General features: G+C 47.8%; 95 protein-coding genes (2 of these 95 cut by a window edge). 50 read left to right on the top strand and 45 right to left on the bottom strand.

Annotation, left to right across the window (positions count from 1 at the left end; genetic code table 11):
- The 4 genes from ORJ00_RS06250 to ORJ00_RS06235 all read left to right on the top strand — a co-directional run.
- Nucleotides 1-2,553 carry the 3' portion of an alpha-1,6-glucosidase domain-containing protein gene (locus ORJ00_RS06250; protein ID WP_306139321.1) on the top strand. 1,632 nt of this gene lie to the left of the window's left edge, so only the last 2,553 of its 4,185 coding nucleotides appear in the window; its start codon lies off the left edge, out of view; its stop codon occupies nucleotides 2,551-2,553.
- Between the two features lie 186 nt (nucleotides 2,554-2,739).
- Nucleotides 2,740-3,153, top strand: coding sequence for a helix-turn-helix domain-containing protein (locus ORJ00_RS06245; RefSeq protein WP_240474842.1), 414 nt, complete (start codon nucleotides 2,740-2,742; stop codon nucleotides 3,151-3,153).
- Complete coding sequence (malQ, locus tag ORJ00_RS06240) at nucleotides 3,140-5,278, top strand: 4-alpha-glucanotransferase (protein WP_306136990.1); 2,139 nt, start codon at nucleotides 3,140-3,142, stop codon at nucleotides 5,276-5,278. The genes ORJ00_RS06245 and malQ overlap by 14 nt, the downstream gene beginning before the upstream one ends.
- Nucleotides 5,279-5,583: 305 nt before the next feature.
- Nucleotides 5,584-6,273 carry an outer membrane beta-barrel protein gene (locus tag ORJ00_RS06235; protein ID WP_306139319.1) on the top strand — a complete coding sequence of 230 codons (690 nt, stop codon included), beginning with the start codon at nucleotides 5,584-5,586 and terminating at the stop codon, nucleotides 6,271-6,273.
- A gap of 73 nt (nucleotides 6,274-6,346) precedes the next feature.
- Here the strand turns inward: ORJ00_RS06235 and ORJ00_RS06230 are convergent, their stop codons facing one another.
- A complete protein-coding gene (locus tag ORJ00_RS06230) occupies nucleotides 6,347-8,410 on the bottom strand; it encodes a M13 family metallopeptidase (protein WP_306139318.1) in 2,064 nt (687 codons plus the stop codon).
- A 228-nt stretch (nucleotides 8,411-8,638) separates the two neighbouring features.
- Here ORJ00_RS06230 and ORJ00_RS06225 point away from each other — a divergent pair, with 228 nt between their 5' ends.
- From ORJ00_RS06225 to ORJ00_RS06200, 6 genes are all read left to right on the top strand, one after another.
- Complete coding sequence (locus ORJ00_RS06225) at nucleotides 8,639-9,052, top strand: DUF350 domain-containing protein (protein ID WP_027670604.1); 414 nt, start codon at nucleotides 8,639-8,641, stop codon at nucleotides 9,050-9,052.
- Nucleotides 9,053-9,062: 10 nt separating this feature from the next.
- The gene (locus ORJ00_RS06220; RefSeq protein ID WP_027670605.1) at nucleotides 9,063-9,710 is read left to right on the top strand and encodes a DUF1190 domain-containing protein; all 648 of its coding nucleotides are present in this window, start codon (nucleotides 9,063-9,065) and stop codon (nucleotides 9,708-9,710) included.
- 6 nt (nucleotides 9,711-9,716) lie between these two features.
- Complete coding sequence (locus tag ORJ00_RS06215; RefSeq protein WP_027670606.1) at nucleotides 9,717-10,865, top strand: glutathionylspermidine synthase family protein; 1,149 nt, start codon at nucleotides 9,717-9,719, stop codon at nucleotides 10,863-10,865.
- A gap of 363 nt (nucleotides 10,866-11,228) precedes the next feature.
- A complete protein-coding gene (locus tag ORJ00_RS06210; protein ID WP_306139317.1) occupies nucleotides 11,229-13,367 on the top strand; it encodes a glycosyl hydrolase family 18 protein in 2,139 nt (712 codons plus the stop codon).
- 175 nt (nucleotides 13,368-13,542) lie between these two features.
- The gene (locus ORJ00_RS06205; protein ID WP_306139316.1) at nucleotides 13,543-16,173 is read left to right on the top strand and encodes a glycosyl hydrolase family 18 protein; all 2,631 of its coding nucleotides are present in this window, start codon (nucleotides 13,543-13,545) and stop codon (nucleotides 16,171-16,173) included.
- A gap of 225 nt (nucleotides 16,174-16,398) precedes the next feature.
- The gene (locus ORJ00_RS06200; protein ID WP_306139315.1) at nucleotides 16,399-17,616 is read left to right on the top strand and encodes a lytic polysaccharide monooxygenase; all 1,218 of its coding nucleotides are present in this window, start codon (nucleotides 16,399-16,401) and stop codon (nucleotides 17,614-17,616) included.
- A 53-nt stretch (nucleotides 17,617-17,669) separates the two neighbouring features.
- Here the strand turns inward: ORJ00_RS06200 and ORJ00_RS06195 are convergent, their stop codons facing one another.
- The gene (locus ORJ00_RS06195) at nucleotides 17,670-19,097 is read right to left on the bottom strand and encodes a hypothetical protein (RefSeq protein WP_306139314.1); all 1,428 of its coding nucleotides are present in this window, start codon (nucleotides 19,095-19,097) and stop codon (nucleotides 17,670-17,672) included.
- A 244-nt stretch (nucleotides 19,098-19,341) separates the two neighbouring features.
- Between ORJ00_RS06195 and argA the strand changes: the two genes are divergently transcribed.
- Nucleotides 19,342-20,661: an amino-acid N-acetyltransferase gene (gene argA / locus ORJ00_RS06190; RefSeq protein WP_027670611.1), complete on the top strand. Its 1,320-nt coding sequence runs from the start codon at nucleotides 19,342-19,344 to the stop codon at nucleotides 20,659-20,661.
- Here the strand turns inward: argA and ORJ00_RS06185 are convergent, their stop codons facing one another.
- The 3 genes from ORJ00_RS06185 to ORJ00_RS06175 all read right to left on the bottom strand — a co-directional run bounded on the left by ORJ00_RS06185 (nucleotide 20,662) and on the right by ORJ00_RS06175 (nucleotide 23,431).
- Nucleotides 20,662-21,732, bottom strand: a complete 1,071-nt coding sequence (locus ORJ00_RS06185; RefSeq protein ID WP_306139313.1) for a glycerol-3-phosphate dehydrogenase/oxidase — start codon at nucleotides 21,730-21,732, stop codon at nucleotides 20,662-20,664.
- A 12-nt stretch (nucleotides 21,733-21,744) separates the two neighbouring features.
- On the bottom strand, nucleotides 21,745-22,851 hold the full coding sequence (gene proB / locus ORJ00_RS06180; protein ID WP_306139312.1) for a glutamate 5-kinase: 1,107 nt from the start codon (nucleotides 22,849-22,851) through the stop codon (nucleotides 21,745-21,747).
- A 61-nt stretch (nucleotides 22,852-22,912) separates the two neighbouring features.
- The gene (locus ORJ00_RS06175; protein WP_027670614.1) at nucleotides 22,913-23,431 is read right to left on the bottom strand and encodes a DUF4124 domain-containing protein; all 519 of its coding nucleotides are present in this window, start codon (nucleotides 23,429-23,431) and stop codon (nucleotides 22,913-22,915) included.
- A gap of 199 nt (nucleotides 23,432-23,630) precedes the next feature.
- Here ORJ00_RS06175 and ORJ00_RS06170 point away from each other — a divergent pair, with 199 nt between their 5' ends.
- The gene (locus tag ORJ00_RS06170; RefSeq protein ID WP_306139311.1) at nucleotides 23,631-24,269 is read left to right on the top strand and encodes a YiaD family glycine zipper/OmpA-like lipoprotein; all 639 of its coding nucleotides are present in this window, start codon (nucleotides 23,631-23,633) and stop codon (nucleotides 24,267-24,269) included.
- A gap of 411 nt (nucleotides 24,270-24,680) precedes the next feature.
- A complete protein-coding gene (locus ORJ00_RS06165) occupies nucleotides 24,681-27,545 on the top strand; it encodes a TonB-dependent receptor plug domain-containing protein (protein ID WP_306022058.1) in 2,865 nt (954 codons plus the stop codon).
- Nucleotides 27,546-27,600: 55 nt separating this feature from the next.
- On the opposite strand, the gene ORJ00_RS06160 is transcribed toward ORJ00_RS06165, so the two are convergent.
- Nucleotides 27,601-28,050 (bottom strand): DUF4124 domain-containing protein, encoded by a 450-nt coding sequence (locus ORJ00_RS06160; RefSeq protein WP_027671417.1) that lies wholly within the window; start codon nucleotides 28,048-28,050, stop codon nucleotides 27,601-27,603.
- A gap of 91 nt (nucleotides 28,051-28,141) precedes the next feature.
- Nucleotides 28,142-28,999, bottom strand: coding sequence for a polyamine aminopropyltransferase (speE, locus tag ORJ00_RS06155; protein ID WP_306139438.1), 858 nt, complete (start codon nucleotides 28,997-28,999; stop codon nucleotides 28,142-28,144).
- A 135-nt stretch (nucleotides 29,000-29,134) separates the two neighbouring features.
- On the opposite strand from speE, the gene speA reads away from it, so the two are divergent.
- The 4 genes from speA to ORJ00_RS06135 all read left to right on the top strand — a co-directional run bounded on the left by speA (nucleotide 29,135) and on the right by ORJ00_RS06135 (nucleotide 34,153).
- Nucleotides 29,135-31,021 (top strand): biosynthetic arginine decarboxylase, encoded by a 1,887-nt coding sequence (speA, locus tag ORJ00_RS06150; RefSeq protein WP_027671419.1) that lies wholly within the window; start codon nucleotides 29,135-29,137, stop codon nucleotides 31,019-31,021.
- Between the two features lie 101 nt (nucleotides 31,022-31,122).
- A complete protein-coding gene (yihG, locus tag ORJ00_RS06145) occupies nucleotides 31,123-32,016 on the top strand; it encodes a 1-acylglycerol-3-phosphate O-acyltransferase, YihG family (protein ID WP_306139310.1) in 894 nt (297 codons plus the stop codon).
- Nucleotides 32,016-32,945, top strand: a complete 930-nt coding sequence (gene yihG, locus ORJ00_RS06140; RefSeq protein ID WP_027671421.1) for a 1-acylglycerol-3-phosphate O-acyltransferase, YihG family — start codon at nucleotides 32,016-32,018, stop codon at nucleotides 32,943-32,945. The genes yihG (ORJ00_RS06145) and yihG (ORJ00_RS06140) overlap by 1 nt, the downstream gene beginning before the upstream one ends.
- On the top strand, nucleotides 32,939-34,153 hold the full coding sequence (locus tag ORJ00_RS06135; RefSeq protein WP_306126444.1) for a mechanosensitive ion channel family protein: 1,215 nt from the start codon (nucleotides 32,939-32,941) through the stop codon (nucleotides 34,151-34,153). The genes yihG (ORJ00_RS06140) and ORJ00_RS06135 overlap by 7 nt, the downstream gene beginning before the upstream one ends.
- Here the strand turns inward: ORJ00_RS06135 and ORJ00_RS06130 are convergent.
- Entirely contained in the window at nucleotides 34,150-35,337 is a 1,188-nt protein-coding gene (locus tag ORJ00_RS06130; RefSeq protein ID WP_306139309.1) for a methyltransferase, read from the bottom strand. The genes ORJ00_RS06135 and ORJ00_RS06130 overlap by 4 nt on opposite strands.
- 74 nt (nucleotides 35,338-35,411) lie before the next feature.
- Between ORJ00_RS06130 and ORJ00_RS06125 the strand changes: the two genes are divergently transcribed.
- Nucleotides 35,412-37,277 (top strand): ATP-binding protein, encoded by a 1,866-nt coding sequence (locus tag ORJ00_RS06125; RefSeq protein WP_306126446.1) that lies wholly within the window; start codon nucleotides 35,412-35,414, stop codon nucleotides 37,275-37,277.
- A complete protein-coding gene (locus ORJ00_RS06120) occupies nucleotides 37,270-37,656 on the top strand; it encodes a response regulator (protein ID WP_306126447.1) in 387 nt (128 codons plus the stop codon). Before ORJ00_RS06125 ends, ORJ00_RS06120 begins: the two co-directional genes overlap by 8 nt.
- Before the next feature lie 4 nt (nucleotides 37,657-37,660).
- Here the strand turns inward: ORJ00_RS06120 and ORJ00_RS06115 are convergent, their stop codons facing one another.
- Nucleotides 37,661-38,506 carry a co-chaperone YbbN gene (locus ORJ00_RS06115; RefSeq protein WP_306139308.1) on the bottom strand — a complete coding sequence of 282 codons (846 nt, stop codon included), beginning with the start codon at nucleotides 38,504-38,506 and terminating at the stop codon, nucleotides 37,661-37,663.
- A gap of 339 nt (nucleotides 38,507-38,845) precedes the next feature.
- Here ORJ00_RS06115 and ORJ00_RS06110 point away from each other — a divergent pair, with 339 nt between their 5' ends.
- From ORJ00_RS06110 to ORJ00_RS06095, 4 genes are all read left to right on the top strand, one after another.
- Nucleotides 38,846-40,603 (top strand): acetolactate synthase 3 large subunit, encoded by a 1,758-nt coding sequence (locus ORJ00_RS06110; RefSeq protein WP_306139307.1) that lies wholly within the window; start codon nucleotides 38,846-38,848, stop codon nucleotides 40,601-40,603.
- 1 nt (nucleotide 40,604) lies between these two features.
- Nucleotides 40,605-41,096 carry an acetolactate synthase small subunit gene (ilvN, locus tag ORJ00_RS06105; RefSeq protein ID WP_305976497.1) on the top strand — a complete coding sequence of 164 codons (492 nt, stop codon included), beginning with the start codon at nucleotides 40,605-40,607 and terminating at the stop codon, nucleotides 41,094-41,096.
- Nucleotides 41,097-41,171: 75 nt separating this feature from the next.
- On the top strand, nucleotides 41,172-41,948 hold the full coding sequence (locus tag ORJ00_RS06100) for a transporter substrate-binding domain-containing protein (protein WP_306139306.1): 777 nt from the start codon (nucleotides 41,172-41,174) through the stop codon (nucleotides 41,946-41,948).
- Nucleotides 41,949-42,068: 120 nt separating this feature from the next.
- The gene (locus ORJ00_RS06095; RefSeq protein WP_306139305.1) at nucleotides 42,069-43,463 is read left to right on the top strand and encodes a hypothetical protein; all 1,395 of its coding nucleotides are present in this window, start codon (nucleotides 42,069-42,071) and stop codon (nucleotides 43,461-43,463) included.
- A gap of 3 nt (nucleotides 43,464-43,466) precedes the next feature.
- Here the strand turns inward: ORJ00_RS06095 and ORJ00_RS06090 are convergent, their stop codons facing one another.
- Complete coding sequence (locus ORJ00_RS06090; protein WP_306139304.1) at nucleotides 43,467-44,708, bottom strand: NRAMP family divalent metal transporter; 1,242 nt, start codon at nucleotides 44,706-44,708, stop codon at nucleotides 43,467-43,469.
- A gap of 149 nt (nucleotides 44,709-44,857) precedes the next feature.
- Here ORJ00_RS06090 and ORJ00_RS06085 point away from each other — a divergent pair, with 149 nt between their 5' ends.
- A complete protein-coding gene (locus ORJ00_RS06085) occupies nucleotides 44,858-45,124 on the top strand; it encodes a hypothetical protein (protein WP_305976501.1) in 267 nt (88 codons plus the stop codon).
- Entirely contained in the window at nucleotides 45,121-45,369 is a 249-nt protein-coding gene (locus ORJ00_RS06080; RefSeq protein WP_027671432.1) for a GNAT family N-acetyltransferase, read from the top strand. Before ORJ00_RS06085 ends, ORJ00_RS06080 begins: the two co-directional genes overlap by 4 nt.
- 17 nt (nucleotides 45,370-45,386) lie before the next feature.
- On the opposite strand, the gene ORJ00_RS06075 is transcribed toward ORJ00_RS06080, so the two are convergent.
- Entirely contained in the window at nucleotides 45,387-45,533 is a 147-nt protein-coding gene (locus ORJ00_RS06075) for a lmo0937 family membrane protein (RefSeq protein ID WP_156885976.1), read from the bottom strand.
- Nucleotides 45,534-45,722: 189 nt separating this feature from the next.
- Between ORJ00_RS06075 and ORJ00_RS06070 the strand changes: the two genes are divergently transcribed.
- From ORJ00_RS06070 to ORJ00_RS06055, 4 genes are all read left to right on the top strand, one after another.
- Nucleotides 45,723-46,034, top strand: a complete 312-nt coding sequence (locus tag ORJ00_RS06070) for a BON domain-containing protein (RefSeq protein WP_027671433.1) — start codon at nucleotides 45,723-45,725, stop codon at nucleotides 46,032-46,034.
- 92 nt (nucleotides 46,035-46,126) lie between these two features.
- Nucleotides 46,127-46,903: a Crp/Fnr family transcriptional regulator gene (locus ORJ00_RS06065; RefSeq protein WP_306126454.1), complete on the top strand. Its 777-nt coding sequence runs from the start codon at nucleotides 46,127-46,129 to the stop codon at nucleotides 46,901-46,903.
- Nucleotides 46,904-47,119: 216 nt separating this feature from the next.
- The gene (locus ORJ00_RS06060) at nucleotides 47,120-55,750 is read left to right on the top strand and encodes a glycoside hydrolase family 94 protein (protein WP_306139303.1); all 8,631 of its coding nucleotides are present in this window, start codon (nucleotides 47,120-47,122) and stop codon (nucleotides 55,748-55,750) included.
- 113 nt (nucleotides 55,751-55,863) lie between these two features.
- Nucleotides 55,864-56,622 carry a Crp/Fnr family transcriptional regulator gene (locus tag ORJ00_RS06055; protein WP_305976504.1) on the top strand — a complete coding sequence of 253 codons (759 nt, stop codon included), beginning with the start codon at nucleotides 55,864-55,866 and terminating at the stop codon, nucleotides 56,620-56,622.
- Here ORJ00_RS06055 and ORJ00_RS06050 read toward each other — a convergent pair.
- The 7 genes from ORJ00_RS06050 to ORJ00_RS06020 all read right to left on the bottom strand — a co-directional run bounded on the left by ORJ00_RS06050 (nucleotide 56,599) and on the right by ORJ00_RS06020 (nucleotide 60,959).
- On the bottom strand, nucleotides 56,599-56,898 hold the full coding sequence (locus ORJ00_RS06050; protein WP_027671435.1) for a hypothetical protein: 300 nt from the start codon (nucleotides 56,896-56,898) through the stop codon (nucleotides 56,599-56,601). The genes ORJ00_RS06055 and ORJ00_RS06050 overlap by 24 nt on opposite strands.
- Nucleotide 56,899: 1 nt before the next feature.
- On the bottom strand, nucleotides 56,900-57,310 hold the full coding sequence (locus ORJ00_RS06045; RefSeq protein ID WP_306139302.1) for a hypothetical protein: 411 nt from the start codon (nucleotides 57,308-57,310) through the stop codon (nucleotides 56,900-56,902).
- Nucleotides 57,300-57,668: a hypothetical protein gene (locus ORJ00_RS06040; RefSeq protein ID WP_306139301.1), complete on the bottom strand. Its 369-nt coding sequence runs from the start codon at nucleotides 57,666-57,668 to the stop codon at nucleotides 57,300-57,302. The genes ORJ00_RS06045 and ORJ00_RS06040 overlap by 11 nt, the downstream gene beginning before the upstream one ends.
- Before the next feature lie 111 nt (nucleotides 57,669-57,779).
- A complete protein-coding gene (locus ORJ00_RS06035) occupies nucleotides 57,780-58,742 on the bottom strand; it encodes an OmpA family protein (RefSeq protein WP_306136222.1) in 963 nt (320 codons plus the stop codon).
- Nucleotides 58,739-59,161, bottom strand: a complete 423-nt coding sequence (locus tag ORJ00_RS06030; RefSeq protein WP_027671439.1) for a DUF4398 domain-containing protein — start codon at nucleotides 59,159-59,161, stop codon at nucleotides 58,739-58,741. The genes ORJ00_RS06035 and ORJ00_RS06030 overlap by 4 nt, the downstream gene beginning before the upstream one ends.
- Nucleotides 59,162-59,278: 117 nt before the next feature.
- Nucleotides 59,279-60,001, bottom strand: coding sequence for a GGDEF domain-containing protein (locus ORJ00_RS06025; RefSeq protein ID WP_051219864.1), 723 nt, complete (start codon nucleotides 59,999-60,001; stop codon nucleotides 59,279-59,281).
- A 118-nt stretch (nucleotides 60,002-60,119) separates the two neighbouring features.
- On the bottom strand, nucleotides 60,120-60,959 hold the full coding sequence (locus ORJ00_RS06020; protein WP_306139300.1) for a BON domain-containing protein: 840 nt from the start codon (nucleotides 60,957-60,959) through the stop codon (nucleotides 60,120-60,122).
- 273 nt (nucleotides 60,960-61,232) lie between these two features.
- On the opposite strand from ORJ00_RS06020, the gene ORJ00_RS06015 reads away from it, so the two are divergent.
- From ORJ00_RS06015 to ORJ00_RS05985, 7 genes are all read left to right on the top strand, one after another.
- Nucleotides 61,233-62,570: an APC family permease gene (locus ORJ00_RS06015; protein ID WP_306139299.1), complete on the top strand. Its 1,338-nt coding sequence runs from the start codon at nucleotides 61,233-61,235 to the stop codon at nucleotides 62,568-62,570.
- A 45-nt stretch (nucleotides 62,571-62,615) separates the two neighbouring features.
- Entirely contained in the window at nucleotides 62,616-63,188 is a 573-nt protein-coding gene (locus ORJ00_RS06010) for a diguanylate cyclase (RefSeq protein WP_305976511.1), read from the top strand.
- Nucleotides 63,185-64,291, top strand: coding sequence for a beta-ketoacyl-ACP synthase III (locus tag ORJ00_RS06005; RefSeq protein WP_306139298.1), 1,107 nt, complete (start codon nucleotides 63,185-63,187; stop codon nucleotides 64,289-64,291). The genes ORJ00_RS06010 and ORJ00_RS06005 overlap by 4 nt, the downstream gene beginning before the upstream one ends.
- Nucleotides 64,292-64,975: an iron-containing redox enzyme family protein gene (locus ORJ00_RS06000; RefSeq protein WP_306139297.1), complete on the top strand. Its 684-nt coding sequence runs from the start codon at nucleotides 64,292-64,294 to the stop codon at nucleotides 64,973-64,975.
- Nucleotides 64,968-65,804 (top strand): DUF6999 family protein, encoded by an 837-nt coding sequence (locus ORJ00_RS05995; RefSeq protein WP_306139296.1) that lies wholly within the window; start codon nucleotides 64,968-64,970, stop codon nucleotides 65,802-65,804. The genes ORJ00_RS06000 and ORJ00_RS05995 overlap by 8 nt, the downstream gene beginning before the upstream one ends.
- A gap of 3 nt (nucleotides 65,805-65,807) precedes the next feature.
- Entirely contained in the window at nucleotides 65,808-66,662 is an 855-nt protein-coding gene (locus ORJ00_RS05990) for a hypothetical protein (RefSeq protein WP_306139295.1), read from the top strand.
- Nucleotides 66,663-66,872: 210 nt separating this feature from the next.
- Nucleotides 66,873-70,838, top strand: coding sequence for a S8 family serine peptidase (locus tag ORJ00_RS05985; protein ID WP_306139294.1), 3,966 nt, complete (start codon nucleotides 66,873-66,875; stop codon nucleotides 70,836-70,838).
- Between the two features lie 195 nt (nucleotides 70,839-71,033).
- Here ORJ00_RS05985 and envZ read toward each other — a convergent pair whose 3' ends face one another.
- From envZ to ORJ00_RS05970, 3 genes are all read right to left on the bottom strand, one after another.
- A complete protein-coding gene (gene envZ, locus ORJ00_RS05980) occupies nucleotides 71,034-72,338 on the bottom strand; it encodes a two-component system sensor histidine kinase EnvZ (protein ID WP_306126465.1) in 1,305 nt (434 codons plus the stop codon).
- A complete protein-coding gene (gene ompR / locus ORJ00_RS05975; protein WP_027672509.1) occupies nucleotides 72,339-73,064 on the bottom strand; it encodes an osmolarity response regulator transcription factor OmpR in 726 nt (241 codons plus the stop codon).
- A gap of 93 nt (nucleotides 73,065-73,157) precedes the next feature.
- Complete coding sequence (locus ORJ00_RS05970) at nucleotides 73,158-73,364, bottom strand: hypothetical protein (protein WP_027672510.1); 207 nt, start codon at nucleotides 73,362-73,364, stop codon at nucleotides 73,158-73,160.
- A gap of 254 nt (nucleotides 73,365-73,618) precedes the next feature.
- On the opposite strand from ORJ00_RS05970, the gene greB reads away from it, so the two are divergent.
- Nucleotides 73,619-74,101, top strand: coding sequence for a transcription elongation factor GreB (gene greB / locus ORJ00_RS05965; protein ID WP_027672511.1), 483 nt, complete (start codon nucleotides 73,619-73,621; stop codon nucleotides 74,099-74,101).
- A 4-nt stretch (nucleotides 74,102-74,105) separates the two neighbouring features.
- On the opposite strand, the gene ORJ00_RS05960 is transcribed toward greB, so the two are convergent.
- The 4 genes from ORJ00_RS05960 to ORJ00_RS05945 all read right to left on the bottom strand — a co-directional run bounded on the left by ORJ00_RS05960 (nucleotide 74,106) and on the right by ORJ00_RS05945 (nucleotide 79,842).
- A complete protein-coding gene (locus tag ORJ00_RS05960; RefSeq protein WP_306139293.1) occupies nucleotides 74,106-76,013 on the bottom strand; it encodes a methyl-accepting chemotaxis protein in 1,908 nt (635 codons plus the stop codon).
- A gap of 210 nt (nucleotides 76,014-76,223) precedes the next feature.
- Nucleotides 76,224-77,873, bottom strand: a complete 1,650-nt coding sequence (locus ORJ00_RS05955) for an ankyrin repeat domain-containing protein (RefSeq protein WP_306139291.1) — start codon at nucleotides 77,871-77,873, stop codon at nucleotides 76,224-76,226.
- Nucleotides 77,874-78,013: 140 nt separating this feature from the next.
- A complete protein-coding gene (locus ORJ00_RS05950) occupies nucleotides 78,014-79,102 on the bottom strand; it encodes a hypothetical protein (protein ID WP_306139290.1) in 1,089 nt (362 codons plus the stop codon).
- 2 nt (nucleotides 79,103-79,104) lie between these two features.
- Entirely contained in the window at nucleotides 79,105-79,842 is a 738-nt protein-coding gene (locus ORJ00_RS05945; protein WP_306139289.1) for a BRCT domain-containing protein, read from the bottom strand.
- A gap of 444 nt (nucleotides 79,843-80,286) precedes the next feature.
- Here ORJ00_RS05945 and ORJ00_RS05940 point away from each other — a divergent pair, with 444 nt between their 5' ends.
- Entirely contained in the window at nucleotides 80,287-82,116 is a 1,830-nt protein-coding gene (locus tag ORJ00_RS05940) for an alpha-amylase C-terminal beta-sheet domain-containing protein (RefSeq protein ID WP_306139288.1), read from the top strand.
- Between the two features lie 35 nt (nucleotides 82,117-82,151).
- Here the strand turns inward: ORJ00_RS05940 and ORJ00_RS05935 are convergent, their stop codons facing one another.
- A complete protein-coding gene (locus ORJ00_RS05935) occupies nucleotides 82,152-82,385 on the bottom strand; it encodes an MAPEG family protein (RefSeq protein ID WP_306139286.1) in 234 nt (77 codons plus the stop codon).
- A 132-nt stretch (nucleotides 82,386-82,517) separates the two neighbouring features.
- On the opposite strand from ORJ00_RS05935, the gene ORJ00_RS05930 reads away from it, so the two are divergent.
- The gene (locus ORJ00_RS05930; RefSeq protein ID WP_306139285.1) at nucleotides 82,518-83,720 is read left to right on the top strand and encodes an IS4 family transposase; all 1,203 of its coding nucleotides are present in this window, start codon (nucleotides 82,518-82,520) and stop codon (nucleotides 83,718-83,720) included.
- Between the two features lie 133 nt (nucleotides 83,721-83,853).
- Here the strand turns inward: ORJ00_RS05930 and ORJ00_RS05925 are convergent, their stop codons facing one another.
- Nucleotides 83,854-85,941, bottom strand: coding sequence for a BRCT domain-containing protein (locus tag ORJ00_RS05925; RefSeq protein ID WP_306139284.1), 2,088 nt, complete (start codon nucleotides 85,939-85,941; stop codon nucleotides 83,854-83,856).
- Between the two features lie 81 nt (nucleotides 85,942-86,022).
- Nucleotides 86,023-87,246 carry a hypothetical protein gene (locus ORJ00_RS05920; protein ID WP_306139282.1) on the bottom strand — a complete coding sequence of 408 codons (1,224 nt, stop codon included), beginning with the start codon at nucleotides 87,244-87,246 and terminating at the stop codon, nucleotides 86,023-86,025.
- A 325-nt stretch (nucleotides 87,247-87,571) separates the two neighbouring features.
- Here ORJ00_RS05920 and ORJ00_RS05915 point away from each other — a divergent pair, with 325 nt between their 5' ends.
- Nucleotides 87,572-89,902, top strand: coding sequence for a Tex family protein (locus tag ORJ00_RS05915; RefSeq protein ID WP_306139281.1), 2,331 nt, complete (start codon nucleotides 87,572-87,574; stop codon nucleotides 89,900-89,902).
- Nucleotides 89,903-89,920: 18 nt separating this feature from the next.
- Here the strand turns inward: ORJ00_RS05915 and ORJ00_RS05910 are convergent, their stop codons facing one another.
- From ORJ00_RS05910 to bioH, 3 genes are all read right to left on the bottom strand, one after another.
- On the bottom strand, nucleotides 89,921-90,853 hold the full coding sequence (locus ORJ00_RS05910) for a putative metalloprotease CJM1_0395 family protein (protein WP_306139280.1): 933 nt from the start codon (nucleotides 90,851-90,853) through the stop codon (nucleotides 89,921-89,923).
- A gap of 11 nt (nucleotides 90,854-90,864) precedes the next feature.
- On the bottom strand, nucleotides 90,865-91,170 hold the full coding sequence (locus ORJ00_RS05905) for a hypothetical protein (protein ID WP_027671175.1): 306 nt from the start codon (nucleotides 91,168-91,170) through the stop codon (nucleotides 90,865-90,867).
- A 113-nt stretch (nucleotides 91,171-91,283) separates the two neighbouring features.
- The gene (bioH, locus tag ORJ00_RS05900) at nucleotides 91,284-92,027 is read right to left on the bottom strand and encodes a pimeloyl-ACP methyl ester esterase BioH (protein ID WP_306139279.1); all 744 of its coding nucleotides are present in this window, start codon (nucleotides 92,025-92,027) and stop codon (nucleotides 91,284-91,286) included.
- 47 nt (nucleotides 92,028-92,074) lie between these two features.
- On the opposite strand from bioH, the gene ORJ00_RS05895 reads away from it, so the two are divergent.
- Nucleotides 92,075-92,788, top strand: coding sequence for a ComF family protein (locus ORJ00_RS05895; protein ID WP_306139277.1), 714 nt, complete (start codon nucleotides 92,075-92,077; stop codon nucleotides 92,786-92,788).
- Here the strand turns inward: ORJ00_RS05895 and ORJ00_RS05890 are convergent.
- Complete coding sequence (locus tag ORJ00_RS05890; RefSeq protein ID WP_306139276.1) at nucleotides 92,785-95,325, bottom strand: M14 family zinc carboxypeptidase; 2,541 nt, start codon at nucleotides 95,323-95,325, stop codon at nucleotides 92,785-92,787. The two genes, ORJ00_RS05895 and ORJ00_RS05890, sit on opposite strands and share 4 nt — an antisense overlap.
- A gap of 126 nt (nucleotides 95,326-95,451) precedes the next feature.
- Here ORJ00_RS05890 and nfuA point away from each other — a divergent pair, with 126 nt between their 5' ends.
- Nucleotides 95,452-96,030, top strand: coding sequence for a Fe-S biogenesis protein NfuA (gene nfuA, locus ORJ00_RS05885; RefSeq protein WP_305976298.1), 579 nt, complete (start codon nucleotides 95,452-95,454; stop codon nucleotides 96,028-96,030).
- 93 nt (nucleotides 96,031-96,123) lie between these two features.
- Nucleotides 96,124-97,143 carry a polysaccharide deacetylase family protein gene (locus ORJ00_RS05880; RefSeq protein WP_027671180.1) on the top strand — a complete coding sequence of 340 codons (1,020 nt, stop codon included), beginning with the start codon at nucleotides 96,124-96,126 and terminating at the stop codon, nucleotides 97,141-97,143.
- On the opposite strand, the gene ORJ00_RS05875 is transcribed toward ORJ00_RS05880, so the two are convergent.
- The 5 genes from ORJ00_RS05875 to ORJ00_RS05855 are packed head-to-tail and all read right to left on the bottom strand — an operon-like array spanning nucleotide 97,130 to nucleotide 100,903.
- On the bottom strand, nucleotides 97,130-97,771 hold the full coding sequence (locus ORJ00_RS05875; RefSeq protein ID WP_305976294.1) for an SCO family protein: 642 nt from the start codon (nucleotides 97,769-97,771) through the stop codon (nucleotides 97,130-97,132). The genes ORJ00_RS05880 and ORJ00_RS05875 overlap by 14 nt on opposite strands.
- Nucleotides 97,761-98,672 carry a heme o synthase gene (cyoE, locus tag ORJ00_RS05870; protein WP_027671182.1) on the bottom strand — a complete coding sequence of 304 codons (912 nt, stop codon included), beginning with the start codon at nucleotides 98,670-98,672 and terminating at the stop codon, nucleotides 97,761-97,763. Before cyoE ends, ORJ00_RS05875 begins: the two co-directional genes overlap by 11 nt.
- Nucleotides 98,669-99,673, bottom strand: a complete 1,005-nt coding sequence (locus ORJ00_RS05865; RefSeq protein ID WP_305976292.1) for a COX15/CtaA family protein — start codon at nucleotides 99,671-99,673, stop codon at nucleotides 98,669-98,671. Before ORJ00_RS05865 ends, cyoE begins: the two co-directional genes overlap by 4 nt.
- Entirely contained in the window at nucleotides 99,670-100,179 is a 510-nt protein-coding gene (locus tag ORJ00_RS05860; protein WP_027671184.1) for a redox-active disulfide-containing membrane protein, read from the bottom strand. Before ORJ00_RS05860 ends, ORJ00_RS05865 begins: the two co-directional genes overlap by 4 nt.
- Nucleotides 100,172-100,903, bottom strand: coding sequence for an SURF1 family protein (locus ORJ00_RS05855; RefSeq protein WP_305976290.1), 732 nt, complete (start codon nucleotides 100,901-100,903; stop codon nucleotides 100,172-100,174). Before ORJ00_RS05855 ends, ORJ00_RS05860 begins: the two co-directional genes overlap by 8 nt.
- Nucleotides 100,904-100,929: 26 nt before the next feature.
- On the opposite strand from ORJ00_RS05855, the gene ORJ00_RS05850 reads away from it, so the two are divergent.
- A complete protein-coding gene (locus ORJ00_RS05850) occupies nucleotides 100,930-101,139 on the top strand; it encodes a DUF2909 domain-containing protein (protein ID WP_027671186.1) in 210 nt (69 codons plus the stop codon).
- A gap of 4 nt (nucleotides 101,140-101,143) precedes the next feature.
- Here the strand turns inward: ORJ00_RS05850 and ORJ00_RS05845 are convergent, their stop codons facing one another.
- The 5 genes from ORJ00_RS05845 to lexA form a co-directional block, all read right to left on the bottom strand.
- Nucleotides 101,144-102,022: a cytochrome c oxidase subunit 3 gene (locus tag ORJ00_RS05845; RefSeq protein WP_027671187.1), complete on the bottom strand. Its 879-nt coding sequence runs from the start codon at nucleotides 102,020-102,022 to the stop codon at nucleotides 101,144-101,146.
- A 1-nt stretch (nucleotide 102,023) separates the two neighbouring features.
- Nucleotides 102,024-102,584 (bottom strand): cytochrome c oxidase assembly protein, encoded by a 561-nt coding sequence (locus ORJ00_RS05840; RefSeq protein WP_027671188.1) that lies wholly within the window; start codon nucleotides 102,582-102,584, stop codon nucleotides 102,024-102,026.
- A gap of 9 nt (nucleotides 102,585-102,593) precedes the next feature.
- The gene (gene ctaD, locus ORJ00_RS05835; protein WP_027671189.1) at nucleotides 102,594-104,183 is read right to left on the bottom strand and encodes a cytochrome c oxidase subunit I; all 1,590 of its coding nucleotides are present in this window, start codon (nucleotides 104,181-104,183) and stop codon (nucleotides 102,594-102,596) included.
- 3 nt (nucleotides 104,184-104,186) lie between these two features.
- The gene (coxB, locus tag ORJ00_RS05830; protein WP_370300558.1) at nucleotides 104,187-105,329 is read right to left on the bottom strand and encodes a cytochrome c oxidase subunit II; all 1,143 of its coding nucleotides are present in this window, start codon (nucleotides 105,327-105,329) and stop codon (nucleotides 104,187-104,189) included.
- Nucleotides 105,330-105,629: 300 nt separating this feature from the next.
- A complete protein-coding gene (gene lexA, locus ORJ00_RS05825; RefSeq protein WP_306139275.1) occupies nucleotides 105,630-106,247 on the bottom strand; it encodes a transcriptional repressor LexA in 618 nt (205 codons plus the stop codon).
- Between the two features lie 141 nt (nucleotides 106,248-106,388).
- On the opposite strand from lexA, the gene plsB reads away from it, so the two are divergent.
- The gene (gene plsB, locus ORJ00_RS05820) at nucleotides 106,389-108,830 is read left to right on the top strand and encodes a glycerol-3-phosphate 1-O-acyltransferase PlsB (RefSeq protein WP_306139274.1); all 2,442 of its coding nucleotides are present in this window, start codon (nucleotides 106,389-106,391) and stop codon (nucleotides 108,828-108,830) included.
- On the opposite strand, the gene tesB is transcribed toward plsB, so the two are convergent.
- The gene (gene tesB, locus ORJ00_RS05815; protein ID WP_027671193.1) at nucleotides 108,827-109,696 is read right to left on the bottom strand and encodes an acyl-CoA thioesterase II; all 870 of its coding nucleotides are present in this window, start codon (nucleotides 109,694-109,696) and stop codon (nucleotides 108,827-108,829) included. The two genes, plsB and tesB, sit on opposite strands and share 4 nt — an antisense overlap.
- 71 nt (nucleotides 109,697-109,767) lie before the next feature.
- Between tesB and ORJ00_RS05810 the strand changes: the two genes are divergently transcribed.
- Both ORJ00_RS05810 and ORJ00_RS05805 read left to right on the top strand, forming a co-directional pair.
- Nucleotides 109,768-110,226 carry an EVE domain-containing protein gene (locus ORJ00_RS05810; protein WP_305976284.1) on the top strand — a complete coding sequence of 153 codons (459 nt, stop codon included), beginning with the start codon at nucleotides 109,768-109,770 and terminating at the stop codon, nucleotides 110,224-110,226.
- 54 nt (nucleotides 110,227-110,280) lie between these two features.
- Nucleotides 110,281-110,511 carry a hypothetical protein gene (locus ORJ00_RS05805; protein ID WP_305976282.1) on the top strand — a complete coding sequence of 77 codons (231 nt, stop codon included), beginning with the start codon at nucleotides 110,281-110,283 and terminating at the stop codon, nucleotides 110,509-110,511.
- Here ORJ00_RS05805 and ORJ00_RS05800 read toward each other — a convergent pair.
- Nucleotides 110,501-111,016 carry a hypothetical protein gene (locus ORJ00_RS05800; RefSeq protein ID WP_305976280.1) on the bottom strand — a complete coding sequence of 172 codons (516 nt, stop codon included), beginning with the start codon at nucleotides 111,014-111,016 and terminating at the stop codon, nucleotides 110,501-110,503. The genes ORJ00_RS05805 and ORJ00_RS05800 overlap by 11 nt on opposite strands.
- A 64-nt stretch (nucleotides 111,017-111,080) precedes the next feature.
- On the bottom strand, nucleotides 111,081-112,826 hold the full coding sequence (locus ORJ00_RS05795; protein ID WP_305976278.1) for a DUF885 domain-containing protein: 1,746 nt from the start codon (nucleotides 112,824-112,826) through the stop codon (nucleotides 111,081-111,083).
- Nucleotides 112,827-113,112: 286 nt separating this feature from the next.
- On the opposite strand from ORJ00_RS05795, the gene ORJ00_RS05790 reads away from it, so the two are divergent.
- The 3 genes from ORJ00_RS05790 to ORJ00_RS05780 form a co-directional block, all read left to right on the top strand.
- Nucleotides 113,113-114,138, top strand: coding sequence for a GGDEF domain-containing protein (locus tag ORJ00_RS05790; protein WP_305976276.1), 1,026 nt, complete (start codon nucleotides 113,113-113,115; stop codon nucleotides 114,136-114,138).
- Nucleotides 114,139-114,224: 86 nt separating this feature from the next.
- Nucleotides 114,225-114,980 (top strand): bifunctional demethylmenaquinone methyltransferase/2-methoxy-6-polyprenyl-1,4-benzoquinol methylase UbiE, encoded by a 756-nt coding sequence (ubiE, locus tag ORJ00_RS05785; RefSeq protein ID WP_306139273.1) that lies wholly within the window; start codon nucleotides 114,225-114,227, stop codon nucleotides 114,978-114,980.
- Nucleotides 114,980-115,343, top strand: partial view of a ubiquinone biosynthesis accessory factor UbiJ gene (locus ORJ00_RS05780; protein ID WP_306139272.1) — the 5' portion only. 245 nt of this gene lie beyond the right edge of the window; the window shows 364 of its 609 coding nt (coding positions 1-364); the start codon lies at nucleotides 114,980-114,982; its stop codon lies beyond the right edge, outside the window. Before ubiE ends, ORJ00_RS05780 begins: the two co-directional genes overlap by 1 nt.

Here is a 115,343-nt window from a genome sequence, read left to right as displayed (position 1 = left end):
AGCGAGGCTAATCGGGGCAAATATTTAGCCATCACCGAACCAGGCACGGCGGCACGTGTTTACTTACAGGAAATGGCCGATGCCGGTGCAACGCACTTTCATATGCTGCCAGCAAATGATATTGCCACTATTGAGGAACGTCCGTCGCAACAGCTAAGCCTGCAAAATACCGTAAGCGAATTATGCCAGCGCGTGGCCGATGCCCCGGTATGCGGTTCAGTCAGTGGCAGCAGCACCTTATTGGAAGCCTTTAACAGCTTTGACCCTGCCAGCACTGATGCCGCTGCGTTAGCGCAGTCTATGCGGGGTGTTGATGGCTTTAACTGGGGATACGACCCACATCATTTTAATGTTATTGAAGGTAGCTACGCCAGCGACCCAGACAGTGTTGCCCGTATCGTTGAATTTCGTCAAATGGTGCAAACCCTGCAAGCCATTGGTTATCGCGTGGTTTTGGATGTGGTGTACAACCATACCTCATCGTCTGGCCTGAATGACAATTCAGTATTCGATAAGTTGGTACCAGGTTACTACCATCGCTATAACGAAGTGAGTGGTGAAATAGAACGCTCAACTTGCTGCGAAAATACCGCGACAGAACACCGTATGATGGCGAAGTTTATTATTGAGTCATTAGTGCACTGGGCCGACGCGTTTGGTTTGGACGGCTTCCGCTTTGACATCATGGGGCATTTACCGGCGCAGCTTATTATTGATGCACGCAGCGCAGTAGCGTCTGTAGATGCCGATACCTATTTTTACGGTGAAGGCTGGAATTTTGGTGAAGTGGCGAATAACCGCTTGTTTGTGCAAGCAACTCAAGCCAACTTAGCCAATACTGAAGTTGGAACCTTTAACGACCGACCGCGAGATACCCTGCGCGATGCCGCGCTGTCACAAAATAGCGTTAATTTGCAAAATGCCGATCATATCCGCTTAGGTTTAGCCGGCACGCTGCGCGACTACGTTTTAGAAGACAAAGACGGCCAACGTCGCGAAGGCTATCGTTTCTCCCAGTCGTCTTATGCGGACGACCCGGCAGATATTATTAACTATGTCGACAAACACGATAACGAAACACTGTGGGACAAACTGCAATATGCCCTGCCAGATGCTATGTCAGCGGATAACCGCCGCCGTGTGCATAATTTAACCGCAGCCATACCGTTACTAAGCCAGGGCATCCCCTTTTTCCAGCTGGGTATTGACCACCTGCGCTCTAAATCTCTAGATCGCAACAGTTACGACTCTGGCGACTGGTTTAACCGTGTGCATTATGATGGCAACAGCAACAACTGGAACGTTGGCTTGCCAATGGCGCAAGATAATCCAGATCAAAACCGTATCGCGGCGCTGAACGCCAATAGCAATACCGCTGTTGATAGCAACATTATAGGTACATCACGCCAGGTGTTTGCCGAATTTTTACAGATCCGCCGTGATAGTCCATTGCTGCGTTTACGAAATGCCGCTGATGTTATCGACAGAGTAGGCTTTTACAATACCGGACCAACACAAACGCCCGGTGTGATTGCCATGAGCCTGGATGATGGTATTGGTTTAAGCGACATAGACCCTGCAGTTGACGCTATGCTGGTGATAATTAACGGCACTAACGCAGCCATTCAACACACTATTGCTGCCGCGGCAGGTTTCGAGCTGCATGCGTTGCAGCAACAATCTGCTGATGCTCAAACGCGTCTGGCAGCCGCTGCCAATGGTGTGTTTAACGTGCCGGCTTTTACCGCTGCGGTGTTTGTTAAACCGCAACAGGGCGCACAAGGCACTGGCTTGCCAGCAGATCCAGATGGTTTCAGCTCACCTTATGGTGATGCTATTTTGTTTAGCCGCGGCTTTGGTGCTGATACCACTCCTCTAGAGTACGACAACTCAGGCCGTTATAGCGTGTTGATAACGCTAACGCCGGGCAGTTATCAGTTTGATATCAGTGACAATGACAGCATTACACTGGGGAATGCCGAACTAGACGTTGCTGCTGGCTCAATTGCATTAGGTTCAGCTGGCAATTTGTTTAGCGTACAACTGGATACGGCAGGCAGCTATAAGTTGCTGTTGGATGTCACCACGCCAACGCCTCAAATCAGCCTGACACTTAACAACGCTTTAGTTGACTGCGCCTTACCAGACTCGTCTGAACCAGCGCCGTTTGCTATAGCAGGCTCGGGACAATTATACGTGCGCGGTAGTCATTCTGGTTGGGATGCCACCCCTGCGTATCGCATGAGTTACAAAGGCGAGAACAAGTACCAGGCCGTTGCAGATTTTGATGGCGAGTTTGAGTTCAAACTGGCATCGGATGATGGTAGCTGGACTACGCAGTTATGGGCTCAGGATGCCAGTGGCAACATTGATACCAGCAGCCTGACACCAGGTGCAGTTTATCCCGTGGCATACAACGACGCTGGCACCAGCAATAACCGCACAAATCTGGCCGCTGGGCGCTATAGCTTTACGTTGCAGCTAGACAGTGCTAATCCGCCTCGCGGTAGTGCGGTGGGTAGTCTGCAAATTGACCAATGCACACAACCTTAAACTGAGCAGCAACCCCGTTTACCGTGCGGGGTTGCTGTAAATTTAAGCACTAGGGCAACTATTTTAGTTGCATACGTATGCAGCAGGTTTAATAAGAATACAACGTTGATTTATGCTTAAACGGCTTCGCTGCACAGGTTAAAAAACCTTTTGGCGGGCGACCGTTTCATCGCCATAGGAGCGACAGTGAACAGCAACAGCGCAGCATCTTCGTCTGCACAATTACTGCGGGAAGTGCGTCAACATATTCGTCAACAACTGCCTAAGCAACCGTCGCTGGATATGGTTGCTACAGCATTACACATTAGTAACCGTACACTGCAACGCTTGTTGCAACAGCAGCAAACCCGGTTTCGTGATTTGCTGGCACATTGCCGCCATCAAGCCGCTTTGCACTATCTGGCGAATAGCGATCTCAGCCTGCAACAAATTGCTTATCAACTCGGGTTTGAAGAGCAAAGCAGTTTTCAAAAAGCATTTAAGTGCTGGCAAGGCTGTTCACCGGGTGTTTTTCGTCAGCACAAACAAGCAGCCGTTAACTGGTCACAACACAATAAGGCGCACCATGCGCAGTTACAGGTGAATTATGGAATTAATTAAGCAACTCGCTGCTTTAGCGGGTCTGCAAGACAGCTATGTGCATGCCCAAGGCCACACTGAAGTGATTGACCTGGACAAACAGCAAGCCATATTGCTGGCAATGGGCTTTGACTTATCCTCTGAACAAACGATTCAACAACAGATAGACCAGTTGACAGAGCAGCCCTGGTTGGAGGTTATTCCGCCAGTAACCGTCTGCGAGTATGGCCAACCTGTGCAGGTGCGGTTACAACAGTTACAACATGCCGCTGTTAGCGACTGGCAATGGCAAATTACCACAGAAGATTTGCAGGTATTTAGCGGTAAGATCAGTGTCAATGCCAGTGATATTGCTGCCAAGCAGCAAACCCGTCAAGGTGTTGTACTGGCAGCAAACCTGAGCATCGATGTCAGCCTGGAGCTGGGTTACCACCAACTTGAGTTTAGTAGTGGTGTACACACTTACCAACAGCAGCTTATTGTTACACCACAGCGCTGCTTTCAGCTGCACGATAAAGCCGTACTGCACAAAACCTTTGGTCCGGCCATTCAACTGTATGCGGTAAAATCGGCACGAAATTGGGGTATTGGCGACTTTGCAGATTTACAGCAGATGGTCGCAACACTTGCCGTACAGGGTGTTGATTTTATTGGCCTTAACCCACTACATGCACTTTATCCAGAACTACCGCAAGACTGCAGCCCTTACAGCCCCAACAGCAGATTGTGGCTTAATACTGAATATGTTGCGCTGGAAATGACAGAAGAATACTCCTTTTGTCTTGAGGCGCAGCGGCTATTTGACTCTGCTGATTTTCAGCAACGCTTGCAGCAGGCCCGAAGTTGCAGCGATGTTGACTACGTTTCAGTCGCAGCATTAAAAAAACAGATATCGGTGTTACTCTTTCAGCAGTTTAAACAACAGCACTTACAGCAAGACACGGTAAGGGCCAAACAATTTCAACGCTTTGTCCAGGATAGCGGCGATAGTTTACGCCAGCTTGCTATTCATCAGGTGTTACAGGGTCAGCTGTTTGAACAAGACTGGAGCATGGCGGCGTGGCAGAACTTCCCTACTGAGCTTCGTGACCCAAGCAGTCAGGCTGTTGCCGACTTTGCACACCAGCATCAAGATGCCATCGACCGCCTACTGTATCTGCAATGGCAAGCGCAGCAACAACTGGCTGATGTGAAACGTGCATGTCAGAAACATGGTATGGCGATTGGTTTGTATTGTGATGTCGCCGTTGGCGCCAGCCGAAGCAGTGCTGAAAGCTGGGGTGCACCAGAAGACTTTCTAATGAACCTGAGTGTCGGCGCGCCCGCTGACATTATGGCGCCTAAAGGCCAAAACTGGGGATTGCTGGCTTATAACCCAAGAACCTTGCGACAAAAGGCTTACAAACCCTTTATTGACCTTATTCAGGCCAATATGCGTTATGCCGGCGCTTTGAGGCTCGACCACGTTATGGCATTGTTGCGCTTATGGTGCTGCCCTATTGGCACTGATGCCACAGCGGGCGCTTACATTCGCTTTCCAGCAGCAGATTTGTTTGCCATTTTAGCGTTGGAAAGTCAGCGCAATAGCTGTGTTGTGATTGGTGAAGACTTAGGCACGGTACCGGTAGAAATTAGTCATTTAATGGCACAGTATCAGGTGTTGTCATACCGGGTATTTATGTTAGAGCAAAAAGCCGGTAGTTATGATCATGCCGCGCAAACCTACCCGGAATTAGCCCTGGCTACCGTGACGACACATGACATGCCAACACTGGTAGGCTACTGGCAACAACATGACTTAGCCCTGCGCCATCAGCTGGATTTATTTCCCAATGCTCAGGTAGCCGATAGCCTACATCAATTGCGTGCAGATGAAAAACAGTTGATGAGTCAACGTTTACAGTTGACTGAGGGCGATTTTGCCAGCCTGATCCATAAAAGCCACTTATTTGCTGCGCAGCAACCGGCAAAATTACTGGCTTTCCAATTGGAAGACTTATTGTTAATGGAAACACCGGTAAATATTCCGGGCACCAGCACTGAGTACCCAAACTGGCAGCGAAAACTGGTAAAAAATATAGATGAAATTTTAGCCGACACGTCAGTAAAACAATTGATTGATGCGATAAGACAAGCACGCCACTGATCATCACTGAGTGATGTAAAGGGCAGCGTTTCAGCTGCCCTTTTTGTCGTCAAATCACGGCATTATACTGCGGCAAAAACGAACCTTTCACTCGATAAATTAGAAATTATCTTACATTCACGCTTATTCATTACTAATTCATTTACAGACAATTAGCATGCTGGTCGCACATCAAATAGACAAAATGTTTACTTGGTATAGCTTATTGTTTCGAATGTAAGCTTTAAAACAAAATTATTGCCAAAAATAAGCAATCATGTGATAAAGCGGACCGCATTTTGCTGTTAAATAAAAAAGGACCTTGTATGTTATTTAAAAATGTCGCACTTCTATCAACTTTGCTGGCTTGTGGTGCTGTATATGCAGAGAATATGCCTAGTTATCAATATGTTGAAGGATCATTTGAACGCATTTCACAATCAGGTGAAGACAGTTTCTCAGAAACAGGTTTTGGCGTAAAAACAGCTTGGCAAATTAGCGAGAACTGGTTTATCGGTGCAAAGTGGGATCGCTTTAGTAGCGACGAATCTGAAAGCGAAAGTTTTGATAACGAGCGATTTAACGAAACAACAGAACTGACGTTAGATCGTTATTATTTAGGGGCGGGTTATATCATACCAGTAAGTGACGTTAGCAATATCAGCGTGGCAGCTTATTTGGGTAGTTATCGTATTTCGGCTAAAACAACGGTTTCAGCTTTTATTGATGACCAACAAATTTTGTCGGAGTCATATAGCGGCAACAGCACTGAAAACTCAGTAAAATTGGAAACCCTATTACGCTCAAATATCAGCGAGCAGCTGGAAGTTTCGGCCAAGATATTTTATGAATATCTTAATATGTCTCAACTGGATAATAAGAGCCAGTATGGTATTGGTGTAGGCGCGCAGTATCACCTGGGCACTAATTTAGCATTAACTGCTGACGCCACGTATGGCAAGGTGCTGGATGAAAATACGACACAACTTGGTTTGGGCTTACGTTACAACTTCTAACCTGTAACCAAAAACGATTAAAGGGCAGTAATAACTGCCCTTTTCTGCTCTTAATAGATATGTACAGCCCGCTTTACCAGATTTTTACCCGCACTTTTTCATCGCGATACATACCATCGCCAGGTTTAACGTCATACGCCTGATAAAACTGCGGCATGTTAGATAAGGTACCCAGCACTCGGTACATACCCGGAGAGTGTGGTCCGGTAATCACTTGTTGACGCAATGCTTCGTCACGGAATTTAATTCGCCATACTTGCGCCCAACCCTTAAAGAAGCGCTGCTCTGGGGTAAAACCGTCAATATTGAGGCCACTTTCGCCATTAAGTGAGTTTTGGTACGCCTTATACGACACCGTTAAGCCGCCTAAGTCAGCAATGTTTTCACCCAGCCCCAATGCGCCCTGTAAATGCAGATCGTCGATGGGATTAAACGCACTATATTGATCAACCATTAACTGAGCTCGTTGCTGAAACTGTGCGGCATCTTGCTCTGTCCACCAGTCGCGTAAGTTTCCATCACCGTCAGACCGGCGGCCCTGATCGTCAAATCCGTGCGTAAACTCGTGGCCAATAACGCCACCAATAGCACCGTAATTAACTGCATCATCGGCATCAACGTTAAAAAACGGCGGTTGCAAAATTGCAGCCGGAAACACAATTTCGTTCATGGTAGAGCTGTAATAAGCATTTACTGTTTGCGGTGTCATGCCCCAGTCACTTCGATCAACCGGCTGACCTAGCCGGCCAATAGTTCGCTGGTATTCACACTCAGCACTGCGTCGCAGGTTACCTATTAAATCGGCGGCATTAATTTCAACACAGCTGTAATCGCGCCACTTATCGGGATAGCCAATTTTAGTATTAAACTTAGCTAACTTAATTTGTGCCTGCTTTTTAGTTACCGGGCTCATCCATTCCAGCTCATCGATAGACTGGCGAAACGCCACACGCAGGTTTTCAATCATCTTATCCATACGCGCTTTAGCTTCTGGCTTAAAGTATTGCTCTACATATTTTTTACCCACCATAAAACCAAGATTGGTATCAACCAAACTAACCGCTCGTTTTTCGCGTGAGCGCTGTTCTTTTAGCCCGTTTAAGGTCGCGCCGTAAAAATCAAAGCTGGCGTCGACAAACGCTTTACTCAGGTTATTGGCATTGCTGCGCAGCAAGTGGAATGTTAAATACTGCTGCCATTGCGCCACTGGCGTTTCTGCTTGTAGCTTGGCAAACGCCGTAAAGTAACTGGGTTGGCGAACCACCAGCTCACTAACGTTCCCAAGACCCGCGGCGGATAAAAAAGCGTGCCAGTCAAAACCTGGGGCCAACGCAGTTAGCTCTGTCACGGTTAGCTTATTGTAGGTTGCATTACGATTACGGTTTTCTATGCGTGACCAATGATTAGTGGCAATTTGCTTTTCTAATGCGACAATATTTGCCGCAGCTTGTTGAGCATTTTCCATACCTGCAAGCGTCCACAAGGTGGCAATAAACGCTTGATATTTATTCAGCAGCTCTACGGAGCGCGGATCGTCTTTTAAATAGTAATCACGGTCTGGTAAACCAAGACCACTTTGTGAAGCGCCGGTGATGTATTGGGTTGATTGCTTTTGATCCTGACCAACATACACCACCACTGGTGTACCAACACGATAGCGCTGCCAACCGCCCCACAATTCGGTTAAATCTGCATGTGTTTTAATATTTTCGATGCTGGCTAGCTCGCCACGTAGTGGGTTTAACCCCAACACTTCAGCGCGCTCTTCATCGAGAAATGACTGATATAAGTCAGCAATTTTTTGTTCATCTGAGCCAGCGCTATGTTGCTCATCCGCCAGTTGCTGCACAATAGCCAAAACCTGTTGTTCTGCATTTTCGCGTAATTCATCAAAGCTACCCCAGCGTGCTTTATCGGCTGGGATCTCAGTATTGTCGAGCCAGTTGCCATTTACATAACGGAAAAAATCTTGCTGAGGTACAACGGTGGTGTCCATATTAGCCAGTTCTATGCCTGAACTTAAGCCTGATGATTGCTGCTGCACAACGGTGCTGTCCTTGGTAGCCGTACTGTTTGAGCAAGACGCCAAACCCAATGCCAGCGCTACACTTAGCGCCACTGTGGTGAGTTTCTTCATGTGTTATTCCTGGTTATTATTTCTATTTGTTATATGTATTTGTTATTTCTGTGTGTTCATCGTTTTAACATTGCCCAGTGTAGGAGCAAGATTATTGCTGTAAAGCTATTAAGGGGTAATTCGGCCACCGGCTGCGACAAATAACCGATAAAAGCAAACCGATATAACTTGAACTACGCAGCGATTTTGCGCAGGATCACCAGCGAATAGTTAATTATAGGAATTACCATGCTAGACACTGCCTTAACATCTCTTACCGGATTACCTGCTTTTGCTGCCTACTTTGTGCTGGCAGTTGTGTTATTACTGGTTTTTGTCCGGCTATATACCTGGGTAACACCACATGACGAGTTTGGTTTAATTCGTGCCAATAATTCAGCAGCAGCGTTAGCATTTGGTGGTGCATTAATCGGCTTCGCCTGGCCACTCTCCAGTGCGATAACCCACTCCATGTCGTTGTTAGATTGTGCGATTTGGGGCGCAATCGCTTTAGTCGTGCAGGTACTGACTTTTCTGCTAACAAGTGCAGCACTAAAACAGCTACCTCAGCGTATTACTCAAGGTGAGCTGGCAGCGGGCATCTTCTCTGCAGCCTGTTCAATTTCGGTCGGTATGCTAAACGCCGCCTGCATGAGCTATTAAGGAGTACCACATGAGTAAGCAATTTAAACGTAGTAAAACCGCCCGTTTAATTATGATGGTGCCTGCTGCAAGTATGGTGTTGGCCGGCTGTGGCGAGAAACCTGTAGACGTTCAGGTATTTAACACGCCTGACGAATGCGCGGCTTACTATAATCCGCCGGCAGAATGCCAAGCGGCCTTTGCAGAGGCTAAGGCGCTGCACCCGCAAGTTGCCCCGCGTTACGCCAACAAGCAGGAATGCGAAACAGACTTTGGTCTCGGCCAATGTGAAACCGCGCCAGTGCTTACGGCAAATAATACGTCGTCAGCCAGTGTTAACGAGCAGCCACAGCAACAAAGCCAACAGAGCAGTGGTTTTTTTATGCCGATGATGATGGGCTTTATGGCGGGACAAATGCTAAACCGCGGTGGCATGGCCAGCGCGCCACAGCAACAAACGGCTAATGCCAGCCGCAGCCCTGTTGCCAACCAACCGCTATATAAATCCCGTGATGATCGCAGTACATTTCGTACCGCTACCAACACAGCGGTAGCCTCTCAACCTGGCGCTACCAGTATTCGCCCGTCTGCAGTTCAACCAAAGCCTGCCGCCATGGCGCGCCGGGGTGGCTTTGGTGCCCAAGCGGCGAAACGCAGTAGCAGCAGTTATGGTGGATAACCTAATATGAAGCGGATTAACAGTAACCCCAGACCCGGCTGGAAAGCCTTTGCCGAAAGCGTCGGCTTTAACTTTCATACCTTTGACGGTGAGCCTTACTGGGATGAAACCGCCTACTATCAGTTTACTCTGTCTCAAATAGAACACGATCTGGAAGCTCCAACCGAAGAGTTGCATCAGATGGCGCTGGATTTAGTCGATGATATTGTCAACGATGAGCAGAAGCTGCAACAACTGGCTATACCTCAACGTTTTTGGGATACGGTGCGCCAAAGCTGGCACAGCCAACAACCCCACCTTTATGGCAGGATGGATTTCAGCTATAACGGCACTGGCCCTGCCAAGCTGCTAGAGCTAAATTACGATACACCTACCTCCTTATATGAAACCGGCTTTTTTCAGTGGGTTTGGTTAGAAGACCAATTAATGCGAGGCGAGCTGCCACAGGGCGCCGACCAGTTCAACTCACTACAGGATAAGTTGCAGCAAGCTTTCAGCGAGCTTAGCCTGCCACAACCATTCTACTTTGCCAGCGTCACTGAAAGCATAGAAGACAAAGGCACCGTTGATTACCTAATGGATATCGCACTGCAAGCCGGGGTTAATTGCCGCTATCTGCAGCTTGAACAATTAGGCGATATTGATGGCCAGCTGGTTGATTTAGACGGTTTTCCAATTCACGGTTTATTTAAATTGTACCCGTGGGAATTTATGTTGCAGGAAGAGTTTTCCAGCACCCTACTCACCAGCCAAACCCAATTTATTGAACCGTTGTGGAAATGCCTGTTATCAAACAAAGGCATATTGCCTTTGCTGTGGCAAAAATATCAGGGACACCCTAACCTTTTACCCGCTTTTTTTGACGATGGCAGTGCATTACAAAGTGGTTGGGTTCGCAAACCACTTTTCTCACGCGAAGGCGCCAATATTGAGTTGGTTGATAGTAGCGGTAAGGTGTTAAAACAAGATGGTCCCTACAACGACAGCGGTTATATCCGTCAGGCATTAGCTTCTTTGCCGCAGTTTGACGACAACTATACGCTAATTGGCAGTTGGGTCGTGGGTGACAGTGCAGCCGGTATCTGCATTCGTGAAGATAACAGCCCTATTACCAAAGACAGCTCGCGTTTTTTACCGCATATTATTGTCGACTGATACTTAACAATGCGTAAGGCGGTATTGCATTCCCTTGCGCATTGTTAACACCTTTCCCTATAACACTTATTTTGGCCCGATCATCTGTAAAAAATATCGTCATCTCTTTGTAAAAAAATTCCTCTCAATTTCAAGTATTTACACTTCAATCAAATAAATATCATAAAAAAATCTTGTTGATTTTTTGACAACGCTGTCATTTTTGTCATATTCAGCATTGCTCATTTTTCAAACAGCATGGAGCAATATTGTCGGGCGGGAAATAAATAAAATGTGCAATTCAAAGCGTTGTTCGACTGCAGTAAAGTGCAGTGCAACCCCAATAAAAAAATAACTACATAAGTAACACCATTGGAGGAAGTTATGTTTAAACATGCAGTTAAAGGCTGTGGTGGTATTTCACTACTGCTGCTCGCCGCCAGTATTCAGGCCGCGACACCTAATGCCCCGGTTATCAGTTGGATGGCAACAGACTACACCCTGCAAAACGGTAGTGTGCAGGTACCTGTTCGCTGGGATATGTGGTGGGGTACCAATGGAAACAAGTGGTATTTAGCCAAAAATGACAGCGTTGTCTTTGATGGTAGCCTTAGTATCAACGGCCAGAATGCGCAAAACGGTAGCACTAGCTTACTAATCACCCAACCTGGCAGTTATCAGCTTCAAGTCACGTTGTGTCAGGTGAATGGTGCGACTGAGGAATGTGCACAAAGCGGCATAACAACTATTAATGTAAGCGGTAATGCTGGCACTGATCCGGTTGATCCTGACCCTATAGACCCGGATCCAATCGACCCTGATCCGGTTGACCCAGATCCAGTAGCCCCTGGCCCAATTGACCCAACTGCACCGGCCAAGCCAGCATTTGGCTGGAGTGAAAATAGCGTTACGCTAACCGGCGCTAGTGTCAGCTTAAACCTGGCTTGGAATATGTGGTGGGGCAACAATGGCAATCTGTGGCAGCTAAAGCAAAACGGTACCGTAGTGCATAGCGCCAGCCTTAGCAGCGCCAGTCCGGCAGCACAAAGTGGCAGCCATAGTGTCAATTTCACCAGCACTGGCAGTTATGACTTTGTTATCAGCCTGTGCCAACAAAGCAGCGATGCACTGCTGTGCACCGACAGCGACGTAAAAACCGTTAATGTGGTGTCAGGTTCCGGTGGCGGCGATAATGGTGGTGGTGACGGCAGCTTCGATCCCTGGACTGATCTGGATATGACCGCCTGGCCACATCCGTTAAAGCAAAATAACGTGGCTTATAACAACACTACCGGTAAAAAAGTCGGTGCTTATTTTGTTGAATGGGGCGTTTATGGCCGCGCCTTTAATGCTGCCGATATTCCAGCACAAAACCTCACCCACATTTATTATGGTTTTATCCCGCTATGTGGCGACAACCCGTCATTACAAGCCGCTAATCCGCAAGGGTATGCTGCGCTAAACAGCCAATGTGCCGGCAAACCAGACTACTCTGTGGTAGTGCATGATAAATTTGCAGCACTGGAAAAAGGCTACCCAGGTGATGTGTGGGATCAACCAATCCGCGGTATTTTTGCTGAACTGTACCGGCTTAAACAAGCGCACCCGCATATCAAAATTCTACCTTCTGTTGGCGGCTGGACCTTATCTGATCCGTTGTATCAGGTGGGCGTAGACCCAGCAGCACGAGCGGTGTTTATTGATTCGATTATCGATTTTATCCGCACCTACGACTTCTTTGACGGCATTGATATCGACTGGGAATTCCCAGGTGGCGGCGGCGCAACACCAGAGCTTGGCAGTGCACAGGATGGTGCCGGTTTCGCCACCTTAATGCAGGAACTGCGCGCAGCATTGGATGCACTTGAGGTAGAAACCGGTCGCGAATATGAATTAGCGGCGGCAATGTCTGGCGGTGTGGAGAAACTCAGTGTGGTGGACTGGGAAGATGCCGCACCACATATGGATTACATCAACCTGATGACCTACGACTACTATGGCGCCTGGAACGGCGTACTAGGCCATCAAACCGGACTATATCCATCACCGAACTCACCCATTGTTGGCTTTAGCGCCGATGAAGCAGTGCAGTACCTGCTAAACCGTGGCGTTCCAGCGGGGAAAATTGCCTTAGGTGCCGCTATGTATGGTCGCGGCTGGCAGAATGTGTCGGATACCACCGGGGGCAATCCGTTCACCGGCACTGGTGGCGATGGCATTACCGGCGGTTGGGAGCGCGGCATTATGGACTACAAAAAAATCGAAGCCGATTTTATGGGCGGGCCCGATGCCAGCGGCGTTAACGGCTTTACTGTGGGCTGGGATGATACCGCCAAAGCCAGTTATGTCTGGAACCCGACGACCAATACGTTGATTAGTATTGATACCAAGCGTTCGGTGCGTGAAAAAGGCGCATACATACTTCAGCATCAACTGGGGGGTATTTTCGCCTGGGAAATTGATGCCGACAATGGCCATATTTTAAATGCGATGCACGAAGGCTTAGGCCATCCGCAGCAATAACTGATATTGCCGACTGGTTGTCGCAGCGAAGTATAGCGAGAACCGGCTTGCTCTAAACCAACCGTTGCAGCCCCGGATGGGCGGAAACGAGCCTACATGGATGTATTTACGGCGTGTTGGTGTGAGTAAGCCGATTCGACCCGAAGCAACCTGACTCGGCATTTTGCAGGAGTTAATGATGAAACTTACAACAACCCTGTCGCTGCTGGCACTGGCCAGCACAGCGGCATTTTCTGCCCACGCCGTTGATTGCACGGCGCTGCCAGTATGGCAAAGCGATGCCGCTTATGGCGGCGGAACTGAGGTGCAACAGCAACAGCAGGCATTTAAAGCTAACTGGTGGACCCAGGGTAACGACCCGCTTAGCCACTCTGCGCCCTACCAGGAATGGAGCTTGCTGGATGCCTGTGATGGTGCTGAGCCAGACCCTGAACCTGATCCAGATCCAGAACCCGAACCTGACCCAGAACCTGAGCCAGACCCTGAACCTGAGCCAGACCCAGATCCGGAACCAGACCCGGGCGTACCGGGTGACAGCAGTTGCCGGCCTGATGGCCTTTATCAAACCCCAGGCGTTAATGTGCCTTATTGCACGGTATATGATGCCGATGGCCGCGAAATTATCAGCCAGGATCATCCACGGCGCATTATTGGTTACTTCACCAGTTGGCGCCATGGCAAAAATGGCCAGCCGGCGTATTTAGCCTCAGATATTCCTTGGGACAAAATTACTCATATTAACTATGCCTTTGCCCATGTGAACGGCGCTAATCAGGTGTCGGTGGGCGACGCAACAGACCCTAACAACGCCTCTACCGGTATGGCGTGGCCAGGCATTGCCGGCGCCGAGCTCGACCCGAACCTGCCGTATAAAGGTCACTTTAACTTGCTGCAAAAGTACAAACAGCAGCATCCGCATGTAAAAACGCTGATCTCAGTCGGCGGCTGGGCTGAAACTGGCGGTTACTTTGACAGCAACGGCGAACGTGTTGCCAGTGGTGGCTTTTATAGCATGACCACCAACAACGACTTAAGCATTAACCAGCAAGGTATTAATACGTTTGCCGACTCTGCCGTAGCCTTTATCCGCCAATACGGCTTTGATGGTGTCGATATAGATTACGAATACCCCACCAGCATGAATGACGCCGGTAATCCGGACGACTTTGCCCTGGCCAACAGCCTACGCGGCGGTTTGATGCGCTCGTATATCGAGCTGATGAAGGTGTTGCGACAGAAGCTGGACACTGCCGGCGCGGCAGACGGTAAGCATTATCTGCTGACTATCGCCTCGCCGTCATCCGGCTATTTGCTACGTGGTATGGAAGCGTTTCAGGTTACCCAATACCTGGATTACGTTAATATTATGAGCTACGACCTGCACGGTGCCTGGAACCAGTTTGTCGGCCATAACGCCGCGCTGTTCGATACCGGTGAAGATGCTGAGCTGGCAGCCTGGAATTACTACAATACCGCGCAATACCAGAATATTGGCTATCTGAACACCGACTGGGCGTACCGCTATTTCCGCGGCACCATGCCAGCCGGGCGCATTAATATTGGTATTCCGTATTACAGCCGTGGCTGGAAAGACGTACAGGGTGGTAACTTTGGTTTATGGGGCAGTGCAGCATTACCCAACCAAAGTGAATGCCCTCCTGGCACCGGCGGTAGCAAGGTAAGCAAATGCGGCAACGGCGCAGTAGGCATAGATAACCTGTGGCACGATAAAAACACCATGGGTAGTGAAATGCCCGCTGGATCTAACCCGCTGTGGCACACCATGAACCTGGCTGAGGGCATCAGCGCCAGTTATTTCAGCCTGTATGATTTAGACCCAACTAACCCAGAGCATCAGCTGTCCGGCAGCTACAGCCGCCACTACGACGCTACTGCCGTTGCGCCCTGGTTATGGAACGCCGAGAAAAAGGTATTTTTATCGGTTGAAACCGAACAAAGCATCGCTGCCAAAGCGGAATACGTAATTGATAATGGCATTGGTGGCGTGATGTTTTGGGAGCTGGCTGGCGACTACGGCTGGGATGCTGCTAAAGGTGAGTACTTTATTGGTAATACCCTCACCACACAGTTTTACAACAGCTTTAACACCGCTAGCCCTTATGGCGCCGTAAAAGCAGAACGGGTAATGCCTGCGCAAGCCGCAGATATTCGCCTGAGTGTCAGCGACTTTAAGCTGGGCGATCAGAACTTCCCCATCAACCCCAAACTTACCCTGACTAACTACAGTGACAGCACTATACCGGGCGGCAGCAGCGTAAGCTTTGATGTACCAACAGCGATACCGGACACCATCAGCGATCAAAGTGGCTTTGGTTTAACGGTAATAGAAAGTGGCCGAAACGCCACTGGCAATAATATCGGCGGCCTGCAAAATAACCTTCATCGGGTTGCTTTTACTCTGCCGGCTTATTTAACGGTAGCCAGTGGTGAAAGCGTAACCATAACACTGAATTATCAGCTACCCATGCCAATGCCATCGAACTGGGTGTTAACAGCTAACGGCAACGAGTACGCTTTTGCTGAAGAATATCCGCAGTTGCCGGAGGTTGATATTGCTGCAGGAGACGGTGGCGATGGAGGTGATGGTAGCGGCGATAGCTGTGGTGGCATCACAGCACCTATTTACCCTTACCCGCAGTGGCCGCAAACCGACTGGGCCGGTAACCCCAGCCATGCCAGCGGCGGCGACCATCTGTCGTATCAGGGTGGCGTGTATAAAGCCAACTGGTGGACCAATTCCGTGCCCGGCAATGATGGCAGCTGGAGTTTTATTTGTAATTTATAGCGCTTAATAACCAAAGCGGTTGGGCTGAAAGCTCGCCGCTTTTCCTTGGCTAAGGGTTTTGAGTAATGCGGTGAGAGGGTAACGCTTTTCAGGCTCGTCGCAGCAACTCGCACCCGCTCGGGCGGGCACTCAGACACTCTGCGCCGCCCTGCCAAGGTCACGCCACTCACCAATGTCGAATACAGTGCAGCCGGGAAGCGTCATGGCTGCAAAGGAGTTCAAAATATGAACGTAAAACATGTAATACCTGCATTACTCTCAACCAGCCTGCTATTTATCAGCTTGCAAGCCAGCAGCCATGGCTATGTTGAATACCCTAAAGCTCGTCAACAAATATGTAAAGACGACGGTGGTTACTGGTGGCCAGCCAATGGCAGCGGTATTCCTAATGCCGCATGTCGCGCCGCTTACCAGCAATCTGGCGGCTACATGCTCACCCAACACCATGAATTTTCTGCCAATGTTGGCGATTATCGCAATATGGCCGCCGTGCAAAACGTGGTTAGTGACGGTAGCCTGTGCGCCGCTGGCGACAGTAATAAAAGCGGCATGGATATTCCGTCAGCCGAGTGGCAGCGCACTACAATAGATCTGGCGCAGCAAACTGAGCTGACACTGCGCTTTCGTGCTACCACACCGCATAACCCCAGTTTCTGGCAAATTTATTTAACTAAGCCCGGCTATGATGCTACCGCTGCTCCCTTAAGTTGGAACCAGCTAGAGCTTATTCACCAGCAAAGCGATGTGCCGGCTGATGCCGGTTACTACACGCTGCAGGTACCATTAACAACAGATCGTAGCGGCCCAGCTGTGCTGTATACCCGCTGGCAACGGGTTGACGTGGTAGGAGAAGGCTTTTACAACTGCTCTGACATTGAACTGGTCAATGGCAACGATGACACCCCGCCGCCAGTGTGGTTTGATAAAGGCGCCTACGTTAACTTGCAAACACCCGCTGAAGTCGGCGGCTATGCGCAACTAAGGCTGTTTGATGCCAACGGGCAGGAGCTAATAGACCAAAGCTGGCAAATCACCGCTGCCAATATCGCTAATGCGCTATGGGCAACTGAACTGGCTACGCAGATAAACACGCAATACAGCAACCTACTGCAAATTGGGGTGTTAAGCAGCAATAATGTCGCCTTTAGCAGCGATTTAGCCGCTAACCGCGCCTATGTAAGGGATAACAGTTACTATTATAACCTTGACCTGCGCCCGGCTGACAACGGCGGTGATGGTAACGATAACGGCAACTGCCCTGATTATGACTTAACCACAATAAACACCTATCCCAACTGGCCTCAACCCGACTGGCAAGGCAACCCAAGCCATGCTGGTAGCGGCGATAAGCTGATTTACCAAAGTGCGCTTTACCAAGCCAACTGGTGGACGCAAAGCCTGCCTGGTAGCGACAGCAGCTGGACGCAGCTGTGTAGCTGGTAGCTACTAGCACTTTAACTTGTGCAATAATAACAGGCCGCAATCGCGGCCTGTTATTAACGGATAAGCGCTTCAGCTACCTGCAGCTTTAACGCCTCGGCGGCATCGCGGCCGGTAATGCCCTCGGCTAGCACCAGAGTTTTACCATCTATATCAGCTTGTAAACGGAAGTATTCAGTGCGTTTGCCTTCTCCACTTGTTGATGACAGTGTTTGCTTAATGCTTAGCTGTTGCTCAGTTGTCAGTTGCGCTCGGCGCTGATATAGCTGAATACCAAACATAGAGCGCTCCATCCAAACCTGGCCCGGTGATACGCTGGCTTTCAAGCCGCGCCCCAGCCAAAACAGACCAAATAATAACGTCAGTAAGCCTAACGGGGTAAAAATCAGCGCCATTAGCCATAGCATTGCGGTTTCTTCTAACGCTTTATAACTAAGGAATACTCCGGCCCCGCTAAAAATAGCACCAACTATGATTAATGTTGACGCTGTACCTGTATGCCGGCCTGGCTGACTGGTTAAATGCAAGGTGTTGCCCTCTACCTGCTGCAGGATCTGACGGGCCGCATTGTTAAACCCTTCCGCTGTGCGTCTTTGCTGTTGCAGCGCCACTTCGCTGGCGTGGGGCTGCCAGCTGCAACGCCTGTTGCCGGCAGTAACCGGCAAGGTCCACTGCCGGCTAAACTCCAGCGGTTCTTTATTCAGAGTAAGTTCGCCTTTGCAGCTCAATTGCCACTCAATGCGGCCGGAATATCTGGCATCTTCACCACTGGTCGGTAAATGTCCGGGCACGTTTAATGCCAGCCAGAACTTGCCATCTACCGTGCGTGACACCTCGCATTCAGCTGACCACAATGAGTCACGCTGGGTAGTGCGGTTTTTACCACTACCGCTCTGATAAACATGCAAGCAACTCAATGTTGCCTGCGGCAACTGTTCAAAGCTGCCATGCTGCGAGGTAAAATAGCCACCCACCTGACCACCCGCGTTGCCGGGAAAAGGATCGGCAAAAAACGGCGTTTTGCCAATTTTTTGCCACTGTTTAAGCTTGTTGCGGCCTTGCCACATCAATAGTGCACCGGCTAGTGGAAACACCAGCACCAACAATACCGCGTAATTAGCTTTTGGCAGCTCATCAGTTATTGCCATGTAACTGATGGGAGCACCGATAGCCAAAAATAGCGCACCCAGCGCCAGCATGGTCAGATAGCCGGTCTTGCTATTACTGGCGATGCCCTCTGGAGGCGCTTCGCCTTGCAGCATCGCCTGCTCTACCAAGGCCTGTTTATGGCCATACAGCAGTAAAAACATCATCAACGCCGAAATGCCGCAAAACATTGCCATAAACATCAGCCCGGCACCGGGCTGACCATCACGGAAAAATGCTACACCACCGGCGATACCAGCCAGCATAAATACACTTAAAAAGGCCAGGCCGAACCAGGGCAAACTCTTATCATTATTATTATGCTGCCGTTTGCGCATGCTTTCCTCCGCCTGACATTTTGCGACCAACTATATATCTGCAGTTTTACAATAGCTCTGCAACTAACGCAACAGTGTGTTAAACACACAAGGCTAAGAATAAATATGCCTTAAAAGTGGATATAAAATCACTAATCACCTAAAATGACAGGCTTTGTTGCAGCCTTTCTTGGCATTTTGTCATGCAGCTGCCATCTTTATGACTTATATAATCATGTTCTCATTATAAGGAAGCCTTCTGCCCGTGCGCACTACTGAACTTGTCTCCGGTTTTCGTCAGTCTGCTCCATACGTTAATGCACACCGCGGTAAAACATTTGTGGTGATGCTCGGTGGCGAAGCGATTAGCCAAAGCGGTTTTCGCCATATTATCAATGATGTTGCCTTGCTTAACAGCCTTGGTATTAAAGTAGTGTTGGTGTATGGCGCTCGCCCTCAAATTAATGCCGCTTTACAACAGGCTGGTTTGGAGCCGACCTACCACAACAGAGTGCGGGTAACAGATGACGACTCTTTCAAGCTCATTAAGCAGGTAGCCGGTGCACTGCAATTGGATATCACGGCGCGCTTGTCGATGAGTTTAAGCAATACACCGATGCAGGGTGCACAAATAAACGTGGTTAGCGGTAACTTTGTCATTGCACAGCCGCTAGGCGTGGACGAAGGTGTCGACTACCATCATAGCGGCCGGGTGCGTCGTATCGATGCTGCCGGCATACGCCGCCAGCTAGACAACAACGGCATTGTATTAATGGGGCCTATTGCAGCATCGGTTACCGGCGAAAGCTTTAACTTAACTGCAGAAGATATCGCCACCCAGGTCGCGGTAAAGCTTAAAGCAGACAAGATGATTGGTTTTAGCGAAATAGGCGGCATTATTGGTGAAGATGGTGAAATTACTGCAGAGTTAATGCCCAATGCAGCAGAAAAAATTATGCTGGATATGGAGCAGCAACCCAATGCGTGTCCTGGCACTCTGGCATTTTTGCACGCTTCAATTACGGCTTGCCGCGCTGGCGTGCCGCGTTGCCACTTAGTCAGTTACGACGAAGACGGTGCGTTGCTGCAGGAGCTGTTTTCCCGTGATGGTATAGGTACGCAAATTGTAACTGAATCAGCAGAAAAACTGCGCGCCGCTACTATTTCAGACATCGGTGGTATTTTGGATTTAATCCGCCCGCTGGAACAACAAGGCTTACTGGTGCGGCGTTCTCGCGAACAGCTGGAAATGGAAATTAACCAATTTACCTTAATTGAACGTGATGGCTTGGTGATAGGTTGCGCTGCACTGTATCCGTTCCCTGACGATAATGTCGGTGAGTTTGCCTGCTTAGCCGTGCACCCGGATTACCGTGATGCTGACCGCGGTAGCATCTTACTCAAAGCCGTGATCCAACAAGCACGCCAGCGCAAATACAGTAAGTTGTTTGCGTTAACTACACGTAGCATTCACTGGTTTTTAGAGTTGGGCTTTGAACTGCTAACAGTGGACGACTTACCGGCGCAGAAAAAACAGTTGTATAACTATCAACGCCGGTCGAAAATTCTTGCGATTACGTTGTGATCAAACAGATTGATCTACCTGTGCAGTAACTTGTTTGCCCAGAGCGCGAGCTGTTGTCCATTTACCGCCGGATACCGTTAGCACCTGCCCTTGCCAGTTTAGTTGATATTCTCGACTGGCTTTACTGGCATTGGCAGAGCCGCTCAGTAAGGGACGCACGCCGGCAAAATCAGCCAGTACGCTATCTTTGGTGCAGGTTGGTAAAAAATAGTGGTTATACACATTCAGCAGATAGTCGCGCTCTGCCGCTGAGCAGCGAATAGCTTCGTCCAAGTGCTGTCGAACTTCCGTGGTACCCAGCAAGGTTTTACCCTGATAAGGCAACACAAACACGATACGCGCCTCACCGGGCACTTCGAGCATATGGCCGTAACGGCCTATAGGTGGCAGTAATAGATGGCTGCCACGGACTAAATCCAGCGGTTGTTGCATTAAGCCCGAATGCTGCAGTAATTGCTGGCTCCAAGGGCCAGCAACATTAACTACGCGGTCAAACTGTTGCCAGCCGCTGTGTAGCAAGACTTTGGCATCAGCAGCCACCTGCTTTACCGGACTATGCTCAAACAACTGAACGCCGGCTTTGCTGCATTGCTCAGCCATCCACATGCCCAGTTTTTGGTCGTCCATCTGGCCATCAAAAAACAGGTAGGCTCCCTGTAGCCCCTCAGCTTTTAGGTTTGGAGAGCAACGTAAAGCTTGCTGCGCAGTTAACCAACGATGGCGGCCAATACCTTTTCTGCCAGCGAAACTATCGTAAAGCCAGAGGCCTATTTTTAGCTGCCAACGCGCGCGACGTGAATCGTGATACAGCGGATATAAAATGGGTAAACGCCGCGTTAATTGCGGTGCTTTTTTTAGCCACCAGCGTCGTTCTTGCAAAGCTTCACGCACTAAACGAAATTCGCCTTGCTCCAGATAGCGCAGCCCGCCATGCAGTAGCTTAGACGAAGCGGCACTAGTGGCCTGCATCAGGCTATCACGCTCAAACAAGCTGACCTTGTGTCCGGCTAACGCCAATTGCCAGGCACTGCTCAAACCATTGATACCGCCACCTATTACCGCAATTTTCATTAGCCACCTGTCTTAGCCTGTTAGAGCAATATCATCCCGATGTACCACTTCTTCACTGGGACAAAAACCCAGAGTGTCGACAATTTGCAGGCTGTGCAGGCCTTTAATCAGTTGCAACTCAGTAGCGCTATACTGGCAAATACCTTTCGCCAATTGTTTGCCTTCGGCATCACATAGCCAAATTGCATCGCCTTTATCAAACTGCCCATTCACTGCAATAATACCTTTAGCCAGCAGTGAAGCGCCTTTAAACTGCAAAGCCTGTGCTGCACCGCCATCTAACATTATGCTGCCCTGGCTTTTTAAACTGTGTAACAACCAGTGCTTTTTGGCGCTGCGTTTATCCTGCTGTTTTACAAATAAAGTGCCTGCTTTTTCTCCGCGCAGCAGCGCATCAAAACTAGTAGCACTTTGCCCATTAATAATGAGTGTATCAACGCCTTGGCGTGTGGCCTTATCAGCGGCCTGAATTTTCGTCACCATACCACCGGTGCCAATAGCATGGTGGCTATCACCGGCCATCGCGTATATATCAGCCGTGATCTGATCTACCTGAGCAACAAAACGGGCATCTGCTACTGTACGCGGGTTTGCGGTATAAAGCCCGTCAATGTCAGAGCAAATGATAAGTGCATCTGCACCCACCGCTATTGCCACCATTGCCGCCAAATTATCATTGTCACCAACCCGAAGCTCAGCCGTAGCAACGCTATCGTTCTCATTAACAATGGGTAATACCTGGTTGGCTAATAAGGTACGCAGTGTATTATCAATATTTAGGTAGCGACGGCGGTCAGCCAGATCGTCGTGTGTTAGCAGAATTTGGGCGCAGCGAAAATCGAACAGGTGGCTCCAGGTAGCCATCATCTCTGTCTGCCCCACGGCCGCCATTGCCTGTTTGATATTAATGGGTAAAGGCTGATGAGCAAAAGCGATAGCAGAGCGCCCTGCGGCAACACTGCCTGAGGAAACCAGCACAACTTCACAGCCCTGCTGACGACATTCACTAATAAACCGCGCTATAGCGAGTAAATAACGGGTAGAGCAGCCTTTTGCATTAGGAGAGATTAGCGCACTGCCTACTTTAATGACAATGCGCCGCCAAGCTGAATTCAACATAGAAACACCTTAATACTGCTGTATTGTAAGCAGCTTAAAGTTTAGGCGTCTATATGTCTATTTAATTCTTTGCACTGGCCATAGCCATTTCGCAATTGCCAACTGATAAATGGGTAAAACCACCATATGCTGCAATAACGAGTTGATCATCAGTCAGCTTTTTTACCTGCCAGCTAACCTGGCCACTACCGTAAGCCGGGTGGTCAACAACAAAAGAACCCGGCTCTTGACGAATGGGGTACTTAAACGTATCCATACGTTGGTCCTGGCTAACGTGCTGCACCATTTGGCGCTCACTAAAAATCCAGGTTTTTCGTAAGGCGTTGTCTTGCTCAACGGTACCACCAAGCACACTAGATGTACCTATTTCGCACCAACTTCCGGTAATAAGGTTATCCACAGCCTGCTCAGTTTGCTCAGCAAAGCGAATATCCAACTTTACTTCCTCACCCTGCCGGCAAGGTTCGCCTTGAAATACAACTTCACCAGCCTCGTCAGTACATTTATAAACGTCCGCGACAGCCGGCTGCAGTATGCAAACACTGCTTAATATAAGCCACAAGCGCAATATTTTTGTCATTATTCAATCCTTTATATCTGCCACAGTCTTACTGTTCGGCAACTAAACGTGCTTACAATACTCAAAAAATCTCCCGAAGTGAACAATGTTGACAAAATAAACAAAAACTCAACAATGCCAAGCAGATAAAGTGGTTATAGTTCAGCACGAATTCAGGTGTATAAACTAAGCTATACACAAATATTGTCAGGAGTTTCTTATGCGCAACGCTTCAATAATTATTTCTCTCGTTTCTGCTAGCCTGGTTATCGCAGGGTGTGCGTCAACGGAGTACTCGAATACGTCAAAAGGCGCCGCTATAGGTGCTGTTGTTGGCGCAGTTGCTGGTAAAGCCACGGGTAACCACAAAGATAAACGCCTGGTGATTGGTGCTGCGGTTGGCGCGTTAGCCGGTGCTGCCGTAGGTAGCTACATGGATAAGCAAGAAAAGGCATTAAACCAGGAGCTCAGCGGCAGCGGCGTAAAAGTGGTACGTGACGGAGATAAGTTACGCTTGGATATTCCTGCTCAACTTACCTTTGATGTGAACCGCTCTGACATTAAATCCAGTTTGTTTCCCGTGTTTAATGACATCGCTAAAGTATTGCGTGATTACCCTAAAACCATGCTAGTGATTGCGGGTCATACCGATGATACAGGCCCTTATCAATACAACATGAACTTGTCTCAACAACGTGCTGACAGTGTTAAACAGTATTTGATTGCACAAAATGTGCAGGGTATACGGGTAGAAACTGAGGGCTATGGCCCAAATTACCCCATAGTACCGAACACGTCAGACGCAAACCGGACCCAAAACCGCCGTGTAGAGATTCATATAGAACCGGTTGTTGAATAAACCCATGCTGCATACACCACCGTCTTGAACGGTGGTGTTTAATTTATTAATAAAGACCATTTAATATTTAGCAATATCAAAGCCCTGATCTACGTGTTTGCACTGGACTGCCTGAAGCGAGCGCTCTGCATTTGATTCAAATTACACAAAAACTCTCACATTCATTCTACCGAGCCTAATAATGCAGAGGCCTTAAGTTTCTCTGTCAGCTATTTAGTAGGTTGCTGGCACTCCAAAAAAACACAATAATGCCAACAAAATTAAACATTTTTTACAAAACGCAAACTCTTAGCTAAGCTACTGCCTGAGCTAATCTCCGATAAGCTCATTTTACTGCTTGTTGCCTGACTAAGAGGAGTAATCAGGCATGCCGTCAGCAGTTATTCAGACAATAACAATAAGGAATACTGCATGCGCAACCATTATTCACTGATATCGCTAAGTGTGCTCAGTGCACTGGCTTTGACAACAACCAATACCCTTGCCCAGGACAATACCGCTGATAAGGGTGTTGAACGTATAGAGGTTACTGGAAGCCGGATTAAACAGACTGATCTTGAAGGCCGCAGCCCGGTACAAATTCTGGATCGAGATGCTATAGACCGTTCTGGTTTATCATCCATCGGCGACATTATACAAAACATTACTGCTTCAGGTTCCGCGCTTAATACTAAGTTTAACTCCAGCGGTAACTTTGGCTTTCCACCAGATGGCGGCGGTGTTGGCGCAGGAGCAACCACTGTCGACTTACGCCATCTTGGCGCAAAGCGTGTATTGGTATTGGTTGACGGTATCCGTTGGGTAAATGAAAGTTCTGCCTCTGGCGTAGGCGGCGTAGTGGACTTAAATACTATACCACTGGCAATTGTTGAGCGGATAGAGGTGCTTGAAGACGGCGCATCATCAATCTACGGCTCTGATGCAATCGCTGGCGTCGTCAATATTATTACCCGGCGCTCATCGACCGGCGCCACCATCAGCAGCAGCTTTGGTCAATATAGCAAGGGCGACGGTGATACCAGCACCTTTGAACTGAGTTTTGGTGGTGAAAGTGATAAACACAGCTACTTTATCGCGGCCAGTTATAACGAGCAGAAGTCGGTATTTGCCAATACCAGAGCTCAGTCTAGCCTGCCGGTACCCGGCACGGGTTTAGCCTTTGGCAGCTCTGCTATTCCGGGTGGGCGCTTTATCATAACCGATCCCAATACTGGTTTTACCCAGGATCTGGTACCCAATGCAGGTGTATCCAGCCCTGATTATGATGCGGCACTGGGTGAAAGTTGTGACCGAACTGACGATTTTCATTGTTTTACCAATGATGACCGCTTTAACTACGCAAGCTATAACCTGCTACAAACGCCGAATAAACGCATTTCGTTATATACCCAACAACGTTATCAATTCACTCAGGATACCAGCTGGTATATACGGGCACTTTATAATCAACGTAATAGTGTGAACCAGGCGGCACCGGAGCCGATGTTTATCGGCACAGCCGTACCAAGTAACTTTTGGTTAGATAATCTGACTATAGCCGCTGACAACCCTTACAACCCTTTTGGTTTCGATTTGGTAGCGTCAGGTGCTAACCCTAATTTAATTTTGGCAGGACGTCGGCCGGTAGAAGGCGGTGCACGTCGTTTTGAACAAAATGTTGATACCTTTTACGTCGGTAGTGGCATCGAGGGCCAGTTGGAATTATCAGACCGACTGTTCTATTGGGATGTAAATGCGGCTTACAGCACCAACCGGGCGACGCAGAACAATTTTGGCAGCTATAACGCCCGACGCATTGCCACAGCACTGGGCCCCTTGGCTAACTGCGATGCTGATCCGGCCTGTGTACCATTAAACATCTTTGGTGCTGGCAGTATTACACCAGAAATGTTCGGCTATATTCAGCCAGTAGTGCAGGATTCAAGCGAAAACAAACTGAGTCTGTATTCGGCTAACATCACCGGCGATATTGTTGAACTACCTGCTGGGGCCCTGAGTTTTGCCTCAGGTTGGGAATACCGGAAATATACCGGCCAATATCGGCCAGACGGTTTAACCGTAGCAGGTGATTATAACGGCGTGGTTTCCCTGCCAACGGCCGGCTCACTGAATGTGAACGAACTGTTTGTAGAGTTCAATGTGCCGTTGTTGGCAGATCTACCACTAGCTAAACAATTGGATTTAAGCCTCGCCAGTCGTTACTCTGATTACTCCACCTTTGGCAGTGAAACTACCAGTAAAATTGGTTTCCGCTATCTGATGCAAGATGAACTGTTGTTCCGCGGCAGTTGGTCAGAAGGCTTCCGAGCGCCAAATATTGGCGAATTATTTGGCTCGGCCAGTGGTTTTGATGCAGTGTTGTCAGATCCCTGTTCACAACCTACGGCAGACCTAATAGCAAATTGTGCCACACTTGGCGTGCCAGCAAATTATCAGCAACCTAATCCGCAAATCAGCGTTGTTACAGGTGGTAATCGTGATTTGGCGCCGGAAACATCTACTAGCTACAACCTAGGTGTGGTGTTTAGCCCGGAATTTGCCGTAGCTAAAGCATGGTCTGAGCGGATGGATATCAGTGTTAGCTGGTATCAACATGAACTGGAAGGTGCTATACAGGCGTTAGATGCCCAGACACAGCTTAATCTGTGTGTGCAAACGCTTTCTGATACCTTCTGCGATGGTATAGGCCGTAATCAGCTTGGCGCTATCGACCAATTTAGCAACGTACTGACTAATATCGGTAGTATAGAGACCTCTGGTTTCGACTTTGATGTTGGCTTGCTATTACCGCAAACTGAATTCGGTCAGTTTGACATTAAGTTTCGAGCAAGTCTGGTAGACGATTACACTGTGCTGGATGCCAATGGCCAGCAACAGCCCAAAACTGTCGGCATAGAAGTTAATGATTCTGCAATTCCCGAGTGGAGTGGCAATCTGGCTTTAAACTGGAAACGTGACGCCTGGCAAGCAAGCTGGACCATGCGTTATACCAGTGATTTGGAGGAAAGTTGTGGTGATGCAGCTAGCTTCGCCATCTGCCGAAATGACCCAGAAGTAGGACGTAATCGACTAGGTAGCACCACTTACCATGATGCCCAGCTGAGCTGGAGCACCGATGCGGTGCTCTCTGGCATGCAACTAAGCTTTGGTGTGAACAATCTGTTTGGCAAAGAGCCGCCGGTATGTTTATCCTGTTCTCTTAATGGATATGACCCGTCGACGTATGATATGCCAGAAAGCCGCTACTGGTACCTAAGAGCTTCGTTCAGTATGTAATAACAAAAAACCCCGCAACTGCGGGGTTTTTTATATTCTAAGCTAATAAAATTTTTTAGTTCTTAGCGTACTGACGTTCTAAACCAACAACTTTAGACTTTAAGCCAGCAAGGGTTGCCTGCTCAGTGCTGATTTTTTCATCGTACAGCTCAGTTAATCTATCAATTTTTTGCTGAAGTGCTGCAAGCTCTTCAGCTTTAGGATAACTGCGGCGCATTTTGTATAAGTCAGCTTTCAACTCATCCAAACGCTCCTGCTTTTCCTGCTCAAGTTTGCTAATTTGAAACTCAACAAAACGGCCCTGCCGTTTTACAGCATCAACTTGCTGTTTAAATTCACCGCGAGTGCCAATCATTGCTGTGCCGAGCGGGCGCATGTCGACTTGTTCAGCTTCATCCGCACAAGGGAACTGGCTAAACTCAACAACACCATTATTTTCGCACTTATAAACAGCTGCTTGAGCTGAAAATGCGCCTAAAACCAATAAGTAACTTAATTTTTTCATTCGACACCCCACTTATGAGCAACAAATGTACAGAAATCTTACCAAAATCGCAAGTAAACCGATTTATTTATTTTACTTTTCTACTATGCGCTTATCCATTTTGCAATGCTTTCTTCATAAAGTTTGGCCACGCAGAAGCCGCCTGGTGTACAGCGACATTGTAGTATTCCGTACTGAATGGCGCAGCAGCTGCGTCGGCTTCGCGAAAACCATTTATGGTTTCGCCCTTACGCGCCATAGTGCAAGTCCACCAACCTGACGGATACACCATTTGTGGAAAAAGCAATGTTTGCAAGCTGTCAAAGCCAACATCCTGCATGGCCTGGCGCATATCTTTTAGTAAAGGCATATGTATTAACGGTGATTCGCTTTGTTGAACCAAAATACCGCCATGGCGCAATGCCTTGCGGCAGCTGTCATAAAATGCCCGATTAAACAACCCTTCACCCGGGCCGATAGGATCGGTTGAGTCCACGATAATAACGTCGACCGACTCTGGTGCTGCTTCACGCATAAATTTGATACCGTCATCAAATTTCAATGTGGCGCGCGGGTCGTTATTTGATTCACATAGTTCCGGGAAGTATTTTTCAGACATCCTGGTAACTTGCTCATCAATGTCAATTTGAGTTACCGTCTCAACGTCTGGGTGTTTTAATACTTCACGTAAGGTGCCGCAGTCACCGCCGCCGATGATAACCACGTTTTTTGGATTAGCATGGGTAAATAATACCGGGTGGCTCAACATTTCATGGTATAAAAAGTTGTCGCGGCTGCTAAGCATTATAACGCCATCGATAACCATTAAATTACCAAAATGAGTGGTTTCAAACATTTCGATATGCTGAAAAGGCGACTGCACTTCATCCAGTTTTTTTGTGATAGCCAAACCAAAGGCGCTGCCGCTGGGGGCGAAAATTTCAGTGAACCAATTGTTGTCGCCAGACATAGTATTACCCTCAAAACAAATTAGCCGTATATTTTGCCTTTTTACGCCGCCAAGAACAAATATTTCCATGTTTTTTGCTGCAGCTTTAACGTATTGGCTTTAAACTATGCACATCTCAATTTTAAAGGAACGACAATGGCCGACTGGGGCACTGAAAAAGCACGCTCTACCTACAACGTAGCGGTATGGAGTGATGGGTACTTTGATGTCAACACTGATGGCGATCTGGTGGCATATCCCGATCAAGACCACAGTAAGAATGGCATTAGCTTTCCCGAGCTAACTGCTAGATTTAAAGACGAAGGTTTAACCCTGCCGGTGCTGGTGCGCTTTACTGATATTTTGCAGCATCGGGTCGATACATTGATTAAATCTTTTCAACAGGCTAAAGCCGAAAAAGACTATCAAGGCCAGTACACTGCGGTATATCCAATAAAGGTAAACCAGCAGTTTTCAGTGGTAAAGCGCTTAATCAGCCATGACAGTGGTAAAGTAGGTTTGGAAGCCGGTAGTAAGCCTGAACTAATGGCAATTTTAGGTGTGACGGATCAACCTCTGCAAATTGTCTGCAACGGTTATAAAGACAGTGAGTTTTTGCGTCTGGCGACTATTGGCCAAATGATGGGCCATACCGTCTATGTCGTCGTCGAGAAACTATCAGAATTAAAAACGCTGCTACGCGAGATTGATAACCTGAACGCGGCGCCACGCATTGGTATCCGTATCCGGTTAAACTCGGTAGGTAAAGGTAAATGGCAAAATACCGGCGGTGAGAAAGGTAAGTTTGGTTTAACTGCCACCCAGGTATTACAAGCCATCGACGTTCTGCGTGACGCCGGCAAGCTAGATTTACTGCAGTTAGTACATTTTCACATCGGCTCGCAAATTGCCAACATACGTGACATTCATAATGCTATTCGCGAATGCGCACGCCATTATGCTGAATTGCGTACCTTGGGTGTGCCTATCACCACCGTTGATGTAGGGGGTGGCTTGGGTGTTGACTACGAAGGGTCAAAATCACGTTCTGCCTGCTCCATGAACTACACCATGATGGAATATGCCCGCAATGTAGTAAACGGCTTAAAAGAAGTGTGTGATGAGTACGACTTACCGCACCCTAATATCATTACCGAGTCAGGCCGCGCAATGACAGCGCATCATGCGGTATTGGTTACTGATGCTATCGATATTGAACGGGCTCCTGGCTTGGTTAACCTGCCAGAACCCAGTGAAGACTCACCCACGGTAATTTTGGGTTTGTGGGAAGCATATCAAAACGTAACGCCGCGTACTGCGATCGAAGCGTATCATGACGCTGTACACTATTTTACAGATGCACATGCGCAGTATGTCCACGGTTTGCTGACATTAAAAGACTGGTCGTTGCTGGAGCAAATTTACTTTGCCACTATTAATAAGGTAAAAGCGAATCTGGATTTATCCGCTCGTTCACATCGTTCCATTCACGATGAGCTAAACGAGAAACTGGCCGACAAGTTGTTTGTTAACTTCTCTTTGTTCCAGTCAATGCCAGATGCCTGGGGTATCGATCAGCTGTTCCCGGTAATGCCACTAGAGCGAATGAATGAGCCACTTAATCACCGCGCCATTATTCAAGACATCACCTGTGACTCTGACGGTCAGTTGAAAAGCTATGCGGATGGTAACGGTATTGAAACAAGTTTGCCGCTGCCGTTGTATAAAGAAGACGAGCAGTACCTGCTAGGTATGTTTATGGTTGGCGCCTATCAGGAAATCTTAGGCGACTTGCATAACCTGTTTGGCGATACAGACTCTGTGCACGTTGAGTTAACGGATGATGGCAGTTACAAGCTAACAAACATCATTAAAGGTGACACCGTTGCTGATGTTCTGCGTTATGTGCAGTTTGACGCCAATAAACTAATTGCATCTTACAGCAAACAGTTAGCAAGATTGGATATGGCTAGCAGCAAAAAAGATGAATTGCTGGATGAACTAAAAGCCGGCGTTTATGGTTACACCTATTTTGAAGATTAAGGTAAACTAGCCACTGATCAGATGTGTTAACAGCAGGCTTGCCTGCTGTTATTATTTTTACCGGAAGACATATTAACCGGTCACGGATATCAGGTGCTGTTATGTTACATTTTTTGCCCCACCCGCTAACAGGCGTTATTTCACTACTGTTGTATGTCGTTAACACGCTGTTTTGGTGCATTCCTATCATGTTATTAGCCATTCTTAAACTGCCACCCGTTGTACGCTGGCAAAGCTGGATGAGCTACTTATTAGACGCCTGTGCCGTAGCGTGGATCAGTGTAAATAATTTAACTACGCGCTTGTTTACCCGAATTCGCTGGAAAGTATCCGGCCTGGAAGCCCTATCCCGCAAAGACTGGTATCTGATCCTAGCTAACCATCAGTCCTGGGCAGACATTCTGGTACTACAGAATGTGTTTAATCGAAAAATTCCATTTATTAAATTTTTTCTAAAAAAAGAACTGATTTATATACCATTTTTAGGTATGTGCTGGTGGGCTTTGGATTTCCCCTTTATGAAGCGTTATAGCAAAGCATTTTTACAGCGTAACCCGCACCTAAAGGGCAAAGACATTGAAACAACCCGCAGAGCCTGCGATAAATTCCGCTTTAAACCTGTGACGATCATGAATTTTGTCGAAGGCACCCGCTTTACCGTTGATAAACACCAACAGCAACAATCTCCGTATTCGCATTTACTCAAACCTAAGGCTGGTGGAGCTGCCTTTGTATTGGGTGCTATGGGCGAACAACTGCACAAAATTCTTGATATAACGATTCATTACCCAACGGGTATTCCCAATTTTTGGGATTACATTTCCGGTAAAGTTCGTGATATAACAGTGCAAATTAATATCATCCCAATTACACCTGAGTTACTGGGCGATTACAACGACATACAATACCGTGAGCGCTTTCAGCAGTGGATAAACCAACTTTGGCAACACAAAGACAGCCAGCTGAGTAAGCTAAAACAGGGAGTTAAGCAGTAATGTTACATTTCTTACCGGGCTGGTTGTTGTTACCCTTCAGTTTTGCGTTGTTTAGTTTGAATCTGGCATTGTGGGGGCTGTTAGTTACACCACTGGGTATTATTAAACTCCTTCTGCCATTTAAACCTGTCCATCGCATAACGGCTTTGGCCGGTAAAGGCTGCTATCGTGGCTGGACTATCGGCAATACGGCGATCATTAACCTGTTCAACCAAGTTGATTGGCAAATCAGTGGTGCGCAAACATTAGAGCAGCATAGTTGGTATTTACTGATATCTAACCACAGAAGCTGGCTTGATATTCCAGTTGTTAGCACTGTTGCACATCGTCGCATTCCAGAACCGAAATTCTTCTTAAAAGATCAGTTGAAGTGGTTGCCATTTCTGGGCACGGGCTGCTGGGCACTTGATATGCCTTTTATGAAACGCTACAGCGCTGCACAACTAGCAAAACGGCCTGAGCTAAAAGGCAAAGATATCGAAACAACACGCAAGTCTTGCCAAAAGTTCAAAACCGTACCGACAACGATTATCAACTTTGTTGAAGGCACTCGCTTTACCGACACTAAAAAACAACAAAAACAAAGCCCGTTTCAGTTTTTGTTGCCACCCAAGGCCGGTGGTATTGCCTTTACATTGGCTAGTATGGGAGAACAATTTAACGCTATTTTAGATTTTACCGTTTTATACCCCGATAACCCACAACACGCTGCGTTGGATATGCTTATGGGCAAACTTAAACGCGTGGTGGTGCAGGTAGAAACCTTGCCGATTGACCAACATATTATCGGTGACTATTTCAATGATGAGCAATTTAGGCAAGGTTTTCAGCAGTGGTTAAACCAGCGTTGGCAGCATAAGGAGCAGCTGATCTATCAGTACCATCAGACCAACTGCCTGGCTGAAACTACGGAGCAATTACCATGCTAAATGATGTATTGATGCAACTAGCACAGGCGGTTCGCTGGCCTGAACCCTGGTTAGAAGCCTTTATTCTTGGCTGCAACATTGTGATTGCAACTGTTATCGTAGCGCTATGTTTTTATCTTGCCAGAGGTTTTTTAAGGCCGATATTAGCACGGGTGCTGGATAAACTAGATGGCCGGTTAACCACTGAAACAGCTCTTGAGCGTGGCAAGCTGGCTAGCCGAGTGGCGCATTTACTGCCAGCTATAGTGCTGCAAGCGTTGTCGCCTCTTTTGTTTAGCCATTACGAACATCTGAGTTCCGTTTTAGCTATTGTGGTACTGCTGTATCTCTATCTTTTTATCGGTATGGCCATTGCCGCTGCCATCTCCTTAATTGGCAAAAGCTATGCTCATTTAGTTACTAACCCAACTATCCCTTATCAGGGTATTTCACAGTTACTAAAGTTACTGACCTTTATTTTGTTCAGTATCTTAATTATCAGTACCACGTTAGGCAAATCGCCAGCATTACTGCTTAGTGGTTTGGGGGCGTTAACCGCAGTATTATTATTGGTATTTAAGGACGCAATTCTAGGTTTTGTCGCCAGTATTCAGATAGCCGTTAACAATATGGTTAATGTAGGTGACTGGATCGAAATGCCGAAATATGGTGCTGATGGTAGTGTCATCGAAATTGCGCTGACCACCGTAAAAGTCAGAAACTGGGATAATACCATTACCACAATTCCCACTTATGCCCTGATATCAGACTCCTTCAAGAACTGGCGTGGCATGCAACAATCTGGCGGGCGCAGAATAAAACGCGCTATTAATATTGATATTAATACTATCCGTTTTATCAAAGGCGATGAGTTAGAACAGTTAAAACAGCGCAGCCGATTAAAAGCCTTCTTTGAGCAGCCCGATGTGATAAGCCTATTGGCATCTGACGATGTAACGAACATCGCCTTGTTGCGTTATTATGTACGGGATACCTTACGCCAGCATCCGGATATCAATCAGAATATGACCTTGATGGTACGTCAACTCCAACCGACCGAAGTGGGCTTACCTATAGAAATATATTGCTTTAGTGCCGACAAAAACTGGTTGAATTACGAAGCAATACAAGCCGATATTTTTGATAGATTATTTGCCATTTTGCCAGTTTTTGATTTAGCCGCGTTCCAGCGGATTGGCTCCCGCCAGGAACTTCCACTTCGTGGCTAGATGGCTTTATAAGCGCGCAGCAGAATGTTGCGCGGTGTAACCTGATAATCACAAAACTCAGTTAGGCTCACACAATAACCTTGCTGCTGTAAAAACAACGCTTTATCCAGCGATAGCCATAGCTCCAGTGGGCGGCGAAAAATATGCCGGATTAAATCAATACGCTTTACCAATGCCGCGCGCTTTTCAGCACGCGCCATGTAACAGGCCCAGTCAATGTTCTCCGGTAGATTGATGCTGTGTTGTGCTGCCGCCCAACTAACAAAATCGCTTAACTCGTGTGTAAACCAATGTTTGGCTACCGAAGACAATGGTCGATATTGCTTGTCGTTGGTAACCTCTGCACGTAACTCATCGTAGACCAACCGCCAAAGCACTTCGGTTGCGCGCAGTTTTTCTATACGGTCTCCTGCTGTAACCTGGCCCTGCACGGCAAGTTTTAAATCTTCTTTGGATAAGGTTAAATCCACTTGCTGAGCTAGACTAGACAGCGGTCGATAATGGCTATTGGGGATGAGGTGATAGCAGCATGGCACCAAGTGCAATTGACGGCACTGCGCCTGCACCATCTGCTCTAAAAGCGTGATATGTAATTGACCACAGGCGTGCAATGCGACAATTTGCTGTTCTGGCTGCAGAATAGCAGTCAGCGGCTGGGTTAATACATCATCACAAACAAACCGTTGCGGCAGTTGATATTTTTCAGCCAACTTCTCTCCCGCGTCACAAAGTGCACGTTGCCATTCAACACTCGTTACCGGTTGAGTAAAACGATGCGCTAATATACGCCCCAAGTGCCCTTTTCCCGCACACCACTCAATAATTGGCAATGCACTGGGAGTCCAATGCTGACATAACGCGTCAATTTGTTGCAACTTACGCCCGCCAATTCCGTTGGCTAACCAAAATGGCAGCGCAGCAACATCTTGCAGCATCGGCTGAGAAGGCAGCTTGGTTAACTCAAACGCAGCAGGGAAAAACGCGGAAAAAGCTTGTTGCAGTGCATTAGGATCAGTATCAAGACATGCGATTTCAGTGTCATTAAGCGACCATAAGTAGGCATTAAGCTCGTTGTGCTGCCACGGTAATTCAGCACAATTAAATGGCAATATTTGCCAAAAAGCCCGGTTATTACTTAGCAACGCCGTGAGTTGTTGAAAGTGATCCGTAATGCTTAACGCCATAAAATACCATCACCCTTTTGCCAGCGCCAACCTTGTGCTTTATAGTGAAGCTGTTCGAATATATAAAGGCTACTATGATAATTCAACGAGTCAGCAGTAACAGCAATTTTATTAGCTGGGCAGGAAGCATTCTGCTATTGGCATTATTTGCTTATCTGGGGTGGGTTGATTATCAACAAATGCAAACCATGGCGGCCATACAAAAATGGGCTGTGGCTTATCTCGTCAGTGAACTGCTGTTACTCTTGCTGTTATCAGATATGCAGCGCGTTACACGCCAACTTATGTCGCGTTTGCGCTATGAACAAGAGGCAAAGCAACAGCAACAAGCCGCTGAAAGTAAACAACATCAACATGCATTGAGTATCCTTAATAATATTGCAGCCAGCTTTTCGCCAGATTGGCACCAGCAAATGCGCGACGCGCTGCATGTAGCGTCTGATTATCTGCAATTACCGATAGCTATTCTCAGCAATATTGAAAAAAATAATTATCAGGTTATTGTGCAGTACACCGTAGATAACAGCTTGCAAGACGGTGCTAATTTTGACCTGGGCGAAACTTACTGCAGCATCACAATGCAGTCAAAGCAGGTTATCGCTATTGACCAAATGCACGCTAGCGAATACGCCAGCCATCCTTGTTACAACAATTTTAAGTTAGAAAGCTATATTGGCGTGCAAGTGTTAGTTGAAGGCAGCCCTTATGGTACGGTTAACTTTTCATCTGCAGAAGCCAGGCAACGTCCGTTTAGCCAACTTGAAATCGAATTTATCAGCCTTTTAGCGCGCTGGATCGGCAGCGTGTTAGAGCGCCGCCGCTATTTGGATGCGCAAGTAGAAGTTGCGCAACGTCTGAAAAAAGTGTCAGCCCAATTACCTGGTATGGTATATCAGTTCAAACTAACCCCTGACGGTAAAGCAAGCTTTCCTTATAGCAGCGATGGCATAAAAGAGATATATCATCTCACGCCGGAGCAAGTATTAAATGACGCCTCAGCAGTATTTGACCTAACTCATCCTGATGATGTCTTACTCGTTAAAAGTACGATTTCTGAGTCAGCAAAACGGCTATCAAAGTGGATAATTGAATACCGGATAAAATACCCGGATGGTGAAGTTGCCTGGGTTGCAGGCAGGGCTGTTCCTGAAAAACAGCCAGACAGCAGTATTCTTTGGCATGGCTTTATAACGGATATTACTGAACGTAAACAAATTGAAAAGTTAAAAGATGAATTTGTCTCTTCAGTCAGTCATGAACTACGCACCCCCTTAACCTCTATTGCTGGGGCCATCGGACTGCTGCATGGTAAGGTTCTTGGTGTTTTACCTGAAAAGGCCGCAGAAATGGTCGGTATGGCCATGGCGAATGTGCAGAAATTACAAATTCTGATAAATGACTTACTGGACATGGATAAACTCGTCGCAGGCAAAATGCAGTTTGATATGCAAACCCAACCGTTATTGCCGATTCTGCAAAAGTCAGTGTTGGACAATAAGAACTATGCTGAGCAGTATAAAGTACACTTTAACTTACACGATAAAATAGATGATATTTGGGTAAATGTAGACAGTTTACGTTTGCAGCAAGTGATGACTAATTTACTGTCCAACGCGGCTAAATTTTCTCCACCAAATGCTGAAGTTGATATTGTCATTGAGCACGGCAGCGACAAGGTAACAGTAAAGGTGATAGATCATGGCATTGGTATCAATGACAATTTTAAACCGCTTATTTTCAGTCAGTTCTCTCAAGCGGACAGCTCAGACAGTAAAATTAAAGGCGGTACCGGACTTGGCCTCGCCATAAGCAAGCAACTGATAACCAGAATGAATGGTGATATTGGCTTTGAATCTTCATTAAATCATGGCGCAGAGTTTTATATTCGTCTGCCCGTGGCTATCGAAACAGCACAACTATCTGAGGCTTTTTATGACTGACCTACAACGTATTATGCATGTGGAAGATGATCCATCCATTCAACAGGTAGCTAAAATTGCGCTGGAAGCTGTGGGCGGTTTTACTGTGCATACCTGCAGTTGTGGCCAGCAGGCGCTGGATGACTATACCAGCGTTGCGCCACAGCTTATTTTGTTAGACGTAATGATGCCTGGCATGGACGGACCAACCACACTGCAACATTTACAGCAAAAGTATGATTTGGCCAAAGTTCCTGTCGTATTTATGACAGCAAAAGTACAGAGTAACGAAGTTGCGTCTTACAAAAAACTCGGCGGCGCTGACGTAGTAGTAAAACCATTCGACCCAATGACGCTATCTGACCAGATCCGCCAAATCTGGACAGATTTTCAGCGTTAGTGTCTTAGTACAACAGGCTGTACAATTTTCGCCGATACAATGAAGCAACCGCATCGCCCTTAGGTAAAGCTGCTAAGATGTCCAGATACAATTTTTTGCTACTGCCAAAGTTAAGATCGTGTTGCAGTATGCTAAACAGTACTGCCAGCGCATCTTCACTGCGCTGCACGGCTTGATATTGCACCGCCAGTTTCTCTTTAAGCTCGGCATTGTCAGGTTCAGCAGTTAACCTGGCTTCCAGCGCCTTAATTTCCGGTGTGTCAGCCGCCTCTTTTGCCAATGCTATTTTAGCCAATACTGACTTATACAATGCATCCTGATCGGCCAGTTTAATTTCTTCCAATAAGCTTTCAGCCTGGGGTAACTGGCCTAAATTTACCGCAGTATCTGCCAGCCAAAGCTTTATTTCTGTGCGCTGTGGCGCTAACGTCAAAGCATCTTTTAACAGCGGGTAAGCGCCGGCGTAATCTGCTGTAGCTAACAGGGCTTCTGCCTGTGCCAGCAAATCGTCTTCCGGCTTAGGTAAGTATGCGGCTAATTTTTCACGAATGGCCTGTTCAGTTTCTACGCCAGCAAAACCATCTACCGGCCGGCCTTGCTTAATCATCATGACCGTAGGTAGCGACTGCACACCAAATTGCATCGCCAGATCAGGTTCTTTGTCGCAGTCTACCCTGGCTAACAATAATTGTTGCGGATACTGCTGCACAATACGCTCAAGTATAGGGCTGAGCTGTTTACAGCCCTCACTACGTGCAGACCAGAACTGAAACAACACCAATTTATCCATTGAGGCATCTAATACCTCACGGGCATTACTCACTGAGACATCAACAATAGGTTGTGACATAAGAAAGAAAAATCCTGTATGAACCAAAGCAAACGAATTGCTAATACTATGTGGGCACTGTAACGTCTTTGCAAGCCTTGTCAAACCTGAACTAAGCGCCAAAAAAGCATCGACATCTGCTGCGCTATCACGTAAATTAACCTTGCGCACAAAAAAATGACTGCACAGCAGCAAATAACCATAGCGCCATAGTTTGAGTTTAACAGCTTACTCTGTTTAACCAGTTCACGTAGCAAACAATATAAAGCCACCCACGTGGTTTTAAGGTACATCAAGTGCGACTTTACCTGTAAAGCCGCAAGGTGTTTTCTTTGCCACAGCAAACTATGAGATGGAAAAATGACCAGCCAGACTAAGTCAACCGACTTAACCAAACCAACAGAAATGTTGTCCGGTGCCGCCATGGTAATTCGGGCCCTTGCCGACGAGGGTGTCGAGTACCTGTATGGCTATCCGGGCGGTGCCGTATTACACATCTACGATGCTCTGTTTCAACAAAATAAAGTAAAACATGTTTTGGTACGCCATGAGCAAGCAGCCACCCATATGGCGGACGCCTACGCCCGCGCAAGCGGCAAAGCTGGTGTCGTATTAGTCACGTCAGGCCCAGGCGCAACCAATGCAGTTACCGGCATCGCTACGGCCTACATGGACTCTATCCCTATGGTGGTGTTAACCGGCCAGGTAATGAGCCATTTAATTGGTGGTGATGCGTTTCAGGAAACTGACATGCTTGGCATCTCGCGGCCCATTTGTAAGCACAATATGTCCGTGCGCCGGCCGGAAGACATTCCGTACTTAATTAAAAAAGCATTTCATATCGCTCAAACCGGTCGTCCTGGCCCGGTGGTGCTGGACATCCCAAAAGATATGACTATGCCAAATCAGGCTTATGCTTATCATTATCCGAAAGACATAAGCTTGCGCTCTTATCAGCCAAAACAGCAGGGCCATGCCGGCCAGATTAAAAAAGCTGTAAGCGCATTATTGGCAGCGAAAAAGCCTATTTTATATGCCGGTGGCGGTGTGATTATGGGCGGTGCGTCTACTGAGTTAACCGAACTGGCACAGCTACTAAACCTGCCGGTGACCAATACGTTAATGGGATTAGGTGCTTACCCTGCCGGTGATAAGCAGTTTATTGGCATGTTGGGTATGCACGGTAGCTACGAAGCGAACCAAACCATGCACCATGCTGATGTTATCCTCGCGGTGGGTGCCCGCTTTGACGACCGCGTAACCAACAATACGAAGAAATTCTGCCCGGATGCCACCATTATCCATATCGATATCGACCCGGCCAGTATCAGTAAAACCGTGAATGCGCATATTCCGATTGTTGGTCTGGTGCAACCGGTGTTGCGCGACATGCTGGCGATACTTAAACAGAAAAAGAAAAAACTGGATAGCGCGGCATTAGCACAATGGTGGCAACAAATTGAGCAGTGGCGCACGGTACATGGCGGTCGCTATGACACAGCAGCACCTCTACTAAAACCACAATATGTTATTGAGCAAGTTAGCAAAATTACCAATGGCGACGCCTATGTTTGCAGCGATGTTGGCCAGCACCAAATGTTTGCCGCGCAATATTATCCATTTAACAAACCCAACCGCTGGATCAACTCAGGTGGTTTAGGCACCATGGGTTTTGGTTTGCCTGCCGCAATGGGCGTAAAACTGAATTACCCCGATGCCGACGTGGTTTGTGTGACCGGCGAAGGCTCTATTCAAATGAATATTCAGGAGCTGTCTACCTGTAAGCAATACGGCTTAGGTGTAAAGATCATCAATCTTAACAACGGTTATCTGGGCATGGTTAAACAATGGCAGGATATGAACTATGAATCCCGCTATGCCAGTTCCTACATGGACTCCCTGCCCGACTTTGTCAAACTGGCAGAAGCCTATGGCCATGTTGGCATTCGTGTTACCACACCGGAAGAGCTGCAACCTGCGCTGGAACGAGCCTTTGCGTTAAAAGACCAACTGGTGTTTTTAGATATTCATATCGACCCGAAAGAGCACGTTTACCCGATGCAGGTGCCTGGCGGCGCGATGAATGACATGTTCTTAAGCAAAACAGAGAGGACTTAACATGCGGCATATTATTTCTGTTCTGCTGGAAAACGAATCTGGCGCTTTAGCACGTTTAGTTGGCTTATTTGCTCAGCGCGGCTACAACATTGATTCACTTAATGTTGCCCCCACAGATGACCCCACATTGTCCCGGTTGACGTTAGTTACCCATGGCAATGATCAGGTCATCGAACAAATTAGCAAGCAACTGCATAAGCTGATTGAAGTGGTCAAAGTATCTGATATTAGCGAAGCGGCGCACATAGAGCGTGAGCTCATGCTGGTCAAGGTAAAAGCCAGCGCGAGCCAACGCGAAGAAGTAAAACGCTGTGCTGATATTTTCCGTGGCCAAATTATCGATGTAACCCCTGCCACCTACACCATTCAATTGGTAGGCACTAGCGATAAACTGGATGCGTTTATACAAGCACTGGGAGCAACGCCCATTCTTGAAGTCGTTCGCAGCGGCGCTTCGGGTATTGCCCGCGGTGAAAAAACCTTAACATTGTAACCGTAAATAGTGCGGGCTGGCTTGCGCTGCCAGCCTACGCTATGCTGTTCGGAAGCTCGACTTACGGACAAGCCAATGCACTCAGCATTAATCTACCTATTACTCTCTCCCCTCATGCTGTTTTTCAGCTTTACGTCTTTAGCACAACAGAAGCAAGAAGTGCTGCTGCTAACCTACCATTTGAAAGCACCTTACATCGTCGACCTTGGTGAGCAAAAAGGTCTCTATTTCGACCTGGCGAATTATATGAACCAGCATAGTGAAAATTATTATTTTAAAACCGAGTTTATGCCCCGCAAAAGAATAAACGCCATACTTCAACGTCCTTTCCCCCATGTTGTGATAGGTGTTCAGCCAGTTTGGTTTAAACAATTTGCAGACAAAGTCAGTTTTACGTCAGCGATTTTGCAAGAAGACGATGTGTTTATTTCCTTAAAAACCAACCCGGTGACAAATGATGATTTAGAAAACCTAAAGGGGAAAACATTCATTGGTGTGCAAGGTTATCGTTACGTCATGTTAGAAGCAGCGGAGCAACAAGGCGTATTAACCCGGGTAGATACATTGCAAGAAGATAATGTGCTAGACATGTTAAGACTTGGCCGCGGCGATTTCACCATCACCAGTTTATCTACCTTGCGCTATAAATTTAGTCATGGCGAAGACGAGAACACCTACTTTATTGCCAAACTCCCGCATGAGCACGTTAAACGACGTTTAATGTATAGTACCAGTGATAAAAAACTCGGCAAGGAGCTCAGCCTTATCGTAGCAATAATGCAAAAAGATGCTGCGTGGTTTGAGGTCATGAACCAATACAATTTGGATAAATCGTTTATACCCGCCAATTAATACTCTGTAACGTGATCATTACTGTCCACTTCACAATCTTCGAATTGCATATTCACTGTTGGCTTAAACGCAGTCGCATGTTAACTTTAATTAACATTTGGCATTGGACAAGAAAAAATAATGATAACAAATAGTATTTTTAGCATTTATCTTTCGCTGCTCACTACAACCTCCCCGGCAGCTGTGCTGGTGCCAATACTTGATGTTTATCCACGTTGTGATTATAGCGTTAAACAACATATTACAACCGTCAGTAGAGCGGGCAGCAGCGAGCAAGATGCGAACAGCAAAAGCGCTGACGTGCTGCAAGACGCTTTGTTACAGCTTCAACAACAAGCGTCAGGTAAGGGTGATGCCATCATCTTGACTAAAGTTATTGGGCAGTTATCCAAAGACAGAATATTTTTCAGCAACGAAAAAGCAGAAACAGAGATTATTTACCGCCTTGGAGCAGACGTTATTTCGCTATGCACCGAAGACAACTCTAAGCCATTTATAGCCACGCCATTCGATACCAAAGGCATGCGGCAGGTTGATAGAAACGCAGAAAATGACACCACAATAAAGATGGTTATCAATACCACTATTTCCGCCACGTCAAAGCAACAAGCTGAGATCGACGATGCCTCTATCAGTTTAAATACCGGCTTTCATGGTGCAACCCTTGGTAGCAGCCGCCAACAACTCGAAGACATTTTTGGACCAGCCGAGAGCTTTTTCCAGTATGAAGACGATTATTTTATGCTGGCCTATGGCAATCAACTCTGGTTAACTTTTGCAAATAATCAGTTGGTACAGGCCAAGCATACGTCGGAAAACTTTACCTATGACCTCACCAGTCAACTGCTAGCTGACCGCCATCCGAAATTAGCGGACTGGCAACTAGATAATCTTTTTAGCAAGCGCAGCCTATTACCTGAACTTAAGGCGCATTACACCACAGCGTTAAGCCAGCTAACGGCCACAGAATATTTATTACAGCAACAGCAAGCTGTTATTCGACTAATATTTAGCGAGTATCTGGATATTGAATCTTCCCAGCAACAGATAAAATTGACCGACATCAGCCTTGAGCATGCTGAATTACCACCATTACCTGCATTACAATTACCGACACTAAAAGACATTAGCACTGAAGCTACACAACCGGCCATGGCACCGTTGCAAAAAGCCAACTGGGAACAAATGCTGAATAATTTACCGGCAACAAACTACAGCACCACTAAAGAGCAAAAACGATTACAGCTGTATCGGCCTGAACTCGCTGCGGTATATGCTGAAACAGGGCTTAGCGAAGTACAGTTTTCGCTTCTTACACAAAATTCCGGCTTAACTCAACTACAGCAATTGCTGACACTGTTTTCATTACCTACAACCAGGCAGCAGTTTATTACCCAACATCCTGATGCTTTTGAAACTAACGGTAGACTTGTTGTTTATCATGACATGCTTGAAATAAACGCGACTTTTACTGATAACGACAAAATCGACAGCTTTATAGTGAAATGGTTTTAAGCGCTATGCTGACAAAAACAGCGTATAAACCAAAAAAAACAGCGCAAAACCCGATAAGTACGCTAAGCCAACCCAGCTGAGCAGTTTAAGCCGCCAGTTTAGCACTATGGCGCCATCGCCACGCATCAGGCTGTAATTAAGCCAGGCAAACACTGGCGTGGTTAAAAATGCCAGCGTCATCGCAAAGGTTAGCATGGGTGCCAGCGCAGCTTTAAAAAACAAAATAAGCGCCATACCACAGCCTGCTTGCGCTAATAGCCAAAAATTTAATGCTGCTTTGTGTTTAATCAAGCCTAACTGCTCAAATGAAGCGTGTAACGTTCTGGCATAGCCGTCCAGCACCGTGATGGTGGTGCCAAACATACATAAAAAAGCGATTAAGGCGACTAACGGTTCAGACCAAGCGCCAATAGTACTGGCGTACATTTGCATGAGTTGCTGGGCAAACGCACTGCCAGCCAACGCTATGGGTTGTTCACTACCGTATTGCACTAAAGCACCCAAAGACAAAAACACCAACGCTAAGGCGGCGGTAAGCCAATAACCGAGATTAAAATCGAACAAGCCCTGAGCACGGGTTATGTGAGTATGTCGCTGTTTGGCTTTTAGCCACAAGGAACTAATAGCCGATATTTCTATCGGCGCGGGCATCCAGCCCATTAATGCGACCAAAAAGCCCAATCCGGCCAGCGTCCAGGGCGAAGGGCCAACATAGTCAGCCGGAGCCTGCACGCCGTTTTGCCAGGCAATAACAACAGCGATAACCGTGGTGATTGTCAGCAAAACCATAATCAGTTTAGCGACATTGTCCAATGCCTTGTAGTGCCCCAGTAGCAGAATAAGCAAGCAAGCAGCCAGTATTGACCAACACAACAACATCAGTGAAATATTGCCCGGTAAGGCATACTGCAACAAACTCGCCGTAAGCAGTAACACGCCTGCGGTATTCACTACCGCTGCAATGATATTCAGCACTAAAAAGCTGTAAAAATAGCCTCGCCCCTTACGCTGATACCCCATTAGCAGGCTTTCTTTGCGCGTGAGGGTATATTCAACACCAAAGCGGAAAAATGGATACTTCAGAATATTGACCAACAAAATTAGCCACGCCAGCTGCCAGCCAAACAGCGCGCCAGCCTGAGTTGACGCCACCAAATGCGAGCCACCAATAGCCGCTGTAGCCATCAGCACACCTGGGCCTAAAGCGTGTAAGCGGCCCCGCCAGCCGCGAGTATGTTGTTGCATCGTTATTGTTCTGTATGATTATTTCTGTTTCCCAGCTTAGCCAAAGCCATCACTAATTACTATTAGTCGTGGCTTTTTTCTTCTACTGATTGGCAAGCACGGGGAATTCTTCCATACTGGCGATATTGCACCACATTACCGAGGTAAACATGAGCGAAGAGCTGCTCGATCAGGCAATGTTATTTGAAGTTGTAGAAAACCAACTGGCCGATAGCTACCCTAAGCAAGTTACTGAAACCCTGCTACGACTTCGCATGACTGGCCATAGCCGCGACGAGGCAATTGAATTGATTGCCTGTGCCTTAGCGCCGGAAATGATTGACGTGATTGAACACCAGCAGAGTTTTAATTTAGAGCGCTATGCCGCTCATCTGGCACAACTGCCAGAAACGCCCTGGCTGGGTGATGAGGCATGACCACGCCTGAAGTGCAGCATCAAACGGCACAGCAGCGTTTTGTGCTGCAACTGGATAGTGCCGAAGCCCTACTGGACTATACACTACACGGTAACAACATTGATTTTCATCATACCTTTGTGCCACCGGCCTTTCGCGGTAAAGGCCTGGCAGAACAGCTGGTACGCCATGGTTTAAATTGGGCCAAGACACAGCAGTACCAGATACACGCCAGCTGCTGGTACGTACAAAAGTTTCTGCGCTAAGCCGGATAATTATATGGTCATATCCTGCGGCCACGGATCAGACGAACGGCGACCACTACCAGAGCAAGCACCAGCAGTAGATGAATAAAGCCACCCATGGTGTACGACGACACCAGACCCAGCGCCCACAAAATAATCAGCAGTACAATGATGGTTTCTAACATAAAGTTCTACCTGTTAACGGCATATGAAGCTTAACTATGCAGTGCGGCGTTAACGTTGTATGTGCGCTGCACAACACAACAGCAGCAAAACCGTTTCACAACACAAATAATGTTGAACGTGCGATGGCGCACAGAGCTACTGCGATTATGCCGATATGCTTACTGTTTTTTACCAATGAGCATCCGCTAATGACAACCCGAAATATATATGCGTTATTCTTTCTCAGTTTGTTCAGCCTGACACTGCTAGGCTGTGGTGCCACCAGTACCCGCGAAGGCACTGGCGAATATATCGACGACACGGTAATCACTACCAAAGTTAAAGCGGCTATTTTAAATACCGCCTCGCTCAAAGTAAGTGAAATTAATGTCGAAACCTTTAAAGGCGTGGTGCAGTTAAGTGGCTTCGTTAATTCAGCAGAAGACATTAATACCGCGGTGCGCGTCGCTGGTGATGTTGCAGGGGTAACGGCAGTAAAAAATGCCATGCGGGTTAAATAATATCTGTTTCTGTTTTATGTGCGCTAACGCACAGAGTTAACAGTTTGTTCAACTATACTTTTACGCATGAGCCACACTAACAAGGAAAGGTTATGCTACAAACAGCATTAAAGCATCACGCTGCTGTAAAACACAAGCCAACGGACAATCAATTGCTTAACGCTCTATCTGTTGAAGTTCAACAACGCTTATTGCCGCATTTGGAATTAGTTCCTATGCCGCTGGGCAAGGTATTGTATGAATCGGGTGATGTATTGCGCTATGTTTATTTTCCTACCGACTGCATCGTATCCTTGCTGTATGTGATGGAAAACGGTTCCTCGGCAGAAATTTCAGTGGTCGGCTATGACGGCTTAATTGGCGTAGCCTTGTTTATGGGCGGCGAAAGTACTACCAGCCGCGCACTGGTGCAAAGCGCAGGTTTTGCTTATCGCCTGCTGGGTCAGCGCATGAAAGACGAATTTAATCGCCACGGCGAGTTACTGCACTTAATGTTGCGTTACGCCCAGGCGTTAATTACACAAATGGCACAAACCGCAGTATGCAACCGCCATCACAGCATTGAGCAACAATTGTGTCGATGGTTATTGCTGTCATTAGACCGGTTAAAAGGCAACCATCTGGTGATGACACAAGAGCTTATCGCGAACATGCTTGGCGTGCGCCGCGAAGGCGTAACCGAAGCGGCAGGTCGTCTGCATAAGCAAGGCGTAATTGACTACAGCCGTGGCCATATTACCGTAACCAACCGGGGAAAACTGGAAGCGCTTAGCTGCGAATGCTATGCCGTTGTAAAAGCTGAAACAGACCGCTTACTGCCAAATGACCATAACAAAGCCACTCTTTCCAATACGGCAGTAACCAATTAGCACTGGCAGGTTTTCTTTAAGTATTTTGCCCTCGCGTTAACTATGTACGACAACGCACCGACAGCGCATTAAGCCAGCGCTAAGCTACTTTGCCTCTCTCAACGCAATTCGCTACAGGTTATTATGCCTTTATTTATTCGAACCGTCAGCCTAACGGTGTGGAGGTCTGTCTGCACAGTTTTTGCTTATCCGTTCTTCGTGCTGCGCACATACAACATGCTGTGGTTTTCTGCCGAACTGTGGCAGCAAACCACGCCGATACGCGCCGAGCTATTTAGCGTTGAACGCCTGGAGCAGCACGCCCACAGTTTGGCTGCAGCACAGCCCGTTGACAGCAACAAGGGTGTTTTACCACAGCTACGCCAATACTGCCGCCCGGCATTACAACAACGGCTTACCGCGAACGCCAATATTCTGCTAGCCGCATATCATGTTAGTGCGGCTGAACTGCAGAAAGGTCATAGCATTGTGCCAGCGGCAGAATGGCTACTCGACAACTACCATATTGTTGAGCAACAAATCCGTGAAATTCGTGACGATCTACCGCCGGGGTATTACCGGCAACTGCCCAAACTGGCCAACGGCCCTTTTCGCGGCTACCCACGGGTATTAGGTATTGCCTGGGCATTTATTGCTCATACCGACAGCCATTTTGACCCGGCTGTTTTGACACGCTTTTTAACGGCTTATCAGCAAGTACAAGCACTAAGCATTGGTGAACTTTGGGCCATAGCCATTACGCTGCGCATTGTATTAATTGAAAACCTACGCCGATTAACCGATCAAATTAGCCTTGGTTTGCAACAACGCGCTGCGGCCGACGCCCTCGCTGATGCCTTAATTGCCGGTGTACAGTGGCAAGACGAAGTTCGAAAATACGACATCCCGCTTAATGATAACTTTGCCGCCCAACTGGCCAAGCGGCTGCGAGATCAAGATCCCAGTGTCACCCCGGCTTTGCATTGGCTTAGCCAACAACTCAGCCAGCGTGAAGACAGTATCGATGATGTGGTATTTCGCGCCCAGCAACGACTCGGGGCGTCCAATGTCAGCGTGCGAAATGTTATTACCAGCATGCGCCGTATCTCCGCTATCGACTGGGCTGACTTGTTTGAAAGCGTAAGTCTGGTGGATCAACAACTGGTTGCGGGCAGTCGCTTTGCAGAAATGGACTTTGCCAGCCGTAATCTGTATCGCAACGCCATCGAACAACTGGCTCGTAGTGCAAAATGCACAGAACAACAGGTTACCGCCACCGTGTTACACAATGCCAGCATTGCCGCCGCGCACTGCGAAGACCCGGTACAGCAAGCACGGCAAGCAGACTGCGGCTACTATTTACTTGGCAACGGCAAAGCCGCATTAGCACGCCAGTTAAACATTAAACGCAACATTAAATTTTGGTTACGCTTCGCCATTGCCAAAGGCGGTGTGGCAGCATATTTGTCCGTGTTTTCGCTGCTTAGCATCCTATTGTTACTGTTCGTTGGTGAGTTACTTGGCACAACGGGCCTGCAATGGTTTTGGCTCGTGCTGGTTGCGGCCATTCCACTTAGTGAATTGGCCAGCGCCTTACTACAAAATATCACTAGCCGTTACAGCAGTGCTAAACTGCTACCGGCACTGGCGCTGTCAGAGGGCATACCGTCAGCACTGCGTACGCTGCTTGTAGTACCCACGTTAATTACCAGCAGCGCAGATCTACGCCAACAACTGCAGCGGTTAGAAGAACATTATCTGGCAGCTGGCGTTGGCGATATTAGCTTTGCCCTGCTGACAGATTTTACTGACGCGCCAACGCAACACCTGTCAACCGACCATGCCCTGGTGCAACAAGCAATAACGGGTATGGTCACGTTAAACCAGCGTTATGGTATAGGCCTTGCCGGGCCACGGTTTCTATTACTGCACCGCACACGTGAATATAACCCCAGTGAAAACACCTGGATGGGCCACGAGCGTAAACGCGGCAAGTTGGTCGCCTTAAACCTACTATTGCGAGGTACTGGCGAAAACCTGTTTTGTGGCAGCAGCGCAGAATATCCACAGCTGTCTAACCTGGTGCCAGCAGATGTGCGTTACGTCATTACACTGGATGCCGATACCCGCTTGCCGCGTAATGCGGCCATTAAACTGGTGGGGAAAATGGCACACCCGCTGAATCAGCCACAGTTTTGTCCCCTGCAGCAACGGGTAATTGCTGGCTACGGTGTGTTACAGCCCAGGGTAACTCCAGCGCTGGCATTAACCGGCCAGAGCTCGCGTTATTTGCGCTTAAGTTCTGGCCCAGCGGGCATTGACCCCTACGCCAGCGCGGTATCAGATTTATATCAGGATTTATTTACTGAAGGCTCTTTTACCGGCAAAGGCATTTATGACGTCGATGCCTTTAGTGCCGCCCTGCACCGCCGCGTACCTGACAACAGCATGTTAAGCCATGACCTGTTTGAAGGCATATTTGCCCGGGCCGGTTTGGTGTCAGATGTCGAAGTAGTGGAAGACTTCCCCACCCGCTATGATGTCGCGGTAAAACGGCAACATCGCTGGACCCGTGGCGATTGGCAATTACTGCCCTGGTTGGGCCGGGCTATATTTGCTTCAACGTCGAGCATAAAAGCCCATATCCCGCTTCTGGGGCGTTGGAAAATGCTCGACAATCTGCGCCGCTCATTATTGAGCCCCGCCGGCTTTGTTGCGCTGCTGCTGGCACTTTTACTGCCAATGCCTGTCTCGATTAACGCCACGTTAGTGGTGTTGGCTATACTGCTACTCCCTACCATACTCACCCGCCGCTTTACGCTACTACCCCGCCATAGCATCCTGCAAAATGGCGGCGCTATTCAGCTTCGCAGCCTGTATGGCAATCTACTAACCGACTTAGCTCAAACGCTGACGCAAAGCATGCTAAATATTGTGTTACTTGCCGATCAAGCCTGGCGAATGAGCCATGCCGTTGGCATTACGCTGTGGCGGTTGCAATTTAGCCGTCAACATCTGCTGCAATGGGTTACCGCCGCGCAAAATGGCGCTCAGCAACGGCTTACGCTGGCTGGCTACTATCGCCAAATGACACCGGGGGTGTTATTGGCCTGGTTAAGTGGCGGTATGGTGGTGTGGTGGGCGCCACATAATGTTGTGTTGTTGATGCCATTTCTAACGCTGTGGAGCCTTGCTCCCGCGCTGATGTATTGGCTTAGCCTGCCAACAAACCAGCAGAAAACGCTACCGCTGTCAGTCGATGAGGCGAATAACCTGCGTTTAGTAGCACGTCGTACCTGGCGATTTTTCGAACGCTTCGTCACTGCTGAAGATAATTGGTTACCACCAGATAACTTTCAGCAACTCCCCGAGCCCGTTATTGCTCACCGTACTTCACCAACAAATATTGGCATGTACTTGTTGTCGATAATTACCGCGCGTGATTTTGGCTGGCTTGGCACCACCGCCAGCGCAGAAAAACTGGAACACACCTTTGCTACCTTGCAGCAGCTAAGTTTGTTTAAGGGACACTTTTTTAACTGGTATGACACCCAGAGCCTGCAACCGTTAGCCCCGGCCTATATTTCTTCGGTCGACAGCGGCAATTTAGCCGGGCATTTGTTGGCGCTGGCGAATAGTTTGGAAGACTGGCAGCAAGATTTATCAGCACCGCTGGCGCTGCAAGGACTATCGGATACCCTGGCATTAGCCCAACTTAGTCTGCAAGATGGTGATCACGAAGTAGCGTATTACTCCCCGTTACACCGTACATTGCAGCAGCTAGCACACTTACTCTCTACGCCCGTTAACCTTGCCGCGCGACATAATACCTTATTGGCGCTAGCCAGCAGCGCGCTAACGCTATACTCCGAGCAAACCACAGATGTTCACGCAGAGGAGGCCAGCAGCAATACTAACCCTAACCTGCAGTTTTATTTACAAGCTTTCGTGCAGACACTTAATCAGCATCATCAGGATTATCAGGCTTATGAAGGTGAGCAGCGCCGCTTAAGACAGCGCTTAGCGGCGTTGGCAACACAAAGCCGTGACATGGCAATGCAAATGAATTTTGCCTTTTTAGTGAATACCGAGCGTAATTTGCTCTCGATTGGTTATGCGGTCCCCGATAATCAACTCGACAGTAGCTGCTATGATTTACTTGCCTCCGAGGCACGCCTCGCTAGCTTATTTGCCATTGCAAAGGGCGATATCGACAGTAAACATTGGTTCCGGCTCGGTCGAAGCGCTACGCCACTGGGTGCAGGCGCAGCGCTGTTATCCTGGTCTGGTTCTATGTTTGAATACCTTATGCCCTCACTGGTAATGCGTGCTGCTGTGGGCAGTTTGCTGGAGCAAAGCAACAGGCTTATTGTGGCGCGGCAAATTAGCTATGCCAGGCAACACCATATCCCCTGGGGTATATCTGAATCTGCCTACAATGCCCGTGATTTGCACCTAACTTATCAGTATTCTAATTTTGGCGTGCCAGGCTTGGGGTTAAAGCGCGGGCTGGCGCAAAATCTGGTGATTGCCCCTTACGCCACTGCATTAGCCAGTATGGTGGATGCACCCGCTGCATGCGACAACTTTGCCAGGCTGGAAAAAATGGGCGCCCTTGCTGACTATGGTTTCTTTGAAGCTATTGATTATACCCCCACACGCTTACCTGATCTTGAAAAGCCGGTATTGGTGCAAAGTTTTATGGCACATCATCAAGGCATGACCTTAATTGCCATATTGAACACACTACAGCAGGGTGTGATGCGAAGCCGGTTCCATCGCGAACCCATGATCAGCGCCTGCGATCTGTTGCTGCAAGAGCGCGTACCACGCGACGTGTTGAACATTCACCCCAAAGCCGAGGCGGTAACCATTGCTGCAGGCATCAGCAGTGAGTCGCTCACCGAGCGCCGGTTAGACCCAACAGCCCCAGGCTCACCTCACACCCATCTGCTGAGCAATGGCAATTATAGCGTAATGCTAAGTGCGGCAGGCAGTGGCTACAGCCATTGGCGTGGCATTGCCATAACGCGCTGGCACGCCGACAGCAGCCTGGACAACTGCGGCAGCTACATTTTGTTGCGCCAGCGTAGTAACGCGCTGGCGTGGGCCGCCAGCCTACAGCCTTTTCCGACAAACAACGCCCCCGCCCAGCATAAACATGTGGCCACCTTTAGCGAAGACAGTGCTGAATTTAGCGTGCAACAGCCCAATATTAGCGCCAAGCTCACCGTTGTGGTGTCGTCCGAGCACAATGGTGAAGTACGCTGCATTAGCTTGTGTAATCACAGCCAACAAGAACAGCAGCTGGAACTTACCTCCTACGCCGAACTGGTGCTTAGCAGCGCCGCCAGCGACAACGCGCATCCGGCATTTTCTAAGTTATTTGTCCAAACGGAGTTTGTCAGCGAATATGGCGCTATTATTGCGACGCGTCGGCCAAGAACCGCCCAGGAACAGCCAATCTGGCTGGGGCATTTTGTCGTGCTTGAAGGCTCCAGCAGCGCCCCATTGCAATACGAAACAGACCGGGCAAAGTTTTATGGCAAGGGCACCAGCCTGCAACACGCAGATGCCATGCAACACAACCAACCATTAAGCAACAGTAGCGGTACGGTACTTGACCCCATTCTCAGTTTGCGCCCTTCGGTAACGCTGGCGCCTGGCAAACAACTGAAAGTCGCTTTTTGGACCTTGGTTGCCCGCTCTCGTGACGAACTGCTGCAACTGATCAGCCAACATAACGAATACAGTGCTTTTGAACGCGCCGCAACCCTGGCCTGGACACTGGCCCAGGTGCAATTGCGTCATCTGGGTATCACCGTGGCTGAAGCCGCGCTGTTCCAGCGCCTAACTGCGCCATTGCTTTACCACGACAGTCATTTTCGGGCACCGCCTGCGGCTATAAGCCGTGGTGCAGGCCCACAGTCAGGCATCTGGCAACATGGCATATCGGGTGATTTGCCCATCGTATTACTGCACATTGACGATGCAGAAGACTTGGATACCGTGCGCCAGTTGTTGCGTGCACACGAGTATTGGCGTTTGAAACGGCTACCCATTGATCTGGTGATAATTAATGAGCGCGCTAATTCTTATATTCAAGATTTACAATCGGCGATAGAGGCGTTAGTACGCAGCAGCCAAAGTCGGCCAACAGCGATGCCGCTGGAAAATGTACCGCAGCTTGCCAATGGCAATGTCTATACATTACGCGGCGACTTAATGAACGTGAGCAGCAGGGCCTTACTGGCGTCCATCGCCCGGGTAGTATTGTATGCACGGCGTGGCACTTTACAGCGCCAACTGCAGCGCTTCGCTGCCGCACCAACCCTGCAGCCTGCCGCGCCGGTTAAAACACTACCAACGCCCGCCAATCCGCAGGGCAACATATATAGCCGTGCGACCGCTGACTACCTGAGTACAGATTTAGAGTTTTTTAATGGTTTAGGCGGCTTTGCCAGTAATGGCCGCGAATACGTTATCTTGCTGCATAATTACCAACGCACGCCTATGCCTTGGCTAAATGTGATTGCCAATGCCCAGTTTGGTTTTCAGGTGTCGGCTAGTGGCAGTGGTTATTGCTGGGCCGAAAGTAGCCGCGAAAACCAGTTAACGCCCTGGTCAAATGATCCGGTTATCGACCCCAGTGGTGAAGCCCTTTATGTGCAAGATGAAATAAGTGGCGAGCTGTTTACGGCTTCCAGCTCGCCGATTAACGACGGTGGCCACCGTCGTGCCTGCCATGGCTTTGGCTACAGCCGTTTTCAACATCAGGCCAGTGGGATCAGGCTTAGCTTGCTGCAATACGTCCCGCTGGACCATCCAATAAAGATTTCCCGTCTAACGTTACACAACACCGGCACAACACAGCGAAAACTGCAGGTTACCGCCTACGCAGAATGGGTGCTGGGCCGCGATCGCGCCGCCAGTGCGCCGTACTTAATTAGTGAGTTTGATCATGACAACAAGGTGTTGCTGGCACAAAACCCCTGGCAGACCGCGTTTGCCGGCAGAGTCGCCTTCGCCGCGCTGGGCAGTAGCACGCCACTGTCTGGCTGGACTGCCGATCGCGCCGAGTTTATTGGTCGTAACCAAAGCAATAGTCGGCCACAAGCACTGATTCAGCAACTCGCACTTAGCGGTAGCAGTGGTGCCGCGCTGGACCCCTGCGCGGTATTGCAGCACAGCGTTAACCTGGCACCCGGCGAACAAATAGAACTGGTGTTTTTTCTTGGCCAAACGGCCGACAAAGCCAGCGCTCTGGCGCTGGTACAGCATTATAGACAAGCAGATTTAACCGCCGTATTGACACAAGTGCACCAACACTGGCAACAATTACTGCAGGCAGTACAGGTTAAAACGCCCGATCGCGCCATGGATATTATGCTTAACGGCTGGTTATTGTATCAAACCATTGCCTGTCGCATTTATGCCCGCGCCGCATTCTATCAAGCCAGTGGCGCCTATGGCTTTCGCGACCAACTGCAAGATACGATGGCCCTAAGCTTTTGCACACCAGAACTTACCCGGGCGCACTTATTGCGCGCGGCACAACGTCAATTCGCTGAGGGTGACGTACAGCACTGGTGGCTACCGCATAGCGGCCAGGGCGTACGCAGCCGTATTTCTGATGACAGAGTCTGGTTAGCTTTTGCCTGTGCCCGCTATATTGCTACCTCAGGTGATATCGACGTGTTAGATAACAAGATCCCGTTTTTGCAAGGCCCACCGCTGGGGCCACACCAGCATGATGCCTTTTTTCAACCCATGCCAACCGACGCCACCGCGCCACTGTTTGAGCATTGTGCCCGCGGCCTTGATCAAGCCATTGTCCTTAGCAGCAATCGCGGTTTACCGCTTATCGGCAGTGGTGACTGGAACGACGGTATGGACCAGGTGGGCAACGAGGGTAAAGGCGAAAGCATTTGGCTGGGCTGGCTGCTGCACTTCACATTACGCCAGTTTATGCCGCTAGCCACGGCGCGCAACGACCCGCGCGCGGTTGTATGGCAAGACCACAGCACCAAATTGCTCAATGCGCTGGAACAGTATGGTTGGGATGATAACTGGTATAAACGTGCTACTTTTGACGACGGGAGCTGGCTGGGCAGCCAGCATAGCGAAGAGTGTAAGATAGATTCGATTGCACAATCCTGGGCCGTGCTATCAGAGGCAGCAGAACCCGCACGCGCACAACAAGCTATGGCGGCTGTAGAACAACAGCTGGTAAAACAGCAGCAACAGTTATTATTGCTGTTTACCCCGCCATTTGACCAAACTTCACGCAACCCTGGCTACATTAAAGGTTACCCACCAGGATTAAGAGAAAACGGCGGCCAGTACAGCCATGCGGCTATGTGGGTTGTCATGGCGTTTGCCAAACTGGGGCAAGCTGCTACCGCCCATCAACTGTTTAGCATGTTAAATCCGCTAAATCATGCGCTTACACCAGCAGACGTTAACCGCTATCAAGTTGAACCCTATGTTGTCGCGGCGGATATCTATTCAGTGGCACCGCATATTGGCCGTGGTGGCTGGAGCTGGTACACCGGTGCTGCAGGCTGGATGTATCGTACCGGCATTGAAAGCCTGCTTGGCTTAACCCGTCATGGCAACCATATTCGCCTGGCACCTTGTTTACCCGCAGATTGGCCTGGTTTTAGCGCTACCGTTAATATTGGCAGCAGCCGTTATACAATACATATTAGCCAGCAGAGTACGCTTACTTCTACACAAGCGGTATTAACACTGGATGACAATGTGGTTAAAGCCGGTTCAGCAATATTTGTTAGCACAACCTGCATTATATTGGCGCTGGATAACAACAGCCACACGCTAAGCTGGCGCATGCAAGTTAGCAATTAATGCGTGCCGTAGCGCACAGAACGCCAGTATGGCGGGGCGTATAATCAGCTTTCAAGGCGGCACAGCACCTGTCTTGTGCCAATTTGGCAACGCCCGTGCTAAAGGCCTCCGCCATGTCGGCATTACCCTATGCGCCGATCACTAATCATTTGGTTAATTTGCTCTCAGAGCAAGAACGAATATTGCTATTGCAACATTGTGAAGTTGTCGAGTTGGAATTTGGTAGTGTGTTGTGCGAAAGCCAGCAGCACTACCGCTACTTATATTTCCCGCTTAGTGGCTTTATTTCACTGGTAACGAAAGTGACCGGGCATAAACCCTTAGAGATGGGGTTAATTGGTAATGAAGGTATGCTGGGCGTTACGCTGGCACTGGGGATTACTACAGCGCCTATGCAGGCGGTAGTGCAAGGCGCTGGCACTGCCTGGCGTATTAACCTTGCCACCTTGCAGCAATTGCTGTTGCAGTGTCCACAATTACAGCATTTATTACAGCAGTACTTATTTGTACTGTTGTCGCAATTATCACAAAATGCTGCCTGTGCGCATTTTCATGAGCTGGATTCACGCCTGGCACGCTGGTTATTAATGAGCTATGACCGGGCACATAGCCACAGTTTTCACCTAACACACCAGTTTTTGGCCGATATGCTTGGCGTGCGACGCAGTGGTGTAACCGTTGCCGCCGGCATTATGCAGCAGCAACAACTGATTAGTTACAGTAGAGGGATGATAAGTATTTTAAACCGTGATGCGCTGCAGCATGCGGCATGCGAATGTTATCAGGCAGGGCAAGATGACTACCGGCGACTACTCGGCGAACCCACCGCAGATAACATGCAACGGCGGTCAGCTAAGCAAGGAACGCCATAGCTCGCGAATGCTGTGCTGAAATACGCTTTGCCACAACACTGAAGTATACGGGGTATGCCCAGTGCTATGCTGAGCAATATCTGCCTCACTGCCATCATGTTTACGCAGCCATAACCCGATAAAGGCCCCGCTTACCGTTGCCAGTACCAGCACCGTTGGTGACGTTAGCCTGGCGCGCAGTGCCGCATTTACCAAAGCGGTTTGTGCCATCAACTGCTCACGCTGCTGGGGTAATTGCTGTTGTAACTGGTCGATACGAAGATTGAGATTGGACATACTATTCACCTGCTGCTGCAACAGCAGACTTCAGGCTTTGCATCGTTGCCGGAAAGCGCAATAAGCGGCTGTAATAACGACAGCGCCGCAGCACCGCCCATAACCCTAGCAACAAGGCTACCATCACCACTCGCAGTGCCTGAGATGCTGAAAAACCACAATACAGTGCGAATAAATGAACTTGTACCAATACCGCAAACCACAGGCTCAGCGCCAGCAAGCCTGCCAGTAGGCCAAACACCAATAGCGCCACCATACTAATGGCTACCCGTTCGCCCTCAAGGGTAAACAGTTGCAATTGATTGTATGCCAACACTCTGGCCTGCTTCCACCATTCAACGGCGGCAGCACTGATATCAGTTGATGCAGAAACACCCGCCGAAGCGGGTGCCTTTGTTGTATCAGCCGGCATTACTGCTACCCGAGCGACGGCTAAGCCATAAACTGAACAAGGCGCCGCCTGCCAGTGCAATGCCCAACGACATCAACGGGTGGCTACGCACCTGTGCACGCGTCCCCTCAGTGAGTTGGTGCTGCAACTGGTGCAGTTGCGTACTTTTTGTCGCCAACGCATCGGCGGCATGGGTTGCACCATTTGCCATTTTATCCACCGTATTGTGTGCCCTGGTGGTCATCTGTTTGATGGCCGGTGACGCCGCATCAGCAGCGCTGTCAATCGCCCGGTGCATACTGCCTGATGCGGAATCGACACCACGACTAAAGGTGTTGTGGGTGTTGTTGGTACTGTTTGTATCTAGTGGCTTATCCATAAAAACTCCGCTCTGGTGCAACAACGGCAACATTGTCGCTGTCAAGACACCAGTATGCGCTGATGTAAACGCCGGCTCAGTGCGCCAGCGCGCTTAGCGGACACATTTTGTTTACTCATCAAGGTTGGCAATAACCACTTCTACCCTGCGGTTTTGCTGACGGCCATCCGCTAAAAGATTACTGACCAGCGGGCTGGTTTCGCCTTTACCAGCAACGCTCAACCGGCTACTTGCAATGCCTTGTGCCATCAAAAAGGTTTTAACGCTATCAGCACGGCGCTGTGATAACAGTATATTCGCCGCCTCAGAGCCGACATTGTCGGTATGACCTTCTATTTGCGCGGTACGCAACGGATAAGCATTTAAAAACAATGCTAATTTATCAAGATGAATGCTACTGCTGTTTTTCAAACTAGCCTGGCCGGTGTCAAACAACACATCCCCTAAGGTCACAACTAATCCGCGATCTGTAGGTCGTGCATTCAGTTCGGCTATTTTTTCCCTTAACGCGGTTGCCGTTTCGGCCGCAGCATCGGCTTGGCGCTGAGCGGACACCGCGGCAAAGACAGCGGCATTTTCTCTACCTGCTGCCGCACTTTCGGCCTCACGCGCTTTAGTGGCTTCAGCTCTGGCATTACTGGCCTGCGTGCGGGAAAACTCGGCGTCACTGCGTGCATCATTAGCATCAGCTCGCGCATTGGCGGCCTCACGCGTCCGTGCATCTAGCCTTACCGCATCACGTTGCTGGCTTAATCCACTTCGCTCTAACTCCAACTGCCGGGTTTGCGCCTCTGTGCTGGCCATCGTCACTTTTCGCTCTGCCATAATGACTCTATGGTTGGCCAGCAGGGTATTTTTTTCTGGCTTTTCTGCTGCAATAACAGCAAGTTCCGCGTCTTTTATCGCCAATGGTGCCAACACCGCCAGTTGCCTATTGCTTTGCAACGTAGTCAGTTGTTGGCGAACATTTGCTGCCCCCTCGGGCCTGCTGGGTGCGGTTGCGCAGCCCGCCAGAAACAGGCTAACGACACTTAAGCTCAACACGGTTTTAGCATAATGTTTAATGGCGTTCATAGGGTGCCTCCGGATAGGTTTCGCTGAGCTTCTTGCTGCACCGCATCAATGCTTTGCTGCATATCTTTATTAACTGCCTGGGCTTTAAGCAAGTCTGCCTGAGCTATGGCCAACTCAGCGCTAAGCTGGGCTTGCAGTGCAAGCCGCTGTGCCTGCGGCAGGTTGTCTGCCAGTACCGCATTGCGCGCCGCCGTCAACTCAGTACGCGCAGTATTTAACTCAGTACTGGTGTAACGAATAACCTGAGCGCGCTCAGCATTAGCAATAGCCTGCTCTGCCGACGCAATTTCTGCCAACGGCACCTTAGGTGAAGCAGAACAAGCCGCTAGCAATAAAGCCGCAAGCAAAAAACTGCTTTTGGCAGCGCTTCGGTATAACGGAAAGGAAATAAATGCAGAATTAATAGTGGATGTTTTCATCGGTGGCTCCTGATAAACCCTGGCTGCAGCAAAAGTGCACCCTGCGCTACTGTAGAGCAGGCCAACATCCTTGTCGGTGCTCTAGCGCGCATTGCAATATCAGCTGAGTTTTGAACTTTAACAGGCGCAGCCACCACCTTGTTGTTTCGCTCGGTACATTGCCGCGTCTGCATAGCTGATCAGTGTTTTTGCCGTGTCTGCATGTTCAGGGAATAACGCCACACCAATACTGGCCAGCACCGTAACATTGCCGTGCGCCAGCACATAGGGCTGCGCCAGCGCCTTGACTAACTTGTCGGTAAAAAGCCTGACGTCCTGGCTATTTTTAATATCATTTAGCAGCAGTAAAAACTCGTCGCCACCATGGCGACTCACCGCATCGCTATCACGAATGGCATCGGTTAAACGGCTACTCACCTGCTGCAGCACGCTATCGCCTGCATCATGGCCATACTGATCATTGATGGGTTTAAATTTATCTAAATCAATAAATAACAAAGCGAACTGGCTGTGCTGTCGCTTGGCTACGCTGATGGCATGTGTAATGCGATCCAACATAATGCCGCGGTTAAGTGTTTGGGTTAACACATCGCATTGGCTGTCGTGAGCCAGCTGTTGCAATTTTGTCTGCGTACACGCATTCATCGCCCCAGCCTGAAGCAATGCCACAGCTAACAACGCTTTATCCTGTTGCAACTGCTGTTGTTGCTGATACCAAATATTATGTTGCAGTAATACTTCGCAGCGCATGCGAATCATCTCTGCACTTAACGCTTCATAATTCAGCTGCAATGTTACATGGCGCAGCGCATGCAGGTTGGTATACTGAGGTTCATTCATAATATCCTCTGGCATTTTACTGTTAAGCCACAAACATCAAGTTAAATTGTTGTAACCAAAAATAACGCGAACCATTAAGCATTAATGTGCGTTACCGCACATTAATGGAAAAAAACGCTTAAAAAACAAGCTGGCTGGATTTAACACTTTTAACACCACGAATATTCTGCGCCAGTTCAATTGCCAGTGCTTGCTCTACGCCGCTATCGACAGTGCCATTTAGGGTTACGATACCCTTGTCGGTATTAACCGAAATGTCTGAGCTGGCTACACTGCTGGAATACATAAACATGGATTTTACTTTGGTGGTGATCCAGCTGTCGGCAATCAAAGTGCTCTCGTCCGCATCATCTTTGTCATCACCTTTGTGGCTGGCTTTTTTATTGCTCACAACTAATTTGTTATCTACCGAACGCACACCATCAGTATTTTTCGCCAGTTTCTCTGCTTGCTGTTTGGCTTGGATGTTAGCAACCGTGCCGCTTAACACTACCTTACCGTCTGTGGTTTTAACTTCGGTCTCCATACCCTCTGTATGCTTACTCCACAGTAGCTTCGACTTTACTACGGTGGAAATGGTGGCATCATCCACGACATCGCCATAGCCCCGGCTATCGCCACGATCAGGCTTTTTGTAATCGGCATCCACTTTAATCTTGTTGTCGACATCTTTTACGCCGTTAACACCGGCTGCAATGGCTCCTGCCAGCTCTTTATGCACATCTTCTTCAACGTTGCCGCTAAGTGTGGCTTTGCCATCCCGCACAGAAACACTAATGTCTGTGGCTCGCAAATAGGGGCTTAGCGCATAGGTTGTCCAAATTTGTGCTTCCTGACGTGCGTTCACAAGAGTCGCTCCTGGTTCTTTAGCTGACATGCTGTCATCTGCCATAACGTTACCGCTAAGTGCCAACGCGACTGCCGTTGCCAACATCCAATTTGAATTTAACTTGTTCATTCTATAATCCTTCCAAGACAGTAATCATTGCCCCAGTGCGTTAATGCCGCACCAGCAGCCTTCGGTTGGCCTTTTCGCCGTTGTATTGATCTTTGTGGTTACTCATAGAAACCTCATTCACAGCTCAGTCAGCACAAAAATGCGCTGGCAGGTAATGGACTATAAACAAATGCAATAACGCCATCGGTACGCCAGCGCGCTTAAAGGTGCATAACGTGATGATTCATTTTATAGTGCCCACTATTGCATTCGTTACCGCCTGAGAGACTTGCCATGCCTGACACCTCCAAAGCCCATACTAGCCAAGCCAGCCTGCCGCGTAATTTGGGGGTATGGAGCCTGTGGTTGCTGGTGGTAAATGGATTAATAGGCGCAGGTATTTTTGGCTTACCCGGCGGCGCAGCTAAACTCGCTGGCGAATTTAGCCCGCTAATTTACCTTTTTTGCGCTCTGTTAATCCTGCCGATACTGCTTAGCATGGCGGAAGTAGCCAGTTATTTTCGGGGTAGTGGTGGCCCGGTACGCTATGGTACGGCGGCGTTTGGACCTTTTATTGGTTTTCAGGCCGGTTGGTTGTATTACATTGCCCGTTTGGTATCGTTTGCCGCTAACACCGTGCTGTTAGTAGACAGTATTGGCTACTTTTGGCCTGACGCCACCACAGGCATTAACCGTTGGCTGTTACTTAGCCTTATTGTCACCAGCCTTACACTGCTTAATATCGTTGGTTCCGTGCGTACCATGCGCTCGCTGGCCGGTTTAACGCTTATTAAGTTTCTGGTGCTGGTTATGCTTGTCGTCGCCGGCGTTATCTCACTTGGCACTATGGTATTGCCCAGTATGCATATCGGCAGTGTGTTTAGTGGTGAACATACTTATAATTTTGGTGCAGCAACCTTGTTACTGATTTATGCCTTTGTTGGCTTTGAATCTGTGGTGGTACCGGCCGGTGAAGCAACAAACCCCGCCCGCGATATTCCCCGCGCGTTAATTCTGGGGCTTGCCATGGTTACTTTACTCTATATAGGCATTCAACTGGTTAGCGTAGCCGCCGTGCCAGCTATCGCCAGCTCCAGCACACCGCTGCTGGACGTTGCCAACACCTTGTTTGGCAGTGTCGGCGCGCTAGTATTAATGCTGGGTGTAGTCGCCTCTGTTGCAGCGAACTTATTGGGCGCTATTTTCTCCACGCCACGTGCCAGTTTCGCACTGGCAGAGGACGGTAGCCTGCCCGCCTGGTTTGGTCAGGTAAATGCGCGCTTTTTAACGCCGGCAAATTCGATTGCCTTTTTTGGTGCACTGGCACTGCTGCTTACGTTGTATGGTTCTTTTTTATGGCTGGCGGCTGCCACGGTATTAACCCGAGTACTACTCTACAGCCTAACCTGTGCAGCAGTGCCTATACTGAGACCCAAAATGGCCACATCGACCAGTTTTGTCTTAGCCGGTGGCTATGTTATCCCGCTGCTGGGCATTGCTGCCTGTGGCTGGCTAGCGCTGCAAATCAGCTTAGCATCGGCCATCGTTTCAGCATTGTTTGTTCTACTGGGCACAGTGCTTTACTGGCTGGCCAGGTGGCAAAACCGCAAAATATCATCTACAAAAAGTTAACCTTAGGTTATAGTATTGCGCTGTCACTGCACCAGAAGGAGTAAGGTGTTGCAAACCAGCCAGCTATTAATCCAGTTAATGTTGTACGTCTTTTTACCGTTGTGGGGTATTGCCGGTTTTGTTGACTGGTGCTGCCATCGGGCAACCCGCATTGAACATACTTCTGGCTTAAAAGAATCTCTCGTGCATTCTTTGATGGGCCTGCAAATGGCGTTGCCGATACTGCTGTGCTTACTGTTTCAGGTTAATGTCCTTATTTTGCTTATTTGCATTGCAGCCTGGCTGGCACACGAAGCCGTGGCACATTACGACGTGCACTATGCCGCGCCAAAGCGCCACATCAGTGTATGGGAAATGCATGCACACAATTATCTGGCTACATTACCACTGTATATGTTGTTGCTTATTGTGGTGATTAACTGGCCCATTTTTATCAAGCTGATAACGTTGGACTGGCAGGGACAATTTTCCTTTACTCCAATGCCTTATGCTCATGGCGGTGACGGCTATCTGCCCTACTATCTGGGCTTTATGGCGATTGTTTGTGTCTTGCCGTATATGGAAGAAAATCTGCGCTGTTTGCGAGTGGCTTTACAGCGTAAAGGAGAAGCAGCTTGAGCGTATTTATTACCAGTAGCGGCCACTTTTTACCCGGCCCGCCGATAGATAACACCCAAATTGAAACGGTATTAGGCTGTGTGCATGGTAAGCCCAGCAGGCTAAAAAGACGCATCTTGCAATCCAATGGTATCAAAACCCGCCATTACGCTATGGATGCGAATCACACCACTTTTATATCTAACAGTGCCATGGCCGCACAAGCTGCCGAGCATTGTTTGCAACAAAGCTTTCTGGGGAAACGCCACATCAGGATGTTAAGCGTCGCGACCAGTCAAGGCGACTTAGTGCTGCCGGGCTTTGGCTCTATGGTACAAGCCGAGCTTGGGCTTAGTGATATTGAGCTGCATAGCAGCCATGGCATTTGTTCCAGCAGCATGATGGCGCTAAAAGCCGCTTACACCAATTTAAAAGCCGGTGAGCAGACCAATGCTCTTGTTGTGGCCAGCGAGCTGACATCACGTTTATTTAAAGCCAGTCGCTACGAGGCGGCCGGGGCTGAAGTTGACTTTAACGCCGAATTTTTGCGCTGGATGTTGTCAGACGGCGCGGGCGCGCTGCTATTAGAGCAAACGCCGCGTGGCCAATGTTTTCGTATCGACTGGATCCGCAGTTTTTCCCATGCCGATGCCTACCCGGTGTGCATGAGTGTTGGTTATCCAACCTCGGGGCAAGATCAGCGCAGCTGGCAAGACTATCCCACCTACGCTGAGGCAGAGGCCGCCGGTGCTTTGCTTATTCGCCAGGATGTCAGGCTATTAGAGAATATCGTTAAGCTTGGCGTAGATGGTTATTTACGCTTGATTGCCGAGGGCAAAGTGCAACCAGACAAGGTTAATCATGTACTGTGTCACTATTCGTCACATTACTTTCGCGACAAAATATTCGACATGATGCAGCGCGCTGGCGTAGGTATCCCTGAAGACAAGTGGTACAGCAATTTATACAGCCGCGGCAACACGGGCTGCGCCTCCATTTTTATTATGCTAGACGAATTTCGCCGCACGCAGACATACCGTACCGGTGACACCATATTATGTATGGTGCCAGAAAGTGGCCGCTTTAATAATGCCTATATGCAACTGACTGTCGTGGAGGCTTGAATGACAGAACACGTTTTAACCCCGCAAGCCCAACAATGCTTACAATCATTAATGCGGGTTTGGTTTGAATTTGAACGCCAACTAGGCCGGGTGCCACTCATCCAGCGCTTGGACCGCGGCCAGTTTAGTAAAGCGGACTACTGCCAGCTATTACTCAACTGGCGCCAACAGGTTATCGAAGGCTCGCGTTGGATCAGTCGTTGCGCGTCCAGCTTCGATCGCAGTTTTAGCGATGTACGCTCTGTTATCATTGGCCATGCCCGGGAAGAGCATCGCGATTATGAAATGCTGGAGCAAGATTATGTTGCAGCAGGTGGGCAATTAACAACAATACAAACCGCGCCACGCAATATTGGCACCGAAGCCTTGCATGGCTTTTTAATGTATCGCGCTAGCCAACCCAACCCGGTAGATCTTGTCGGTGCCATGTGGATTATTGAAGGCCTGGGGCAAAAAATGGCCAATAGCTGGGCAGCACAAATTGATCACACTACCGGCGGTGACGGCAGTTACACCCGTTTTATGCGCTACCACGGCAACAACGACGACGGCCATATGCAAAAGCTGTATCAGCTAATAGACCGCTTGTGCCAAAGCCCACAGCAATTGAACGATATAGAGCGAACCGCTCGTGTTACCGCCCGGCTGTATTGTTTGCAACTGGAAGAAAGTGAAAATGAGTAAAAAAACCAGCGCGTATTTAAACGCCATTGCTAATGATAATTCATTGCCCATCGAGCAAGCGGCACTGGATCTTTGGTTGAAAGATTTACAAAATCCACTGCGCTGGGGCGTGCGTCCGTTACTGCAATTTATCTTCGCCATGCTGTTACATATTATTTGGTTTTTTAAACGCTTACCGTTACCGCAGTTTAGCGCTCACAAACATCTGCAAAAGCTGATTTGCTGGTTTTGCAGCCACTTTGTCAGCCGTGAAGCTAACCTGTTAATTTTGCGACACTACGCGACAGAGTCTAATATCCTTAACTTTTTAGCTGCCAACAGCCCTGGCAGCCCAGCTAACCTTGTAAATTTATACCCTAAAAGCATTGCCGATATGCAGCACGCCAGCTTCGTAGACCATGATCAAGAGCTGTTTCGTTTGTTTGCTGAGCTGGGCAGTTGGCACCATCCCGAACAGCCGCTAAAGCCCACTGAGCTAAACTGGCAACAATGGCAACCTATTGATATGTCGTCGTTTCAGTTAACAGAGAAACGCACACAGTGGCTTGATTTTGAAAGCGCTCATGCACTCTTTATGTGTTTATTCTGCCTGTTACTAACCCGCGAAGAATACCGCGATGCCATCAATGGTTTTAACTTGGATCAGTCCATAGCCAAACGTATAGCGGATCTGATTGGCGACAACACCCTGACAGAAATGGCATACAACAAATACCCGCATTATTTGGTTGGGCCCTGGAATTTGGGACAACGGTTCTTAATGCATGGTTTTTTTACCGAGCACCTGTATGCCTATTTGGAGCAACGTCGCCAACGCCAGGAGCAATAGCCAATGAAAACGGTGGCCCTTGTCACGTTACACGGTATGGGAGAAACCCAGCCTGATTATGCCGATGAACTATTTCAGCGACTGCAGCAAAGCCTTTCTCAGCAAGCGCAACAGCTATATTGCAACACCGTTTATTACCAAGACTTATTAGAATACAACGAAAAACGGGTTTGGCAGGCACTTGGCTCAAGGCTACGCTGGAGCAAATTGCGCCGCTTTATGTTGTTTGGCTTTGCTGATGCCGCAGCGCTGGAACATCGTAAAGAGCAGCCACACAGCCTTTACCATTACAGCCAGCTAAAAATTGCCCGCGCACTCTACCTGGCAAAACAACAACTCAGCCAGGATGGCAAGCTGGTGATATTAGCGCACTCCTTGGGATGTCATGTGCTGTCATGTTATTTGTGGGATGCACAACAAGCCAAGAAAGGCATTAAGCCTGCAGCAGGCATATGGCAGGACATAACCCGTTATCAAGCAGGCATCAGTGGTGATACACCATTGTCAGCAGTTGATATAGCCTTCTTACGTGGTGACCGTCTAACAGCGCTTTTCACCACGGGGTGTAATATTCCTATTTTTGTTGCCGCTCACGCCATGGAGCAAATTATTCCGTTTAACAAACCCAATAATGAATTTGTCTGGCACAACTACTTCGATAAGGATGATGTGCTGGGTTGGCCCTTGGCTGACTTATCACCAGGCTATGCTGAATTAGTTGACGATATTGAAGTGAACGCCAGCGGCGGCTTTTTCGGATGGCTGGCGGCCAGTTGGAACCCGCTGTCGCACAATCAATATTGGCAAGAACAACGCTTATTACAGCACTTAACAAAAAAGCTCTCGGCTTTAATCTAAAGGCTAAATTGCGTTTTTACATCAAAGAGCAATCTAATGTGCAACTTTAGTTTACAAATCGCCCTGTTTATTAAGAAATTTAGCTTAAAAAATCGCTTTAAATTGTTTTTTAATGGAGATATGCTCGAGAGTCCATCTGCTTTTTTACATTTGTAATTTAATGATCGGAAATAAAAAAGATAATTTTTGCTGGAACCAGAGGAATAACCATTGAAAACACATAATAACTATTTGAAATCCATAGTTGCAGTCTCCGTTGCTGCTGCTATCTCGGGCCACGTGTCCGCCATTGACTTTACCGACGTAAAGCCTTACAGCCCTGAGATCGTTAAAACAACGCAAAACGATAAAGTTATTAAAGGCTCTCAGTTAAAACAGTCATTCCCAAATTACTATATCGTTAAATTAGAACAGTCACCGTTAAGTGCCGTGGCTAGCGCAGATGTTGCGAGCAAAGCGAAGCTTGGCAACAAGCTTGACATGACCTCATCAGCCGTCAAGTCACAAGCATCCTTATTACAAGCTGAAAGATCTGCATTTGCGTCTACATTAAAATCGGCATTACCCAACGCAAAAGTCGATCGTCATTATGACACCGTAATGAATGCCGTGGTCGTTGCTTCTGACAAAGACATCTACGATACGCTGCGTGCGATGAAAGGCGTAACTGCAGTATACAAAGAAGAAATGTACTATGAGTCGATGGATGCCTCATTAAACATTGTTAAAGCACAACAAGTATGGGAAAGCTTAGGTGGCAGCATGAACGCCGGTAAAGGTGTCAAAGTTGCGATCATCGATGGCGGTATTCGTCCGGAAAACCCCATGTTTTCAGGTGAAAACTTTACTAAGCCAGATGGCTTACCTGACACAGATTACTGTAGCGAATTTGATCAAGCATTCTGTAATGATAAGTTAGTTTTAGCACGTTACAGCACGCCAACATTTGTAACTCACCCTGACGAATACATGAGCCCGCTAGGTTTAGGCGGCCATGGTACACACGTTGCGGGTACGGCTGCAGGTAACCCGGTTACCATTAAGTTTAATGGTCAAACTGAAATTGTACCTAAAGATGCTGATGGCAATCCGGTAGAAGACGGTTTTTCTGAAGTAACTATTTCTGGTGTCGCGCCAGGTGCTTATATTATGGCGTATAAAGCGCTGTTCCAAACACCAGCCAACCGCGGTAGTGGTTCAAACGTAATGTTGCTTGAAGCACTTGACTGGGCGGTAAAAGACGGCGCAGATGTTATCAACAACTCATGGGGCGGTGGCGCCGGTGCAGATCCAGCAACCAGTCCATATCAAGTTGCCTTTAAAGCAGCAGAAGATGCTGGCGTAGTTGTTGTTACAGCAGCCGGTAATGATGGCCCAGGTGCGCAAACTATTGGTTGCCCGTCATGTATTGAAAGCGGTTTATCAGTAGCAAGTACCACGCACGGTCGTTTCTTTGCCAACACAATCCAAATTAATGGTGGCGACGATATCCTAGCGGTAGCCAGCAGTGGTTCGGGCTTTGTAGGTTTGGAAGGCGATATTACAGGGCCACTCATGTCTGCAGCTATGGCCGACCCAGAAAATGCATTAGGCTGTGTAGCATTCCCGGCAGAAACGTTTAAGGATGCGGTAGCATTAATTTCTCGTGGTGCCTGTGCATTTAGCAACAAAATAGATAACGCAATGAATGCCGGTGCAGTGGGCGTGGTGGTTTACAACAGCGCAGCGGGCGAGCCGATTACTATGGCCGCACCAGACACCACGTTACCAGCAGTAATGATTTCTAAAGCCAGCGGCGAGAACATTGAAGCGATGTTCGATGGTGAAGCAGCTGTTTCTGTTGTTATTGAAAGCAATACCAAGCGCGTAGTTGATGCTGAATTTGCTAACCTGATGAGTGATTTCTCATCTCGTGGTCCTAACGGTGACTCTGGCAGCTTAAAGCCGGATATCGCAGCGCCTGGCAGCTCAATTTTGTCAGCGACTTCACCTGATGAAAATGCTGAAGGCAGCGCGTACGGCTTGAAAAGCGGTACATCAATGGCTTCTCCGCACGTAGCGGGTGCCGCGGCCATTATGAAACAACTGCATCCAGACTGGACTGCTGTTGAAATTAAAACCGCATTAACCTCTTCGTCTGTTTACGACGGCTTAAAAAAAGAAGATGGTTCAGCGCCAGCAACACCATTTGATTTGGGTGCAGGCCGTTTAGACCTGACACGTGCTACCGCTGCAGCGTTAAGCTTTGACAAACCATCTTGGGCACAAGACCCTTGTATAGCCAGCTGTGATGTAACGCGCACCCTGCGTAACATGGCTGATTCTGATGCTACTTGGACAGCGACTGTAGAGTTTGATGACCCGGCCATTCAAGCAGAATTAAGCAATGATACCTTTACGTTAGGTGCAATGGGTTCTGACACAGACTCTGCTGAATTCATGTTAGCGGTAGATACGTCCTCTTCAACTTACGGTACCTGGCAGTTTGGCCGCATTAACTTTGCATCAAACGACAGCTCAGTGCCAACAGCGACCATGCCAATTGCGTTATATGTATCAGAAACTCCTGATGCAGCATCTATCGCAACAGCGGGTTCTGGCACACTTAGCCCAGCTAAAGCGCTTGATGTAGCTGCGTTTTTCAGCAACAAAACTTTCGAAGATCAAATCAGCGTTGAAATCTCTGCACCACAAGGTACTAAGATTGTTGCTGATTCAGAAATGTCTGCGGTGTCAAACGGTGCTGAGTTCTTACTTGATGCCTCTGAAAACCGTGTTGCCTGGACAGGTAACCTGAATGTTGGACGCTTTACCACACAGAGCTTCGCTGGCTTTAATACCTCGATTAAAGATTTAGGTGTTACCGCATACGCTTGCCCAGGTGAATGTGACGAGTTCTCAGCAACATTCAACTTAGCCGGTTTAGGTGGTTATGTATACAACGGCACCGTTTATAACCTTATCACTGTAAGTGACAACGGCATTGTTATAGCTGGTGGTGGTGATACAACGGGCTCTTTTGCCAACCAACAATTGCCGTCGTCTGTTGCACCAAACAATGTGTTAGCGTCAATGTGGTCAGATTTTGACTTAGCTGGCGGTGCTAGCGGTGCAGGTACATTACATATTGGTTTAGTGTCTGACTATGTGGTATTTGAATGGAATGATGTTGAGCTGTGGGACAATGCTGCGGCTGGTCGCTTTACCTTCCAAACATGGGTCAAACTAGGTGGCACAGAACAAGATGTGTTCTTTGATTACTTACGTGTAGATTCTGTACCAGCGAACGTAACCGTTGGTGCTGAAGATGCAACAGGTAGTGCGGGTACTTCACGCTTCTATAACGGAACCGGTACGGCTCCAGCTGCGGGCACAGCAGTGCAACTAAACAACATCGTTGGTGGTTCACTGCAACTAGGTTACCAGTTAGAAACTGACGGCATGCTTGATTTAGGTGTTGCTGACACAATAACTGTTGCTGAAGACGCCGTATCTGACGCTATTGATGTATTGGCAAATGATGCTGATAACGCAAGCAAAGTAATCAACATTAAAGTGATGAGCGGCGGCGAATCACTGCACGCTGTTAACAAAATCAATGTAGCTGCAGATGGCATGATCTCAGGCGTAAGCATTGTATCTGAGCCAATGAATGGTGCAGTAGCAGTAGATGACGCTGGCATGTTAGTTTACACGCCTAACGCTAACTTCAATGGTACTGACAGCTTCACGTACACTGCTGAAGATGAAAGCGGCACTGAGTTAGCACCTACGGTAGTAAACGTAGTGGTAACGCCAATGAATGATGCACCAACCTTAACAGCAGGCGCATCACAGTCGGTTGAAGAAGGTAAGAGTGTTACGCTGAGCGTTACCGGTGCTGATATTGACGGCGATACGCTAACGTACACCTGGACGCAAACAGCAGGTCCATCTGTAAGCGTAAGTTCAACGTCTAACAGCGTTACATTTACAGCTCCTGAAGTAAGTAGCGACTCAACAGTTACGTTCTCGGTTGTTGCAAGCGACGGTACGGTATCAACCTCTGCGGTTAGCGTATCAGCGACTGTGACGAATAAGAAAGAAAGCAGCAGCGGTGGTGCATTAGGCTGGTTAAGCCTGTTGTTAGTCCCATTAGCTGGTTTAAGATTACGTCGTAAACTTCGTAAAGCTTAAGCTTATTGCTTAGCAAAAAGCCTCCTTAATGGAGGCTTTTTTTTGCGCTTTAGTTAACTGGACACGTCGCTACACGTTAGGTCTATCTTTTAAAAACTCAGGTTTAATTAAAGGCAGTTATTCACATAAGCAAGTCACAATGTAAGTTAGTTACCGCACAATATTTAACTATTTTGGTTAATACTAAAGGTAGGATTATTTATAGGGTAAATACACCGTTACCACCAAACCACCGTAAGCATGGTTGTGTAGGGTAATGTCACCATGGTGCATATCGACAATCTTTTTAATAATTGCCAGGCCTAAACCAGAACCACCACTGCCGCGAGCCACATCGCCCTGGGTAAACGGTTCAAACATGGCTTTCATTTGCTCTTCCGGAATACCGGGGCCATGGTCACGTATTTGTAAATATATCCGTTTGCGATTGCGTTCAAAACCGGTAGAAATTTCAATATCACCGTCACTATAACGCAGCGCATTTTCTAAAAGATTATTCAATAAGCGCTTGATAGCGATCCGTCTTAACGTTAATTCAGGTATGTCGCTGGCCAACTGCGTGACAATATTACGTTGTTGCAAATGCTCGGCTTGCACCAATTCCATGACCAATGTGTTGAGGTTTTCTTTTTGACCAGATTCTTCTTTATGGTGGCGTAGATAATCAATGAATTGGTCAATAATGGCGTTCATGTCATCGATGTCATTAACAATACCATCGCGGATCCAGTTGTCTGGCTCGTCCATCATCTCGGAGGCTAAGCGGATACGCGTAAGGGGTGTGCGCAGGTCATGGGAAACACCGGCCATTAATAGTGCCCGGTCTTGCTCTAACTGACGAATGCCTCGTGCCATGTAATTAAAGGCTTTGGTTACAGCAATCACTTCTGTGGAGCCTTTGTTTTCAGCAAGCGGTGGTGGGAATTCACCTCGCCCCACCTGCAATGCCGCTTGCTGCAAACTTTTTAACGGCCGGTTTAACTGACGGGCAAACAACCAACCGCCGCCCACACTTAACACACCAATCATTAATAAATAAAACGTTAGGGGAGAAAAGTCTGTTTCATCCAGTCCGGTAAGTGGCACTTTAACCCAATAATGCGGTGCTTGCGGAGGGCGCACCCAAAATGCATACGTCTCGCCCTGTGCTACCCGCACCTCGGCCGTACCGCCCAATTCACGCGACATAAGATCAGAAAAATAACCGTAATAACTGGCTTCAGCCAAACCTTGCTGCATGGCTTGCTGCTCGGTATACACCTCAATACCTGTCGCCTGTTGAAAGCGACTTGTTAGCTCTGTAGACAGCACCGGCTGTGCGTGGCCAACATCAATAAACACCACTTTTATTTGTTTGGCGATCAGGTGGTTTATTTGCTGTGTTGTCGGCTTGATAACATAAAATGCCACCGACAGGTACGATACCAACTGATTAATCAACAGCAAAAAGCCAATTAAAAAAACCGTCTGGCCAAAAGCACTACGTGGTAATAAACGCATCTAGGTTACGCTACCATCCGGCACAAACACATAACCCAGCCCCCATACTGTTTGAATATAACGGGGGTTTGCAGCGTCATCCTCCAGCATGCGGCGCAAACGCGACACCTGCACGTCAATGCTGCGTTCCATGGCAGAATAATCCCGGCCGCGCGCCTGGTTCATTAGCTTGTCGCGGGACAACGGCTCACGCGGGTGGCTGACTAATACTTTTAACACCGCATATTCGCCACTGGTTAGTGGCAATAACTCGTCACCTTTGCGCATTTCTCGGGTGGCCAGGTTAAATTTAAACGGACCAAATTCCACCACGCCTTCTGCCTGGCTAGGTGCGCCAGGTAACTCTTTGCTTTTACGCCGCATTACGGCGCGAATGCGCGCCAATAACTCACGCGGATTAAACGGCTTAGGCAGGTAGTCGTCTGCGCCCATCTCCAGACCAATAATGCGGTCTACCTCGTCGCCTTTGGCGGTAAGCATAATAATAGGAATTTCGTTTTCCTGCTGGCGCAGGCGGCGACAAATTGATAAACCATCTTCACCCGGCAACATTAAGTCCAGCACCACTAAATGAAAGTTTTCCCGCTCCATTAAGCGCTGCATCTGCTCATAGTTGGCCACGCTACGTACAATGTAACCTTGCTCTACTAAATAACGATCGAGTAACGCACGCAGACGCATATCGTCGTCAACAACAAGAATTTTAGGGGTTTCTGAACTGGCCATAGTGAAGTCTCCACAATATTTGCTTCACTATAAACGAAAAAACTGCCGCGGCGAAAAACCTTGGCAGTTCTTTGTGTTACAAAGTTTGTCTGGTTATTTTTGTTCGTTAACCGGTACGCGCTTCATCGGTGGGTTCAACCATACCACATGGCCGGTATGCGCCTGGGTACGGGTTAAACTATTTGCCTGTTCGGCTAAATCAGTGTCAACAACATAGGTATAGTTTGCCGGTGCTGTAGAACAGCCTGCTAACGTCATTACTGCTACTGCCATTAATACGCTTATTACTTTGGTTTTCATGCGCTTCGCCTCTTATTACGTCGTAATCCAACTATAGCCAAGGGCGCCGCAGCTGGCTAGCATATTTTTGTGACACCTAAATGACAGCGATGAAATATTATTTAAATAATTTTATGCCATTGTTTATTATAGGTTTATTAATGAAAGCCAACCTTATAAAAAATTCTATCGTCAAATTTATGGCACTGAGATAGCGGCTAAAGGTAAAAAACTGCTACCATCCAACGTAAGAATTTCTGGTATTTAAGCGACGAATGCGCACCAATTTGATCACACCCGAGGGCCTGGAAGCTCTGCAACAAGAGCTGAATTATTTATGGCGCGAACAGCGCCCTGACGTCACCGCCAAAGTAGCCTGGGCCGCCAGTTTGGGTGACCGCAGCGAGAACGCCGACTACAAAGAAAACAAGCGCTTGCTGCGGCAAATAGATTCAAGAATACGCTTTTTGCGAAAGCGAATCGAAGCCGTAAGAGTTGTTGAGTATTCACCACAACAAGACGGCAGGGTGTTTTTTGGCGCCTGGGTCGAGATTGAAAACGAGCAAGGCGAGCAATTAACGTTTCGTATCGTCGGGCCGGATGAAATTTACCGCCGCAAAGATTACATTTCTATCGACTCACCTATGGCGCGGGCGTTGCTGAAAAAAGCTGTGGATGACGACGCACTGGTGCCAACACCGACCGGGCAAAAATTGTGGTTTATCAATAGCATTAGTTATCAAAATACTACCGTTTAGCCGGTTACACCACGAACCTGTCAATCAGCCCATTAAGCTCAGTAGAAAGTTGACGCAAACGCACGCTAAACCCGGCCAGTGACGCGGCTGACTCAGCGCTGTCATCTACAAGGTGCGCCACACTATGCACACTTTCGCCAAGGTGCTGTACCACCGAGGCCTGCTCGTCAGTTGCGGTTGCCACCTCACGGTTTAACTGATCTAACTGCTTAATACCATCGACAATGTGCTGCAGTTCAGCCGTAGCAAGCTGCATAGATTTTGCACTGTCACTGGCTTTTTGTTTGCCGTCCTGCGCAATAATTACTGCACTTTGCGACTCAGACTGCAGTTGATCAATCATTTGTTGAATTTCGTCGGTAGCACTTGCCGCACGCTGTGCAAGCTGGCGTACTTCGTCAGCTACCACCGCAAACCCCCGGCCTTGCTCTCCTGCGCGCGCAGCTTCAATAGCGGCATTAAGTGCCAACAAATTGGTTTGCTCTGAAATAGCCCGTATAACACTAAGAATAGAGCCAATTTTGTCTGAGTTAGCCGCTAAAGCGCCAACTGCTGCAGCAATATTGTCGACTTGCAAAGTAAGCTTTTGCAGGCTGTCGCTGGTAGTGCCAATTACCTCAAGCCCACGGCTGGCGTTTTGGTTGGTGTGATCTGCCGTATCCGCTGCACGCAACGCATTAGCCGCAACCGCGCCAATGGTATTAGACAACTGTTCAATTGCCGTAGCGATGCCGCTTAGACGGTCTCGTTGCTCAGAGGCTAAATCACTATTTTTGGCTGCGCTGGTGTCTACCTTTGATGCTGAGCTTTGCAGCTCTTCGCTTTGGTTATGTAATTGCGTAACTAACCGATGGATTTTATCAACAAAATTATTAAAACCGCTGCCTATCTGGCGCATTTCCAACGCACCATCCGCCGGTAAACGCTGACGTAAATCACCTTCGCCGTCGCCAATGCTCACCAGTGTTTCGGCAACAGAGTGCAAACGACGGGTAAGTGAACTGGCCAAAATCCAGGCCAGTACGCCAGCAATCACAACAGCAGCAAGGCCAGCTAACAATAAGGTATTGCGCAGCGTTTCTACCGGCGCCAGCACTTCAGGTAACGGCACCTGGGCTACCACCGACCAGCTGGTACCTTGCACCGGCACACTCACCAATAATTGCTGCTCTGTGGTTTCGGTAACCAAAGATTTGCTATTGATAAGCTTACCCGCCACGTCAGCACCATAGCGCTGCAGTATGGTTTGGCCACCAATTTGCTTCGCATCTGGGTGAATAATGACATTACCTGCGCTATCAGCAATATAAACCAAGCCGGTTTCAGCAATACGCACATTACGTAAAAACGTTACCAATTGCCGCAGTGACAACGCAATACCCGACAAACCCCGACCATTCACTTGTTGATAGTTTACGAACATGCGGGTAATACCGTTCGGTTCCGTAAACAAACTTACATTAGTGGGCTGGTTAGAATCTCGAAACGCATAAAACCAACCGTCTTGTTCATGATTTAAGGTGCGTAAAAAACCATCCTGATTCCAATAGCGGGCGCTTTGCCTGTCGGCCCAGGAGGCTGCATCAAGCTGAAGTTGCTGCTTAACATTACGAATTTGCGTTAACAGTAAGGCTTCTTCATCAGCCGGGAAACCCGCCTCTGCCCAGCGCAATATGTAGGGGTTCTCAGCCAGTTGCTGCGTTGCCGCCGTCATCTGATTTATTTGGCCTTCCAGCGTCAAGCTTACCTGGCGCACAACTGAGGGCATTTCATGCTGCAGCATTCGTGTCACTACAAGCTGCCTGGACTGGTTATACGCCAGCACTCCCGTAAGGGCTGAGCTAAGCAATATAAGACCAACCAAGGCCAATACAAACTGCTGCTTTACCGTTAAATTTTTGAAATTACCCATTACATGTACACCCATACAGCTAAGTTAACCATGCCATCATACTGAAAATATCTTCATGGCTAAAACGTTTTCTACAACCCTGATGCAGGGGCTAAATTCGTCGGGGTCCTGATTGTTCATGCTTACTGCGCAACAGTTAGAGCCGTATTACTGAACACTGAAATATAAAGGGGGCAACTTGGCGCATGTTTAATTGCCACTGCCCTTGTTTCAATTATTTTTTATATCAGAAATTTTCCAGCCTTTGCCGACTCGCTTAAACTCGACGTGTGGCCAGCCATTAATTAGATTTTCCCGCACGACTGTCACTTTGTTCGGCCCATCATGCTCAAACCTCTCAACCTGGCATTCTCTTGTGTAGCCCCAGCCGTAAAACTGAAATCGATGAATAAAGTCATCTTCGCTTTCAGCAAATTGCTGTTTGTATTCGTCTGTCATTAAGGCAATAAGTGACGACACGTTTTTAACGCCATCACTTTTTGTAAACTCGAGAATTTGCTGAACAAAAGCTAAGTAGAGTGTTTTTACATCTGTAATTTCACTCTGTTCTTGCGCGATACTCTGTGCATGGACTTGTGTTAAAAACGTTACTATATCTGTGTTTTTGCAGTCTTTAGCGACTAAAAGGGGGTTTCTATTTCTATTACTCGTATTGGTGTCTACATTATCAGCTACCAATATTTTCAGCTCATCTAAACGGTTATATAACGCGCAGTAATAGGCACAATTCTCTAAATCTTGCTTAGACAACCCCTCTGCCGCCGCATAAAGCGCGCGAAACGCTGCGCTATCACCATGTACCAAAGCAGTGATAAGGTTGGCAGGTGTATCCTGGCAGTATGCGTCATTCGGTGCCTTAAGCGCAGTAAAATCCAAAGCATCCAGCGATGCAGCAAACATATTGTTTGCCCCCGCGTACCATCGTAGGTTTCCTCCGCGATGGCATTCAAGATTAAAATTAACATCTTGCTTAAGCAGCCAGTCTATGTAGTCCTGGGTTTCATCTTCATCAACTAACATCTCGGCTAATAGCATAAGAGGTGTTAAACCGTCGTGATTTTGCGCATTTATGTTCGCACCAGCCTCAAGCAGTAACTCGGCTATCAATTTGTTTTGTACCAGGAAAATTGCGGCGAACAATGGCGTATTACCCATGGCATCTGGAACATCCGGGGCCGCACCGTGTTTTAACAGTAATTGCACCGCGTCCGGGTTCTCGGACAGGCAAGCATAATGAAGTGCGGACCGTTTAGTTTTATCAATGTATAGCTCAGTCGACAGATCAATTGCATCAGGCGCGGCACCATGCTCCAGCAATGAGCGCAACACCTTAGTATTTGCCGCATCTGCCGCGATGCATATCAAAGGAGCGCCATTAAAACAAACATTGGCGTCGGCCCCCTCGCTGAGCAATTTTTCCACAGCACGTGCGTTACCTTTGGCCACTGCAAGCCCAAGCCCGATAGCGCTGTCAGCTGCCGCAAGATATTTGTAAACCTGACCTGATGAAACAGGCTTAGTTTTATGAACAGAAAATGTTTCTTTGTCGCCAGTTTGATCAAAAAAATACTCAACAACGGCGTTTTCAATACACGGCTGTGACAAGAATTTATTAAACAGATAATCATCAAAACTCAATGTTCCGGATGAAATGTCGCCCTGGATAAGCAAACCATTGCTGTTACTTACCGCTATAGAGTAGTTTTCTCCCTGCAGAAAATTACAATCTGGAAAATGGTCTTCACAAAAAGACATTGCCGCAAAACCATCTTTCTCTGCTAAATCAATCAGCTGTAAAAAGCAATCTGCTACTGCGTCATCACTGAATTGAATTACATATCGGGCGTTAATTTCAGCCATAAATCAAAATCCATATTTTTATTTAATTAATTCGAAAAAGTACAATTAACGAAAAGATGCCTCAGGCTCAGAACAAAATTAACTTATTCGCTTTGGTTACTCTATTGACTCCGAGAGTCTTATGGGTGATTCCGTTTATCTTAGGCTATTGACTTCATTGCACGCTCATATACCGGGTAGTAACTGGCCAATCTAATCAGCTCATCTGAAATAATCTGTGTTCTCAGCTCCTCCGTCACAAATTTCCATTCACAATGTAAAATCTCAACCAATTGCCGATGTTCAAAAGCTGATCTAATCTTGTTTACAGCTTCCTGAGCATTTCTCTGCCATTCCGGCTCTTGCTGCAACTGATCTTTTATTTCGTCAAAATAGTAAACAAGCTGAAGGGCTAAGCGCTGCCTCCAGAATTTCCAATCAATTTGAGTCATTTCAAAATGCTCTGCAGTTGCCAAATAATAATCTATTAATTCTATATGTGGGTAATCAGGTGCAGCGCTCGGATTAAGTAAAAACATTCTAAACCAGTCAAAAAAATAGGCGTCGAGTGTCACTAACCACTTTGTTGGAATTAAACCTTCAGTATTGTTGCCAATAATCAAGCGCAGGTACAGTCGCTCTTTCCCACCAAACACGCCGTCATCACCTAGTAGCGCGTTTCGTTGACAGAACCCGTCAAAACATCTAGAAAACAGAGACAAGCAATAGTTTGCAGTATCTTCCCTTACATCTCCCCCGCGATTTGTAAATGCTTCAGTTAACTGAGACATTAACTGGCGTAAATTAGCTTCACTTTGGTCTGGATGGAACCACAGAATAAAAAGCGGATTAATATCCAAGTTTTTAAACGTTAGTAACGCCTCTGTGGAAGGCAGTTCACAATTTAAAAAGTAATGCTTCCAAAAACTAATGGTTTTAGGGGTCAGTAAACTATGTCTGTTTTCATCACTGGCTTTTAACTTTTTACTAAGGTCAGCCCACTGCGCTTTGCGTGCTTTCACCCACGCTTTGTCGTCCAGTTTCCAGGCGCTTTTATCAACGCAACTGAGCATCCGCTCGTGATAGGTTAACTGCTGACTGCACATGTATCCGGTCTCCAGGTTTACTTCGTCTAATTCTGTATCAAAAAACTCATTAATAATTTCTTCTGCAAAACCAGCCAACAGCGCATTACGGGTAACCACATAATTGGGGGCACCCATCCATTCAAATGGCGGGATTGCAAGCACCGTTACTCCGCTTGGCTAACCAATGCCTGATACCCATCGGTGTCGATGACCGTCACCCCCAATTCTTCAGCTTTAGCCAGTTTGCTGGCACCTGGTTTGTTGCCGCATATCAGATAATCGGTTAAACGCGTTAGCACTTGTTGCACCCGCGCACCCAGCACTTCAGCTTCAAACTCCACGCTATGACGCTTCATATCACCGAACGTACCGGTAAACACCAACACTAAACCGCGTAAGGGGTAGTCGGCACTGCGCTGGGTATCAGCAACCAGCCTGTGTGCCAGATTCTCAAAGCCATTCGCTTCCAGCCATACCACCAGCTCTTTTGGTAATATGCACAGCTGTGTCATCTCGTCGCCATATAAAAACACCTGCTCTGCAAACCAAACCTGTGCCAAGCGCACCACAGCGGTAAAGTAAGCCGCTGTCTCTGGCCCTTCCGGATAATCCAGATCTACCACTCCGATGCGTTCATCATTGACCTTAATACTCACCCGCTCACCATGGCGGGCATAGCTCAGTTTGGCATCGCCTTTTAGCGTGCATATCATCTTAAGAGGTTTGGTAAATGCCGGGTAAGGCCGCTCGTAATCCTCGTCTTCCAGATAAAGGTCATCCAAAAAACCACCAAAGATGATGCTGCGGTCGGCAAACACTTGCTCCATAATGGCATAAACCGAGGGCTCCGTAGTTGTAACAGCATAGCCCTGTTGCTCCAGGTAGCGCTTTAGCGGGCGCATTTCGTCCGATAATTGGGGTCAGATTAAAATTAAACAACTGAAATTTCGAAAGTTTAACTTTGATCTGACCCCGTTTATCACTATTTAAAGAGCTACCGACCGCTGATACGCCAGACAAGCTGGCGAAGCTGTTGCCATTCTGATCTCCGTGGCAATCACACCGGGGCGGTGTGGTTGCTGTAACGCTTACAATAGATCTACAGCCCGTGCAACGCACGGGCTTTTTTATCTCAGGCCAACTAGCTTCGCCGTCTTGTTCCTGTAACACTGCATTAATAACTCATTTTCGTTTTGCATACGTATTCATTTTGCACTCTGCTGCTATTGCGACAATAACTTGCTCTGCCGTATTTTTTTGCCTGTAGTTTTGCTGCTCGGGGGAGTGATGCAAGTCTGCTGTCGGGCGCGGCTTATTATCAACCGAAAATAACAAGGTAGAGAACTATGCTACGAGTTAACTCAGGCTGCCGCTATGCATTGGCAGCACTGGCGCTTTGCTGTGCGTCGGGGGCACACAGCAGTGAGCAGCAACACAGCAGCGATGCGGTGATGTTACAGGGCTTTCACTGGCACTCGCATCAAACTGACTGGTACAACAGCATGCAGGCCAATGCGTCTAGCATTAAGCAACTGGGCGTCAGCCATGTTTGGTTTCCGCCGGTGTCAGATGCCGCTGCGCCCCAGGGCTATTTGCCCAGGCAGCTGAATAATCTTAATTCTGCCTACGGCAGTGCCGCGCAATTACAGGCAGCCACCGCCGCGTTAGCACAACAAGGGGTAAAGTCGGTAGCGGATATCGTGGTTAACCACCGGGTTGGCAGCACTAACTGGGCAGATTTTACTAACCCGAGTTGGGGCCCCTGGGCGGTCACGCGCGACGATGAATGGGGCCAGGGCAGCGGCAACTGGGACAGCGGTGATGGCTATCATGCCGCCCGCGATCTGGACCATAGCAATGCTACAGTGCAGGCCGATATTATCAGCTGGATCAATAATGTGCTTAAACCTGCCGGTTTTAGTGGTATTCGGTTTGACTACTCTAAAGGCTATAGCGCCTACTACGCTGGCTTGTACGCGCGCGCTACCGGGGCTGATTTTTGTGTCGGTGAAGTCTGGACTGATCTGAATTACGACAATGTTGATGGCCACCGCCAGCAATTGGTCGATTTTATTAACGGCGCTGACGGTGATTGCGGCGTGTTCGATTTTACGACTAAAGGTTTGTTAAATCAGGCACTCAATGCCAATCAATATTGGCGGCTTAGCAATAATTATCAACCGGCGGGCGGTATTGGCTGGTGGCCGCAAAAAATGGTGACCTTTGTCGACAATCACGACACCGGGCCATCTGAAATGTGCGGCAATGGCCAGAGTCATTGGCCGGTAGCCTGCAACAAAGTAATGGAAGGTTATGCTTATATCTTAAGCCACCCGGGCATACCGTCAGTTTATTGGGCCCACGTGTACGATTGGAACCTGTATCAGCCCATTCAGGCATTAATAGCGCTGCGCCGCGAGCTTAACATCCGCTCTGACGCCAGTGTCGCGGTACAGGTGGCAGATGCCAGCCGTTATGCCGCTATTGTCGATGGCCGGTTAGCGGTAAAAATTGGCCCTGGCGACTGGCAACCTGGTGCAGGCTGGACTTTAGCACTGAGCGACGACGGCTATGCGCTGTGGAAAAAATCGACGCCAGACCAGGCTGATTGGCAAAGAACGGTGGTGTTTGTGTATGGCGTGACCGCTGCCGGCCAGGATATGTTTATCCGCGGCGGTATCGATCACAATTATGCTGCGGCGAATCTGGGCCTTAGCTGCACCGCCAGCAACTACCAGTGTGCACTGCCGATCCGGCACAACAACCTGCGTAACCCTACTACCGCGCCCTGGAAGCAAAACGAGCAATATCTGGACTGGTATGGCAGCGAAAGCGGCCAGAGTAGCGCGGCCTTGGGCACGGCAGCCGACTGGACTACTAAACTGTGGCCAGCCAGTTGGGGGGCCAAGCGCACTGTGGCGCTGGATGGCTATGGTGAAGAGCCGTTAAATCAGTATGGCGAGCACTATTGGATGCTGGATGTTCAGATGGACTGCAGTCGCAGCGCCAATGGCTGGTTTGAGCTGAAAACCTTTATCAGTAATGGCCCGGGTTGGGAGGCTGATATTAGCCAGCCCGGTGCGCCTTATGCCAGTGGTAACCATTTTGCCCAATGCGGCAAACTCAATGTGTTCCGCCGCGGCGAGGCACAGCCGGTGACCATCAGTAACTTTTAACCCGTGTTAGCAGCCCGTGTATTGCACGGGCTGTATTACAGCAGAGTTTTGCTAACATACAGCAACAGTATGGCAAGGGCCGACAACAGCAACACGCAAAATGTCAGTACCATGCCAAATACCCGAAACTTTAGCGGCTCTTTCAACTGCTGTACGCCCCAGGCATGGCTCAGGCGTCCCAGCAGCAACGCAATACCCAGAATATGCAGGTATAGTGGCGCCAAGCCGCTGTATTCCGTCAGAAACATCAACAGCAAAGCTAAAGGCACAAAATAATTGGGGTCAGATCCTGAGGTATCCCCACAAAATTATTAGCTAAAACAAAAAGATGAACTCAGAAGGAACATTCATGGCGTTCGGTGATCAGATCAATCGCCAAACATCACTGAGACCAAACAGCCATGAATGTTCGTACTATCTTGACCAATATCGTTTCATTTGTCACACCCAAAATGCATGCAACCAGACAAAAAGCAGTGATTGATTGCGTGCAAAGCCTGGCAAACGGCAGTGCCGCTACCGTCACCAGCATTGGCCGGGGTATTCACTCTAATGCCTATGAAAAACATAACATTAAGCGGGCTGACAGGCTGCTGTCCAATACACATTTATTGCTTGAGCAAACGTTAATTTACGGAGCCGTATGTCGCTTCTTCTGTACTGCTAAACACCCAACGATAAGCATAGATTGGTCTGATTTAGATGAAGCAGGCAGACACTTTTTACTGCGAGCAGTGCTGACATTCGATGGTCGGCCTATCACCCTGTACCAGGAGGTTCATCCACTGAGTACAAAAGAAAAACCCGCTGTTCATAAGCTGTTTTTACAGACGTTGTCTCAGCTACTGCCAGCAAAATGTAAGCCGGTGATTGTCACTGATGCTGGCTTTAAAGCGCCCTGGTTCAGACAAATTGAAGCATTAGGTTGGTACTTTGTCGGCCGGGTACGTAAGCCGAATTTTTATACCACTGATAATGGTGCAAACTGGCAGTGTATTGGCCGGTTATTTGCCAAAGCAACGCTCAAACCGAAACAATATCCGGCACAGATTGCACAATACAACCCGTTTGCCTGCTTGTTGACGTTATACAAGCAAAAAAGCAAAGGTCGCCATGTGCGTAATGCAGATGGCAGTATGAAACGGTCAAAAACCTCCAAAACACATGCCCGAGGAAACACAGAACCATGGCTACTTGCTTCTAACTTGCCGCAAAGCAGCCATCATAGCAAACAGGTCGTATCAATTTACCGCCAACGTATGCAGATAGAAGAGAGCTTCAGAGATATGAAAAGCACGCAGTTTGGCCTGGGATTCGAGAAAAACGGTAGTACAAAAATACACCGAATAAGCTTGTTACTGCTGCTGAGCAATTTAGCTTCATTAGTGCTGATATTACTGGGTGTTGGGCTGACCGTAGCCAATCAGCAACGCCGGTTCCAGGCAAACAGCTATCGGGATAAACGTGTCTTATCGTTTCATACCTTGGGGTTAAGAGCGGTGGCAAAGCAGGTAATGTTTACAACAACACAGTGGCGCAGTACCTTGCGCCACTGCAAACACTTGCTAGATACAACGAGTTACAACATTGAATGCGGGGGCTAAATTCGTGGGGATCCCTCAGGGTCAGATCAAAATTAAATAACTGAAATTTCGAAAGTTTAATTTTGATCTGACCCCGTTTATTGAAAGTTTAATTTTGATCTGACCCCGTTTATTTTCATCTGCTTTCGCAACCCTATCGAACATCTTTTTTAGCCCATTTGAGTTTATCGCAGATCATTTGGCAAAGTAGCAGCAATAACTCATCCAATTCATCCTGATTTACTTGCCACCTGGTGCTCAATGTTACTGTGTGGGTCAGCTCATCTTGAATCGATCTGCCATTCTGAGCCACAACCGCATAGCTCAGTCGTAGCTCTCTACCTAACGGGGAAAAACCAACGCTAATCCATCCTCGGCGAGAAATAAAATTCTTAGTCACGGACAAAATAAAGACGCCAAATCCCTTGGAGGCAAAAAGCCCCTGTTGATAGCTTAAGTCAAGTCCGTTGCACACTAATTCGAACAGCTGCAAATCTATGTCTTCAAGTTTTTTTGCAACGGCTTGCCACGACCTTATTTGCGCGTTACACAGATAATCGGGGTCAGAATCGCCTTGACTAATCATCGCCTGATACTCCGCTTCGGTAAGCACCTGCACCCCCAACGCTTCGGCTTTAGCTAGTTTGCTGGCACCTACCTTGCTACCGCACACCAGATATTTGGTTTTGCTGTTTACGGCTTTTTGTACGTTGGCACCCAGTTGTTCGGCTTCATCTTCCATCTCTTCTCTGCTGCCTGCGCTAAACACACCGGTAAATACCAGTGCCAAGCCGGCTAAAGGTTGCTCTGCCGTTGCTGCGTCACCAAAGTAGTTCAGTGAATTCTCAAACCCATTAGCCTCCAACCAGCTCACTAACTCTGTCGGCAATATGTATAAATGCAGTGATTCATAACCATAGGCAAATACCTGCCCTGGAAACCACTGCTGGGCCAGACGGATTATTGCGGCAAAGTAGGCGCTGGTGTCTTCATCCTCGCTGGGCTCTTCTAAATCCGCCACGCCAAGACGCTCACCATTAACCTTAATGGTGATGCGCTCGCCACGGCGGGTATAACTGAGTTTGGCGTCGCCTTTAATATCACACAGCGCTTGTAATGGCGCAGTAAAGGCCGGGTAAGGTTTGTCGTAATCTTCTGTCTCTAACTGCATGCTTTCAATAAAGCTACCAAAGTACACACAGTGATTGGCAAAATGCTGCTGCAATATGGCATTGGCGTCAGCTTCAGTGGTGGTCACCGGATAACCCTGCTGCTCCAGGTGTTGCTTCAGCGCTACTAGTTCGTCAGGCCAGGGCTCGGCAGCAAACGCATCGGGTGAACTTGTCGGCTCAGGCTGTTCCGGCTCAGGCTGTTTCGAAACAGCAGCCACGGCTGGCTGGTGATAATTAGCCTGCGCATCTTGCAAACATTGTTGCCAAAAAGCTTGCCATTCCGGGGCCGATCTCGCTATCTGTGTTGCCCACTGTTCAACAACCTCTCTTTGCGCTGCCACAATACTTAGTCGATTTACATAGAACTCCGCTAACACGGTTATGTCTTCGACAAATCGCCCCCACCACCATGCGTCTAGAGATCGGTATGTTAAAAATAGCTCAGAGGTAAATGCTGGTGAATTTGGCGATACAATTTGCATAGGAAAAGATTGATACAAAATAAATTGGCTCTCCAGATTCCTAATCTTAATCGTATTAAACAAGCCAACGAACGCCCTGAAAAGGTCACGATAACCGAATTCAATTTGGCCTGCTTTTCCATCCAAATTTGTCAAGAGAGCACGCCATCTGTCGTTGACAAAGAAAAACTGATAGAGCTTAGCTTCCCTCCCGCTGAAAATCGCATTGTCGTACTCAGGCCGGTACTCTTCTTTATGAATAAAGGTATACCCATAGTTCTGAATGAGGTCGTAGCCATAACTAAATGCATCATAGTTTTTGCTGTTTTCTTCTGCTACCTGCCACCATACAGCTTCGTCATCACTTGGGTGCCAGGCTAGCTGCAGAATCAGCTTTATTTCAGGCATAACACCAAGACCAATGTCACGCCGGTCATTGACACTGATGTGGCCTTTAAGAAAATACCTTTCATAGATACGAATATCTGTACCTTTGAATCCTATAGCTTTTAGCCGCCCTGATAAACGCTGCCATTTGGCTTTTCGTTCAGCTAACCAGGCTTTGTCTTTAGTAAGCCAGTAATCAGAAGCTTGATATAAGTTCGTCATCGTCAACACTCGTGAGTGGATCAGCGAAAGAGTACTCAGGGTCAGCACAACACTAACTGACCCTAAATATCCTTTTTCGAATTAGCAGTTGGCAGTACTAAGATACTGCTGCAGTTCGTCGGCGGCTGCAGTAGGCAGGTACGCATAGCCTATCTCGTATTCATTCTGGCTATCAAACACAAAGCGACCGGTTAAGTGCTGCTCGGCAAACTCAGTTAAATCGTCCAAAAAGCTGGTGTCTGAATAAGAGCTGTCATGCGTATAGGTCCACTCATGCAGTTGGCCAAAGGCGGTAAAACTGACGTTGATTTCGCTATCACCGTTTTCGTCGCTCAGTTCCGAGCTTAATTGCTGTAGCTGCCATTCGCCGCTGGTCGCTTCGCTTGCTGCCTGCCAATGCTGCGGGTAAAAATCACGTAATTCTTCTTCGGTATAAGCACCAAACGGCTCGGTAGAAAAACTATTAGTACGTTCTGGGATAAGCGCTACCAGGGCTTCTGTGAAGTCGAAATAGTCTTGTTGCTGCAGCGTTTTTATCTGCGCTGGTTTTAGCGGCGTAACATCGACACCGAAAGCCTGTAGCCGCTGCGCCAAAAACTGATATTTTTCCAGCACTGACAGCTCAATAAACGCCAGTTGGGCCTCGTTAAACTCCTCCGGCTCGGCGTCATCAAAATCTTCATCAAAATCGATGTCGTCGTCATCGGCATACATGTCCAGCACCATTTGCATTGCCAAAGGCCACCACTCATAAAAGGCGTCTTGCTGATTAGGGATGCCATCAGCGGGTTGTTCGTCATAACAATTACTATCAAACAGTTGGTGTGCGATGCCGTTTAACGTACTGACAACCGCCGTTGCTGAGTTGATACAGGCTTCATCGTCGGCATTTTCAGCCATAGCGGATAGCTCTTGCAATAAACATTGCTGCAACCAAGGTGCAAAGCTATAGGCTTCCAGTTCACCGATACGCAAAATTAAATCTGTTACCTGCAACTCACCGGGTGAAAGCGCTTCGTCTTGCCAGATAGTTTGCCACAGCAGGGTGTTAATGCGGTCCAGCACGGCCAGCGTTTCCGGCAACGACGTAGTGGCCGTCATGGCAGCCAGTCGAATTTGCTCGGCTAACGCCACCTGCTCTGCCAACTCTTCTTCTGTCAGCTCCTCTTCTGCTATATCGTCTTCTTGCTGAAATAACGACGCCAGACCATTCGGGTCTTTCATCAGGCTGCGCGCCAGTTCGGCTACCGCTTCACCAATTTCCTGTTTAGAGGGCTGGGTTAAAAACTCGTCTTTTTTTGTCATTTATATTCTCCTGTAATGTCATCAAGATAAAAACCCATTATTACTTTACTGCCCAGCTAAACAGGGGAGTTTAAGCAAAAAAAGTAAATTAAATTAGGTACCAAAAATTGGCAATATAATTATTAAGATTTAATAACCTGTAAAGTCAAACTGCATTTAGTTAATAACGATTACATTACACGAGGGGTTTAGACGCCGCTTTAGGGGCAAAAACCACAGGATGTTGGATTTTTTACCCCACAAAGTGGACAATCAGCTTATATTACTGTCTTTAGACTGACGTTTATCACCCACAAGAGTGTTTTTTATCAGGGATTTTTTCTTTATGTCTATCATTATTAAGCAAATTGCTGCAGAGATTGCTGCCCGTCCGGAACAGGTTGCTGCTACCATAGCGCTGTTGGACGAAGGCGCAACAGTGCCTTTTATCGCCCGTTACCGCAAAGAAATTACCGGCGGTTTAGACGATACGCAATTGCGCCACTTAGATCAGCGCTTAATTTATTTACGTGAGCTGGAAGAGCGTCGCCAGGTGATTTTAAAAACCATCGACGAGCAAGGTAAATTAACCCCTGAGCTGAAAAATGACATTTTATCTGCCGACAATAAAACCCGTTTAGAAGATTTATACCTGCCCTATAAAGCCAAACGCCGCACCAAAGGCCAAATTGCTATTGAAGCGGGTATTTTGCCACTGGCCGATGCGCTGCAGCAAAACCCCAAACTAAACCCGCAGACTGAAGCCACAGCTTACATTAATGCTGATGCCGGCTTTGCCGACGAGAAAGCCGTACTGGATGGCGCGAAATATATTTTAATGGAACGCTTTGCCGAAGACTCCAATTTGTTAGCGCGGCTGCGCCAGCACCTGGCACAACATGCCGTGGTTAAAAGCACCGTTGTCGCGGGGAAGGAGCAAGACGGCGCTAAATTTCGTGATTACTTCGATTACAGCGAAAGCTGGAAAACCACACCGTCGCACAGGGCGCTGGCAATACTGCGCGGCCGCAACGAAGGCGTTTTACAGTTGCAATTAGTACCAGATGCTAACGAAGAAACCGCACACAGCCTGTGCGAACAGATGATTGCCAGCCACTTTAATATTAAAGATGAAGGCCGTGCAGCAGACACCTTTTTACGCACCGCTGTGCAATGGACCTGGAAGGTAAAACTGCACCTTAGCCTGGAAAACGACTTACTGGGCGAGCTGCGGGAAAAAGCCGAAGAAGAAGCGATTAAGGTATTTGCCCGCAACTTAAAAGATTTACTGATGGCAGCACCAGCCGGTATGCGCACAACCTTAGCACTGGATCCCGGCTTACGTACCGGCGTTAAGGTTACCGCCATTGATGAAACTGGCAAGCTGCTGGCACAAACCACCATATTTCCGCATGCGCCACAAAATGCCTGGGATAAATCGGTACGCACCTTAACCATGCTATGCCAGCAACATAAGGTGGAATTGATCGCCATTGGTAACGGCACGGCATCACGCGAAACCGATAAACTGGCCGCGGAAGTACTGAAAGCCTTGCCCAACCAAGCGATACAGAAAATCATGGTGTCAGAAGCCGGTGCGTCGGTTTATTCCGCCTCAGAGCTCGCTGCACAGGAGTTTCCGGATTTAGACGTGTCATTACGTGGCGCTGTCTCTATTGGTCGCCGCTTACAAGACCCACTGGCCGAGCTGGTAAAAATTGAACCCAAAGCCATTGGTGTAGGCCAGTACCAGCACGACGTAAACCAAAGTTTATTAACTAAGTCGCTCGATGGCGTAGTAGAAGACTGTGTAAACGCTGTTGGCGTAGATTTAAATACTGCCTCAGTACCGCTGTTAGCCCGGGTTGCCGGCCTAAATAAAACTCTGGCGCAGAATATTGTATTTCACCGTGACAGCAATGGCCGCTTCAACGAGCGTAAAGAGCTGCTTAAAGTGCCACGTTTAGGGCCAAAAGCCTTTGAACAAGCAGCCGGTTTTTTGCGTATTAACAACGGTAAAAATCCGCTGGACGCATCTGGTGTGCACCCTGAAGCCTACCCGCTGGTAGAAAAAATTCTTAGTTCACACCAAAAAAGCGTTGAGCAAATAATTGGTAATAGCAGCTTTTTAAAAAGTGTTGATGCCAAAGCCTTTGCTGATGAGAGTTTTGGTGTGCCCACCATTACTGACATTTTAAAAGAACTGGATAAACCCGGCCGCGACCCCCGCCCCGAGTTTAAAACGGCCAGCTTTAAAGACGGTGTGGAAACTTTAAAAGATTTGAAAGCAGGCATGTTGCTGGAAGGTGTGGTAACTAACGTAACCAACTTTGGTGCCTTTGTTGATATTGGCGTGCACCAGGACGGTTTAGTGCATATTTCATCGCTTACCGACAAGTTTGTTAGCGACCCACACGAAGTGGTTAAAGCGGGTGATGTGGTGAAGGTAAAAGTACTGGATGTAGAGGTTGAGCGTAAGCGTATTGCCTTAACCATGCGCTTAGATGAGCAGCCCACCCCTAAAACAACCGATAAACCGGCACAGCGGGCGCAGGGTAATGCACAAAGTCACTCACAAAGTAATAGAAACCCGGCACCACGTGCGGCAAAACCGGTTGACAATAACGCGGCTATGGGTAATGCCTTTGCTGAAGCTTTTGCGAAACTAAAAAAATAATAGTAAGACAGATGCAGATCAGGCTTGTTGACTAAACTGCCTGCTCTGCGGCTCGGTGGCGCGGGCATAAAAGCTGGATACAACATTACGACGCAGCGCATATTCAGCGCCAGCGGCAAAGGTATCTCGCTGAGGGGTAACAATGGCAGCACTGCCATCTTGCTCATTCATGGTGTAACTAAAGGTTTCTTTGCCAGAAGCGCCCGTAACATCACCGGCAACGCCCACATCTGACGACGTATCGCTAGCAGAATCCGCTTTACCCGCTTGCGCGCTTTGCATAACTAACTCGGCTTGTGCAGCCATTTGGCGTTGCATTGCCTCCGCAGCAATGCGCCGGTCTGCACCAGAGGGTTCCGCCGGTGCTAAGGCAGCAGAACGAACTTGCTGCATCTTCTGAATTGTCGCTTGCGGATCACCTGCAATAGGCGATATATCAATGGGTACTTCACCGCCCACAGCATATTGCTGGCCGTCGGGCCCACGTTGATAAGTATAGCTTGGCGCACCAGCATATTGGCCACCGATAGCAGCATGCGCTTGTTCATGCGCCTTTACTTCCATATCCCGGCTTTTAAGTTCCTGGATTTCCCGTTGTTCTTGCTGTTCAACCTGCTTCTGTTTCGCATCCTGTTGCTTAGCATCTTGCTGCGTTGAATCATCGCTGTCACGGTCGCTGGCGTTACCCTGCTGTTCATCAGAGCGTCCTTCACCACGTCCGTCTATAGCTTGTTGGGTTTCGGTTTCTTTGCCGTTGGCATCATAAAGTGAAACTGTAGAATTATTTGAACCTGCAACGCGCGCTTTTTCATCGCTAACTACCGGTTTTTCGGCACCGGTCTTTTCTGCCGATTTTACCGGTTCAAATAAATCGCGACGCACAGCATCACGACGCGCCATCTCCGTTGGAGGGTTCGCCGTATTGATACTGACATTGGGATAATTTGACACCAGCAATTTCGTTATACTCTGATATCGATAACCGTGCCTAGCACTTCATCAGCAGTTTGAATACTACGAGTATTGGCCTGGGCATTACGTTCTTCCTGGCCCAGTTGCACCAAACTGTTAATGACCGGCTCTGGCTGAGCAGCATATTGTAAAGGTCTGGAAGCCTGAGGCGCATCAGTTTCACGTATGGCTTGTTCTGTTTCATTTTGTTGTGCAGCCCGGGTTTGACGGTTAATGTCGATGGTGGCGTCGGTTACGCCCGCACTCGCCCGTTGAAAACCTTGTACACCCGAATACAACGCAGATTGAATGTCCATGGTAGAACTCCCGCACATTTAGCAAATAGTGTTTAATTATTAACCAAAACAGCCAAAAAAGAAAGTCTATACCTTCCTAAGACTGGCGGCTAATAGACTATTTCAAGAAAACTTCAACCAAGCCATGATCTTAACCAGATTAAAAAACTATCAGGGTGTGAAATAAAGGGCGCGTGCGAGGCATGCCCGGCAATATCAAACTGTGCTGCTGGCTGTAATTGTTTGAGTTTTTCTACAACGCTTACCGGAACCAGTGCATCAAGCCTACCAAAGTAGCCTGCCACTGGCTGATTAAGTGTACTAAATTCGGCTCTTAAATCACACTGACTAAGCAGTTGCAACGCGGCTTCTACTGCTTCGGCCTGTGGTGCCGGATAAGCCAAAATAGCCTGCTTTAACTGCTTGGTATCATTACGGGCGCTGGTACTACCCATTGCTTGAATGGCAAGAAAACGGTCAATGGTTTGTGGCAGATTGTTCTTTAACGACAAAGCAAATTGCTGCATGACAGCAGCTGACATACCGGGCCAATCTTGCTGGGCTAAAAAGCACGGCGACGCGGCAATAAGCGCTAAGCGTTTTACTTTACGCGGATATTTAGCCGCTAATGCGATAGCCAGTAACCCGCCTAATGACCAACCGGCAACATAACTATTATCGGGAATATCTTGCGCCATAAAGTCTAAAACAGCGTCTAAACTGTACGGCGATGGGAAGGCAGTAGCATTCCCAAAACCGGGTAGATCAGGCGTAAGTATTTTTATGGTATCGGGCAACCCGGCAACAATGGTGCGCCAAACGCCCTGGTTAACCCCCCAGCCATGCAGTAAAACCAACACCGGTTTGTCAGAATTCATTTCGCCTGCCATAGTTGCAATATTGTAAATTAAAGTGAAGTATTAGTTTGCTAAAACACCTGTTAAAGGCGCTGCACAAGGTATGGCATGAACTATTACCGACACCCTGTTTATGGTGTAGTTTACCGGTACACCGTTTTGACTGCCAGCTTTGTGATGTCTGTGAAGAGGCTCTACCTAAGCTACCTTATGCTTTGTGCCATTATAATTTGCTCTGGTTGCCACATGTCGCCCGAGGCTTGCATAAACCTGCTTTTGATACGTTATTAAGCGTGAGCTATTACAAGTTGCCTTATCAGCACTGGTTACAACGCTGGAAATTTTCTCACGATCTAGCTGCAGGTGATCTGTTAACACAGCAGCTGGCAGCAATAGTAAATCAATATCAGCAACAAGGTGGCAAACTGCCAGATGCTATCCTTTATGTGCCCATGCACCGGGCTAAACAACGCTCTCGTGGCTTTAACCCTGCTGAAATTTTGGCGCAACAGGTAGCAAAACAGCTGAAATTACCGCTGTTAACCGTGCTATATCGACCACATCAGCAACAGGCTCAGGTTGGTTTAAGCCGCAAGCAGCGGCAGCGCAACCTGCGAAAAGCCTTTGCATTATCCAGCCAACAACCGCTACCCGCCAACGTGGCGTTGGTTGATGACGTTGTTACCACCGGCGCCACAGCTAATACATTATGTCAGTTATTACGCCGCCACGGTGTAAAGCATATTAGCCTTTGGACCGTGGCCGTTACCTTGTTTGATTAATCTGCAGAGGTGCTAAACGCCGTACCTAAATACATCGCATTCACTAATAGTCGGCTGGAACCGAAAAAGTATCCTCGAAATACCGGATTGTCCGTCATAGCAATTACCCGCCCTTTTCCAATATTGTGTGCCAGCAATACGGCACTTTGACTAATGCGTGGCACATACTCTGGCGCTGTGTAACCGGCTAGCTGCGGTGATGTATTGTACAAGGCTACGTTAACAAAAGGCGCCTGACTGGGTTGTAATAACATGGTGCTGTTTTTAAACACTGGTAACGTGGCGTGGGTAAGGCCAAACGTCAGTGGGTGGCTTAAATCCAGATCAGCCTGATAAATTGCACCAGCAATACGCTGTTTACCCGCCAGCATCTCTTTGTCTTGATAACTTAAATTATGCTGTGGAATAAGGCTGGTCATTTCTTCGCCCTGCCATACCCCCGCCTTAAGCAAACCCACCTTGGCCAGCCACGCTGCCCCACGCTTATGCCCCCACAGCACACCGCCCTGCTCTGCCCACTGTTTTAGCTGGCTGATTTCCTTGTCTTGCCACGCATTGTAGTTACCATCTGGCAGTACTATATGGCTATAGCGACTTAAATCTAACTGTCGCAGCCGTTGCGGCTCGACTAACGTAGGGGATATCCCTGCCAAACGTTCCAGGTTATACCAAGCCTCTCCGGCTTCAGTAGAGTTAATGTCGGGGCCGGCCAATAGCAATATGGTGGGTAATACTACCGGCACAAATTTTCTGCTACCTAAATCGCTACCACTTGCAGTTAAGCCTGAACTAATCGCATAAACCGGCACGGAAAACTGCTGATTTACGCGTTGTAAGCGAGCAAACCAGTCTGGTTGCTGCTGTAAACCGGCAGGCAAAACCATTGCCCCGGCAGCCAAAGCTATCTCGCTCTCGCCACTGGTCGCCGTGACGTTATTCATCGCAGCGCGCAACACTAACTTTTCAGCCAGCAACGCTTGTAATAACAGAGGGGCTTGCTGATCTTGCCAGTTAAAGGCATAGGCATAGGCTCCTGGGGTCAAGGCCGCGCGTTTCGTTGCACTGGCTTGCCAGGACGAGCTAAGCTGTGATTTCGCTGGCTCCCGGCTAACGCCAGCAAACTGAAGGTTGTAAGCATAGGGCAGTGTCCAGGCGGAAACATCATAGAAAGTATTATCTGCAAAGTTCTTCTCAGTACTAAACATCGCCTTAATCAAGCGAAATTGCGGTTGCTGCAGTGGGACATAAAAACTCTTTTCAGCAGGGTACGTTATGTCGCCGTCCTGCCAGTCACGGCTGAGTTTAAACACGTCGACATGATGTCGTTGCAGCACGTCAAGCAACCCAGCCAAGCGGGTTGTGTCGTCGGATTCAGTGAAAATATAACCGCGGGTTTTGCTATTTTTAGCCTGTTGCAAGGCCGATTTATAAAACTCTTGCTGATAGCTTAATAGCTCTACCCGTTTAGCTACAGCACCGCGAATGGTAGAAAGAGAGGCGGTAAGTTGATTTTGGATAGTGGCGCTAAAACTAAGCGGCCCATTGATACTGTCCTGCAAATGACCGCGGCTGCTGGCTTGTTCAAACAAGATACCCACACTGCCTTGAATATCCGGGTAAGTAGAGCCTTTACCTATGTAAAAGTCATCGAAACTTTCTTCGGTAAAATAAAGTTGCTCAGCTTTATCTAACGCTGATGCATGAAACGTGGCCAGTGCCCGTGTCAGTTCAAAATTACGCTTCGGTGTCAGTGGATAGTTACGGCTAGGGATGCCTGGTTGAAAGAAGAATGTACTATCCGTTCCCATTTCATGGTAATCAGCAACAATATTTGGCAACCACTGTTGATATTGTGCAATACGCGCCCGGCTTTCCGGATGCTGCAGCAGTAACCAATCACGATTTAAGTCAAACCAGTAGTGATTCGGCCTGCCATTTGGCCAGGGTTCATTGTGCTCTCTGTGTTGCGGATCAGCGACTGGTGCTGCGCCTTTATGCATATTCGCCCAGTTGGCAAACCGGTCATGCCCGTCTGGATTCATGCTGGGCTGTATAATAATGACGGCGTTATCCAGCCAGTTCTTTACTTCGTTGTTTTCAGCGGCAGCAAGATACTGCGCTACCAATAACGCCGCGTTAGCACCGCTTGGTTCGTTGCCATGTATACTGTAACCCAGCCAAATAATCACCGGGGCATCAGCAGATGCTGTCTCGCCCAAACGTGCAGCAGCAACATGTTGCTGCCTAATTTGCTCAAGCTTGCTGAGGTTGCCAGGTGAAGAAACAACCAGCTGCAATAGCGGCCTTTGTTCATGGCTGTAGCCAATAGTTTCTAAATCAGCGCGTGGTGATGCCTTAGCTAATTGCTCCATATAACGCTGAATTTGATCATGGCGCATATGCCAGTCACCCACCTTAAAACCCAGCACTTGCTCAGGTGTTGGCAGGCTTGTATCTTTAACCGTTGGCACATAAGTTGTAACTGCCTTGCTATAACAACTAAAGGCAAAAAGCGCCACTAAGGTGTAATATTTCATGTTTGATATCCTCTATGCTGCGGCTAAGTTAGCCATATCGGACGCAAAACTCAAGCAGGACTGGCATCACAGAAACAGGAAGAGTATCATAGCGATTAACCTAGTAATTTAGTCAGGTACTCTCTTATGATTACAATTTCTGAACAGGCACAACAACATTTTGCCAAGCTGTTATCCAAACAACCTGCCGGCACCCATATTCGCGTGTTTGTGGTTAACCCAGGCACGGCACAAGCGGAGTGTGGCGTATCTTACTGCCCACCAGATGCGGTAGAGGATTCTGACTTAACAGTAAATTTCACCGGTTTTGATGCCGTTGTTGACAGCGAAAGTAAACCTTTTCTAGTCGATGCTGAAATTGATTTTGTTACCGATCAGATGGGCTCGCAGCTTACATTAAAAGCGCCGAATGCCAAAGTACGCAAGGTGAGTGACGACGCGTCATTAATGGAGCGGGTGCAATATGTTATCGACAGTGAAATTAATCCACAGTTGGCAAACCATGGTGGCCGGGTGTCAGTAATGGAGCTGACCGGCGACGGTGTAGCTGTACTTCAATTTGGCGGTGGCTGTAACGGTTGCTCACAGGTTGATTTAACGCTAAAAGAAGGTATTGAAAAAGAACTGCTAAACCGCTTTAGTGGCGAACTTAATGGTGTACGAGATATTACTGAACACCAACGCGGTGAGCATTCTTACTACTAGAACCCGCCCTGCATTGCTTGACTAAAGCTGCACTGACAACCCGTATGTGCTATAAAGCCGCTGTGCTTTAATCGCCTTACGGGTATGTTATCGATGAAAACCTTAGTATTATGTTTTAGCTTATTTTTCACCGTAATGCTGCCTGCTCAAGCGGCAGTGATGTTAATTTATCATCATGTCGCAACCGACACTCCACGCGTTACCAGTGTTACACCGGCCGAACTGCGCCAGCATTTACAACACCTTAAAGACAACCAATTTCAGGTCATTGGCCTGGATACATTAATTGCACAGTTGAAACAGGGTAAGGCTGTCGCCGACAATGCCGTTGTCATTACTTTTGATGACAGTTATGCCAATAATTTTACGACGGCACACCCGATTTTGCAGGAATTTGGTTACCCCTATACCATTTTTATTAGCCCGGGTAGTATTGATAAAGGCGATGGTCCGTTGCTTAGTTGGCAACAAGTTAAGCAAATGTCTGATGACGGCGTGCTAGTAGCAAACCATGCGATGTGGCATGAACATATGGCGCAGCCCGACGCAGGTGAAAGCAAATCACAATGGCTTGAGCGCATGCGTCAGAGCATACTTAGTGCGGAAGATAAAATTGAACACTACACCGGGCAACGCCACCAGTGGTTAGCCTACCCTTACGGTGAATACAGTGCAGCGTTAGAGCAGCTGGTTGAGGAACTTGGCTTTATTGGTATTGGTCAACAATCAGGTGCTATTGGTAGTACGACTGTTTTAACCCGCATTCCTCGTTATCCAGCCGCTGGGGTTTATGCCGACATAAAAAGTCTTGCTCAGAAACTGCGTACCTTGCCATTTCAGATTACGCACTATCATGGTGCTGACCCGGTGATCACCGCCAATCCGCCAACACTATCACTTACGTTAAAAGCGAATGATTTTGTTCGCAGCCAGCTGCAATGCTTTGCTGGCAGTGAAGTGCTTACGCCAGAGTGGTTAGACGACGATACTTTTACGGTTACGGCAAGCAAAGCGTTAGGCAAAGGCCGGGCGCGATACAATTGCACTGCGCCATCACTCAGTAAAAAAGGCTATTTTTATTGGTATTCCCAGCCCTGGCTTAACCCGCGTTAAGCTTGTTCAGCACTAACGGAAAATCTGCCAACAGCTGCTCAACATTAATCACTGGTAACTCTCCCACTTGCATTGGGGGTTTAAACATGGCAACCAGTTGGCCTTGCGGATTAATCAATACCACAGAGGCACTGTGGTCCACCAGGTAATCCTGCGACGTGCTGCTGCTAAGGGCATACATTAACCCCAATTGCCGAACAAATGGAAACAACTGGTCATGCCCTGCAGTCATCCCAAGCACACTGGCCTGTTCAAAGTAGCTTACATAGCGGTTCAGTTGTTCAATACTGTCGCGGTTCGGGTCAACTGAAATAAACCAGACCTTTAGCGGCTGTGACACCTGTTCAGCCAGCTTTGGTTGTGCACCCGCCAGTTTGGCCAAGGTTAATGGACATATATCCGGGCAAGAAGTATAACCCACAAACGCCAGCGTCCATTGGCCATAAAGTCGTTCACGATTAACCGTTTCGCCGTGATGATCGGTTAAATTAAAATCGGCTAAAGCTCTTGGCTGCGGGTAAACCAAGGCAAGTTTAGGCTCTGCGCTAACCTGCGACAGCTGATACAACATAACGCCAGCAATCAATGCCCCGGCGGCCAACAATAAGTAGGTTAAATTACGAAACATAAATCGGCGACACCTTAAAATAGTGGTCTACAAGCAACAACAAAAATAATACCATCAAGTGTGTTATTGAAAACTTAAAGGTTGCCATTGCAGTACTGTTATCAGCGTCAAATTTAAGCTTCCAGGCATACTGCATAAAACGCAAATTGAGCAAGGCGCTACCCACCAGATAAATTGCCCCGCTCATGCCAACTAAATAGGGCATTAAGCATACTAAAAAAAGCAATACGGTATATAAGCAAATTACACTCTTTGTAAATTCGATACCGTGCGTTACCGGTAACATAGGCATATTAACTTTGGCATAGTCATCACGTCGATGAATTGCCAACGCCCAAAAATGGGGTGGTGTCCAGGCGAAAATGATCATCACCAACAGCAGTGCGTGGCCATCAACACTACCGGTTATTGCGGTCCACCCCAGTAGTGGAGGCATGGCCCCTGCCAGGCCGCCAATAACAATATTTTGCGGCGTAGCACGTTTTAAAAACATGGTGTACACCACGGCATAGCCAAACAAACTGGCTAAGGTTAACCATGCGGTAAGTGCGTTAACCGTCAGATAAAGTAACACAAAACCAGTTAGTGCAAGGCTAAAGGCAAAAGTGATTGCCTGACTTGGGCTAATCCGACCTTTAGCAACGGGCCGGCTGTAAGTTCGCGCCATTTGCGCATCGATACGCTGGTCCACAACGTGATTCATTGCAGCCGCGGCAGCTGATAACAAGCCTATACCTATTGTTGCAGCAATTACCGTCAATAAATTAGGTAGTCCCGGCACAGCCAACATCATGCCAACCCATGCAGTGAGAACCAGTAAAGCAACGACTTTAGGCTTGGTCAGTTCAAGGTAATCGTGTAGGCGACTTACACCGGCTTTGCTTTTTATTATGACGGTCATAGCGTTTCCTTGCTTAACAGTGCGTTACTGCGATGTATTTGGACGTAAATTAGTACCAATAGCATAAGTAAATTTGCAGCAATAAAGTTATGCGCTACGGCATTGGCTAAAGGCAAATGTAACACCACATTCAGCACGCCCAAACTAAACTGAACTACCAGCAATGACGCAGCGGCTGCTGTTAACCGTTTCATCGTTGTACTGGTAGCGCGTCGCCAAAGTTTTACTAAAAAAACTGACAACACCAGCACGGTAATGACAGCACCGAGTCGATGAAATACATGCACCGTCTGACGCGCTTCTGCAGACATCACGCCATACTCATAATCATCGTGCCCCAGATGTAAGTCGAATGCCTCACTGACATTGAGCCGATCTATCCAACCGGCTTCACACACTGGTAAATCAATACAAGCTAATGCAGCATAATTTGCCGCGGTCCAACCACCCAGTGCAATTTGGCCGACCAATACCATCACAGCCAGCGCAGCCAAAGGTTTTAAACTTCGAAGTTCAGGCTCTTGTACCTGATGCTGCGGATGCAATGTTAGCCAGTGTACGGCTAACAAACAGAGCAATGAAAAACCACCGAGCAAATGCCCCATTACCACCAAGGGCAATAAGTTTAATGTAACGGTCCACATGCCCAGCGCAGCCTGAAAAACCACTAACGCCAATAGTATACCCGGCAACATTTTTGGGCTTTGCCGGCGAAACAAGGCGCTAAAAAAAATAGCGGCGATTAGCAAGCCCAAACTACCGGCGAAATAACGATGGATCATTTCATTCCAGGCTTTGTGTGGTTCTAGCGGGCGCTCCGGAAACGCTTGCTGCGCCGCTTCTATGTGATGCTCCTGATGCGGTACTTTTAAAAAACCGTAACAACCGGGCCAATCCGGGCAGCCTAAACCCGCATCGGTTAACCGCGTATAAGCGCCCAATAAAATCACACCCATAGTCAGGAAAATGGCGATGGTAGCCAGCCATTGTTGTTTCTTCATACTTTGGTCCGGTCATAATTAAGCAATTTGAGTAAATCCTGACGTATGGCTTTGGCAGTACTGGCCATATCTGCTTCTTCTGGCATGGCATAACTCAGCAACACCAAGCCTTGCTGGTCAATAAGTAAAATGCGATCTTGCAGTGTGGCAGGTACAGTTTGCGCTGCAGCGAGGAGGGTAAAGCTATTAAATTCTTCCGGCAGCGACGCATCACTTAATAAAACCGGCTGCACATGTTCTTGCTTACGCCCTAAGCCGACATAGAGTTGCTGCACGGTATAAAGTGCTTGCTGACAACGCTCCGAGCATTCGCTGGCTGGCGCTACCGCAAGACGCCAATGCGCTTTTTCCTGGCTTGCAGCGAGTAAAAACACCTCTTCTTGCTGCCACGCCCCTTTGCTGGACGACCCTCCGTTATACCAGCCCATCTCGAGCACGAGCTTGGCTGCCAGTAACGGCAAGCCGCAACAAAGTATAAATAACAGCAGAAATTTTTTCTTATTCATTATTTGCTTTCCCATGATGACTGGCAGCAAGTGCGACACCAATAACGGCTACTGCCAGTAAAAACCATTGCAATGCATAGCCTCTATGCTTTTCGGGCGGCAGAACAACGGGTTGATAGTGTGGTAGAAAATCTGAAGTTTGTTGTTGATATAACAAGGCAGGATACAACGCCAGGCCGCTAATACCCGACAATTCTGCAAAACTAACCTGCTGAATACGCATTGGCCAGGCACCGTCATTTTCAGCATTTTGCCCCAGTAACAGTAAACCGTCGGGCTGAGTGCGTAGCAGGCCATCAAGCTTTAACGACACAGGGATTTGTAATTGCGGTAAAGTATCACGCCGGTCTGTAGCCGCCAGCCACCCCAGATTCACCAGCAGTGGCTGGCTAAGTCCTTCAGCCTGAACCGGCACAACGACATCGTACCCCACTCTGCCATTAACAATTTGGTTATCTAACAACCAAATAAAAGGCGCTAACCAGCGGCCCTGTGCTTGAAATGGTGCACCATCAATATCGGTTTCTGAAAGTTGATTTAACTGCGCGCCCCGCAATGCACCGTTACTTTGCAACTGCGCCAGTCTTTGCAACTGCTGCGTTTTTTCTTCGGCGCGGCTTAGCTGCCACCATGACAAGTTGATTAAAATAGCAAAAGCAGTCAAAGTGATTACAACCCAAAGCAGGTTAAAGGCAAAAATCTGCTTAGCCAGCTTAATGCGCATAACACTTATCCCGGAGAGCTCTGTCAATGTGGCTTAAACTTGTCATCATAGCGCTACTACTTTTTATTGTATTTAACCTGATACGTGCAGGAGTGGTGATGTTAAAAGCACCTGATCCCAGCGTAAAAATGTCACAGTTTCTTGGTAGACGGGTATTGTTCTCCGCTATAGTACTGATCATTATTTTTATCGCCTTGGCGCTGGGGCTCATACAACAGAACCCCAGACCGTATTAACGCGTTACAGTACGTAGACAAAAAAGTACAAACATAGCCAAACAACATCAACAAAATGCCAATACCAGGCCGCAGCTTGAAAGGCAAAATGTTTCTCTGGCGTAAAGTGGCCTTTTAACACACGAAAGAACACAAACAGTAAAATTATGGCTCCCAACGTCACATGCATGCCGTGAAATCCGGTTAGCAAAAAGAAGGTATTGCCATAAAAACCCGATGCCAGTGTTAAGCCCAAATCCCGATAGGCATGGATATACTCATACACTTGTAAGCTGAGAAAAGTTGCACCTAACAATAAGGTTACCAGTAACATTAACTTCAGTTGACCACGCTTGTTTTGCTCTAAACCAGTGTGAGCAAAATGCAGTGTAATAGACGAAATGACCAGTATCGCCGTATTAATTAGTGGTAATCCTGTTGCTGGCATCGCTTGCGTCTCAATGCCGCCAGGTGTTTTCAGCAACGGCCACATAGCATCAAAACCAGGCCATAGCAGTTGAAATGTCATGGCGTTATTGCTGCCACCACTTAACCAGTCCAGTGCAATGACACGGCCATAAAACAACGCACCAAAAAACGCCATAAAGAACATCACTTCAGACAAAATAAACCAACTCATGCCTTGGCGAAAAGAGCGGTCCATCTGTGCACTGTATAAGCCACTCATGGATTCATCAATAACGTTTTTAAACCAGCCAAACAGCATAATAATTAATACAACAAAGCCTGCTGCCAGCATGTAGCCGCCAAAACCAGGTTGTTGCTTTGTTACTTCATTGACAAAGTTTCCTGCACCAAAAGCAATTAAAAACAACGCCACGGCACCGACAATAGGCCATGGGCTTTGGGCGGGAACATAATATTTTTCATAGGTTTTATTCATGTTATTCCCCAAGTTGGGTCGACTCAGCGGTGCTTTCAGTCCAGCCATTCGTCACGTCATACAAGGTGTACGACAACGTAATAGTAGAAAACTGACTGGGTAGCGCTGGGTCAACATAAAACTGTAACGGCATTAGCATGTTTTTACCGGCATCCAACTTCTGCTGGGTGAAGCAAAAACACTCAATTTTGTGGAAGTATAATGCAGCCTGACCAGGAGAAACCGATGGCACAGCCTGACCCACAATAAAGCGTCCGGTAGGGTTTTCTGCCAAGTAATTCATAATATGAATTTCTCCGGGATGCACCGTCATACGACGCACTTCTGGCTCAAAAATCCACGGCATCTGTTTGTTGGGTCGGGCGATAAACTCAATCACCACTTCGCGGCTAATATCAATCTGCGCAGCGTCAGCGGTGGCCGCAGTTGTCGCGGTTTTACCGTTTAAACCCGTCAGGTCGCAAAACACGTCATACAACGGCACCAAAGCAAAACCAAACCCAAACATGGCCAATGCAATGACGGCTAATTTTACGGTTAAAGGCTGATGTTTCAGTGCCATTGTTTGCTCCTACTTCACGTGTGGCGGCGTCTCAAAAGTATGATATGGCGCCGGTGACGGCACTTCCCATTCCAAACCTTCGGCACCTTCCCAAACTTGCGCTGTCGCTTTCTCTCCACCTCGTGCACATTTCACCACTAGCCAGACAAAAAGCAGCTGTGACGCGCCGAATAGGAAACCACCGATGCTAATAAAGGCGTTAAAGTCAGCAAATTGCAGCGCGTAATCAGGGATCCGGCGCGGCATACCTGCCAACCCAACAAAGTGCATAGGGAAGAACAACAAGTTAACGGAAATAAGCGAGCACCAAAAATGCCACTGGCCCAGCTTTTCATCGTACATAAAGCCGGTCCATTTCGGTAACCAGTAATAGGCCGCCGCAATAATGGAGAACACCGCACCTGTTACTAACACATAGTGGAAATGCGCTACCACGAAGTAAGTATCATGGTATTGGAAGTCGGCCGGTGTTATCGCCAACATCAAGCCAGAAAAGCCACCGATGGTAAACAGCACAATAAAGGCCAGCGCAAACATCATCGGCACTTCAAACGTCATAGCACCGCGCCACATTGTCGCCACCCAGTTAAATACTTTAACCCCGGTCGGCACCGCAATTAACATGGTGCAATACATAAAGAACAAGGCCCCGGCAACTGGCATACCAGTGGTAAACATATGGTGCGCCCATACCAGAAACGACAATATCGCGATACTGGATGTGGCATAAACCATGGAGGCATAACCAAACAGGGGTTTACGCGCAAAGGTGGGGACTATACTCGACACGATACCGAAGGCTGGCAATATCATGATATACACTTCAGGGTGACCAAAGAACCAGAAAATATGCTGGAACAATACCGGGTCGCCACCACCGGCGGCGTCAAAGAAGCTAGTGCCAAAATATTTGTCGGTCAATACCATTGTTACTGCACCGGCTAATACCGGCATAACCATAATCAGCAAAAACGCGGTAATTAACCAAGTCCATACAAACAGTGGCATTTTCATCCAGGTCATGCCTGGTGCCCGTAAGTTGAAAATGGTAACGATAACGTTGATCGCTCCCATGATGGACGATATACCCATTATATGCACAGAGAAAACAAATAATGCGGTACTGTCTCCACTATAGGTTGTTGATAACGGTGCATAGAATGTCCAACCGAACGCCGGACCACCGCCTGGCATAAACAGCGAAATTAATAGAATTAAAAACGCAAATGGCAGGATCCAGAAGCTCCAGTTATTCATCCTGGGTAGCGCCATATCCGGCGCGCCAATCATCATCGGTATCATCCAGTTGGCTAAGCCGGTAAAGGCAGGCATTACCGCGCCAAATACCATAATCAGGCCATGCACTGTGGTCATCTGGTTAAAGAAGTTCGGCTCAACGAACTGCATACCCGGCTGGAATAACTCAGCCCGGATCACCATTGCCATGGCGCCACCAATAAAAAACATGATTAGCGCAAACACCAGGTACATGGTACCGATGTCTTTGTGGTTAGTGGTATACAACCAGCGCTTTATGCCGCTGGGTTTATGGTCATGATGCTCGTGATCATGTTCATGATCTGTCACTGCTGCGCTCATCCGTTATTCCCCTTTACCTTGCATGACAGCGTAGACGTCTGCAGCCTGCACTAATTCGCCAGTATTGTTACCCCAGGCATTGCGCTCGTAGGTAATTACCGCGGCAATTTCTTTTAAACTTAATTGCTTGGCGTAAGCTTGCATGGCTGTACCTGTTTTACCGTTCAGCACAATATTAATATGCCCCGGGATATCAGTTAACGCCATGCTACTGCCTTTAAGCGCAGGGAAAATACCCGGTAAACCTTCGCCATTCGGCTGATGGCAGGCTGCACAATATGCAGTGTAGGTGCGCTCACCAACATCCATCAACTCATCCATTCCCATGTTCATGGCAAGCAATTCTTGTTCTTCCGCTTTAGCTTTGGCTATGCGCTCAGCCTCACCATTCACCCAGGTGTCAAAGTCTGCAGGGCTTTTCGCAATAACCACCACAGGCATATAACCATGGTCTTTGCCACAAAGCTCAGCACACTGGCCGCGATAGATACCGGGTTCATCTACCCGGGTCCATGCTTCATTGATAAAACCCGGATTAGCATCTTTTTTGACGGCAAAAGCAGGTACCCACCAAGAATGGATAACATCATCAGAGGTCATCAAAAAACGTACTTTTTTACCGGTGGGAATAACGAGCGGACGGTCTACTTCCAGCAAATAATTTTCGCCTTTAGCGAGCTTATTGACAATTTGCTCCTTTGGCGTTGCTAAGAGTGAGTAATATTCGACATCGTGTTCTAAATATTTGTAATGCCATTTCCATTGTGAACCGGTAATAACCACGGTGACGTCTGCTTGCGTAGTGTCTTCCATAGCAATAAGGGTTTTAGTAGCCGGAATGGCCATAATAATTAGAATTAATACCGGTATAGCAGTCCAGAGTATTTCTACTTTGGTGCTTTCGTGGAATTGGGCTGGCTGCACACCTCGCGCTTTTCGATGGCGAACGATAGACCAAAACATGATCCCGAACACCACTGCACCAATAACACAACAAATCAGAAAAATGGTCATGTGCAGGTCGTAAACTTGCCGACTAATTTCTGTTACCCCTTTGGTCATATTAAGGGGCATATCTGTTGCATTAGCTGTTGCAGCTAAAAGCAGGGTTGGCAGCGACCAACGAAGACTACGCGTTTTCGTCACTGGACTTCTCCTCTGTCATTTTGCAAAGCAAACTGCAGAAACTAAGTACACAGTACTACACGGCTCTTACTCACCCACACCGAACCCATGTCTGAAGTTTCATCAGTTTATTATTGTTATTATCGGTTTCGGGGCTAGCGCTGAAACCGGAACTGATTCTATTGTTATTTTTTAATCAGTAACAGCCTAAGAATTATCCAAATCGCAATCAGTGTAAACCCCTAAATAACAAAAGCACCGGCAAACCTTAGTGGTCGTACCAGCGCTTATGGCAAAATAACTTATTGAGGTTAGTACAAATTACAACCAACTTCCATTACGAATCACGCCTACAGCCAAACCTTCAATGGCAAAATGCTGCGCGCTGAGATCAACCTTAATCACATCGAAATCTTTATTTTCCGGATGCAACAACACTGTACTGCCGTCTCGCTGAAAACGTTTAACAGTTACATCTTCGTCTACCCGGGCCACAATCACCTGTCCGGGTTCAGCCTGCTGCGTTTTGTGTACCGCAAGTAAATCACCATCCAAGATACCAATATCCTGCATGCTCATGCCCTGCACGCGCAGCAGAAAATCAGCATGCGGTTTAAATAAATGCGCATCCACCTGGTAATGTTCCTGTACGTGTTCAGCTGCAAGAATAGGTTGTCCAGCAGCAACCTTACCAATAAGTGGCAGCCCTAGCTGCACGGGCTCATCCATTTCTACCAGCCGGATACCACGTGAGGTACCCGGCATCATTTCTATAACGCCTTTTTTAGCCAACGCTTTTAGGTGCTCCTCTGCAGCGTTTGCCGATTTAAAACCTAATTGCTGTGCTATTTCTGCTCGTGTAGGTGGCATACCGCTATCTTGCTGGTAATCTTTTATCAATTGCAAAATTTCTGCCTGTCGTGGCGTCAGTGGTCTCATAGTGCTGTTTACCTGTACAGTGAATACTGTGAGTATATACAGGCGTATTACAATTGCAAGTTTCTGTGTTGCGGCACAATTTTCTACTTGGCACGGCCATGTTATGCTATATCACAGTATTTAACTCTGGATGAGATGGCTATGTTCCGGCCGGTAAAATTGTTTGCAGCCTTATTAAAATGGCCGATGTGGCCACTGTTGAAGTATAAAACAGTCCCTGAGCAACCCATTACTGAGCTGGCACTGTCTACAAGCCGCCCTTTGTTTTATGTTTGCACGACCGAATCTGCCGCTGACTTAGCAGCTATCCGCCGTATTTGTCATAAACTGGATCTGCCTGATCCCGCCGACGACGTCAGTCTTAATGGCACAAGTCACCCCCGTACCTTATTTTTAGAGAAGCCCCACACCCTAGTGTTTACACGCGGTAAAACAACTGCCTTGGCACAAGGGCAAGCATTACTGCAAGCTCACCTTGATGACCCTGACTTAAACGCACAACTTGTGCCAGTATCGTTGTTGTGGGGCAGAGCACCCGGCAAAGAAAACAGCATAAAATGGTTACTCGGCGAAGCACACGCGCCAAACTGGCTTGCTAAACTGCTGATAGTGTTAATTTCAGGGCGCCACTCGCTGGTGCGTTTTAGCCGAGCAGTATCATTACAGCAGATGGCTGCGCAATATGGGGCTGCAGAGCAAACAGCACATAAACTGTTGCGTATGTCACGTTTCCATTTTTATCGTCAACGCTTAGCGGCTACCGGCCCCAAAATGGTTAACCGTGCGCAGCTATTTAACGCGTTATTGGCCGCCCCCGCGTTAAAAAAAGCGGTTGAAGATGAAGCCAAAGCAAAACGTATTCCACGCTCAGCAGCAAGACAGCAAGCACGTAAACTGTTGTTGGAAATTGCCGCAGATTATCGCGCATCCACACTTCGAGTGGGTGATAGAGTGCTGCGCTGGCTGTGGAACAAGCTCTATACCGGCATCAAAATTAATAATGCCGACATGTTGCGTGATTTAGCCCAGAAGGGACATGAAATTGTTTATGTCCCCTGCCATCGTAGCCACATGGACTATCTGTTACTGAGTTATGTCATTTATCAGCAAGGTCTGGCACCACCGCACATTGCTGCCGGTATCAACCTGAACTTTTGGCCTGCTGGGCCCATTTTTCGCCGTGGTGGCGCGTTTTTTATTCGTCGGAGTTTTAGCGGAAATAAGCTTTATTCAGCGGTATTTCGTGAATATTTGTGCCAATTATTCAGTAAAGGCCACTCAATAAAATATTATACCGAAGGCGGCCGCAGTCGAACTGGGCGCTTACTTCAGCCTAAAACTGGCATGCTGGCGATGACGTTACAATCCATGCTGCGTGGTATTGAACGCCCTGTGACGCTTGTCCCCGTTTATCTTGGTTATGAGCATGTAATGGAGGTGAACACTTACTTACGTGAATTAAAAGGTTCGGGTAAGCAAAAAGAGTCCGTTTGGGGCGTCGTTAAAGCCATTCGTAATTTGCGCGATTATGGCTATGGTTATGTCAACTTTGGTGAACCCATCACATTAAATAGTTATCTGACTCAACACGTACCCCATTGGAAGCAGGATGTTCATCCACTGGAAGTACAAAAACCACAGTGGTTGAACCCCACTGTTGCTATCTTGGCCGAAAGCCTGATGCAGCGTATTAACCAGGCTGCAGCACTTAACAGCATTAACCTTATCGCATTATGTTTATTAGCAACGGAGAAACATACGCTAACCCGTGCGGAACTGGCACAACAAATCAAGTACTACTTATCACTGCAACGCGAAGCACCTTATCACCAGCAAATGACATTGCCGGAGGAAAGCGCGGAGCAGTTAATTGATCATGCAATATCACTAGATAAGGTACAGCAACACAACGATAGTTTCGGACAACTGATTAGTTTGACCGATGACAACGCCATTTTAATGAGCTATTACCGTAATAATGTGCTGCATTTGTTTATCTTACCGGCCATTATTGCCAGTGCCGTTTTGCATCGTAGAGAAATAAATCAGCAGCAACTATTATCCATAGTGCAGCAACTGCTACCTTTGCTGCAGCAAGAATTGTTTTTATCCTTAGCAGATGTCGATACCTATTGCAGCGCTGTGTTGCAACATTTGGTTGAAGCTAATCTGGTAGAGCAGCATGCTGAAAGCTATAGGGCCCCAACTCAGCATAGCAACGGCTACTTTATGTTAAGCATGCTTGCACATAATGCTGAGCATACATTGCAACGCTACGCCATGGTACTGCAGCTCATCGAAAGCCAGGGAGCGCAAAGCCGTACAGTATTAGAGAAACACTGTCATGAGTTAGCACAACGTTTACTCAACCTGCACGGCATTACTGCACCGGAATATTACGACAAGCAACTGTTCGCTACCCTGGTAAACGCGTTAAAAGACGGCGGTTTTACCCGTAACGACGAGCAAAACAGGGTTGTTGCTACTGCGCAGTTACCGGCTCTGAATACCACCGTTAGCATGCTGCTACGCAATGATGTGTTGCAGAGTATTCACAGCATCGTCCCTACCAGCGTATCTTAGCGGCTGGTAGGATACGAGCGAATAACCCCTTCCTGAATGGTAGACGCCACTAAGGTGCCGGCCCGGTTGTAAAACTGGCCGCGCACCAACCCCCTACCACCTGAAGCACTGGGGCTGTCTACCGCATAGAGCAACCAATCATCGAAACGAAAATCCTGATGAAACCACATGGCATGATCGATAGTTGCAACCTGCATATTCGGCGCCATAAAAGATTTACCATGTGGCTGCAATGCTGTAGGTAAAAAATTAAAATCAGAGGCATAAGCCAGCAAATATTTATGCACCCGCAAATCATCTGGCATAGCGCCATTGGCTTTAAACCAGACATAACGTTTTGCTGGGCTAATCTGTGCTTTAAACGGGTTTTGAAAATCAACCGGACGCATTTCTATAGGTTTTTCACAAATAAATTTACTGCGTAAACTTTCGGGTATTAGCTGAGCATGCTGTTGATAAAACTCTAGATCGGACACCAGATCTTCCGGTTGTGGTAATTGCGGCATCACATCCTGATGCTCAAAGCCGCTTTCTTCAGCCTGAAACGACGCCGTCAAATAAAAAATGGGCTTACCGTACTGAATGGCACTAACCCGACGCGTACTAAAACTCTTGCCATCACGAATATTTTCGACTTCGTAAACTATGGCCTTTGCCGCATCTCCTGGTCGCAAAAAATAGGAGTGAAAAGAATGCACCTTACGATCTTCAGCCATGGTTTCTTTCGCGGCAGACAGCGCCTGTCCCATAACCTGCCCACCAAAAACCGCTTTAAAACCCAAATCCTGACTTTGGCCACGGTACAACCCTTGCTCAATGGTTTCCAGCTTTAATAATGACAGTAAATTCTGTAATACCTGACTCATTGCCGTCCCTTTGTATTCCGTTTGCTTAAAGTATAGTGATATTCTGCCGCAAACTTGGGAGATCAGCAAAGATGGCTTATTGGTTATTTAAAACAGAACCGTCAGAATGCAGCATTGATGATTTCGTTAAAGCGCCGGATAAACCTATCGTTTGGGAGGGCGTGCGTAACTATCAAGCTCGCAATATGCTGCGTGATAAAGTACAGCACGATGATTTGGTATTCATCTATCACTCAAGCTGCAAAATAATTGGCATCGCAGGTATTGCACGCGTAGTTGCCTCTGCTTATGCTGACCCAAGCCAATTTGATAACACAAGTGTTTATTTTGATGGAAAATCTTCACCTGATGTGCCGCGCTGGGTCGCTGTTGACGTAATCTTTGTTGAAAAATTTCCTCACATCATTTCGCTGGACAAACTAAAAAGCTCAGCTAAGCTGAATGAGCTGCCTGCTGTTCAAAAAGGCAGCAGACTGTCTGTTATGCCGGTAACACCTGAGCAGTGGCAAACGATTTTACAGCTAGGTTAAGCGGTATACCTGATTGAGCCTGAAACATGTGATCCGAGATGGTTGGAGCCAATTATGTCAAACGAAAGGCGCCAGATGGATAAGGATGTACACTTTTTCTGGGACGATCTGAATCTGGCACAAAAATTTTCTGTTGCAGAATTACAGCGCTATGGTTACGACTTGCTGTTTGTAAGACACATTGCTGATTGCAGTGTTGCTGTTCTTGCATCTGGCAATAAAATGGCCGCCATTGATATGGAAGGCCAAATTGATGTTGAGCCAAATATTGTTCTCAGGCATTAATAGCAGCTTCCAGGTTGCTAACTTTTGCCGGAACTTGCTCTAATGCCAGAGAAACAACTACGGAACAAAGCTGTAAGTGTGAGGTCACACTGTTAGTGTTCCATAGTGTTGTTAATCTGGCGTGTTTTTGCATCATATACTCAAGTTGGCTTGCGCTAACAATACTTTGCCGACGTATTTGCGTAGCCATTGCCTGTTGCGGAGTTAAACCTTTACTACAATATTCTTTTACCACTACAGGCAAACTACTACATAGCAATTTGCATACTTGCAGTTCGTGTGCAGACAACATAGAGTTTACGGTGACATGCCCCAGCTTTTGCTCTAACACACTCTTTTGTTGTTCAGCCAGCTGATAGGTAGCCTGCTGCAATTTTAATATCTCTTGCTCACGAGCAGCCAGCTTAGTCTTTAGCCCTCGATTGGTTTTACCGACCTGCTCTACATGCCATAGCAGGTACAACATAACGACCATTATCACACCGAATAATGCCATCCAGATCATACTTCGTCTGTTCCCTGCTTGCTGCTGACTCGGGGCCTATGCCGCCGTATTATTTGTACCGGTATTATTCTACCTGTTGTTGCTCAGTAATGTAACGTCTTACTTGCTGTTCCAGTTGAACCAACGGCAAGCTACCATTACTAAGTAATACATCATGAAACTCTCTGATATCGAAGCGGTTGCCCAGAGCCTGTTCGGTTTCTACTCTTAAGCGCTTTATTGTAATTTCGCCCAATTTATATGAAAGCGCCTGCCCAGGCCAGCTGATATAGCGGTCGATTTCAGTGGTCACGTTGTGCATTGACAACGCGGTGTTACTGGCAAGAAAATCTATCGCTTGCTGCCTGCTCCAACCCATACTGTGCATACCCGTGTCTACCACAAGCCTTGCTGCGCGCCACATTTCATACGTCAGGCGACCAAAATTACTGTAAGGGTCTTGGTAAAAGCCCATTTCCATGCCCAAATATTCAGCATATAAGCCCCAACCTTCGCCAAAAGCCGAAGTGTAAAAACTGCGGCGATACTCAGGTAATTCGTTTTGCTCGCGCGCCAGCGCAATCTGTAAATGATGCCCCGGTACAGCTTCATGTAATGTCAGTGCTTCCATTTCATACAGAGGTCGCCGGTCAAGACGGTAAGTGTTGACCCAATAAAACCCGGCCTGATCGTCACGTGATGGCCCAGAGTATCGGCCAGTGGTGTACTTAGGTGCAATTTCTGCAGGAACAGGAACAACACCATAGGGCGTGCGCGGTAAGGTTTTAAATAATTTTGGCAATTCCGCGTCAGCTTTTTTTGCTAAAAAAGCGGCATAACGCATCAGCTCTTCCGGCGTTTTTGCGTAAAACTGCGGGTCGGTACGCAAAAATTGAATAAAGTCAGCAAAACTGCCATTAAATCCCGCTTGCTGAATCACTTGTTGCATCTCTTGTCGAATACGCTTCACTTCATTAAGGCCAATTTCATGGACCTGAGCTGGCGTCAATTGCAACGTGGTGTAATGCTGCAGCCTGTTTTGATAAAAGTCGGCCCCCTGGGGCAACGCGCTGGCGGCAATAGTATCGCGCGCGCCTGGCTGATATTCGTTAACCATAAAATGATAGTAAGCTTGATACGCCGGGTTCACTGCGGTACGAATTTGCATTGCCGCTTCATCAGCTAGCTGCTGCCATTCTGTGTCATTGATATAACTGGGCTGTGAACTAAACGGTTGATAAAAAACACTCTCAGTGGGCTCAGCGACAACATAAGACAATATACTCTTTTCAAATCCGGCTAAAACCGCCTTGGGCTGTGTTATTCCAGTCGCTAGCCCTTGTTTCATCAGGTTGGTTTGCTGTTGCATATATCGGGGGATAGCAGCCAACTTTTGGATATAAGCCTGATAGTCTTTCACGCTGCGAAATACCGTATACTTTGGCATAAACCCCAGGTCGGTATGAAAACCAGACTCAGCTGTCAGCGGCATTAAGTGGGCGCCAAAGCGATACTCATCAATTTCATTCGCCAGACGGTAAACTAAAATGGCATGGTTAATCTGGTTTTGTTCCGTTAAAACGCTAACATCAATCTGCTGCAGGCGCTTATACCAGGCGAGGCGTTGCTGTTGTCGCTGTAAAAGTGCCTCGGGCAACATATCAATTAATTGACCCGATTCCGCTTGATTAAGCTGTTTTTCAGCCCGCCAGAGTTGTTCAGTAAACGCAGTAAAACTGGTATCAGTATGCTGTAGGTAACTAGCGCAACCACTAAAAACAAAGCTGCTTATGATGATCAATAACGCTTTTGAACTCAGAGTGGTGTTCATTATAATTATTTCCACGATATAAAGACTGATCGATTGTAACGACTTTGTTTGCAGAATAAAGACCGCTCAGCGGAAAGTTGCCGTCTTTGGTCGAATTAAAACAGCGAAGCCGTTGTCGCTTATAAAGCCAGCAGTTTGTTGCTATTTTCTGCACATTGATCAACTCTAGATGCGCAGTAGTTGCCAGCAGATTATATTCGCGTACTATTGAGCTGGCTTTTTATTTTTTAACATTTGCCCGACAACATGCCAAATAACACCTCTAACCGGATTTACATGTGATCTTATGAAGTATCAGGATTCACTACAACAAGCCAGCGACAAGGCAGCACAGGTTAAGTTATTTTTACACCGAGCTGGTTTAGCAGCGCACCCGGTAAATTATGCTGTTTGCTATGAATACATTAGTGGCAATAATGCTCAGCTGTGTCAAATAATTGAGCAAAAACTTGCTGCTAAAGCGCCGCTAGATGATTTTGTTATGGCGGATCTGTATAGCCGTTTTATGGCAGAGGATAACGCCCAGCAGCAACTTATGCTGCAGGATGCTGCCGGCATGGTTAGCCGCATAGCGGGATATACAGACGTTGCAGCAGAACAACTTGACGATTACCTGCAACAGCTGGACGACAGTATGCTGCGTCTTGAACAAGTCAGTAATGACAGCGTTGTCCTGACAGTGGTTAATCAGCTACATCAAACAACAGCTGATTTCAAACGCGACCAACAACAATTACACCAACAATTACTGCTTGCCAATCAACAAAGCCATCAATTACGCCATGAACTGGAACAGCTCAAGCAGCAACGCTTGCTTGACCCTCTTACCGGTTTATATAATCGTGCGGCCATGCAGAACCAGCTTGACGTTTGGTTTAGTGAAGAACCCAATCGTCGTATCGCCGCCATCGTTGTTAACCTGGATCATTTCAGTCGTTTTAATCAGCAATATGGCAATACAATTGGTGATGTTATCTTAGCTAAAGTTGCCCGAAAAGTTAGCAGCTATGTGCAAAACAGTGGCCTGCCTGTACGTTCTGGTGGTGAAGAGTTCCTTATTCTTTTGCCTGATGTCGACCTGCGTAGTGCCAGTGAGATTGCTGAACAAGTCCGCCGTGGCGTTGAAAAACTTCGCTTTGTTTCGTCACGCAGCAAACAAACCTTACCGAAAGTAACGATTTCGCTCGGCGTATCTTTATACCAACAATCAGAAAACTGGTACCAGTTTCTTGGCCGCACTGCAGAAGTCCTGCTGCTGGCGAAACAACGTGGCCGTAATCAGGTCGCCAGTGAAGCGATGTTGGCCACTTAACACACACATAAAAGACAATAGATAAGTTGGACTCTGCGCGGTTATCTTTTACACTAGCCGCATTAATTTGCCGACAGGTTTGCAGCATGACAGATCACAATTCAAATACTACGCACTTTGGCTACAAAACAGTTGCTGCCGAACAAAAAGTGTCTATGGTAGCCGATGTCTTTCATTCCGTTTCCGCCAAGTACGATCTGATGAATGATTTGATGTCACTTGGTATTCACCGCTTATGGAAACGCTTTACTATCGATTGCAGTGGAGTGCGTTCAGGCCAAAAAGTACTTGATCTTGCAGGGGGTACTGGTGACATAACCGCTTTGTTTTCAAAACGGGTTGGAACAACGGGCAAAGTCGTACTGGCAGATATTAACGCATCCATGCTCAACGTTGGCCGAGATAAGCTTCGCGATTTAGGCTTGGTTGGTAACATTGAGTATGTTCAAGCCAATGCTGAAGCTCTACCCTTCGCGGACAACAGCTTTGACATTGTCAGTATAGGTTTTGGCTTACGTAACGTCACTGATAAAGATGCCGCATTGCGTTCAATTTTTCGGGTGTTAAAACCAGGTGGCCGACTGCTGGTGTTAGAGTTTTCCAAACCAGAACAAGCATGGTTGAGCAAAGTATACGATTTATATTCTTTTAAACTGTTGCCCGCCATGGGACAGTTGGTTGCCAACGATAAAGAAAGTTACCAGTACCTTGCCGAGTCTATCCGCATGCACCCCAATCAGGAAACGCTGAAGGCTATGATGCAGGAGGCTGGCTTTGCTGAAGTCAGTTATCACAATCTGACCGGTGGCATTGTCGCCTTACATCGGGGTTACAAATTCTAATGCTGCCTTTGCTGCCTCAGCTTGTTTGTGCCTTAGCGGAGAAAGCCATCGTTAAGCTTATTGCTATGGATCCTCAAGCGATGCCCCGGTTGTCTCGTATCGCCGGAAAACAGCTATCATTTCGGTTACGTGAATGGCCCATAACACTGGTGCTAAGCGCGACAGCCGAGGCTATTTTATTTAACCAGCATGATGAAAGCGTTGATTGCGCTATTCAAACCGATATCGCCAGCTTGCGCTTACTGCGCGATCCAAGCCAGCTTACGCGTTTAATTAAAGCAGACGCCCTACAAATTGATGGCGATATTCAGGTTGCCCAACAATTTAGCAGTTTCTTTGCTCAACTTAACCCAGACTGGCAAG

Origin of the sequence: Rheinheimera baltica (genome assembly GCF_030731985.1) — a bacterium.
GTDB lineage: Bacteria > Pseudomonadota > Gammaproteobacteria > Enterobacterales > Alteromonadaceae > Alishewanella > Alishewanella baltica.
The sequence above is the reverse complement of the archived record's forward strand: the minus strand, read 5'-3'. Positions and strand labels throughout refer to the sequence as shown.

Coding starts and splice junctions, on each gene's coding strand:
- malQ (WP_306136990.1), top strand. CDS start 3,140: ATGGAATTAATTAAGCAACTCGCTGCTTTAGCGGGTCTGCAAGACAGC.
- ORJ00_RS06235 (WP_306139319.1), top strand. CDS start 5,584: ATGTTATTTAAAAATGTCGCACTTCTATCAACTTTGCTGGCTTGTGGT.
- ORJ00_RS06230 (WP_306139318.1), bottom strand. CDS start 8,410: ATGAAGAAACTCACCACAGTGGCGCTAAGTGTAGCGCTGGCATTGGGT.
- ORJ00_RS06225 (WP_027670604.1), top strand. CDS start 8,639: ATGCTAGACACTGCCTTAACATCTCTTACCGGATTACCTGCTTTTGCT.
- ORJ00_RS06220 (WP_027670605.1), top strand. CDS start 9,063: ATGAGTAAGCAATTTAAACGTAGTAAAACCGCCCGTTTAATTATGATG.
- ORJ00_RS06215 (WP_027670606.1), top strand. CDS start 9,717: ATGAAGCGGATTAACAGTAACCCCAGACCCGGCTGGAAAGCCTTTGCC.
- ORJ00_RS06210 (WP_306139317.1), top strand. CDS start 11,229: ATGTTTAAACATGCAGTTAAAGGCTGTGGTGGTATTTCACTACTGCTG.
- ORJ00_RS06205 (WP_306139316.1), top strand. CDS start 13,543: ATGATGAAACTTACAACAACCCTGTCGCTGCTGGCACTGGCCAGCACA.
- ORJ00_RS06200 (WP_306139315.1), top strand. CDS start 16,399: ATGAACGTAAAACATGTAATACCTGCATTACTCTCAACCAGCCTGCTA.
- ORJ00_RS06195 (WP_306139314.1), bottom strand. CDS start 19,097: ATGCGCAAACGGCAGCATAATAATAATGATAAGAGTTTGCCCTGGTTC.
- ORJ00_RS06185 (WP_306139313.1), bottom strand. CDS start 21,732: ATGAAAATTGCGGTAATAGGTGGCGGTATCAATGGTTTGAGCAGTGCC.
- proB (WP_306139312.1), bottom strand. CDS start 22,851: ATGTTGAATTCAGCTTGGCGGCGCATTGTCATTAAAGTAGGCAGTGCG.
- ORJ00_RS06175 (WP_027670614.1), bottom strand. CDS start 23,431: ATGACAAAAATATTGCGCTTGTGGCTTATATTAAGCAGTGTTTGCATA.
- ORJ00_RS06170 (WP_306139311.1), top strand. CDS start 23,631: ATGCGCAACGCTTCAATAATTATTTCTCTCGTTTCTGCTAGCCTGGTT.
- ORJ00_RS06165 (WP_306022058.1), top strand. CDS start 24,681: ATGCGCAACCATTATTCACTGATATCGCTAAGTGTGCTCAGTGCACTG.
- ORJ00_RS06160 (WP_027671417.1), bottom strand. CDS start 28,050: ATGAAAAAATTAAGTTACTTATTGGTTTTAGGCGCATTTTCAGCTCAA.
- speE (WP_306139438.1), bottom strand. CDS start 28,999: ATGTCTGGCGACAACAATTGGTTCACTGAAATTTTCGCCCCCAGCGGC.
- speA (WP_027671419.1), top strand. CDS start 29,135: ATGGCCGACTGGGGCACTGAAAAAGCACGCTCTACCTACAACGTAGCG.
- yihG (WP_306139310.1), top strand. CDS start 31,123: ATGTTACATTTTTTGCCCCACCCGCTAACAGGCGTTATTTCACTACTG.
- yihG (WP_027671421.1), top strand. CDS start 32,016: ATGTTACATTTCTTACCGGGCTGGTTGTTGTTACCCTTCAGTTTTGCG.
- ORJ00_RS06135 (WP_306126444.1), top strand. CDS start 32,939: ATGCTAAATGATGTATTGATGCAACTAGCACAGGCGGTTCGCTGGCCT.
- ORJ00_RS06130 (WP_306139309.1), bottom strand. CDS start 35,337: ATGGCGTTAAGCATTACGGATCACTTTCAACAACTCACGGCGTTGCTA.
- ORJ00_RS06125 (WP_306126446.1), top strand. CDS start 35,412: ATGATAATTCAACGAGTCAGCAGTAACAGCAATTTTATTAGCTGGGCA.
- ORJ00_RS06120 (WP_306126447.1), top strand. CDS start 37,270: ATGACTGACCTACAACGTATTATGCATGTGGAAGATGATCCATCCATT.
- ORJ00_RS06115 (WP_306139308.1), bottom strand. CDS start 38,506: ATGTCACAACCTATTGTTGATGTCTCAGTGAGTAATGCCCGTGAGGTA.
- ORJ00_RS06110 (WP_306139307.1), top strand. CDS start 38,846: ATGACCAGCCAGACTAAGTCAACCGACTTAACCAAACCAACAGAAATG.
- ilvN (WP_305976497.1), top strand. CDS start 40,605: ATGCGGCATATTATTTCTGTTCTGCTGGAAAACGAATCTGGCGCTTTA.
- ORJ00_RS06100 (WP_306139306.1), top strand. CDS start 41,172: ATGCACTCAGCATTAATCTACCTATTACTCTCTCCCCTCATGCTGTTT.
- ORJ00_RS06095 (WP_306139305.1), top strand. CDS start 42,069: ATGATAACAAATAGTATTTTTAGCATTTATCTTTCGCTGCTCACTACA.
- ORJ00_RS06090 (WP_306139304.1), bottom strand. CDS start 44,708: ATGCAACAACATACTCGCGGCTGGCGGGGCCGCTTACACGCTTTAGGC.
- ORJ00_RS06085 (WP_305976501.1), top strand. CDS start 44,858: ATGAGCGAAGAGCTGCTCGATCAGGCAATGTTATTTGAAGTTGTAGAA.
- ORJ00_RS06080 (WP_027671432.1), top strand. CDS start 45,121: ATGACCACGCCTGAAGTGCAGCATCAAACGGCACAGCAGCGTTTTGTG.
- ORJ00_RS06075 (WP_156885976.1), bottom strand. CDS start 45,533: ATGTTAGAAACCATCATTGTACTGCTGATTATTTTGTGGGCGCTGGGT.
- ORJ00_RS06070 (WP_027671433.1), top strand. CDS start 45,723: ATGACAACCCGAAATATATATGCGTTATTCTTTCTCAGTTTGTTCAGC.
- ORJ00_RS06065 (WP_306126454.1), top strand. CDS start 46,127: ATGCTACAAACAGCATTAAAGCATCACGCTGCTGTAAAACACAAGCCA.
- ORJ00_RS06060 (WP_306139303.1), top strand. CDS start 47,120: ATGCTGTGGTTTTCTGCCGAACTGTGGCAGCAAACCACGCCGATACGC.
- ORJ00_RS06055 (WP_305976504.1), top strand. CDS start 55,864: ATGTCGGCATTACCCTATGCGCCGATCACTAATCATTTGGTTAATTTG.
- ORJ00_RS06050 (WP_027671435.1), bottom strand. CDS start 56,898: ATGTCCAATCTCAATCTTCGTATCGACCAGTTACAACAGCAATTACCC.
- ORJ00_RS06045 (WP_306139302.1), bottom strand. CDS start 57,310: ATGCCGGCTGATACAACAAAGGCACCCGCTTCGGCGGGTGTTTCTGCA.
- ORJ00_RS06040 (WP_306139301.1), bottom strand. CDS start 57,668: ATGGATAAGCCACTAGATACAAACAGTACCAACAACACCCACAACACC.
- ORJ00_RS06035 (WP_306136222.1), bottom strand. CDS start 58,742: ATGAACGCCATTAAACATTATGCTAAAACCGTGTTGAGCTTAAGTGTC.
- ORJ00_RS06030 (WP_027671439.1), bottom strand. CDS start 59,161: ATGAAAACATCCACTATTAATTCTGCATTTATTTCCTTTCCGTTATAC.
- ORJ00_RS06025 (WP_051219864.1), bottom strand. CDS start 60,001: ATGAATGAACCTCAGTATACCAACCTGCATGCGCTGCGCCATGTAACA.
- ORJ00_RS06020 (WP_306139300.1), bottom strand. CDS start 60,959: ATGAACAAGTTAAATTCAAATTGGATGTTGGCAACGGCAGTCGCGTTG.
- ORJ00_RS06015 (WP_306139299.1), top strand. CDS start 61,233: ATGCCTGACACCTCCAAAGCCCATACTAGCCAAGCCAGCCTGCCGCGT.
- ORJ00_RS06000 (WP_306139297.1), top strand. CDS start 64,292: ATGACAGAACACGTTTTAACCCCGCAAGCCCAACAATGCTTACAATCA.
- ORJ00_RS05995 (WP_306139296.1), top strand. CDS start 64,968: ATGAGTAAAAAAACCAGCGCGTATTTAAACGCCATTGCTAATGATAAT.
- ORJ00_RS05990 (WP_306139295.1), top strand. CDS start 65,808: ATGAAAACGGTGGCCCTTGTCACGTTACACGGTATGGGAGAAACCCAG.
- envZ (WP_306126465.1), bottom strand. CDS start 72,338: ATGCGTTTATTACCACGTAGTGCTTTTGGCCAGACGGTTTTTTTAATT.
- ompR (WP_027672509.1), bottom strand. CDS start 73,064: ATGGCCAGTTCAGAAACCCCTAAAATTCTTGTTGTTGACGACGATATG.
- ORJ00_RS05970 (WP_027672510.1), bottom strand. CDS start 73,364: ATGAAAACCAAAGTAATAAGCGTATTAATGGCAGTAGCAGTAATGACG.
- greB (WP_027672511.1), top strand. CDS start 73,619: ATGCGCACCAATTTGATCACACCCGAGGGCCTGGAAGCTCTGCAACAA.
- ORJ00_RS05960 (WP_306139293.1), bottom strand. CDS start 76,013: ATGGGTAATTTCAAAAATTTAACGGTAAAGCAGCAGTTTGTATTGGCC.
- ORJ00_RS05955 (WP_306139291.1), bottom strand. CDS start 77,873: ATGGCTGAAATTAACGCCCGATATGTAATTCAATTCAGTGATGACGCA.
- ORJ00_RS05945 (WP_306139289.1), bottom strand. CDS start 79,842: ATGCGCCCGCTAAAGCGCTACCTGGAGCAACAGGGCTATGCTGTTACA.
- ORJ00_RS05940 (WP_306139288.1), top strand. CDS start 80,287: ATGCTACGAGTTAACTCAGGCTGCCGCTATGCATTGGCAGCACTGGCG.
- ORJ00_RS05930 (WP_306139285.1), top strand. CDS start 82,518: ATGAATGTTCGTACTATCTTGACCAATATCGTTTCATTTGTCACACCC.
- ORJ00_RS05925 (WP_306139284.1), bottom strand. CDS start 85,941: ATGACGAACTTATATCAAGCTTCTGATTACTGGCTTACTAAAGACAAA.
- ORJ00_RS05920 (WP_306139282.1), bottom strand. CDS start 87,246: ATGACAAAAAAAGACGAGTTTTTAACCCAGCCCTCTAAACAGGAAATT.
- ORJ00_RS05915 (WP_306139281.1), top strand. CDS start 87,572: ATGTCTATCATTATTAAGCAAATTGCTGCAGAGATTGCTGCCCGTCCG.
- ORJ00_RS05905 (WP_027671175.1), bottom strand. CDS start 91,170: ATGGACATTCAATCTGCGTTGTATTCGGGTGTACAAGGTTTTCAACGG.
- bioH (WP_306139279.1), bottom strand. CDS start 92,027: ATGAATTCTGACAAACCGGTGTTGGTTTTACTGCATGGCTGGGGGGTT.
- ORJ00_RS05890 (WP_306139276.1), bottom strand. CDS start 95,325: ATGAAATATTACACCTTAGTGGCGCTTTTTGCCTTTAGTTGTTATAGC.
- nfuA (WP_305976298.1), top strand. CDS start 95,452: ATGATTACAATTTCTGAACAGGCACAACAACATTTTGCCAAGCTGTTA.
- ORJ00_RS05880 (WP_027671180.1), top strand. CDS start 96,124: ATGAAAACCTTAGTATTATGTTTTAGCTTATTTTTCACCGTAATGCTG.
- ORJ00_RS05875 (WP_305976294.1), bottom strand. CDS start 97,771: ATGTTTCGTAATTTAACCTACTTATTGTTGGCCGCCGGGGCATTGATT.
- cyoE (WP_027671182.1), bottom strand. CDS start 98,672: ATGACCGTCATAATAAAAAGCAAAGCCGGTGTAAGTCGCCTACACGAT.
- ORJ00_RS05865 (WP_305976292.1), bottom strand. CDS start 99,673: ATGAAGAAACAACAATGGCTGGCTACCATCGCCATTTTCCTGACTATG.
- ORJ00_RS05860 (WP_027671184.1), bottom strand. CDS start 100,179: ATGAATAAGAAAAAATTTCTGCTGTTATTTATACTTTGTTGCGGCTTG.
- ORJ00_RS05855 (WP_305976290.1), bottom strand. CDS start 100,903: ATGCGCATTAAGCTGGCTAAGCAGATTTTTGCCTTTAACCTGCTTTGG.
- ORJ00_RS05850 (WP_027671186.1), top strand. CDS start 100,930: ATGTGGCTTAAACTTGTCATCATAGCGCTACTACTTTTTATTGTATTT.
- ORJ00_RS05845 (WP_027671187.1), bottom strand. CDS start 102,022: ATGAATAAAACCTATGAAAAATATTATGTTCCCGCCCAAAGCCCATGG.
- ORJ00_RS05840 (WP_027671188.1), bottom strand. CDS start 102,584: ATGGCACTGAAACATCAGCCTTTAACCGTAAAATTAGCCGTCATTGCA.
- ctaD (WP_027671189.1), bottom strand. CDS start 104,183: ATGAGCGCAGCAGTGACAGATCATGAACATGATCACGAGCATCATGAC.
- lexA (WP_306139275.1), bottom strand. CDS start 106,247: ATGAGACCACTGACGCCACGACAGGCAGAAATTTTGCAATTGATAAAA.
- plsB (WP_306139274.1), top strand. CDS start 106,389: ATGTTCCGGCCGGTAAAATTGTTTGCAGCCTTATTAAAATGGCCGATG.
- tesB (WP_027671193.1), bottom strand. CDS start 109,696: ATGAGTCAGGTATTACAGAATTTACTGTCATTATTAAAGCTGGAAACC.
- ORJ00_RS05810 (WP_305976284.1), top strand. CDS start 109,768: ATGGCTTATTGGTTATTTAAAACAGAACCGTCAGAATGCAGCATTGAT.
- ORJ00_RS05805 (WP_305976282.1), top strand. CDS start 110,281: ATGTCAAACGAAAGGCGCCAGATGGATAAGGATGTACACTTTTTCTGG.
- ORJ00_RS05800 (WP_305976280.1), bottom strand. CDS start 111,016: ATGATCTGGATGGCATTATTCGGTGTGATAATGGTCGTTATGTTGTAC.
- ORJ00_RS05795 (WP_305976278.1), bottom strand. CDS start 112,826: ATGAACACCACTCTGAGTTCAAAAGCGTTATTGATCATCATAAGCAGC.
- ORJ00_RS05790 (WP_305976276.1), top strand. CDS start 113,113: ATGAAGTATCAGGATTCACTACAACAAGCCAGCGACAAGGCAGCACAG.
- ubiE (WP_306139273.1), top strand. CDS start 114,225: ATGACAGATCACAATTCAAATACTACGCACTTTGGCTACAAAACAGTT.